Raw genomic sequence first — 90,515 nt, 5'->3', positions numbered from 1 at the left:
GCGCTTTTGAACTGTTTGACAACCGCCTCAATCAACAGCTAACAAGCTTGCCCGCGGCCAGTCGTGAAGTATCCAGAGGAGCGCCGAACAACGCATGAGGGGCCGCCCTTTTAGGAGAACGACCCCTGCGACTTAACGCCTCATGCGGATCAGCACCAGCATCAGGACAACCGCAACGAGGAAGAGACCATCAATATGGACTCCGCCCTCAATTGCGATCGAAACCTGCTGTGGTATGATCGGACACGAAGCAAGGGGATTGTGTTTCATATCGTACCTTGCTTATTGACTTAGCCCATCGTTGCAGCGGTGGGCTTTGTCGTTTTGCAACCCCTTTCAGGGACCCGTTCACGGTCTAAAAGACCATGAATCCCTTTCCTCGCGCGCGGTAGGTATGAACGGGCGGCCCGCATGCTTTCAGTCCCGCTTCGTGCCGACGCGCATTATTGCACACGAACGTATACGACTGTGCAGTCCTTTCTTGGGCCCTCTTCCCTTACGCCTTTTCCCGGCCGCGGCCCTTCTGGATCCGCCTGAGTCTGCGGCGCATCTAAAGACGAGTAAACCAACTCGTCGTTCGGCCATAACGTCAGTACAAGATCGATCGAGGCAAAGCGTTCTGCTGGAATGCATTCGGCAGCATGCTCGCTCGTGCGCAGCCCCTCCCTAAGATGAACCCCCTATTCCTTACTTGTTTAGTCGTGTATTACTCCCTCATCCGTTGACGTCGATCGCTCGTACGTAGTGTGCATTGAGCGCATAAACCAATGTTTGACCATCAAAGGAGAACAAACGCTCAAAGCCGAAGACTTCCGCAAATATCCGAGACTTCTTGTAAAGCTTCAAGATTCAAGCCGCCGGGCAATTTATGACGTTACGGTACCCGATCCTCGCTTAGGAGAAGCCTTTGTTGAGCTGCCTAACTTTCTCGGAGCTCCCTATTTTCTCGAAGGCACAGAGTACACGCTGGTGCTGCCGACACGAACCGCGAAATCCTTTGAGAAACAATTCCCCAATCTCGCTGCGGTCCCTTATCCGGGCGAATACAGCGAAAACTTTGCGCGGCTGATCTGGCACGAGCGAAGCGACAAGAGCCTCGTCAAGCAATGGGTACGATCAATGTTCGCTCAGCATGCCGGAGAGTTTGACCGCTGACGACATTCCGTTACGACTGACTTTTGAACTGTTTGACAACCGCCTCAATCAACAGCTAACAAGCTTGCCCGCGGCCAGTCGTGAAGTATCCAGAGGAGCGCCGAACAACGCATGAGGGGCCGCTCTCTTACGAGAACGACCCCTGCGACTTAACGCCTCATGCGGATCAGCACCAGCATCAGGACAACCGCAGCGAGGAAGAGACCATCAATATGGACTCCGCCCTCAATTGCGATCGAAACCTGCTGTGGTATGATCTGACACGAAGCAAGGGGACTTTCTTTCATATCGCACCTTGCTTATTGACTTAGCCCATCGTTGCAGCGGTGGGCTTTGTCGTTTTACAACCCCTTTCGGGGGCCCGTTCACGGTCTGAAAGACCATGAATCCCTTTCCTCGCGCGCGGTAGGTATGAACGGGCGGCCCGCATGCTTTCAGTCCCGCTTCGTGTCGGCGTGCATTATTGCACACGAACGTATACGACTGTGCAGTCCTTTCTTGGGCACCCTTCCCTTTAGCCTTTCCCCTGCAGCGGCCCCTATGGCTCCGCCTGAGTCTGCGGCGCTTTTGCTTCGAACGCTCATGACGGCTGAAAGCCAAGTCATTTCGGGCAGCGTCGTTCTCAGCGGCGCATCTAAAGACGAGTAAACCAACTCGTCGTTCGGCCAAAACGTCAGTACAAGATCGAACGGGGCAAAGCGTTCTGCTGGAGGACATTTGGCCGCATATTCGCTCGTGCGCAGGCTCTTCCTAAGATGACCCCCCTATTCCTTACTTGTTTAGTCATGTATTACTCCCTCATCCGTTGACGTCGATCGCTCACAAGGGCAAAGTATGCAGTGTGCATTGAGCGCATAAACCAATGTTTGACCATCAAAGGAGAACCGAAATGAAGGAGCTGTGCAGTATGTGCTGTTGTAGTGACTTCTACCATCCGGTTCAAAGAATTTGATTCGGCTTCAGACAGACTGAACATACGCATCAACTTACAAAAGGACCGGCTGGCTCGCGGTCCTTTTTTGTTGCCTCTCAATTGAGACGCTTAAAAGTTCGCCCAAGCCGCCGTGCTGAGTTAATTGCTTGATTTGGCTTTTATGGGGAAAGTTCTTCCCCTCTATTACGAAGGAGCGCTGCTGACACTTCGTGTAGGTACGATTGGAATACTCCTCGCACTTGCCGTTGGAATGGTCACAGCTGTCGCCCGTTATTGGCGGATTCCAATCCTCAATACGGCAGCGGTCATTTATACGGAATTCTCGAGAAACACCCCGCTTCTCGTACAGCTTTTCTTTCTGTATTTTGGTCTCCCCAAAGTCGGCATTCGGATTTCCGGTGAATGGTGCGCCATCATTGGGCTCGCATTCCTTGGCGGCAGCTATATGGCAGAGGCGCTTCGCGCGGGCCTTGAGTCCGTCTCAACGGTGCAGACAGAATCGGCACGCGTACTCGGCCTCACACCGTTCCAGACGATGATGCTCGTCGTGCTGCCGCAGGCGTTTGCGGTATCAGTTCCGCCGTTGGTCGCCAATATCATCTTTCTCATTAAGGAAATTTCAGTTGTCAGCGCCATTGCGCTTCCAGATCTGATGTACGTCACGAAGGATCTTATCGGCAATTCCTACAAAACCGACGAATCACTCATTCTTCTCGTTTCGGCTTATGTAGTACTGCTGCTCCCGATTTCACTCTTAGGCTATTGGCTTGAAAAGAAGGTGCGTTATGCAGGATTCGGGAATTAATGTCTTCTTTCAAGGCATCAACTCACTCCTTCTGCTTAAAGGACTGTGGACAACACTGCATATCAGTCTCTTATCTGCAGGCCTTTCCATTCCGCTTGGTATTCTTCTCGGCATTTTCATGACGCTAAAGAATCCCATTGCGCGAGTCGTCTCTCAGATTTACCTCGAAATCGTGCGAATTATGCCTCAGCTGGTTCTGCTATTCGTTGTTTATTTCGGATTCACTCGAGCCTTTGGATGGAATCTCTCTGCGTATTGGAGTGCAATTATTGTTTTTACCTTTTGGGGTACTGGAGAAATGGGAGATCTGGTTCGCGGAGCACTCATCAGCATTCCGAAGACGCAGTATGAAAGTGCCCAGGTTCTCGGCCTCTCAAAACTCCAGACAATGCGCCTGGTGGTGCTCCCGCAGGCTGTTCGTCAATTGATTCCGCCTTCGATCAACCTTATTACCCGCATGATCAAGACGACTAGTCTTGTCGTGCTCATCGGCATTGTTGAAGTTTTGAAGACAGGGCAGCAGATCATTGATGCCAACCGCTTTGAGTATCCGACTGCAGCGCTTTGGGTGTACGGCGCAGTGTTTCTTCTTTACTTCCTTGCATGCTGGCCGGTATCACTTGCCGCCAAGGCCCTTGAAAAGAAATGGAAAGCATAAAAATGGCCAATGACATTGTTTTGGAAACGCGCGGTCTCGTAAAGAAGTTCGGCGACGCTGTGATTCTCAACGGCATCGACTTCACGCTTCACGACAAAGAAGTCGCGGTGATTCTCGGGCCGTCGGGCTGCGGCAAATCCACGTTTCTGCGCTGCCTGATCGGTCTCGAACCCATCCAAGGCGGCAACATCTTGCTCAAAGGAAAGCCGCTCGAATTCGGCAGCACCCTGCGCAGCGGCATCGGCATGGTTTTTCAAAGCTATGACCTTTTCCCGCACCTGACGGTGCTCGAAAACATCTTGCTCGCCCCCCTGCATGTCGCCAAGCGTTCCCGTGAAGACGCGCTCGCTCAAGCTGAAACCCTTTTGAAGCGCGTGAAGCTCTGGGACAAACGCGATTTTTATCCGCGGCAGCTTTCAGGCGGACAAAAACAACGCGCGGCCATTGTCCGCGCGCTCTCCATGAACCCGAGCGTGATGCTTTTTGACGAAGTGACCGCCTCTCTTGACCCGGAAATGGTCCGTGAGGTGCTCGACGTCATTGTGGAGCTGGCCGACAGCGGTCTCTCCATGGTGATCGTCACGCACGAAATGGAATTTGCGCGGGCCGTCGCCGACCGCATTGTCTTTCTCGAAAACGGCCATGTCGTTGAAGAGAATTCGCCGGAAGCGTTTTTCACGACGCCAAAGACGAAGCGCGCAGCGGAATTTCTCAAAACCTTTACCTACACACGCCATAAGCGGTCGGACGAAACCCCGTCGCCCAAATGAATCCAACAACCTGACGACGCAGCTGAGACGAAGCAGCTGCATCAAAACATCCGAGGAAGGCATGGACCGCCGGCGCCCTGCACTTCTCTTGACCTCATAAAGTGCCGGTGTATTTCTGGAGGAAATTCCATGTCCATCATCCAAAACTTCACGAAGAAGATTGCCGCCGTCGCGGTTGCCGCAGCGGCGCTCTCAGCCGCCACTGCTGCCGTCGAAGCCCGTCCGCTTGACGTGATCAAGCAGAGCGGCGAAGTCGTCATCGGCGTCTTTTCCGACAAGGCTCCGTTCGGCTACGTTGACTCCCAGGGGAAATACGCGGGCTATGACGTCTACTTCGGCGACCGTCTCGCCAAGGACCTCGGCGTTAAAGTGAAATACATCTCCGTCGACCCGGCAAGCCGTGTTGAATTCCTGGTCACTGACAAAGTGGACATTATTCTTGCCAACTTCACGGTAACGAAAGACCGTGCAGAAAAAGTTGACTTTGCACTGCCTTACATGAAGGTTGCGCTTGGCGTCGTTTCGCCTGAGTCCGCCGTTATTACCGACGTGAAGCAGCTTGACGGCAAGACGCTCATCATCGCCAAAGGCACGACCGCAGAACCCTATTTTGAAAAGAATCATCCGAAGGTAAAGCTGCAGAAGTACGACCAGTACACCGACGCCTACAATGCTCTGCTTGACGGCCGCGGCGACGCCTTCTCCACCGACAACACTGAAGTCCTCGCCTGGGCCTTGGTACATAAGGGCTTCAAGGTCGGCATTCCTTCCTTGGGTGATCTTGACACCATCGCTCCGGCCGTCCAGAAAGGCAATAAGGGTCTTCTCGACTGGATCAATCAGGAAATCGTCAATCTTGGGAAGGAAAACTTCTTCCACCAGGACTATGCAGCCACGCTCGCCCCGGTCTACGGCAAAACGTCCAATCCCGATGATCTCGTGGTTGAAGGCGGCAAGCTCTGATTGAGCCAGTGCTTAATGAAAACACTTGGGCTGTTTTCTTAATGAAATCGGCAGATTAACCGTGAAGTTAACCTGCCGATTTTCATGAGAGGCTTGAGCGTACGCTCACAAAATGCCGTTCATTAAATTTCGAACGTCCCTTTAACGACAACCTCGCCGTCACGCATCATCACGCGTCCGCGGGCGACGACGTGAGTGAGGTTGAAATCTTCGGTGAAAAGACAGGCATTGGCACAGGCGCCGACTTCGACGCGTCCCTGATCCTTGAAGCCGAGCGCGTCGCCCACATTCTTCGTTGTGAAGAGCAGTGCCTGTTCGATCGGCATTTTGCAGTCGCTGATCAAACGAATCGTTTCTTTGAGGTTGCCGTCAACGCCGCCCACGCCGAGTCCGACCATTTCGCCCTTTTCATTGAAACGCGGAACAGAGCCGTGGCCGTCGGTCGAAAGCGTTATGTGCGTCGGATCAACCCCCATGCCGATCGCTTCGATAACGGCCTGAGCGGGATGATCGAAGCAGCAGGATGCGCCGGTTGTGATGTCAATCCAGCCGCCCTTCTTGCAGAACTCAACAGCAGAATCAAAAACGTGGCGGATACGGCCGCAATGGGTCGGACGAATATGCTTGATCGGGAACCCCTTGGCCAGGATCTCGTCATACATTTCGAAGGCACCCGGAATATTGCCCGTGTGAATATGCAGGAAACCGGTCTTGCCGGCAATCATTGCGCCGACACGAACCTCAGCGAGCACAGCAAGAACCTGCTGCGCCGTCGGGAATGATGAGCGGTGGTCGCCGAGCGCAATTTTCACGCCAATAACTTCGGGCACAAAGAACAAGTCATTGGCAATAGAGTCCGTGAGCGTCGTTGCCGGATACTTGTAGTTGGAGGTATACATCCAAGCCGATACGCCTTCGGTCTGCAGCGCCCGAACCTTCGCCAGAAGATTCGGAATGGAGCGCGTCGTATAGTCCGTACCCGAAACGCCCACGACGGACGTTGTGCCGCAGCTGATCAATTCCGAAAGCACGAGTTCCGGCGTACGTGTTGACGGTCCGCCCTCGCCGCCGCCGCCCGTGACGTGAATGTGCTGATCAAAAAAGCCCGGCGTGAGAATCTTGCCGCTGGCATCCAGGATCTCCAGATCCGGCAGCTGTGGCGCGAGATTTTGTCCGACGGCAACGATGCGGTCATTGACCATCAGAACATCGTTTTTGCCGAGATCCTGCGGCGCGAAGACGCGCGCATTTTTAATAAGGAGTGCTGTCATTATTTCTTCTCCAAAGCGGGGTCAGGAAATTAGAGGAAGATGGCCGAAGCTGCGACATTCATGATGAGCGCGAGGATCATCACCGGCGCTGTACGGCGGACAAGTTCAAAGGGAGAAAGACCGGCAATGCCGGAAACCGCGATGATGACGCCGGCAATCGGGCACATCGTACGGGCGATACCGGCAGAGAGCTGCACCGGGACGGCGAGAATCGCGGCGTTGATGCCTACGCTCGCGGCAGCCTCAGGCAGAAGTGGCGAGAACGCGAAAAAGGCCGCGTTGCCCGAGCCAGTCACCACGGTAGCAACGACCATGATTGTCAGCATGATGAGCAGCATCACCCACACGCCGGCGGACTCCATGGAGGCTGCCATGGAAATCAGCGTGCTGATGCCGCCGAGTTTATTCATGCCGAGCGCAAAGAGTTCCGCGCAGCAAATGAGACCGACGGTCGAAGTGAAAACTTTGCCCATGCCTTCAAAGACGGCTTGGGTGTTTTTCGTGGATTCGCGGAAAGAGCGGCGGGTAATGAAGTCAACCACAAAAGCGATGATGATCGAGACGATGAGACCCGTCTGCAGCGAGAGTTTGATGCCGTCATAAACCATCGGCGAAAAGACGATCAGCAAAACGAGCGGCAGCACCGGCAAAAGTGCATAGTGCACGGGACCAGCACCCTCAAAAGCCTTTTTGAGACGTTCATCAGTCGATTCGGCCGGCGCTTCGGCAGACTCGGCTTCTCCGGCATGCTGAGCCTTGCGGTCAAACCAGCGCTGGATGAAGAAGTGACCGACAGCAACCGTGGCAATCACGCAAAGCGCTACCGGAATCTGGCTCTGTACGAAATAGGTGACCACGTCCGTTCCGAGCAGGTCGGCAGCACGCATTGCATTCGAGGATGAAGGTCCGAGATCCAGACAGCATGTTGAGCCGATCACTGCCGCAGCAGAGGCTCGCGAAACGCCGAGCGCGATGAGGAGCGGATAAATGGAAGCCATCAGCAGCAGGCCCAGACCCACTGCGGAATTGATAAAGAGCGCCATGAACTGACCGACCACATAGGTGACGGCAAGGAGCACATAAGGCGAGCGGATGGCGCTCAGCGGCTTCACACAAAGCTTAACGAGCGCTTTGGAAGCGCCAATGCGGTCCATATAAACCGAGAAGCCTGCAATCAGCATGATGTTGAGGCCAAGGCCCGGCAGGCGTCCCTTCATCAGGTTTGTGAAGGCTTCAGCCAGATCAAACCCAAAGAAGTGCGTCGACTTAGCGTCGGCCACCGGCATGGTTCCGTTCAGGGCTGCGCAGATAAGCATCACGAAACCAGCAAGCAGCAGGATAATCGGCGGGTAATAATTCTTGAGGACGCAGTACGCAACCCCTGCGATCACAAGAAGGGTTATGAGGATTCCGAGCATAGCGGTAGGTCTCCAGTGGTGGTGGCGGTTTGATTTTTTTGTTATCTGCAGATCGGCTGCGGGGTCGACCTGCAGATATTGGCTTTCGGGCCCGGCTCCATTAGTGGTCTGATTTAATCCCTGCGCCGCAGAGCGTAATCAGCACGTCAGTGCTCGGTCCGTAAAGTTCGCAGTAATGATCCCATGCGGCAAAGTTGGCGGCGGTCGTGTGCTCGATATAGAGCCCGGCCCGTGCAATCTTGGCGCGGGCAGCAAGAATCTTGTCCTCGGGAGCTGCTACAACGGTAATGTCGTGCTTTTTCATCATTTCAAGCAGCTCGCTGCCGCGAAGCGGCTTGCCGATCGCGATGCCTTCGGCAATCGTCGGCTTCACGTCTATGGAGACCGGTGCGTCCAGCCCCAATTCGCGAGCTTTAAGGAGCGGATCGCAGTATTCGCTCTGAAGCGCCACAATCTTCGGGAAATGGTCAATCGCGCCGGATTCCAGAAGATGTTCGAGCGCTTTCACCGCACCGATAAAGAGCGTGCCGTTGCCGACGGGCAGAACAACGTGTTCCGGGATACGGCCGAGCTCTTCATACACCTCATAGATATAGGCTTTCATGCCTTCATAAAAGAAGGGATTCACCACATGGTTGGCATAGTAGATGCCCTCTTCACGCACTCGAGCGCGGCAAACATCGGCACAGTGGTCGCGCGACCCGGGAATGACATGCACTTTGGCGCCGTGCGCCTCAATCATGGTGATCTTCTTGGGGCTCGTTCCTTCCGGAACATAGATTTCGCACTGAATGCCTGCTCTGGCGCAGTAGGCTGCTACGGCGTTGCCGGCATTGCCGCTCGAGTCTTGCACACAAGACTTCACCCCGATCGCCTTCATATGTGCAACCAGCGTAGCCGCGCCGCGATCCTTAAAGGAGAGCGTCGGCATGGCGTAATCGACCTTGACGTAGAGACCCGGTTCGAGTTCCACCAAGGGCGTCATGCCTTCACCCAGTGAGACGCTCTGCCAAGCATCACCGTCAACGGCCATAAAGTCGCGGTAGCGGAAAATACTCCAGCACTTCTGATCAATCTTGGCGTCATCCCACTTCGGGCTCTTGAAATCGAGTTCGAAGAGCCCGCCGCAGCCGCAGACGGGCGCAAGCGTATCGGCAGGTGTTTTTTTGCCGCAGGCGGTGCAGACATAGCTGAACATAGTTCTTCTTCCCCTTTGAATCAGTTGGAATCAGTCATGCGCTTCGAGTTCGGCAATGCATTCGATTTCAACGAGGCAGCCGAAGTGAAGCGGAGTAGTCGAAACGACAACCCGGCCGGGTTTGTGTTCGCCAAAAAACTTGGCGTATACAGCGTTGATGGGGCCCCAGTATTCGTTGGACGGGGTATAGACGCGGCAGAAAACCACTTGACTGCGCTCGACACCCGCGGCTTTAAGCACTCGGTCGAGATTTTGGAGGGCCTGCGCAGCATGCGCCTGAATGTCGCCCGTGCAGACCTCGCGCGTATCCGGATCCATGGACAGCAGCCCGGAAACGTAAAGCATGCCGTTTGAGACCACTGCCGTGCTGTAATGGCCGGGGTTGTTCCCCTTGAATCCGGGATCGATGAATTTCATATTGTTTGCTCCCAGCCGTTTCCGGCGGTGAAGGATTGTTTACAGTTTTGGCGTGTTCTTCACTTTTTCTGCCGTCCTGAGGCCAAAGAGCCGGCTGATTCCGATTCGCGCCTGAGGAGATCCAAATCGCTGTAGAGCGTCACCTTTGAGACCCCTAAACGCTCTGCGGCATAGTCGAGCGCGCCCTTAACAAGAAACACGCCGCGCGTATCCATGAAACGAACGAGAGGAAGCCGTTCTTCGCGGGTCAGAACGGCCGACGACGACCTTCCGGCCCGAACACGTTCCGTCATGCGGTCGATCATGGCGTAAACCGTTTTGAGTACGCTGCCTTCCAGTTCGATATCTGAATCTTTTTGAAGATCTTTGGCCTCTGTGTTTCTCGAGACTGCAGACGCCAATTGCGCCGCAGCGTGTTCGGACGCGAGAGCGTCTGCAGATGCCGATGCTTCCGGAAGGATGGAAGCCTCGCCGGGCGGCAGAAGCGCTAAAAGCGCCTGAAGCTGCCCCGCGGCAGCAGACACATTGGTGACATCCTGATTGATGCAGAGAACGCCGACCACCTCGCCCGCATCATCTCGAATCAGGAGCGACAGTGCACGAATCAGACGCCCGCGGCTTCTGAGCCAATAAACCGGCAGGAGATTCGGGCTCTCGGAACTAAGTCCGCCGTCATCGGTTCTGGGCATTCGCAAGAGGTTAGGCACTAAGTGACGCAGTCCCTGACCGACAGCACGCCCCGTCACTTCCCCGTTTTCCACACGCACGACGGAGTGCACTGGATCCGAAAGATCATGAAGCACGACTTCACAGTTCGGCCCGCTGAAAGCCGCAAGGAGTTTCATCACATCTTCATAGGGACGAAGTGCCGCAGGAAGCGGCGGCTGAAGGGCTCGATTCGTGCTCATTATTGAGAAATGGCTGTCCAGCGTCTTAGGCATACAGCAGGAAAACTCAGATACAGGCATCTTAACATAGATTTTTTTATATGCAATATGCTTTGAAAGTTATAGAAATACACCCATAACGATTAGAAAAATCGTCTGTCAGACCGTTTGCCTCGCCAATGGTATAGAATTTTTTATATACCCTTTTCTCCGCAAGCCCCAAAGGAAACCGCAATGTCTGTTGATTCCCGTTTTGCCGCTCCGGCACTCGCCAGTCTCAAGGATTGTGCGCTCGATGATCCGCGCCTTCCGACGCCGCTCTTTGTGATCGACAGCCAGAAGCTCGAAAAGAACCTTCGACGCGCGCAGGACCGAGCGGCAAAGCTCGGCGTGGCCTTCCGCCCTCATCTGAAGACGCATAAATCGATCGGCATTGCGCTGCGCCAAATGACGACGCCGCAAGGTCCGGCCACGGTATCCACGCTGGCCGAAGCCCGTTATTTCGGCGCGAGGGGCGTGACCGACCTCATCTATGCTGTTGGCATTGCGCCGCAAAAGCTCGCCGAGGTCAGCCGTCTGCGCAGTCTCGGCGCCGACATTAAGATCATTCTCGACAGTGCAGAAGCCGCGCGCGCCGTTTCGGCATTCTGCAGCAGGGAAAAAACGACGATTCCCGTGCTCTTGGAGATCGATGTCGATGGTCACCGCTCCGGTATTCGTCCTGACGGTGCAGAGCTTTTGCCGGCTGCGGCGGCGCTCGCTGACGGAGCAGAACTCGTGGGCGTCCTCACCCATGCCGGAGACAGCTACGAATGCAAGACAACTGCGGAAATCGAAGCTGCCGCGGAAGCCGAACGCGCCGGGATCGTTCTGGCTGCAGAAAGACTGCGCGCTGCCGGCCATACCGTCAAAATTGTCTCTGCGGGTTCCACACCGACCCTGATGTTTGCCAAAGACGAAACGGGCGTCACGGAGATGCGTGCCGGCGTATGTGCGCTATTTGACCTCTTCATGTCCAATGTCGGCGCATGCACCGTTGACGACATCGCCGGATCCGTTCTGGCTACTGTCATCGGCCGCCAGGTCGATAAGCGCCGCGTCATTTTGGACTGCGGCTTCCTCGCGCTTTCCCGCGACCGCGGCACGGCTCGTCAGGCACACGACTACGGCTACGGCCTGGTCTGCGGCCTTGACGGCAAGCCCCTCGCAGACGGCACGATTGTCCTGACGGGCACCAATCAGGAGCACGGCATTCTCACCCTTCCGGAGAATTCCCCCCTCACGCAGGAGGACTTCCCGATCGGCAGACGTCTTCGCATTCTGCCCAACCACGCCTGCCCCACGGCCGCCCCCTACGGCTCGCTCGTGCTGATCGAGAACGGCCGTGTCGCGGAGGTTTTGGACCACGTCCGCGGATGGGACTAAAGCGCACGCCTATCCCAATTAGAGCCCTGGGGCATGCCTCTCAGGGCTGCCGCACGGTGAATGGGTAACGCTCGGCTCCCCTTCTCAATCAAAGATTTCAGGCTTCAGTTATGTCCCGCACTTTGTACCAGAAGATCGTTGACGAACACACCATAAAGCGTATTGACGCCCAAACGGTGCTTCTTTACTGCGACGTGCATTTTGCCAACGAATACACCTCGCCGCAGGCCTTTGCAGGGCTCTCATCCCGAAAACTGCCTGCGGCGGTGCCCGACGCTCATCTATGCGTCGTCGACCACATCATTCCCAGCACCGATGAGTCGCCCAGGCGAATCACGGATCACGACAGTTTTGTGCAGGCGCAAACGCTTGAAGCCAACTGCCGCAAATTCGGCATCCGTGCGTTCTACGGTCCAAATGACCCGAATCAGGGCGTCGAACATGTTGTGATGGATGAACAAGGCCTAGTGCGCCCGGGCATGGTGGTCATTTGCGGCGACAGCCACACCACCACCCACGGAGCGCTCGGCGCTTTGGGGTTCGGCATCGGAACGTCTGAAATAGAGCATCTTCTCGCGACTCAGACGCTTGTCTACCGGATGGCCGGCACCATGCGGATCTCTATTGCCGGCCAACTGCCCGCCGGCACGGAGCCCAAGGACCTCGCGCTGGCCGTACTGCGGCGCATTTCCGCGCGCGGTGCGCTGGGCAAAGTGGTTGAATACTGCGGTTCGGCTGTCGATGCCCTCACTATTGAAGGCCGCATGACGCTCTGTAATCTGACGGTTGAGGCTGGAGCCCGAGGCGCATTGATCGCGCCCGATGACAAGGCGTTGGAATGGGTGAAAAAACACGCGGCCGGGTTAAGTGATGAAGACTTCAGCGCCATGGCTGCCTATGCGAAAGAGCTGCGCTCGGACCCAGGCGCCTCATTTGACACAGAAATTGAATTGAATGCGGACGATACAGCGCCAATGGTGACTTGGGGAACGAGTCCGGAGCAGTCCGTCGCCATTGACGAAGTCATTCCGGATCCAAACGCTTTCACCGATGAAATTGAGCGTTCTGCGGCGCTGCGCGGACTAGCTTATCAAGGCCTCTCGGCTGGCCGCAGGATGGCCGGGGTTCCGATTCAGCATGTTTTCATCGGAAGCTGCACCAACGGCCGAATTTCTGATCTCCGCGCCGCAGCCGCCATCCTCAAAGGCCGGAAAGTCCACCCGTCGGTTTGTGCACAGGTGATGCCCGGATCCATGGCAGTACGCCGTCAGGCGGAAATGGAAGGTCTGGACAAAATCTTTAAGGAAGCGGGTTTCCAATGGCGCAAAAGCGGATGCTCGCTCTGCCTTGCCATGAACGGCGACATGCTCGCAGACGGCGTTCGGTGCGCCTCGACCACCAACCGAAACTTTGAAGGCCGTCAGGGCCGCGGCGCAAGAACGCATCTCGTCAGTCCGACAACTGCCGCGGCATCGGCCGTTGCGGGCGTTATCACTGATCCTCGCACGATGACGCGGCTTTAACGCGTGAAGGAAGTCTTTATGGAACCGTTTACTCAGCTTTCCGGCATTGCCGTTCCGCTTCCCATCGACAACCTCGATACGGATCAGCTCATGCCGAAACAATTTCTGCGCAGCATTGACAAATCCGGGCTTGCACGCGGTCTGCTCTTCAACATGCGCTGCGCTTCGGACGGAACGCCTAAGCCCGACAGTGTTTTCAACAGACCGGGATTTGAACATATTCAGATCATCGCTGCCGGCCCCAACTTCGGCTGCGGATCCAGCCGAGAGCATGCTGTTTGGGGCCTCCTTCAATTCGGCATTCGGGCGGTGATTGCGCCCTCTTTTGGTGAAATTTTTTATTTCAACTGCTTTAACAACGGACTCCTGGCCGCACGAGTAAGCCTCTCGGATTCGAAGGCGATTCTGGATGCACTCTCAACAAAAAAACCTCAGTCTCTGACCATTAACCTAGAGGACTGCACGATCTCACTCACCGGAAACATCGCCGAGCACTGGTCTTTTTCCATTGCTCCGCGCCACCGTGCAATGCTGCTCGATGGGCTCGATATGATCGATGCCACCCTGAAGGACCAAGAGGAGATCAGAGCATTTCAGCAAAAACATGAAGCAAAATTCCCATGGATGGCTCGGCTACCGGGCAAATGGCGAATGCTGCGCGACAATCCGTCCGTCTGACTGAGTCACCCTTCGAACAAGCCCAACGCCTGAACGGGAAAAGAGAAAGCCCGGTTCCTCTGCGAAAAGAAGAAACCGAGCTTCTAAAGCTCTGCGGAACTTCAGGTGCCAGCGCACCCGAAATCCCGATTTTTAAGGTTTAGGCCTTGGCAGCCGTCTGACCTGCTACGCGGCCGTAGACCAAGCAGTCCAGAATAGCAACCGAGCCCAGACGCACTGCGCCGTGCACGCCGCCCGTCGCTTCACCGGCGGCATAAAGCCCCGGAATCGGCTTATACGTGCGGACATCGAGCACGCGGCATTCCTTGTCGGTGACAAGGCCGCCCATGCAGTGGTGAACCTTCGGCTGCAGTTCGCAGACGTACCAGGGGCCGTCAACTAACGGTACTTGATCGTTATTGATGTAGCGGTTCCACACCGGATCAGCCTTGGCCTTCACGACCTCATTGAACTTCTCGACCTGAGCCTTAAGCGCATCGGGCTTGATGCCGGCAGCCTTGGCAAGATCTTCAAGCGTGTCGTACTTCTCAACGATCTTACGTTCAAGCATGCGGTCGAGCAGACCCGGACGCTGTTTCTTCAGCGGCCCGACATTGGGTTCATTGCAGATAGCGAAGCACTTGCGGCCATTAGCTTGTTCAACCATGATCGCATCGGCGCGAACCTTGCGGTTGGCGAGCTCATTGACGAAGCGTGCGCCGTCAGAATTCACCCAAAGACCATATTCAGCGGCAGCCGTTTGATTGAACATCCAGCCAATGCCCATGCCCTTTTCACGCGGGCAGCCCCACGGGCCGCACTGAATCCAGTCGTTTTGAACCTGAAGAGCGCCGATGGCTGAGGTTTCACGCCAGAGCTCAGACGTTGCGCCCGGCTGGTTCGTCGTATCAAGCGTTTCGTTAAGCTTGGGATCCTGATACATACGGTACGTAACGTCGGCCGAGAAGCCGCCGTAGCAAAGCACAACGCCCTTCTTGGCACGAATGAACTTGGTCTTGCCGGAGTCTTCACGCGGGAAGCGATAGCCTTCACGCACCTCAAGCCCCTCAACACGGCCGTCTTCGCCGCGGATGATGCGTTCAACAAACACACGGTTGCGAAGCGGAATGCCGAGTTCCTTGCACTTGTCGATTTCCTTGGAGACGATGCCCGAACCCGAACCGTTCTTCGTTGTGACATAACGCGGGACACTGTGGCCGCCTTCCTGACCGATGGCATCGGGCAGATATTCCACGCCGAGATAATTGACCGTCCATTCATAGTTCGACAAGGCGCGCTCCGCCATGAAGCGAACCTTATCGACATAGTTCATGTAATTGCCGGCCGCCAGAATATCTTTTTCGAGCAGGTCGACGGAGTCCTTGATGCCGTGAAGCTTTTGCTGCGGACAGCCCGTAGCCGTCAGAATGCCGCCGTTAATGGCAGAGTTGCCGCCAAAGACGGCCATTTTTTCGAGAACAATAACGTTCGCACCAGCGTTCTTGGCTTCAATCGCTGCGGCCAGGCCGGCAAAACCTGAACCGACGACGATGATGTCTACCGTTTCATCCCATTTCGCCACGGGTTTGGACGCAAAAGCGGACGTTGCACCGGCGAGCGCAGCCGTACCGACAATTGAGCTCTCAATCAGGCGGCGACGAGAAATATTGGCAGTCATAACTCTCTCCTTTTTTTATTGATGTTCACCGGCATTCCGTTTGAAAACGATTGGTCTTCATGCCGAAAACATCAAACGTTTTGTTCGAAGCACGAGCGCACTTCGAAACCGGCAGACAGGATTGTGATTCCCGCCTGCTGTTGCCGAGGGTTATATCGCTGCCCATTTAAGATTTACATAAGAATTAACCCGATAGATACGTCACGAATACAGTGCATCCAACGAATAACACTTATTAATCCGTTTCTCCCGTATGTATTCAGTAATTGTTGCCAATTGCTACTTTTTTCCTTTGGCAAAATTTTGTCATACACCCGTTCGATGATAGATGCGGCTTCCAGCGCCTACCGCCGCCAGCTTTTCGAGCTGCAGCCAACCCGAATCTATTTTTTGGTCAATGGGCTGTCTTTGAGCGGTATGGCTGGGCAGCTGCCAAATCAAATCGCAAGCCGCCTGATCGGCTGCCACGGGATCCAACGATCCAATAATCCCTAGGTTTCCGGTTTTCGGCGCTGCGCCGCCAAAGGGTTCGGCATGAATATTGGAGAGAATTGAGATGGCTATCATCTTGCGGCCCATACGCGCTTTTATCCCTTTAACGGCATCCGCAAGGTTCGTGAAGAATGCTTCTGAGCGCTGGTAGCCCGGCTCATGCACGGGCGCCTTGCCGTCGGGCGACGCCAAACCGATGCCGATGTTTTTCACTGCACCGGTATAGCCCGCAAAGCTGGGAATCTTGAAATTGGTGAGAACAACGATGCCGCCATAGTCTTCGAGCATCGCACGGCACACTTCAATCTCTTTCAAGTTTGCGCCGTCAGGAATCGGAAGTTTCACATAATCCTCGGGGCGCTCTGCTCTGTCGAGCACGTCCACCGGCGCAAAGTCGACGCCCTGGCTGCGAATTTCGGCAATATGCGTTGCGTATGCCGGCGGCTGCCGCCAAAATCGCTCGCCCAATTGGTCTCAACGAAACGGCTTCCCGGAATATGGGCCTGAAGCGCACGAAAAAGCGGGAGATTCACGGCCGCTTCGCCGCCGTGAATCTTGATGCCGACGCGACCGGACAAATCACCCGAAAGCTTCTCATAAATACGAATCAGCGCATCGGCCGAAACTTCGGGCGAGAAAAATACTTCTGGGGGGCCTCCGCTCCCCGTACGCCGGGCGCAGAGAAAGCCATCCCGACCGCCAGCCCAAGTTCAATCGTGCGCCGGCGTGAAAGCGAAAGCCTCAAGCCGCTCATCACATCACTGGCCGTTGTGATCTTCTCTTTATGCCCTGCGCCCATTTCAGCATCTCCCGCAGCAAAAAAACATTCCATCCGTTTTTTCGTCAAAGCCCGCTGCGCTTAAGCCAAGCGGCCAAATCATCTCGGCTCGAGGCTGCACGGCTTTCCGTCGTGTGAAAGCCTTCGGCAATCTGAGCATTCGGACAAAAAGTGCGCACATCGGCCCATGCACCGGAGGGCGACGAACTTGCCGAAACACAGAACGGCAGCACACGTTTGCCCGCAAGCGGATGGTCCATGAGGAACGTACGCATCGGAATGGACAAGCCTCCCCACCAATAGGGACTGCCGATCACAACGACGTCATAGCCCGAAAGATCGGGAATCGCGGCGGCTATTTCTCGCCTGGCATTGTTTGCGCGTTCGCTGCGGGCGATGCCCGTCATGGCCGAATAATCATCCGCATAAGGCTCCTTCAGCGTGAGCTCGAGGAGATCTGCACCGGTTGCTGCGGCAGCAGCTTCGGCGAGCCCTTTGGTTGTGCCGGTCCTTGAAAAATAAATAATGATCGCTTTCGCACGGGTATCGGAACCTGAGGCAGCCAGGCTTCCCCGAACCAACCCGGCACTGGCCAATGCACCGGCAGCGAGCTGCATCACGTGACGGCGTGATAATTGCTGAGCATTCATGATTATGTCTCCCAAAAGAGGTTTGTTATCCAAGCGATTCAATGCGGTATCGCCTCACGCCCATGGCAAGCCTTTCCATGGCATCGAGCTGCGTAAGGCCGCTTCGTGAAGCGATGCGCTCCTCGAGCGGGCGGCGTTCTGCCGGCGGAAGCGTTCCAACCCAATCAATGGAGGCCAGATCGACGGCCAAAATGTCAGTCGAAGCCAGAATGCCGAGATCGCGAGCTTCGGGCTCGGCAGCCGATGTGCCTGTACAGTCGCAGTCCACCGACATGCGGCGCAGCACGTTGATATAGGCAATGCGGCCCTGAAAGTGATCCGTCACTGCCTTCCCGGCATCAGCCATGCGTTCGAGAAATGCCGGGCCGCGTTCCCAGCCCTGATGAATCTCAGCCTTTCCCTCGCGTCCGGAAGCGCAGCCGATAGCAACGTTTTTGAGCGATCCGCCGAAGCCCGCCATGCCATGCCCTTTGAAATGGGTGAGCACCAGCATCGAGTCATAGCGATCCAAATGAGATCCCACCGTCACGGACTTGAGCCGACTGCCGCCCGCAATCGGCCATGGTGTGCCGCCCTCTTCATCCAAGATGTCAACGGGCGCGAAAGTCCAGCCGTTTGTAACGAGCGTTTCACGATGTCGGGACGCTGCAGCCCGCGGCCCGCCGTAAAGCGTATTCGTTTCAACGATCACGGCGTCCGGCAGCTCATTTATGAGAGCTTTCACCCATTCGCGCGGCAAAATGTTGGGACCGTGCGGTTCGCCCGTATGAAGCTTCACCGCGATGCGGCCTTTAAACGTGCTCTGCACGGATCGCAGAGCAGCAACTAACCCTTCGGCCGTCAATGATGTCGTTTGATATACAACTGCTTCTCGGCCGGCCGAAGCGATCGATAAAGATTCCGCGCTCACCTGCGAGAGCGCTGCAGCCGCAGCTGTTCCGGCGATTAAACGCCGACGCGAAATACCGCAAAGGCTCATCGCGGCCTCCTTGCAAATCAGAGTTTTTTCTTGTCAGCGAATAATTGAATAAGCATTGCTTAATTAAAATGCCAACTTATTTCAATATTTCGCTGCGCACCATCGGCCGCCTGCAGTGCTGCTGCACTTTAGGAGAGAGGTCCGTTAAAAGAACAGACCGCAGGTGGGTTCGTGCGAATACATTCTCTGTTTCAAGAGCAGTGATGTCCAATGCTTAATAGCAATGCCTTTTTATGCGTTTTTTGGATGGAGAAAGCCCCCTGCACTTTGATGCCGGCCGGCCCCTTATCCGCGGCGAATAGGGCTCAGCCGACACATTGATTCAAACATGCAGGGCGTATGCCGGATTGGGTGCCTCACCCGAGCTCATCGGAGCGGCGGACAGGCTCAGCAGCATCTGCCGGACTCACCAACGTTACGGTGAAGGCGTTGCCATCGGGACCCGAAGCAAGATTCACCTGCCACCCCATGCGCATACAGATGCGCCAAACGATGGACAGTCCCAGACCAAACCCCGTCTGTTCGATATCCGCACTCGCCTTTCCCCGGACAAAAGGTTCGAAAATCCGCTTCTGCTCCGCTGGAGGAATAGGGTCGCCATGATCGGCAACGACGATGCCCGTACTCGTCTCAGTCACTTTGATCTCCCCTTCATGCGAGTAGGCGAGCGCATTCTTGACGAGGTTCGACACCACAGTGCTCAGAAGAAGCGGCGAAAAGCTCCCCGGACAGCAGTCTTCTTGGCGAAAAACAAGCTGGCGGCCAGCCTTTGCGGCCTCCGGGATCCATAAGCGGCCGACAGCCTGAAGCACGTCGCTCACTCGGTCGCTGCCCGCGTTTTCAGAGAGCCGAGCAAATGCGAGGAACCCTTCTACAAGCTCGTGCATCATTTTGGACGACCGTTCGATCTTGTCCACCTGCCGCTGCTGGGCAGCTGTGAGTTCGGTGAGCTTGAGGAGCTCCACGCTCGTCTCGATCACGGTCAAGGGCGTGCGCAGTTCGTGACTCACGTCGCCTGTGAAAGCTTTTTCTCGCTTCAATGCTTTAAACAGACGATGCATTGAGGCCGAAAGCTCTGCAGCAAGATTCCCCACTTCGTCTCGGGTGATCAGCTCTTTGGGAAGCGGCTTCCAAGTATTTTGTGACGATGCCGCACGAACGGCAGCAGCGAGTTTTTCCACCGGCCGCATAACCTGCACCGCCAGACGTTTGCCGGCCGCAGCCCCGACCAAGAACACCACGAGCAGCACAGCGAGCATCAAGATAAAGAGCTCCTGCTCCTTTTCTTCGAACCCTTCCTGATCACGCACGATCATCAGGCTCCCGCCCTGCCAGGCACGCCGCCATACAAATACAGCCGGCGCTTCGGTAATTTCAGTAAACCCGAACGGGCAGTCCTGAAACTGGGCCGGCACAGGCTTCAATCCCGGCGCGTCGCCATACACATCAGCGTGCGGCAGCCCTATTGCGGTATCGCCTCGTTCGATCTGCGAAACCACATAATCCATGTCGTCCTCAAGAAAGCTCGAAATAAGCTCTTCTTCGGTATAGCCGATGACGCCTACCATCGCTGCGGAATAAAGCGCAGCCAAACCGGTGAGGAGCACCGTAAGCGCAAGCATAATGCGCTGTGAAAGACCTCTCGGCGGCTTCTGATGGAGCTCTCGCTGCTGATCATGCGCCTGAGGCGATGCTTGGGATAAGCCCCCTTGCGCTTCATAGGGACTGCCTGACTGAACAGCTGATGAGGGAGAAATCCTCTCCTCCTGCGCAGCGCTCAACTGCAGGTTTTCACGACTCCTGCCGCTCAAATTCGTCATCTTGGGTCTCGCCGTGCTTTGCGGCCGAATATATTTGTTTACAATAAATGCTCTGGCGCTCACTCCTTTCCAGCCAGCAGCATGAAGGTTATCCCTTCACCCCATCGGGCGCACAGACAGACCAGCCGGCACCGGGGTGCGTTTTCAGCATTGGAACATTGAAAGGTTTGTCGAGCGCCTGCCGAAGAAGATAGAGGTTGCTTCTGAGACTATCAGAGATCGGCGCACCATCAGACCAAACTTTGCTTTCCAATTCCTCTCGGCTGACAACGCGGGGACTCGCCCGCATCAGCACCGTGAGAATGCGGAAACAAGTTGGGTTAAGACGAAGCGATTTGCCCTCGCGTTCAACTGAGAGCGCATCCGGGTCGAGCACTAGGGGGCCCACCTGCAGTTTCTTTGACGCACCGGCAGTCATGCCGCTTCGTCCCGCACGCCGCAGAAGAGCTTCCACGCGGGCATTAAGCTCAAGCAGTGAAAAAGGTTTGATGACGTAATCGTCCGCTCCGGACTCCAGCCCCGCCACGCGGTCGTCAACGGCATCGCGCGCCGTGAGCATCAGGATCAGTATTGAAGACCCCGCGAGACGAAGCCGGCGGCAAAAGCTCATTCCGTCTTCCCCGGGCAGCCCCACATCCAAAACAATGAGCGCAATGTCTTCTTCGGCAATCAATTGAGCGGCCGATGCAGCATCCGAAGCGCCGATCGTTTGATGGCCGCGTAAGTTCAGGTATTCGCATATGTTTTCTCGAATATCTGAATTATCGTCCACGACCAGGATGCGGTTAGCCATTCGTTCCTCGCTGCATTGAAGTCTGCCAAAGATGCGCAAAACGGACTGTCCATGTCGTCAACGCATCACAGCACCACATTTTATGGGACGACGTCTTCGTTAGCATTCGCAGCGTGAATTTTGTTTACCGATCATCTTGTTTTCACTCATGAATTCTCTTTTTTGACGGGCTTTTGACGGACGCTTTACACCGCCTTGACAGACATTGGGAAAAATCACCACCGTCAGAGTCCCGAGAGGGTCAGGACTCGCAAAGCTCTGAGCGTCACCGCTCAGTTTGTGAATCATTATGTCGTCCATTTTCAACCTGTTCCGCAGCAGTTCCGCATCCGACTTCAGTTTGCCCTATGCACGCAAAACGGCTGACTGGAACATCGTCCTTTGGCTGCTCGTACCCGCCTGGCTGCTTTTTTGGCTGTGGACCAATCCGCCTCACGGGTTCGATCTCGCCTTTGAACATCAGTTCTATGTGAACAATGCCTGGCCGCTTCATGCAGACGGCCGTATTGAGTTCTGGCTCCACTTCATGCCGAAGGTCATTTCCGGCGTGCTTTTCGCGTGCGTGCTGGGTGCTCTCACCTATCTGCATCAGTGCCGCCGCGCGGCAGTCATTCTCGGCGACCACGAAGATGCGGCGCACTGCAATCTCATCCTCTCGCGTCTTTACTATGCCGTGGGCGCTGCGCTCCTCTGCGTGGGACTCCTCTGGTGGTTGAAGCAGTCCACCGGCGTCTCCTGCCCCTGGAGCGTCACTGAATTCGGCGGCAGCGCCGCCGTGGCGGATCCCGGTCTGCCCTTCCTGCCGAAACCGGGACGCTGCTGGCCAAGCGGCGCTGCCGGCAGCGGCTTCTGCCTGCTTCCGCTCTACTTCGCTTTCCGCGACTTCAGGCCCAGACTTGCCCGTCTGCTGCTCGCACTGGCACTCCTTTCGGGTTTCGGCGCAGGGTTCGCCCGCGTGGTGGTGGGAGCGCACTTCCCGTCGCATGTTTTTGCCGCGTTGGCGCTGGACTGGCTGATTTCTGCGGGCATCTATATTGCCGCTTTTGACCGCGCCGGACTGGTGCGCAAGCTTCGCGCGCTGCTGCCTTTCGGCCGCCGTTCGACTGAGGATCAGCCCGGCCGCGTGACGCTTTATCTTTTCACGAGTCTCTGGTGGGCCATCGTCTTCAATGGTCCGATGACCGCCAAGCTCGCGATTGACAACAACCTCGTCACGACCGACTCGCTTATCCTAAGCCTGGGCACGACGGCCGCCTTTGCATTCGTCTCCGCAGCAATCATTGAACTCTGCGGACTGCTGCCGAAGATGGTCTTCCGCATTCTGCTGCTGATTTTGAATACGCTCGGAGCCGCCGCTTTTGCTGCCGCCTATCTTTACGGCACGGCGATGACGCCGGACATGGTCCGCAACTTCCTTGCCACCGATCCGGCAGAAGCACAAGCCTATCTGAGCACCCGCTCCGTTCTCCTCTTCCTGGCCGCCTGGCTGCCGCCGATGCTCGTCACGCTGGCCGCGAATCTAAAGAAATCCGCCAGCACTGCTCGCCCGACGCTGCTGCGCCGTCTGCTGGTATTCCTTCGCCGGCTCTTTACCTCCATTGGGTTTGCTGCGGTAGGCGTTGCGCTCATCGGCCTCAATTTCCAGGCTTTCGCCGGTGCGATGAGAAACGACAAGTCACTGCGCTACATGATCGCGCCGGTTAATGTCGTCTATTCAGGCATGCGCACCATCGTGGGTGACTCGAGCCCGGAAAACAACGGTCCGCGTGTGGCCGTCGACCCTTCCCCGTCGCTTGCCGTCAAGCCGTCTCGTCCGGCAGTGCTCGTTGTGATGGTAGGCGAAACCACGCGCTCAGCCTCCTGGCAGCTCGCGGGTTACAGCCGCGAAACCAATCCGCAGCTCTCCGAGCTTCAGATTATCAGCATCCCTCGCGTTGAAGCCTGCGGGACGTCCACCGACGTTTCTCTGCCCTGCATGATGAGCCGTATTGGCCGCAGCGACTACAACCGCGATCGAATCCTCTCTGAAGAACAGCTCCCGAGTCTCTTAAACCGCGCCGGCGCCAACGTGCTCTGGATTGACAATCAATCAGGCTGCAAAGGTGCCTGTACGGGCGTCAGCTCCCGTGCGACGACGCCTAATCCGCAGGACTGCCCCAACGGCGAATGCGGTGACCGGGTATTCCTCTCGGAATTGAAAGGCGAACTTGGGAAACTGCCCGCCGACCGTCCGACGGTACTATTCCTTCACATGATGGGGTCTCACGGTCCGGCCTATTCGCTTCGCTCCGACAAGGCCAGAAAGCTCTTCGAACCGGAATGCACCGATGCAGACCTTAAGAGCTGCAGCCGCGAATCGGTTATGAACGCTTACGACAACAGCGTGCGCGAAACGGATTACGTTCTGGCGTCTCTGATCCGCATGCTTAAAGATACGTCCGGCAGCATCGATTCCGCACTCGTTTATGTCTCCGACCATGGCGAATCCCTCGGTGAAGGCGGTCTCTACCTCCACGGCGCCCCCTACTGGATGGCGCCCAAGGAACAGACTGAAGTGCCGATGGTGCTCTGGATGGATCCGGGATTTGAAAAGACCTTCAGCATCAACCGCAGCAAGCTTGAAAAGAATGCCGCCGGCCGAGTGACTCATGAGAACCTTTATCACTCCGTCCTCGGACTGCTCAACGTCAAGTCAACAACCTATGTGCCGACCTACGACCTGACGCACTAAACGATCAAGTCGTCCATCAGGCGAAAACGAAGAAGGACTCGATAGCCGCGCAACAGGCTCTCTATCGAGTCCTTCTCTTTTTTGGAAGTGTTTTCTCAGAATAACGGCAGACACTGCGGTCCGTTATTCGCCCTGATCAATACGTCCGAACAGTCTTCGGCACCCTGCTGCCTGAGGATGGAGCCCATTGAAGAGACTTCGATAGTGCTTATCCGCCGATTCCAGAAGCTGCCGGCGCTCTTCGGGTTCAGGCTTATTCACCAGACCAGCTGTGCGGTGAAGATTGAGCGCGAGCTCGCCAGCAGCAAGCAGCAGCTCATCAGGATGCGGCACACCCAGTTGATCACCCGGAACCGTCAGCAGCACGCGCGTCCAGAAGCGAAGATCCGGATTCTCAAGCTGTGAAAGCGTATCGGCAGCCAATTCAACAGCAGCGGGCAGCATGTCGCCGTCCAGTGATGACGGCAGAAGCTCAGACCAGTCTTCCACAAGAGATGCGCGCAATTCACGGTTAGCGTCGCCCAGCCGCTTGATGGCCACATCGAACTGTCCTGTACGCATGGCCAGCGTGCCTTCAATCAGCGCAAACGGTGCGCCGACACTCCCGCCGGCCGTCGCAGCAGCCCGCAGCGTAGGCAAGAGATTCAGTGCAACCTGAGCCGGCGCAAGCGTCGTCTGAACATCTGCACCAGTCTGAGAGAAACCTTCCACCATGGCGCGCAAAAGCCGCCGGGCATAAGCCGCATCCAAAAGTGTTTCCTGAGAAATTGCAGAAAGCGCAGCGGCGATCACGCGTGCACGTCCAGAACCGGAATATGGGAAGGCTTCAAGCAGGGCCACCGCTTCTTCATGCGCCGGCGATGCCTCTTCCTGACGGCGAGCATGTTCCTCACGCCGAATGTGATCCGTCTGGGCAAATTTAGCCATATAACGATCAAGCCATTCGAGCATGCGGACTCCTCCTTTCCTAAACCGTTTCTGCGATCTCAATCCTAGCCAATAAACATGCGGCTTGTCCTACGCATTTGCCTCTACCAAAATGGAGAAAAGTTAGAGGATTGATCGCGAAATATGGGAGAAAACGCATATAGAACCTCTGCAGCATCGATCGACATGAAATCTTTCGCCTAAACACTGCATAGCCATTCATGTCGAGATCAAACATTCTGAAGACCGCGTAATCAACGTGTCGTTGGGCGTCTACAACTTAGGGTAATTACTGCGCATAAATTTTCCTTACTGTCAGAACGATAAAGAATGCAAACATTTGCCAAGCGAGGACCGCGAAACAGTCTGAACTGATGCAGGCTGAGACTGCAAACAGCCAAAAAAGATAATTGTTTTTTATGGGTTTTTAGACTGCACTCTTCAAAAACAACTGTTCATTTAAAGACGCATCAATGATATTTATTGGCATGACAAATTCGTTCTATCAAGCGATGCACAGAAAGTTATTGCGCATAACGCTTTCGAGCAAGATAGCTCTGTCAAACAACATCTCGTAGGATAGAAACAGATTTGTGAAAACTATCGCAATGGCAAATATAAATCAACTAGCCACAAAATAGATTCGCAAACTTGTCAATCATTAAATATTCCGTTCGCAATTATGATCTTCCAGTACAAAAAAATTACCCCTCCCCCTATCAAACTTAGCAAATTATGGGCATTAACGGTGGTCGCTGCCATCACAATTCATCCTTGCATTGCAACTGAATTGAATAACCTTTATTTTGATGGAATCACAAATAAACATGGCAACCCTGAATTCGATAATAAATACTTGAATTCGGACGGCTCATTTAAAAATGAGTATGACAACATACACATTCATTTAAATGATGTATCCCCTGATTACATTCCGCCATATGCCATTTTTTTGGGTGGGCTCATTAAGATATCTAAAGGTACAACTGAATGCCTAGTCGTTAAAAATAAACTTACCGTTCAGGGCGAAGGTAAAACAGTAGAAATAATTAATACCGTCCAGGGAAAGAAAAAAGGACAAGAAGTTGATAACAATGGCGGGATATACGCTGAAAATGGAAACATAGAATTCATAAATGCAGACAATGTGTACATCGCCTCTATTGGTGGAAATGAATATGGTAATCACAGCACTGCCATGACCGCCAGCGGGTCAAATGCCAATATAGAAATTTCTGGAAAGAAAGTTCAGCTTATTGGATCAATGGATGTAAAAAAAGGGCAAAACGCTACTATTAAAGTTGAGTTATCCGGAAGAGAATCTTTCTGGTACGGCAGTGCCATTGGAGAAAGTGAAATAAATAAAGTGAATATTTTTCTTTCCAACGGAGCAACATGGATAATGAACCCGCACACTTCACAATCAGTATCAAAACCTCTCCTGGGTTATGATGGCGATGGATCAAGCGGAAAAAGATTAAGTCACCTAACTTTAGACCAAGGCATTGTATTATTGGCAGACGATCTAATTCGGGAACGCTATAATAATACAGTCATAACTAACAATGATATCAACTATAAATTAGCAGATTATCGACCTGGTGGAGACTACTCCGAAGTTAATATTCTTAACTTATCCGGTCCAGGCGGCATTTTCAAAATAGATCTGGATTGGCAAACCAATAAAGGCGCAAAGCAATACACTGATACAAGCGACTTCATCAAAATTGGCCAAGCTGAAGATAATTCGAACCAAACGGTATGGTTCGACATCAGCAAGGCCCATTTGGATGAAATGAAGGATGGCGACAAACTTTATTTTGCGAGTGTTGAATCCGGAGATACGACCTTCTCTACCAACGCTGATGGTGAAGTCAGCAGCGCTGACGAAATCTACAGTTTCAAATACAGCTCTCAAAGCGAAGAATCTGACAACCTCACGTACTGGTTCCTGACGAAATCTCAGGGAGGCACCAACGAAAATATCGCCCTCTTGAGAAACGCTGCACTGGCATCCTATTCACTGGCTTCGGATCTGGATCGCTTCGACGAGCGCCGGGACGAAGCTCGTTATGAAGAGGCTGGCGCCGGCGGTCTTTGGGCTCGCTATCGCTACTCCGACATTGGCCGCGACAACACTTTCGACATGGACAAAAACATGATCCAAGTGGGCTATGACAAGGAAGTGTCCACAGCCGACAGCCGCAAAATCGTGGGCATTGCGTTTGACTACACCCATGCCGATACCGATCTCACCGGTATTTCCGGCAGCGGCAGCAATGATCGCTAAGCCTTGAACCTCTACTATTCTGTTCTGGCCGACTGCGGCGGCTATGCCGACTTCACCGCGAAAATCGGTCGTCTCGGCAGCGATTATGACCTCCGCAATCAGGCGGGGCAAAAAATCGGCAGTTCGTTCTGGCAGACGTTCTACGGCGTGAGCGCTGAATTCGGCTGGCGGTACGCCTTGAATGACACCTTCTTCATCGAACCGCAGACTCAGCTCCAAATCATCCGCATTGAAGGCGACCAGTTCGAAACGGACGGCGGCATCAAAGCTCAAATTGCAGACACCAACAGCGTCATTGGCCGAATCGGTCTTCGTGCCGGCAGCACTTTCACGCTGAGCTCTGCAGAACAAAAAAGCACGGCGTATGTCTTCGCTGACGCACTCCGCGAGTTCAAGGGCGATTATGCCTTCTCTGCCGCAGGCCATTCGACAGCGGGCGACTTCAGCTATTCCGGCAAAGAGACCTGGTATGACGCAGGTATTGGCACCAATGTGGCCTTGAGTTCCAATGTCAACTTCCGCCTCAACGCCAAATACATTTTCGGCGGCGTTTTTGAGAGCAGCCGACAAATTGATGCCGCGATTCATTTCGCCTTCTAACCCATAGCGGTGAGGCCTGCGGCCACAACACGGGCTGCGGGACGACCACTCTCACCGATAAGTCGGGTTGCCTAGCCGGATCACCACGTTTCTCTGCGGGTGGTCCGGCTAAATGCATTCTGCGTGTATCCATACCTGAACGGCGCTGTTGCATACAGCTTACAAGACCAATCGTTGCCTGTCTTTAAATTTTCGCTTTCATTTGATAAACAAAAAAATCGAATGCGCTATTAGAAATTAGCAATCACACCAATAGATTGAAAAATAATATCTAACATATAGATGTTATATATGGTTTTTAGAATAAACCAAACCAAATCGAAGGGATAAACGGCAAAAAAATGCCGCTGCCGTCAAACCATTTAGTTGGAGCCCCACAACTTAGGGAAAACTCTCTAAATCGATAGATGTATAAAAATGAAAACACATCTAAACAAGCTGGTTTTCATCTGTCAACAAAAGATGATATGAAATACATCCAAATCGCATCATCGGCAATGAAAGTCTTGTTTGTAAACTACATTTAGCACGAATGAGCTGGAAATGCCTCTGGCTAAACAGTAATCAATTTTTTATATTCTGAAAACTTACTGATATGCATTTTAAGCAATGCATCGTGCTTCCATTCAATATTTATTCACAAACATCAAAGATACGCATCTCACTATAGGATTGGATTCGATTTTTTCCAAAATCATCTTCAATTGCGAAATCAAGCTATTGAAAAAAGCAATTATCGCAATAAAAGATACATTTATAAACAATCCAATCTTGGTTGCTTGCGTGATGACGAACTACCTCCATAAAGTCCTGCCACCTCAGTATTCACACGTGAATAAGGTTTACTGTCTTTTGGCGGCTACAGTATTTTGCGCACTTCCGCTTTGCTCAACAGAAGCTGCCGCAGAAAATATTCTCAAATACAGTGGCACAACGAATATTCATGGGGATGCCAAAACATGGGCAGCCAAAGATGAATATGACGGTATCGATATCCGAGTAACAGGTGTTGATCCCGGCTATTACACTGAGACTACGGAAGCACTCGTTCTAAACAATCGATCCCTTAATGTTAAGGGCAAAGGCAAGTTCGTCAGCATCATCAATACCGCTCAGAACGAACGAATCGACAACAACGGCGGCATCTATGCTAAGGGCGGATCGACCGTTAATTTCACTGACGTCGATTCGATTTATATTGCCGCCATCGCTGGAAAGGAAGGCGGCAATGACAGCACGGTCATATCTGCTAAAGATCCCTTTATGGGAGATAGAACAGGACACACAAACACCATAAATATATCGGGTACTGTTGTTCAATTGATTGGATCTATAGATGTCTTTCATAGTCTCGGATCTCTGCTGAACCAAAATGCTCGTCATACAGTCAATGCCGCCCTGTCCGGTTCTGACTCTTTTTGGTATGGCAGCACTATTGGGGAAGACGGGAAACGAACTACAGTTAATCTCTCATTGTCTGATGGTGCTACTTGGATCTTTAACGCAGGAAAGTCCTTCCTAAACGATGGCGGAAAAATACACAATCTGAAGCTTGACAAAGGCGTAGTTCTTTTTGCGGATGCCGAGGTTTGGGAAACCTATCGAAATACAGTGATTAAAGGTACGGATTACGTATTGGCGAATTATCGGGATCCCAACCAAAGATATTCCCGAGTTGAAATTAGCAATCTCACGGGGCCTGGCGGCATCTTCAAAATCGATCTGGATTGGCAGTCCAACAACGGCGAACGGAAATACACTGAGAAGAGCGACTTTATCACCATCGGCACAGCGGAAGACGGTTCACGCCAAATCATTGAATTCGACATGGGCAAAGCTCATCTGGACGAAATGAAAAATGGCGACAAGCTCTACTTTGCAAGCGTGGGATCGGGGAGCACAACCTTCTCTACCAATGTCGAAGGTGAAGTCAATCGTGCCGATGAACTCTATCGCTTCGGTCTTCACACGCAAAGTGAACAAGATGGAGCTGATCAGCCTACCTATTGGTTCCTGACCAAGTCCATCGGCAGTGCTAACGAAAACGTCGACTTCTTGAATAATGCGGTGCTGGCCTCCTTCTCACTGGCCTCTGATCTGGATCGCTTTCATGAGCGTCAAGGTGAAGCTCGCCATGAGGAACGCGGCACCAATGGCCTTTGGGCTCGGTATCGCTATTCAGATATCGGTCGTAAGCACGCGTTTGACATGGATAAAAACATGATTCAGGTCGGCTACAACAAGGAAGTATCCACGGCAGACAGTCACAAAATTGTCAGCTTGGCCTTTGACTATACGCGTGCGGATACAGATCTCTTCGGCGTTTCCGGCAGCGGCAGCAGCGATCGCTATGGACTGAACCTCTATTACACGGTCTTAGGCGAGAGCGGCAGCTATGCTGACTTCAATGCGAAGATTGGTCGTCTCGGCAGTGACTACAACCTCCGAAACGATTCCGGCCAGAAAATCGGCGGATCGCTTTGGCAGACGTTCTACGGCGTGAGTGCTGAGCTGGGCTGGAAATTTGAGTTGAATGACTTTCTCTTTATTGAACCGCAGACACAGCTTCAAGTCATCCGCATTGAAGGCACTCGGTTTGAAACGGAGAGCGGCATCAAGGCTCAAATTGCGGATACCAACAGCATCATCGGCCGAGTTGGTTTCCGTGCCGGCAGCAGCTTCTCGTTTGGTTCTGCTGAACGCATCAGCACGGCGTATATCTACGGCGACGTGCTCCGCGAGTTCAAGGGAGATCACGTCTTCGCTGCCAGAGGCCATTCCACGTCTGTCGACTTCTCATACGCCGACAAAGAAACTTGGTATGACGCCGGTATTGGCGCCAACTTGTCTTTGAGCAGCAATACCGATCTTTGGCTCAATGCCAAATACATCTTCGGCGGCTATTTCGAGAGCAGCCGACAGATTAATGCGGGCGTCCGCTTCTCTTTCTAACCCTCTCGCAGACTTCCGCGGTCTCCATTCAGACCGCGTGAAGCTCTGCATTTCCAGAAAGTCGGGTTGAGTACCCGGACGGACCGTCAACTTCCCCCATTGACGAGCCGGCCAACACTCAACCCGCGTTTTATTTTGTGCTGAGCAGCAGGACATAAAATCATCCGGCACCCCCCTGCCAGACTTAATGACTGCCGTTTTCACCCGCCGCGCCAGCCATTGACCGTTTTTCGTTGATGAGCGCAGGAAGCTGCGAATCGCCTGCAGCAGGCTCGGAGATTTTCGTCAAAGAAGAGTTGGCTGGGCTGTCTGCCTGCCATAGCCTCAAATGCTTTAATTGTTTATCAAAAGATTAACTAGAGCCGTGGACTGGCAGCGAAGCCAATGAAATTTTGAAATTTCCGCTACTGATATCAAGCGCAATATAAAAGTGCTTCGCAAAAATCGGAATCGGGACAGTTGTTACCAGAAAAGCTGCCTAAGTACTGACATGAGACGGCACAGTCAGGCATTTCGGTGTGAGCAGCGAGGCACTGCAGCGGTTCAAAATGCTTTTTCTTGGCCGGAGATTGATTGGATCCTTCAAGTACTCTCGATATTTACGCTTTGTTTTGACGGAGGCTGTGAGGAATATTCACAGGTACCCATACCAGAATTCGAGAAAAGGATAATTTCTTAATTTTCAATGCATTAACAGCATACCCAGAAGCAACTGTTCATAGCTAGAATTACAGTAATCCTTCGTTGGAAACTTCTCATGCGTCGCGCCGTCACCTTCTCTTTAGTTGTCCTTACCGTCTTTCTGTGGGCTGCCAGCCTTTGGCGGCTTTCAGCCCGCGTCACCGGGATGGATCTCGTCTACGCCGGCATTCCAGCCGGACTGGCACTGCTGCTTCTGATCGGTTTTGCGGTCTCAGGGCGCATCTTTAATCCCAACGACAATGTTCGGCGGGTTTTCTCTGCCGTCCTCGCCGTCACGCTCCTTTTGACGATAGGGCTCGTCTACGCAGATATTTTTGTTTTTTCAGGCGAAATCTTTGAGCGGGGTCTCGCCATCTGGCGTCTTGATATCTTCTATCAAGAGCGCTTTGCCTACACGCTCGCTTTTGCCGGAGGCATCGTGCATCCGATCCTCTTCATCATTGCGGGTGTAGGCCTGCTCTGCCTGCCGCCCCCGAAGGACGGCTTCACGATGCGCTGAGCCAAAAGCGAGCGCAAAAATTTAGCCATGCTCCCAACGGTCGCTCCAGCCTTGAGCCGGACCGCTGGGATCAGAAGGATCTATCTGATCATCGTCGAGCGGCAGAAACGCTGTTTTTGGATGCCCGCAGTCAGGGCAGACGAAAGCATCAGGCAGATCTAAAAAGGGCGTGCCGGGGTCTATTGCCTCTTCGGGACACCCTTCGTCCGGATTGTAGACATACCAGCAGACCTTGCACTGCATGCGCGTATGAGCACCCACGCGGTCTCTTGCGTATTTATCAAGCAGCGCCTCCACCTCTGCACCGGTAGCAAAATGCGGTGCGCCCGTATCCTCTTCAGACATTAAGCACCTCCTCGGCCTTGATTTCGCCGCCGCCCAAAGTGCCGCGCTGTAAATCGTGACGCACCCATTCAATCAAGTCGGTGCATTTTGCCGCGCCATCGGCGAATTCTTCTGCTGAAATCGGAATTTCAGGCGGCACCTTAGCGATGACGTAAGCATCGAGGAGCGTCTTTCCTGCATTGTTGATGATCCGAGTTCTCCAGAGATTACGCACTTTGGTGTTCTGAATATGAGAACGAGTAATGCCCTGAAGCTCCACATCAATATCCCCCTGACCCAGGGTGGAAAGGAGCGCAGTCATGTCGCCGGGCGATAACGGCTGACGCTTCAATTCAAGCATGAAGCAAGGATCGGTCGGCATATCCGGCACGCCGGCATCGGCATCAAAAGCATCCAGCCGGTACTGCAGTTCCTGCAAAATGGCCGGCGCAGCAAAGACATCTGCACTCGGATTAACGAGCTGCGGGATCTTATCAAGACCCCGAGTACCGACCACCTGAACCGTACGCGGCAGCCGTGCCAAAACAAAGAAATTCTCCTGCCCTGAGCGGCCGCTCTGAACGCGCCAGAGTCCAGGGACGCTCGTGTCGCCCGCTTTGGCCTCACCGCCGAAGAGCTTGATGCGAACTTCACCCTCGCCCAAGGTCGCCAGAAGAAAATCGATGTGTTTGGGATCGAAGTGTGAGAAATCCCAGACTTCCTGCAAGCCGCTGCCGTCAGCAGGCGCACGGCCAGCTTTGATGTCTTCCAAATGCGCTTCAATTTTCGAGCGCACATCGGTCAGAAAAGCAATCGTTGCCTCCGCCGCCGCGCGTTCGGTTTCCGGATCAAGTTTGGGTGCCGAAAGCCAGCGCCGTGCGGCTTCTTCAACGGTAAAGGTCTGCATGGGTCTCTCCTCTTGAATTCATTAAGATGCTCAGCGTTCATCAGCCGCAGTGATGATCAGCTTGGCCGCCAGCGGGCAGAATGGAAATCGTGCGCTTGGGAGCCTCCGTACGCGCCGCAATCTCTGCGAGTTCGCGCAGGTATTCATCCCAGTCCTTCAGTCCCTGACAGGCACCGAGATAGACGCTGCCGCGAAAGAGCGCCACGGCGGGGAGTTTGCGCATTCCCCAGCGGGCAGCCAAGGCACGGCCCTCCTTCACATCGCTCATCCAAGCACCGTTTTCGGGTGCGAGCGCCGCCTCAATCGCCTTTTTGAGCTCTGCACCGATCACGAGAATGTCGAGCGTTTCTTTCTGATTGTTGGGATCATCACCGAAAAGCGCGATCTTGAGACCGGGGGTGTCCAGGAATTTTTCAACGCTCTCGGAGGTAAGCCGCTCAAAACCTTCTGTCGTCCACAGACGATTGAAGAGCGGATGATTTTCCGGGTCAATCTGCGACACGCGGGTGTATTTGGCCATTGTGAAGATTCCTTTTGCTCTGATTGGGGTGCGAAGCGCCGTTAAAGCGGCTTTCCGGGGGCGCGGCCGACAAGGGCGCGCAGATGTTCCGGGAGCTCCGGACCGCGGTCAATCAGATCGCCAAACCCCGAGCGGATTGTCTCATCATCAACATCACCCGCCATGACGCGAGCCGTTGCGCCGAGAGCAGCTTCAATTTCGCCGGCCTCTGCTTCCTCAATTTCGCGCAGCGCTCGATTTTGAAAAACCAGCAGCCATGCGCCGACCGCCGGCTGATCAATCATGGAGCAATCCACCTCAAGCCTGCGGCCGTTGCGTTCACAGACAACCATCATCGGGCCGCTTTCGAGCACCTTCATCGGCAGCGCAATGCACATTTGCGACGTTTCCTTTTCCAAATTCACTGAAAGCACCAAACCTAAGCAAATATCTGATGCCTCAGGATTCTTCCTTATTTTGTTTCTTCGGGATTTTCCACGGCGTGCCCCGCCGTCCGTACAAGGAAGCGTTCATCGCCGAAACGGCATGCTTCCTTGGCATCCGGACGCCCGGCTTCATATTCATTGAGCTCGAGCACACTGAAGCTGAGCGGAGTCACCTTCGCTCCCGCCGGACGCGGGGTAAGCTTTACACCCCATTCTTCAAGGAATTTGGCGCCGAGCTCAACAGCCTCGTCAAGGCGGCTGCGAATCAGCGGCGAAAGACTTCCGCCGTAATCATCGAGCAGTTCCGGCTGAATACCCACGACCGCTAAATCTTCAAGCTCGTAACCCAAGATGGCAGCCGATGCAAGCAGATCATTGAAGCCCGTCTGGTGCGGTGAAATCTTGGTTGACGACCAGATCTTCACATCACTTTTCTGCAGCACCTTGAGCGTACCCGGTTTTTCCTTGAAGTCGCAGCAGTCGAAAACAAGCATGCGGCGAGTCGAAAGAATTTCGTCAAGGAGCCATCCGCCGAGCGTGCCGCCGTCCATCACTTCGACGCCTGCGGGTGTTTCATAGCGCTGGTGAACCGCTTCGGCCGCGCGAGGGCCAAAGCCTTCATCGGCCCAAAGAATGTTGCCGATGCCAAGGATCAGCACGTCACGGCTGGCTGAACCGCCCTTAGGCAGTAAATCGGGGTGCACGTTCGCTTTCATCTTGAAATTTGAGGTTTTTATGCGAAAGAGATCTAGGCCGAAGCCTGACCGTCACTATAGTCGCGCGGAGAACTAGTCCGCCATAGCCCAATGGGCGGTCGAGCAGATTACTTATGCGACACTTTGTAAGTAGTACTCCTATGAAGTTCTCTAAATATTTTTGATGATTTCTACGGGTTAGTGATGTTTCTATCCTATCCCAACAATACGTATAATCAAATCAAACCTTCGTTTCCCCGCAAAAAAAGAGAGGTTCTGTATGCCAGAAGTCATCTTCGGTCCGCGCAGAAATGCGGCAGCACGAAAGCTCGCAGCCTCGCAAAATACCGACAAGCACCCCAATTGGGGCGGCAGACGCCCCGGCTCCGGACGAAAACCCGCCGGAGAGAGACCGCTCGACGCCATGATCGTCGTGCGCATGACGGATAAGCAGAAAGCATTTTTCAAAATGGCCGGCGGCAGCGCCTGGCTGCGCCGCGTTCTGGAAGTCTGCATGGAAAGAAAACAGTTCAATATGGCGTCTGACCGTGACCCCAACGAGAAGGAACTTCTCGGAGGTCTTGAGATTGACGACATCCTGCCCGAGTTTCTGTCCTCCAAATCTACTGGATTCTGACTCTTCAGATTCAGATCCCATTTTTGCCGATACCGAATGGGCATCAATGGGCGAAACGGTCTGCCGCAGCCCTGCAGCAAGCCGCAATTGATTCTGCTGCGGTCATTGAGCTTGACCGCACAGCAGAGTTTTTTGCCTGCAAATTTTTGGATCGGCGTCGCGCCTTATGCTTCCTGAGCGTAAGGATGTGGTCCAGCCGGGAACCATTCACGGCTTTCATCGGTTATCCGGCTGAGTCCGCGTGCTCGTGTGTGAAGAAGATCCCTCGAAGTGCGCCGCAGACTGGACGGTCAGCGAGGCAGTTCCTGATCAACCGAAGTTCCGCCGCGGGTCGGCAGGCCCTCAAAGTCCGCGGACATTGCTGCTGCGGCAGCAACAAGCCGTTTGGCGCAGTCTGACTGCGGATCAGCAATCACCGCGTCCGGCGTACCGGACTCGACGATGCTGCCGCGGTTCATCACAAGCATCTCATCGCAAAAAGACTGTACGAGTTCCAAACTGTGGCTGATGAAAAGGACGCTGAGTCCGGATTCGCGGCGGAGGTCCTTCAAGAGCGTCATGATCTGACCGGCCACGGTGACATCAAGCGCACTCGTTGCCTCGTCGCAGATGAGGAGCTCGGGCGAAACCGCCAGCGCCCGGGCAATGGCAGCACGCTGACACTGCCCGCCGCTCACTTCATGAGGATAACGCGCAGCCATGTCAGCCGTCAGTCCGCAGCGTTCGAGCAGCTCGGCTGCGCATCGATCCGCTTGATGCCGGGTACGACCTTGATTGCGAAGCGGCTCGCCGATCCCGTCGCCCAATGTTCGGCGCGGATCAAACGAGGCCGCAGGCTGCTGAAAAACCATTTGCATCGTGCGGTAGACCTCGCGCAGCGCCCGTTCATTCAAATGCGTAATATCGTGCCCTTTCAAGAGAATCGTTCCAGCTGTTGAAGGCATCAGACGCATGATGAGCCGCACGAGCGTACTCTTTCCGCAGCCTGAATCGCCGACGACGCCAAGCGCCGTACCGGCCGCGAGGTCAAACGTAACGTTGCTGACGGCAGTGATGGGTTCCCTTTTAGGGATTCCAAACACTTTAGTGAGGCCGCGCACCGACAAAATGGGGATCATTCTGCGCTCTTCCGTAGTCGAGGTGTTGCTGCAATGAGTGCTCTGGTGTAGTCGGCCTGCGGATGACGGAGGACATCTGCCGCAGAACCGATTTCCACCATGCGTCCGTCCTTGAGCACAAGCAGCCGGTCGGCCATGCGTGCCGCAACACCCATATCGTGCGTAACGAGCATGATGGCCATGCCGAACTGCTCTCTCAGAGCGAGCAGTTCGCGCATCACTTCGACCTCGACAGAGGCATCGAGCGCACTCGTCGGTTCGTCAGCGAGGAGAACCTGCGGGCGCAGAAGCATCGCCATGACGATGCCTACACGCTGACACATACCGCCGGAAAGCTCAAAAGGATAACTTTCCCAAAGCCGTTCCGGCGTTTCAAAATGCAGCGTTCGGAAAAGATCGAATGCACGTTTGCGGACTTCCCGTTCTGTAGTGCGTTCATGAGCGGCAACCGCTTCAAACACTTGTTCTCCCACCGTGCGAACTGGCGCGAGCGAGGCGGAGGCATCCTGAAAAATCATCCCGACAGAGGCCCCGCGAATAGGCCGCAGAGCCCTCTCGGAGAGCGCCGGAAGATCCTTGCCCTCAAACCAGATGTGCCCCCGGGTGATGAGTCCGCTCGCTCCGAGCAGTTTGACTGCAGCCCTCAGAAGCGTACTTTTGCCGCAGCCCGATTCGCCGACGACAGCGAGAATCTCTCCTCGGCCGAGGGAGATGCTGATGTCGTGCAGGACAGCACAGCCCTTGAAGCTCACGTCAACATGCTCGTAGCGAAGCAAAGCCTCATCAGTGTGAAAACTCATTTTCAGGCGTTCCGGTTATTGCTTGGCGGGGGCCGGTGCGAGTTTTGCCGTTATTTCATAGAAGTCCGTCGGGTGTGCAGTGAGTCCGACAACGGTGTCCTTCGTGATCATGCTCATCTTCAGGTGCGAGAAAAAGATGAAAGCGTCATCGTCAAGGACGGTTTGCTGCATTTGAACGGCCAGTTCCCCGCGTTTTTTAACATCAAAGGTGTCATTGAGCTCGCGGGCGAGTGCTTCGAGTTTGTCGCTGTGATAGTGTCCGTTGTTGACTGCCGAGCGATCTAACGCATGGGTCGTAAAGAAATACGCCGGATCACCCGTGGGAGCCGTCACCATGGCGCTTACATAAATGTCCCAGAGTTCAGGCCGCACACGAATCGAATTGTGATCAGCCGTATTGTTGATAACGACATCGATGCCGATCGCCTTGAGATTAGCCTGAGCGGATTCGGCAAGCAGGGGCTGCTCCTGACGGCTCGGATAAGTGAGCCAGCGAATACGCAGCGGCTGGCCGTTTTTATCTCGAATGCCGTCGCCGTCTGAATCCACCCAGCCGGCTGCGTCAAGCGTTGCTCGGGCGAGATCCGGATTGTAAGGTTTGGCCTTTACCGAATCGCCGCCGAAGGCAAAAGTTGAAGGAAAGGCGCCTTTGGCTACATAACCGTTGCCGTTCAGCAGATCGCGCACAAAGCGCTCCTTGTCCACGCCCATTGCAATCGCCTTGCGTACGGCAGGATCCTGCACAATCGGACTCTTGAAGTTCATATGCGCAAAAAACGTGCGGCTCGTGGGGGTGCTCGTAAAGGTATAGCCGCCCTTTTGGAAAATCGGATAGCTGGCATACGGCATGCCGTATGCACCGTCAATTTCACCTGACTGAAGCGCCATGGTAAGCGTGTCGCCGTCGGAAATCGTGAGCACCTTCACCTGATCAAACCCCGGCGTACCGTTCCAGTACTTTTCATTGCGCACGAGCTCGATCGTTTCGCCCGAAACCAGTTTCGTCACTTTGTACGGACCCGTGCCGACAACGATGCCGTCATCCGTAATGCCCGCTTCCATGTCAAAGATGATCCCGTAAGGGTCAGAGAGATAGTTCAGAAGCGTCGGATTGGGCCGCTTGGTTTTGATCGTAACCGTTTGACCTTCAGCGGAGATCGAGTCGATCATCAGGTCGCCTTGCGCTCGGTCATGGACCTTCACGAGATGTTCAAGACACGCTTTGACGGCAGCCCCAGTCATCGGACGGTCATTTGAAAAAGTAATGCCTTCGCGCAGGGTGAGCTTCCATGTCAGAGGATCAATGAGCTCATAGCTGGTGGCGAGCCAGGGCTCGATCTCCATTTTGTTGGAGTAGCGAAACAGCGTTTCGCCGACGCCGTAGCGCATCGCTGCCCATCCGGCATATTTGAAATGCGGATTGACATTAGGCTCTTCGTTTTCGGGATTGAAGGTAGTGTCTCCAAAAACAAAAGTCATGGGAGCAGCTGCCGTCTTGCCCTGCTTTGCCTTGTCTTCTCCCGAGCAGCCTGCGGCGAGACCTGCTGCAAGGCATACCGATAGGAGCAGCGTCAGAGGGCGATTGCTGAGTTTGAGGTTCATCATGGTGATCATCTCCAAAAAGGCGGTTTTTAGTTGTTTCCCGCCGGTGTTCATTCGTCTTCCGATATGACTTATTCGATCGGTCAGCGTTGTGTGTTTTTGGGGTCAAGCCGATCCCGCACGGCGTCGCCCAAAAGGTTGAAGGCCACGACAGCGAAGAGAATTGCAGCTCCTGGTGCGAGAATCACCCAGGGATAGGTCTGCAGCATGCTTCTGCCGCCGCTCATCATGTTGCCGAGCTCAGCTGTGGGCGGCTGAGCGCCAAGACCGAGGAATGAAAGCCCCGCCAATTCCATCATCATCGTGCCGATATCAAGCATGGCCGTGACGAGAATCGGTCCCATGGCGTTGGGCAGGATGTGCCGCCAAATCTGCGCCGCGGTCGTTGCGCCTGACATCTTGGCGGCTGCGAGAAAGTCTGAATCCTTCAGCCGCAGCGTCTGACTGCGTGCAATTCGTGCATACTTGGGCCAGCTGATGGCCGCAAGCGCAAACACCGCATTGACCAGGCCGCCGTTAAGGAGCGCCGCAATTGCAAGCGCAAAAACGAGGCCCGGGAATGCGAGGCAGACGTCCGAAATACGCATCATGATCGTATCGACGTATCCGCCGCGATAGCCGCAGATCATCCCCACAATGGTGCCTGTCGTCATAATGATGAATACAAGGCTCAGAGTGGCAAAAATGCTGGTGCGCAGTCCCACCAGAATGCGCGAAAAGAGGTCTCGCCCGTAACGGTCTGTCCCTGCCCAGTGCTCCCAGGAAGGCGGCGAAAGCGAAGCAAAGATCTGTGCATTGGGATCGTATGGCGCAATCCATTCGGAAAAGAGCGCAGTAAGGCATACTAATGCGGCTAAAGCTGCAATTGCATAAAACCCCCATCGCTGCCGGCCCTTCCGCCGACGCTGCACGGCAGCGGGCATGATGATCTGCGCGGTCATGAGACTCCCCTCCCCAAACGAATCCGCGGGTCAAGCCACTGATAAGAAAGATCCGTCATGAGATTGACGCAGACGTATATGATCGCCATCCACATCACATAGGCCTGAATCATCGGATAATCGCGCATATTGATGGCGTCCACCGCAAGCTTGCCCACGCCGTCCCACATGAAGATCGACTCCACAATGGCCGTGCCGCCGAGAAGACTGCCGATGGAGAGCATCAAAAGCGTAATGATCGTCACCAGGGATGAGCGCAGAACGCTGAAGATCAGCGTGGCAGCAAAAGGGATCCCGCGGGCCCGGGCAGCCAATACGTAGTCTTTGCTTAGTTCGTCGAGTACCGTTGCCCGCACCTGCCGAATATATTTGGCAGACATCGCCAACGCGAGCGTGGAAGCCGGAAGTATCACACTTTCAACAGTGAGCTGACGTGAAATCACCGGCAGCCACTGCAGTTGAATAGCAAAGATGTAAAGCAGCAGGAGCGCCGCAAAGAAGTTGGGGATGCTGTTGCCCACAAAACTCAGACTGCGGATCACCCAGTCGCCCCAGCGGTTTTGATTGACCGCCGAAAAAATACCGAGCGGCAGTGATACGAGAAGCGTGAGACCGACAGACACCCCGGTAAGCAGAAGCGTTGCGGGAAGTTTTGCAATGAAAGTCTCAAAGACTGGGCGTCCCGAAACGTAACTGCGTCCCATGTCGCCTTGGAGGAGCTTCCCCAGCCAGGTGAAGTACTGTGTGAGAAACGGTTTGTCGAGTCCCAGTTCCGCGCGCGCTGCCGCCACAACAGCATCAGAAGCGGCCATCCCCGTACGCTCCATGGACTGCAGGACAACATCACTGCCGGCCAGACGCATCATCGCAAAGGACAAAAACGTAATGACGAAAAGAATGGGGATCAGCTGCAGCAAGCGCGAAAACACATAGTGTTTCACTGCGATCCCTCCTCAGCCGCAGCAGTCTTGACTGCCTGCACCAAAAACATCGGTGTCGAAGCGTTGTTGATGCGCTCATCCTCAGTCCAAACCTCTTTCCAGATGTCTTCATTGCTCGTGACGCACATGGAAAGCGCACGGAGAAGAGCGTGGTCCCACGCAGGCCGCATTCGGCGAGAAAGGGCTGCGCGGCGGGCAATCGCTTCCATAGCGGCGACATCGGTCCCTAAGGTGTCATCTTCGGCGCCTGATGCATAGACGTTGGCGCGATCTTCGAGATGGGCAGCCTGTGCAGAGGCGTCATAGAGGTAGCGATACCAGTTAGCATCAAAATTAAGAAGCAGCCCGTTGGGTTTGAGAATGCGTGCCCATTCAGCATAAGCGCGCTCAGGGTGCGGGAGATTCCAGGTGAGATTGCGTGAGACAACAACATCAAAACTCGCATCCGCAAAACCGAGTTTCTCAGCATCCATACAATGAAAGTGAATGTGCTCAGCTGCTTCACCCGCGTTGAGGCGTGCCTCATTGAGCATTGCATTGGTGTAATCGACGGCGGTCACCGCATACCCCAACGCATTGAGAATGACCGCAAAGAATCCCGGCCCAGTGCCGACATCGAGCACACGGATGCTGCTGCGGGCACGATCGGGAAAGCGAGCCTGAATGCGCACGTCGAGTGTCTGAGTCCAGATACGGCGCTGTGCAGTAGCAAGCTCTTTGCGGTTCACGTCGCCGTAGCTCGGCGCCCGATGTGTCCAATAGGTACGGTTGGCCTCCGCGTAGGTCGCTTCGTTCATCATGGGATTGTTTCCTGCGGCAGGCGTGCTGAGAGTACAAAAATAGGCGTCGGATTAAAAAATTCGTCAATCTCACTGTAGATGCGCTGCCAAACGCCATGATCGAACGCAATGTCAGCAAAGCCTGCTGCCCGCAGGAGCACTGCGTCCCAATGGGGCCGCACGCCCTGACCGGGCTGAAGCTCATGCTTGATGGCTTCATACTCTCTCCAGCACGCAGGCGATATATCTTTGTGAGCATGAAGTTTCGGCAGCTCATCACAATGCTCTCGGCAGTAATCCGCATCGAAATTGATGAGAACCCCGCCGGGACGCAGCAGTTTTGCCCAGGCGCGATAGGCTCGCTCGAGATTGGGCAGCGTCCAGGTGAGATTGCGGGATATCACCGCGTCGAAACTGCCGGGCGCAAAGCTCGGAGCTTCGGCGTCCATTACAAAAAACTCTGCGGAGATGTTGAGATGCCGGGCGAGTTCTTTCGCCTTGGCAATCATTGCCGGCGTAAGATCAATGCCGACAACTTCATGCCCAAGCGGCGAAAGCAAAAAAGTAAAAAAGCCTGTGCCTGCACCAACATCGAGCACTCGCAATGGCTTGTTGTCTGCTGATTCGGGCAGTTTCGGAACAATCTCTTCGAGCCAGCGTCTCGCTTTCGGACTGTCGAGTTCCCGCAAACGCTGATCGGCAAAAGCCCGAGCGCGTATGGACCAGTAATGCGTTATTCGCTTTTTGAGGACGGTCACGATGAGGAAGGAGTCTCTGAGAAAATAGGAAGGCCGCGCGCTGCGGCGGCGGGCAATAAATCGTATGAAGATTTTTTAAATCATCATAACTAATGAAATGTCTGACGACAACTCGCCTTGGCTGCGGCCGAGGCAAGCGCAGGCGCCAGAAATCAGCGCAAAACGGCCATTTCTAGTTCAGAAGGCTTAGGTCGCAATCTTTGAGCGGCTTAGGACTGCATCAGGGGCATGAAAAATGTTTTTGCAGCATCCGAGCGCCTCTCTTTCACGGGCTTTATGCCGACCCTTTCCAGAACAGTGCGGCCGGCACGCTGAGGCGCTTAGTGTTAATAGGATTGGCCTCGACAAAAAAAATCGTGCCGCTCGTGAATCGGGCCGCTGCTGGGGAGCAGAAAAACCTCAGCGCTTGCCCGCTGCGTAAAACTTTTTATGCGCGGCGTTAATGACTTCGACCGCTTCAGCCTCCATCTCCGCATAGGTGCGCGCCGTCCGCGGACGGATGCCGAAAACGAACTGAATCTGACGCGCGGGGTAGCGCGGATCCTCACGTACCATCGTCTGAAAAGTAAGACCGCGCCCGGCCTTGAAATCTTCATCGCTCATTGCGCGCATGGCAGCAAAAAAACTCGCTCTGGCAGCCAAGTCAGCGTTGTTCATGGCCGGACAAGTGCGCTTGAAGATCACCAGCGGTTCCCCGCGTTCATCGAACTTCGGCCCCTCGTCCTCGTCCTTTTTCTTCTCTTCATGCTTCACGATTCAGGTCTCCAAAATGCTTGAGCAGTGCCGGAACAAACCGTCTTTAGGCAAAACGTCAGTTCAAATCCAAGCCTGCGCGCGGATGGAAGCATTTTGCCTCATGGGGCATGCCTTCGGCGGCAGTTCTATGAAGAGAACCCGTACCAAGAACCCGAAGGAAAAGCCGTAACGCACCAAGAAAGTGCGCGGCAGCAGCTTCCGATCCCCCGATCAATATACGCACCAGTGCGGTAAACAAATGCCTCGCAAGACGACATTCACGCACTGTTACGCATCCATGCGGCGCGGCAGCGGTGCGGAGCTCCGCTGAAATCTCGCCTATTCCACGCGGAATTCTGGGCAATAGAAAAGCAGAACCATCCGGATTGGCGCGCAGTATGCATTGTCAGCGGTGAGAAGCAGCCCCGGCGCCGAACTCCAAGTCAGCGTAAGCGCCGGCCGTCCGCACCCATGACCGTGAACGCACCTAAAAAAAGAAGAGATATCAGGGCTAACCCGAGTTTTGGCACGCTTTCTGCTCAAGTCCTCATCAAAGCGGCTGCACGTCACAAACGATGCCTGCCGCTCCCCTTTGATTCAGTACTCAACATCAGGAGACCCTTCTCATGAAGCTCGTCACCGTCATCATCAAGCCCTTCAAGCTCGACGACGTCCGCGAGGCCCTTTCCGCCGCCGGCGTTCACGGCCTCACCGTTACGGAAGTCAAGGGCTTCGGCCGTCAGCGCGGCCATACGGAGCTCTACCGCGGCGCGGAATATGTCGTCGACTTTCTTCCCAAAATCCGCATCGACATCGCCGTCACTGACGACGCGGTTGACACCGTGATTGAAGCTGTTCTTGCTTCCGCGCGCACCGGCAAGGTCGGCGACGGAAAGATCTTCGTGAGCCCGCTCGAACACGTCGTGCGCATCCGCACGGGTGAAGAAGACGAAGGCGCCATCTGAAGCAAAGCCGCACAAAACATATACGCACGCATTCAGGAATTAAACCCCTTTGAAGAAGGTGGCAAACATGACTTCCCTTAAGAAACTTCTCCCCTCGCTGGCCCTCGGCATTGCGGCCATTCCCGCCTTTGCGGGCGACGAACCTGTGCTTGACAAGGCTGACACGGCCTGGATCATGATCGCCGGTCTCTTGGTGCTCTTCATGACCATTCCGGGCATCGCCCTCTTTTACGCAGGCATGGTGCGCAAGAAGAACATGCTGAGCACGCTCGCCCAGTCGGTTGCAATCTGCGGCCTGATGTCGATTCTCTGGTACGCCGTCGGCTACTCGCTTGCCTTTTCAGAAGGCACCCCCTTTATCGGCGGTCTCTCCAAGGCCTTCCTTTCGGGCATCAGCATTTCAACGCTCTCGGGGTCCATCCCGGAACTGCTCTTTGTCTTCTTCCAGATGACATTTGCCATCCTGACTCCCGCGCTCATCACCGGGTCGCTCGCTGAACGCATGAAATTTTCTTCGCTCTGCGTCTTCATGGTGGCCTGGAGTCTTCTCGTGTATGCCCCGATCTGCCACTGGGTTTGGGCTTCCGACGGATTCTTCTTCCAGATGGGTGCGCTTGACTACGCCGGCGGCACGGTCGTGCACATCAATGCCGGTATTGCCGGTCTCGTCGCCTGCCTGATGCTCGGCCGCCGCACTGGCTACGGTTCGCAGCACCTCGCTCCGGCCAACCTCACCTTTGCGATGATCGGCGCCTGCCTGCTCTGGTTCGGCTGGATGGGCTTTAACGGTGGTTCCGGTCTGGCTGCGAATGAACGTGCTGTGATGGCGATCCTTGTCACGCAGATCGCTGCGGCTGCCGGCACCATCTCCTGGATGGCGGCCGAATGGATTTCCCGCGGCAAGCCCTCGCTCCTCGGCATGATTTCCGGTGCGGTTGCCGGTTTGGTCGCGATTACCCCGGCTTCGGGCTTCGTTGAACCTGCCCCAGCACTTTTCATCGGTCTTGTTGCCGGCGTCCTCTGCTTCTGGATGGTTGCCGTCGTCAAAGCCAAGCTCGGTTATGACGACTCTTTGGACGCCTTCGGCGTACACGGCATCGGCGGCATGCTCGGCGCCGTTCTGACGGGCTTCTTTGCAACGAGCGCAGTGACGGGCTCCGAACTCCCGCCGATGATGACGCAGGTCGGCATCCAGATCTTCTCGGTCGCAGCCACGCTGATCTACGGCGGCATTGTGAGCTTCGTCATTCTCTTTGTGATCAAGAAGACCATGGGTCTGCGCGTCACGAAGGACGAAGAGCTTACGGGTCTTGACCTGGCGATCCACGGCGAACGCATTGAATAATGCGCAACTGGGTGAGATTCAAAACCCAAAAGAAGGCGCACTCGGGAAAACTCGACCGAGTGCGCCGTCCGGGTCTCTTCACCCGTCACAAAATGAAAAGAGCCCGCAGGCACTGCTGCGCTGCGGGCTCTTTTCGCTTTCAAGAAGCGCAATGCCTCAGAAGAGCTTCTTATTGAAGTAGACGCGCTTGAGCATATCTTCAGCATCGGGGCCGCGAACACTTACCCCTGCGAATTCAGCATCGTTCATTGAGGTAAATGTCACCATGGCGATCTTGAACTTTTCGTCGTCGCCCTTGCGGAAATCGAACTGAACGAGCGCGCCGTCGTCAAAAGTGCAGCTGAACTGCACGTCGCCGTCTTCGATCTCTTCCCAGACCTGACTGCCAGGCCGGCAGGAGCCGTACTGCGCGAAAGCTTCCGCCACCGTCACGGTATCGTCAATCGGCAGCACCATGGCTTTGACCGCTTTCACGTCCGGCGTTTCAACGGGCGCAGGCGCCTGAGGCATCGGAACCGGCCCGTTGGTCGTCGCGCAGCCGGCAAGCAGCACCGCTAGGCAGCAGGCAGCGGCCGTCATTTGATAAGCGTGCGTGCGAGTCATATTCGAATCCTCCAATGCGTCTCACCGTTTGCCGAAATATCCCTTCGGTCAGACAGAAAAAAAGCGCCGCAGTTAGAGTGAGCGGCGCTCTTCATTGATCAAGCAGCTGAGTGTCAATTTATCACCCGCCACTGAAGCTAATCTTAGGGAGAGACTGAGCAGAGCCGCACTTGCTCTCAAAATCAAACCGGCCTCGCAAAGATTTGCGAAGCCGGCTGAAGCTAAGGATTAGATTTTCATCGCATCCATTATTTGATCACACCGCAGGCCATGCGGGCACCGCCGCCGCCGAGGGCAGCAGGATGATCATGGAAGTTGTCGCCGCCGACGTGAATCATCAGCGCATGGCTGCGCACTTCGTCAAGCGTCTTGAGCTTCGGCGCCAATACCGGCACATTAGCCACGCCGTCAGCATTCACATAAAGACTCGGCAGATCGCCCTTATGCCCCTTGTCATCCCACGGATAGGAATGGTTGCCCGTCTTATCCGGGTCCCAATGTCCGCCAGCCTTCATGCCAAGGCCCTTTTCGGTCAAACCGCAGTCCGGATTGGCGTGAACGTGAAAGCCGTGCAGACCAGGCGCAAGATCCTTCAGCTGCGGATAGAAGGCCAACCCATAGGCATTCTTGACAATCACAACATTGCCGATCGGTTTTGCACCGTCCTTGCTGAGGAGCTCAACGGGCACGACGATCTTTTCGGCTTCAGCCATCGGATCGTAGAGCTTGGTTTGGTCTGCGGCAACGGCCGGCAGAGCAATAGCAGCGGCGAGCATGGCGCTGGCAAGCATCGAAAAAGCTTTCATAAAGCACTCCAAAAGGGTGGATCGGAACCTGAGGAGAATCCTCTCTTCCGATGTAGCTGTAAATTAGCTTACCGTTATTACAAAACTATTTCCAATAGTATTTGTTAATTTTTGTGATTGATTATCCAATCACAAATCATCGGTATTTCAACGCTTTTGGAGATCGTACATGGGACCAAGCGGTCCTTCGACAGGGCTGCCTTCTCCATCCAAAAGTCTCAGACCATGCTCAGTCGAATCAGCAAGCCAAGCCGGGGAATGGTCTTTGGGCGTGAAGGTGAATCGTCTGCCCTCGAGCTTCCAGCTGCCGGCCTCAGAAAAAGAAGGCGTGCGGCCGAGGTCATCCTTTTCACCTTCGTAGGTATAAATGCGCGTATACGTTCCGTCGGCGCGAACATAGATCGTCGTTCGAAGGCCGGCACAGTCGCCGCAAGGGAGGAGCCCCTCATAAACGCCGATCGATGCGGCGGAGGCTTCAGACGGCTGAAGACTTTCGGCTGCGGCAAATGCTGGAGAACGCTCTCCATTCGTGGGGGCCGAACAGCCCGCAAGCGTCACGGTTAGGACGCCGGCTGCAGCGGCAATCAGGGCAGTGTGTGCGAGTTTCATTTCGCGCTCCCGAAAAATAATAAGAAGGCATCGGCCGAAATCAGGCCGATGCCTTGGCTCAGCTGAGTCTATCGGGAGCGCTGGTCTGTCTTTAGGGACAGCAACAACTCATGACCAAAAGATGTGTCTGTTAACGACTTACCCTCATTGATTGAAAATCCCCGTGGAGAGATACCGATCTCCGCGGTCGCAGATGATCGTGACAATCACAGCCCCGGGATTGGCCGCGGCCACACGAAGCGCTCCTGAAACCGCACCGCCCGAACTGATGCCGCAGCAAATGCCCTCACGGCGAGCCAGAGCGCGAACGGTATCTTCCGCATCTTTTTGCAGAATATCGAGTGTTTCATCAACGAGTTCCGGACGGTAAATCCCGGGCCGATACTCCGCCGGCCAGCGGCGAATACCGGGAATGCGGCTTCCTTCTGCCGGCTGCAGACCCACCACACGTACATTGGGATTTTTTTCTTTCAGAAAGCGCGACGTGCCGGTAATGGTGCCGGTCGTGCCCATGGCCGAGACGAAATGCGTCACGCGGCCGGCCGTCTGCGTCCAAATTTCAGGGCCTGTTGTGCGGTAGTGCGCAAGCGGATTGTCAGGGTTGTTGAATTGGTCAAGCTGCCACCCTTCACCGCGCTGAGCCATGGCATTAGCCAGGTCGCGCGCACCCTCCATGCCTTTTTCAGCGGGCGAGAGGATCAGTTCCGCACCATAGGCCTGAATGGCCGCACAGCGCTCCGCCGTCGAATTGGCCGGCAGGATGATCTTCATCCGATACCCTTTCAAGGCCGCAATCATGGCGAGCGCGATGCCGGTATTGCCGCTCGTCGCTTCAACGAGTGCGTCGCCCGGCTTGATATCTCCGCGCTTTTCAGCCTCTTCAATCATGGATCGGGCAGCGCGGTCCTTGATGGAACCGGCAGGATTATTGCCTTCGAGCTTCACCCAAACTTCACTGCCGTTATGGGGGACAAGGTGCTCAAGACGCACGAGCGGCGTAGCGCCGACAACGTCGATTACGGTTTCAGGGGACATACTTCATCCTTAAATACATACCAATCAAATGAAAAGCGCAGCTTCATGCTTAAGCGCCTTTGGCGGTTCGGCAGCCTCTGGCGATGAATGCTCATGGCCGTGCTCACCGACAAACGGCCAGCGGGGTTTGCGGACATGAACCGGCAGACGCTCTTCGCCTCGATAGAGGTAAGCGCGCTCAAAACTCATCAGATAGCCGCGCCCAAGCCGCGGCAGCGCATCCTCGAGCACATAAGCGTTGAGGGTGTTCTCGTACCAGCCTTCCGGTTCGGCTTCAACCTGAATCGCGCCGCCCTTGGGAACGGCGCTGCGGATCACCACCGGGAGCAGCCCCGCCTTTTGCGCGGCAGCAGAATCTTCCTCAGCTTCCAGCCGCCGCATGCGGGCATCTTTTGGACGCAAAAGCAAATCCGCCGGACCGTCCGGAATGGATTTCGGATCGACAACCGGCCTTCCGTCAGCGCCGCCGTCAAGCGCCAGATCAATCGTTCCGACGTGAAGCCGCCCGTTCGAGATCATCGCCGGAATCCGGTTCACATCGCTCAAAAACTCAATCACAAAGCGTGTCTTCGGATGCTCCCAGATTTCCGCGGGCTTATCAGCCTGCTCTATGCGGCCGTTATGCATCACGACGACGCGGTCGGCAACCTGCATGGCCTCTTCCTGATCGTGCGTTACAAATACGCCGGTAAACCCGAGCTCTCGGTGCAGACGTTTGATCCATTGACGCAGCTCCTCGCGCACCTGAGCATCCAATGCGCCGAAGGGCTCGTCAAGGAGCAGCACCTGAGGTTCCACCGCCAGCACGCGGGCAAGCGCCACGCGCTGCTGCTGACCGCCCGAGAGCTGCGCCGGATAGTGACCAGCTTTATCAGAGAGCTGCACCATGGCCAAAAGCTCCGCAACGCGCTTCTCAATTTCGGCTTTCGGCAGCCGCTCGCTGCGGGGCTTCACCGTCAGTCCGAATGCCACGTTTTCGGCAACCGTCATATGGCGGAAAAGCGCGTAGTTCTGAAAGACAAACCCCACGCGCCGTTCTGCGGCGGTGAGTTGGGTGACGTCGCTATTTCCAAAACGGATGCGTCCGCTCGTTTCGGTCTCCAGTCCGGCAAGAATGCGCAGGAGCGTCGTTTTGCCTGACCCCGAGGGACCCAAGAGCGCAATCATCTCGCCCAATGCAATCTTCAGATTGATGTCGGAAAGCACTTCAGCATTGCCGAAGCGCTTTCGGATGTTTTCTATATCAATGCTCATTTGTATTTTGTGTCCTCTCCGAAATCAGGCGCGGCGGCGATGACGGCGCAGAAAAAGCGTGGCCAGCGCAAGCAGCGCGAGCAGCGCGGCGGCGGTAAAGGCGCCGACGGTGTTGTAGTCCTGCTCTAAGAGCTCAATCTGCAGGGGCAGCGTCATGGTTTCACCCCGCACGGATCCGGAGACGACGGAAACCGCGCCGAATTCGCCGATCGCGCGCGCGTTGGTGAGGAGCACTCCATAAAGGAGCGCGCCGGAAATTTTGGGCAGCGTCACACGAAAGAACATCTGCCAAGGCGACGCACCCAACAAAAGCGCCGCCTCTTCTTCGCTCGACCCCTGACTGGTCATGAGCGGAATCAGTTCTCGGGCCACAAAGGGACAGGTGACAAAAATCGTGACGAGCACCATGCCCGGCCAGGCAAAGAGGATCTGGACCTGTGCCGCATCGAGCCAAGGCGCCAAAGGACCATTTGCACCGTACCAGAGCAGATAGATAAGACCTGCCACCACCGGTGAAACCGCAAACGGAATGTCGATGCACGAGAGGAGCACCGTTTTCCCAGGAAACGAGAACCGCGTGACAGCCCAAGCAAGCATCACGCCGAAGATCATGTTGACCGGCACCGTGATGAGCGCAATGAAGACCGTGAGCGCAACGGCATGAATCATTTCGGGGTGAACGAGATTCTCAAGAACCGGAGCAATCCCCTTCTGAAACGCCTGAATAAAGATGAAGGCAAGCGGCACGGCCAGAAAGAGACCGGCCGCGAGGATGCCCAGACCAATGAGCGCCCACTGCGCGGGCGTCTGACGATTTGCCTGTAATTGCACACTCATGACGGACTCCCGATGCGGCGTGCAAAACGCTTAAGCATCTGATTGGCTGCAATGAAAAGAACGAGCGACAGTCCGAGCACGACAGATGCAATGGCGCTCGCTGCCGGATAGTCGAATTCCTGCAGCCGCATGAAAATGGCGAGCGAGAGCACTTCCGTTTCGAAGGCAATATTCCCGGAAATGAAGATAATCGCACCGAATTCGCCGAGGCTGCGGCAGAAAGCGAGTACGGTCCCCGCCGCCAGTGCCGGCGCGATTTCAGGCAGAATCACCCGGCGAAAGATCTGCAGCCGCGATGCGCCGAGCGTGAGCGCGGCTTCCTCGCAGCTCCGGTTGACTTCAGCAAGCACGGGCTGCACCGAACGCACAACAAACGGAATGCTCGTGAACGCCATCGCAGCGACGATGCCGAGCCAGGTGTAGCTCACCTTAATGCCAAAGGGCGCAAGCACTGCGCCGTACCATCCGTCGGCAGCAAAGAGTGCCGAGAGCGTGAGACCCGCCACTGCAGTGGGGAGCACAAACGGCAGATCAATCAGCCCGTCAAGCAGCCGGCGCCCGGGAAACCGGTAGCGCACCAGAATCCACGCCAGAAGGAGCCCCAGCAGAGCGTTGATGACTGAGGCCCAAAAAGCCGAAAGAATCGTCACCCGAAAAGCGGCAGTCGTCTGCGGATGAGTGAGGATCGCCCAGTACTGCGCCCAGGTGAGCTCGGAGAGCTGCACGACGAGCGCAGTCATGGGGAGAAGCAGGACGAGCGATACAAAAAGAACGCTCGTCCCCAAGGAAAGCCCGAATCCGGGCAGAACCCTGCGTCTGCGCATGGCAGTTCGTCTCAAGGGTTACTGACGGCCGGCAGCGACCAAACGGTCAAACTCCGCGCCGGCTGCAAAGTGCTCCTTCATCACCTTTTCCCACGAACCGAATTTGTCTTCGACCGTAAAGAGCTTGGTGGCGGGGAAGCGGTCCTTGAGCGCATCCATGGTCTTTTGATCGTTCACACGGTAGTAAAAGGAGGTGACGATCTCACGGGCTTGCGGACTGTAGAGGTAATTCAGATAGGCCTTAGCCGGCTCAAGCGTGCCCTTGGCCTCAACAACCTTGTCGACCCAGGCAACCGGGAACTCCGCAAGAATGTCGGTCTTAGGCACTACAACAACATAGTCCTTGTCTTTATAGAGATTACGAATGTTGTTGATCTCTGACTCAAAGCTGATAAGCACGTCCCCAATGCCGCGGTCATTAAACGTGGTCGTAGCGCCGCGTCCGCCCGTATCAAAGACGGCCACGTTCTTCAGGAACTTCTTCATGAATTCTTCGGTCTGGGCCTTATTGCCGCCGTTGGCCTGATCTGCTGACTCCCATGCAGCCAGATAGGTGTAGCGGGCATTGCCCGAGGTCTTCGGATTCGGGAAGACAAGCTTCACATCAGGACGCGCGAGATCAGACCAATCCTGAATGTTCTTGGGATTACCCTTGCGGACGAGAAAAGCCATGGTCGAGTACCAGGGCGAACTGCGGTTGGGCAGACGCGCCTGCCAATCTGCAGGAATGAGTTTGCCTTTGTCATGCAGTACCTGAATATCGGTCACCTGGTTAAAGGTGACGACATCGGCCTTCTGTCCCTGAAGGATGGCCAGAGCCTGTTTGGACGAACCGGCATGCGACTGCCGAATCGTCAGCTTGTCGTCGGGATGAGCCTTATCCCACTCCGCAATGAAGGGTTTGTTGAGCGCCGTGAACAGTTCACGGGCAACGTCGTAGGAGGAGTTGAGCAGTTCCGCGGCCGAAGCGGGCACGGCAGCCGAGGCGCCGAGCAGCGCAGCAAGCGCAAAGCCGGCGGCTGTTTTCTTGAAAATGCTTGTATTCATCAGAGGATCTCCGAGACTATGAGTGAGTCTTTCCAGGGCAAGATCGCTTGAAGGGCGAAGCGCACCTGCAGAAAGCGCAGGGTGTTTTCATCGGGTTTTCCCGAAGAGTGAAATCACTATACCCCATTCCTTAGCAATTTGGTCATGTATTGCTCAAGGTATTACTCCGCCCCGTATTTGCGCTATACATCCTCAAATGAGCGCCCTCTTTTCCAGATCTGAAGGCGAGCTTCGGGGAATTCCTGAGGTCTGAAGATGGAAACCTCCAGTAACATGCGCCCTGAGGTCAAGAGAAAACGGCGTCTGATCCCGTAAGGGAACGGACGCCGTTTCCTTATGTAAAAATTGCCTGTCACCCAACCGGTGAAACGCATCATCTCCGAGGGTGCAAAGCTAGATATCTGTAAGCAACGATCCGCCGCGCAAGCTTCGCGGCCGACAGTGCTGAGCGCTTCTGAACAGCCCGCAGACAGCCTACAATGGCGCGGCTACTCAAGGGAGAATCTTTTTAATCATGACCGACAGCGCCAAGCTTCCCAAAATCGTAATCCTCGGCACCGGCGGCACGATCGTGAGTTCGGGCGACGATCCGCTCATGCTGACGGGCTACCGCATCAAAGGCCTCAATGTTGAAACATTGCTCTGCGCGGTGCCTGAACTGCAGCATTTCGCACGCATCGAAGCCCATCAGGTCGCCAATATCGACTCCAGTTCGATGACCTTCAGTATCTGGCTTGAGCTCGGCCGAGCAATCGAAAAGGCAGCCGCCGATCCCGACACAGCCGGTATCGTGGTCACGCACGGCACTGACACGATGGAAGAGACGGCATGGTTTACACACCTGACAGCCAAAACCCAGAAACCCATTGTCTTCACCGGTGCCATGCGGCCGGCGACCGCCCTCAGCGCTGACGGGCCGCTCAACCTCCTCAATGCCGTACGCATTGCTGCGGATCCGAAAGCTGCTGGCCGCGGCGTTCTCGTGGCACTCAACGACGTGATCCTTTCGGCTCGGGACGCCATGAAAATCAGCCCGACGAACGCAGCCGCTTTTGGTCCTAATGTTCAAGGTCCGCTTGGACTGATTGCCGGTGCGGAAATCTTATGGCTCGGTCGTCCGGAACGGGCTTTCGGTTCTGAGACGCCCTTTTCCATTCCCAAGCTTGCTGCGCTGGAGATTCCTCGCGTCGACATCGTTTACTCTCATGCTGACGACGACGGCGTGATGGTGCGTGCGGCCTGCGCTGCAGGCGCACGTGCAATTGTGCATGCCGGCACCGGCAATGGCTCGATCCACTGCTGCACGGATGAAGCATTGGCAGATGCCGCAGATGCGGGCGTGCTGATTATCCGCGCCAGCCGTGTGACGACCGGCGCAGTAACAACTGGACTCGCCGAGTGGCAGGAGCGCGGTTATGTCCCGGCCGGGACGCTCACCCCGCAGAAAGCTCGCGTGCTTGCACAGCTTGTCGTTGCCGAATACGGCCAAGTGCAGCCAGCTTTGGCCGAAGCCTTTTCCAAATACTGAAATTATCAGCGGCGCTCGAGTTCGCAGCAGTCCTTAGGGAGCGGCTGATCCGGCGTTGGTTCAGCCTTCAGCCGTTCGCCTTCAACGATGAAGGTGAGCCGCTGCGCGCCGCCCGTTGTCTTCAGAACAACCTTGCCGTCCTGAACGGTATAAAAACCCGTTTCAATGCCGGGATCACGCTTAATGGAAAGTGCATAGCAGCCGTAGTGATCAAGCGTCAGCTCGGCTGAAGATTTTTCGCCCGTTTTGAGTGAAACCAGATCTCCGCCCCAGTGTCCCTCAAGACCGGTATCTTCGCGGGCAGCGGCCGAACCGGAAGCAAGAACGGCAAAACCGCAAAAAGCGGCAAGAAGGAGTGCGGAGGTCTTAGTCTGCATGAGAGGTGCCTTTTATATTCAGCGCGAAGTAATCGGACGAACGCGTGACCGACCGTAATCAGCCGCTCTGTTCTGATGCCGCATCATAAGAGCCGAAAACCTTCATCAGGCTTAACGCTCCGCGTGATACGGGAGTCTCCTGCCGCTGCGGATGCTCGACGACGTCTTTCGACTGGCGCTTGAAAAGCATCACACTTATTCATATGCATAACCAGCGCTTCTGCAGCACTGACGACCGTGTGTAAACCCATTGCGCCCCGAGTACTGAAAAATCAGCGATCCGGTATTCGGAAGTTCCGGTATGATCCGACTCACGGTTGAGCGGCAAGGTGTCGCTCGCCTCCCTCCAACGCGGGGCGGCCTCAGAATTGGCGGTTTTTGCCGCCATGACAGTGCCGTGCGGCACTGCCAACAAGGCAAAGGCCCAATCCGCGCCAACGGAAAGGGCCTTGTCTTTTCTAGGAGGGCAGGCGATGCACTTTCAAAAAACTTCGCCAATCTCCGTAGAGATAGTAGCACGCTCGGGGAAGAAATCCATCCGAGGGCATGTGTTACCCGCACCATATCGGGTAGAGAGTGCCCTTGCGGACACTCCCTCCCACACCGCAGTGCTCAATCAGTGCTGAGCGTTCGGACGTGCCGTTCGGCATCCGGCGGTTTCCGAGTTAGTAGTAGAGGGGGACTCAGCGCATCGCGAGGAGGCTGTAGAGTCCGTGTTGTTTGAAGAAAGACAGCGGGAACGCGTCGCGCATGTGGCGTGCGTTGGCATTCCACCACGCTCCACGCCCGTTGTTGGCGGACTTCCACGCGCGAAAGTCATCCAAGCCGCGACGTTGAAGTTCTCGTTCGCGTGTTCTCGGTCGTTTCCATGCAATCCACACCAACTTACGAAGATGGCGTCGGATGTGTATGTCGAGCGCCGCGAATACGCCCTTGCGGTTGTCCAACCTGAAGTACTGCCGCCATCCGCGGAGGATCGCATTGAGCTCCCCAATCGTTCGAAAGAGTGACCCGCCGCGCGCCCTGTAGAAGACGGCACGAAGCTTATCCTTCAGCCGCTTGAAGCTTTTCGGGTGAACTAGCGGTTGTCCCGTCTTCCCCACGAAAGTGTAGCCAAGAAATTTCGCTCGTCGAGGGCGAAAGACGCCGCTCTTGTCGCGGTTAACCCGCAACTTGAGCGTCTCCTCAATGAACTTGATCGTGTTTGTCAACACGCGATTTCCTGCGCGCTCGGACGCAACGTATATGTTGCAGTCGTCGGCGTATCTACAAAACTTCAACCCCCGTTTCTCCAGATACTTGTCCAGTTCGTCGAGGACGATCAGGGACAGGATCGGGCTGAGGGGGGACCCCTGCGGCGTTCCTTCGTCTCGGGGAGTCACCAGCCCATCGGCCAGAATGCCCGTACGGAGGTAGCGCCGTATGAGACGGATGAGCATCTTGTCCCTGCAGTTCCGTTCCAGCACCGAAATCAGTCGATCGTGATTGACGGTGTCAAAGAATTTGGCAAGGTCCATTTCGACAATCCACGAGCATCCTTCCGCTATGTAGCGTTGCGTTTGCTCGATAGCCTGATGTGCACTGCGCCCCGGTCGAAATCCGTAACTGAATTCCGAGAATGTGGGATCGAAGTGCTCGACCAGCACCTGTGCGATGGCCTGTTGGATCAGACGATCCTGTACAGTGGGAATCCCCAGCATACGCGTGCCGCCGTCAGGTTTTGGAATGTCCACGCGCTTCACGGGCGAAGGAATGTACCTCCCTTCACGAATGTGAGCGCAAATGCTCGCCCAGTGGCGGCGAAAGTGTCCTTCGAGCTCGTCGACGGTCATTCCGTCTACGCCCGGAGCACCTTTGTTGACTCTCACACGCTTGCATGCCAAGAGCATGTTCTGCGCCGAGAGGACTTTCTCCAGTGAAATCACTGAACCTCCTGCTTTCGTCCAGTGCGTGGCCCCTCTTTTCAGCTTTTGTCGGCCTTTGGACTCACGTCCTCCCTCAGGCTTCCGGCCATCGGTTGGTGTGGGCTCTACTCTTCAAATTCGACTTGCGCTACTGCCGTCGCATCGGAGAGTTCCACGCTCTCTACTTACATAACTCAGATTCGGCCCTTCATGACGAATAATTCGCCTTACTACGGCCTCGGCTGACTTCCATACCGATATCCCTCAGCCTCTCGACCTCGGTAGCCTTGCGGCGTCGGCATGGATCTCCCCAGGTATCACACATGTGCTTCGCCCCCTACCTGCCGGATATACGTGCATCCCTTCCGTAACAGTTTCGGGTTAATCGATCGTCGCCGACTCTCCCGAGATACACGCCTCACATCCGATTCCTGTTCGTCAGGCTGGTGCTTTGTTATCGGCTTCCTCCATCGAGGTCGTTGCCTTCCCCGACTTGCCGAGTTGCTAGTCCTTCCCCTGTTCGGGCGGACAGCGGACTTTCACCGCATAGACACATGTGCGCTGCTGGGCGCACAACGAAAAAGCAGCGCGATATGCTCGCGCTGCTTGACCTAAAAACCCTGCCCCGGGTCCTGAAAATTAGGGATCAGCAAACCAGGCGTTCCGGAAACATGACAGGGACAGTCTCCGTTTCAGGGTAAGCAAAGGTGAGTTATGCCTTTTTCTCGGCGATTTCCTTGCCGACAAGACGGCCGAATGTCAGGCAGTCCGCAATGGCATTGCCGCCCAATCGATTGGCGCCGTGAATGCCGCCCGTCACTTCGCCGGCAGCATAAAGATTCGCAATGACCTCTCCGCGGCGGTCAATGACTTCAGCCGCCGTATTGATCACCACACCGCCCATCGTATGATGCACGCTCATGCCGACATAAGCTCCCCAGAAAGGCGGCTTTTCGATCGGGAAGAGATTACGCTGGTATTTGCCGAGCTTGTCTTTGCCGGCCTTGACCCCCGCATTGAATTCATCCACGGTCGCCTTCAGCGCTGCAGGCGGAAGCCCCATCTTTTTAGCGAGCTCTTCAATCGTGTCTGCCTTCCAGGCATCACCCGTTTCAAGCCCCTTGTAGGCAGCATCCTTCTGACCTTGATTGATCATGTCAAAGCGCGTCTGATCAAGGATGCCCCAAGCGGTTGCCTTAGGCTGAATCAGCACAGCGTCGCGGATCACGTCGCGGCGTTCATCTTCACGAATGAAGCGTTTGCCGTTGCGGTCAACAATGATGAAGCGGCCGCCCTGATGCAGCGGTACGCGATGCGTACGTCCCGGAGGGCAGCCGGGGTTGCATTGGATGAAGTCCATTCCGGTCAAATCCGCCCCGACATCAACCATCAGCGGCAGCAGGTCACCTGTTGCTCCCGGATGATTTGTGGTCGTGAGGTCTGCGAGACGCGGATCATGCAGCGCCCTCATCTTCTTATTCGCGCCGAATCCGCCGGCCGCCACCACTACGGCTTTAGTCGCGCGAACCGTGATGAGCTTGCCGCCTTTTTCATACTCCACGCCAAGAACCTTGCCCTTAAGCGGAGTCTCACGAATGATGCGTACGACTCTAGCCTGTTTCTCAATAGGAATGCCGTATTTCTTGCACTGGTCCACCAAAACCTTGATGTAGTCCTGTCCAAGCGAACCGAGCGGCGCATGTCCGCGCGGATAAAGCGACCCGTAGACCTGATAGACCTTGTCTTTAAACTTCATGCCTATCGATTCGAGCCAAGTCACCGTTTCCGGCGCATTCTCGACGAGTTCCTTCACCAAAGCAGGATTGGCACGATAGTCACCGCCCTTGAGCGTCTGCTCATAATGATTCTCGATGGAATCTTCAATGCCCTGGGCTTTTTGACGTGCAGGATCGACAGCATTCATGCCGCCGCCGGAAATGGCCGTATTGCCGCCGATATAAGCCATCTTTTCAAGAATGAGCGTGTCTGTGAGACCGTTCTGCGCAGCGGACACGGCAGCCGTCAGCCCAGCGCCGCCGGCACCCACGATAAGGAGCTTTACCGTGCGGTCCCACTTTTTGGGAACATTGTCCGAAAGGCTCGGATCTTGGGCAGCGTGTGCGGCAGGCACCGCAGCGGCGGCAGCCCCTGCGGCGACGAGCAGTTTCCGGCGAGATAGTTCCATCATATTGGTCCTCCTTTTCTGGGCCTCCCCTAAGAGACCCGGTCCGTTGGTATTGACTGGAATCAATTGTGCGACAGGCGAGTACTCCGGTATTGCAGGGGTAGATCAAGCAAACAGTTCGCCCATCTTCCCTAATGCGCTAAGGTATTTATCGACTGAATCCTTTGACAATCCTGCATGCTTTTTATCCGCACGACCTTCACTGCTTTGGCGCTGGGCTTCATGCTTTCTGCCGCTGCTGCGCCGTCGCCTTCAGAGCCGGTACTGCGCGTGAGTGTCCTGAAGCTCACGCTCTCGGACATGCACAGTGAGGTCATTTCCGAAACACTGGAGGTGCTCAGACGCAGGCTTTCAAACTATCGGCTGATCGTCTCCAGCGACGACCTTGAAGCGCAGCATCTTGCCGCTCAGCGCGGTACTGCAGATCTCTTCATAGGTACTGCGGGGTTTTATTGGGAAATTCATCAAAAAGGGTTCACAGCCCTGGGAACACTCGCCTCCCCCATGGCGCCCAACCCCAATGAAGGCATGGCCGGCGCGATCATCGTCCGCAGATCCGATGCGCAGATTAAAACGCTCGAGGACCTGAAAGGAAAAAGCGCCGCCGTTACACGCAAAGATGCGTTTATGAATGCTCAGACGGCCTTGGGAGAAATCAGTGCGCGTGGTTGGGATCCTGACAACTTCTTCTCCCGCATTGAAGAAGTCGGCCGGCCGATGGAACGCGTCGTTGAAGCCGTAGCGACGGGAAGAGTTGATGCCGGTCTCGTCAAGGCGGGCCTTATGGAGCTCATGCTCGCTGTAGGGAGCCCTTTTGCAAAAGAAATCCGCGTGCTCGAACCGCGTTCCGGCGACAGTATGAAATACCTCCATACTTCCAGCGCCTACCCTGGCTGGACAGTCATCGCCTCCGCCGGACTGCCTCCTGAGACACTGCGCAATGTGACAATGGCGCTCTATGCCATTTCACCCGAAGAGATTTGGCACAGTCAGTGGCTTCCCGCCACCGACTTTGCTCGGATTGACAAACTCTTCAAGGAGCTGCGCTTCGGTCCCTACGAATATCTTCGCCATTGGACTGCAGAACGGATCTGGAAAGAATACAGCCTGTGGATTCTGCTTTTTGCCGCAGCGCTCCTCTTTGGCCTTCTCCACACCATTCGCAGTGACATGCTCGTACGCAGGCGAACCGCGGAACTGGCAGCTGCATCAGACCGGCTCAATCGATTGGAAAAAGCGAGCGTAACTGCTCAGCTCTCCAACATTGTTGCTCACGAACTGCTGCAGCCTATTTCAGCCGCAGGCTATTACTTGGCGGCCATTGACAAACTGCTGGCACGCAATCCGAACGCCTTTAATACAGCCCTAGGGCAGCAGCTGAGCGCACTTTGCGGCAAAACACGCACAACACTTCAGCGCTGCAGCACGATCATCGAACGCGTTCGTCTCTACGCTCGTTCGCGCGCCAGCACGCCCGCCAAGATCGAACTCTCAAGCTTTATCAGAGTGCTGGCTGATCGCCTCAAACAGATGCACTCGCTCAAAATTCCGCCGCTCCTCAAACTGCAGCCCGGCGCCGTTCTGGCCGATGCCGTAGAACTTGAAGTGCTGCTCACGAACCTCCTAAAGAACGCCTCGGAAGCGGCCGCCTCAGCAGATGTCCCTTATGTTGAACTGGACATGGATACCCTCCCAAACGGGGCTGTGAAACTCACTATCACCAACAGCTGTCAGCCATTAACGCCGGCAGAGCAAGAGGCACTTTCGTCGCCGCTGCATTCCTCTAAAGAGAACGGACTGGGTCTTGGACTCGCTGTCGTGCGAAGCATCGCCGAACGAAACGAAACCGATCTTCTCCTCTCAGAGGATGTTCCCGGGATATTCAGAGTGGTGCTGACCTTTCAGCAGACGGATCCTCGTCAAGAAGGAGCTGCGCTATGAAGCCCACTGTCATTCGCATTGTTGACGACGATTCCGATGTCTGTGACTCGCTCTCCTGCCTGCTTTCGCTCGAAGGCTGGGAGATCCGCATTTATACCGATCCGAAGGAATTTCTTGCTGGGGACCTCCTGACCGATCCGGGCTGCCTCATCCTCGACTTCCGCTTCCCGACGACCAACGGGCTGGAGGTGCAGAAGGTTCTCATTGAACGGCAGATTCGCATGCCGATTATTTTTCTCACGGCGCACGGAGACATTCCGCTTGCAGTGAAGGCCATGCAGCGCGGAGCCGTTGACTTTCTCACCAAACCCGTAGACAAAGATCATCTCATCGCGGCTATCGAGCGAGCACTGCGCGTAGATACGCTTCATCGGCACGGCTTCAACGCCCAGGCCGATCTCGACTGGACGTTAAACGACTTGCGGGATCGAGAAAAAGATGTTCTGCGGCTGCTCCTCCTGGAAAACTGCTCCAATAAGCAAATTGCAGAAAGACTCCGGCTTTCTGAAAGAACGGTTGAGAATTATCGAGCCAATATCTACCGGCGTCTGAATGTGCATGGGACCGATGAGCTGCGGCAGCTGCTCAATCGCCCGCAGACTTGAGAAACAGACGCTGCGGACCTCACGGTTCCTCCCACCCAATGCTCAGCGGCAAGCCTGGCATTGGATGGGAAATTCTGCTCGAAGCGTTAAAGCGGCCAAATGACCGGATCAAATGTCCCGGCAAAGAGAATCGCCGCACGCAGCGAGAGTGCGCCGATGAGCGCAGCTGCGCCGCCCAAAGCTGCTGACGGCAAGCTCTTCAGACAAGCTGTAATACACGGGATCAGCAGGCCGCAGCCGACCGCGCCGCCCCAGAAAAGCAGACTGGTGCTGCCCGAGACGAGGCTTTCTGCACCTGCTGCCGCACCCGGCGTACCTGAAAGCGCCGTGAGAACGAAAGCAAAAAGCACAAAGGCTTCGCCGCCGTGCACCGCCCAGCCCGCAGCATGCAGCCAGCGGGGAGACTCTGCGTCGAGCTTGCCGGCCGCTGCCAGGATTTCAATCAACCCTACCGCACAGGCCAGTCCCGAAAAAATCCAGAGCACTGGAATCGCCGCCGTTGTCCAAAGCGGCACACCCACTGCCTGAGTCAGGAGAAAGCCCGAATATGCCGTAGCGGCAACGCCCAGGACTGCGTCAAAAGCAAGTAGTCCGCAGCGCATCCCGAGGGCTGACCCTTTCGTCATCAGCCATGCCTGAAGCACAGTAACAACGCAAAGCACAGCGAGAATGCAGATGCCGATAAACATCCAGCTGGTGAAACCAAAACTCCAATGGATGAGCGCATTGAAAGCTGCCGCGGGCAAATTGAGGATGCGTCCAAGGTGGCTCACGACCAAAAGCGTGCCGACGACGGCAGCAGCCGTTGCCGCGTAATGGATCCGCCGGCTTCTGACCCAATAATTGAGAAAGAGCGACATGCCGGAGAGACCGACAAACCATAGGAAGAACGCAATCGTCCATCCCCAGTGGCTGGTGGCCGCCTGTGCGGTCAAATTCATGTATTCAGCCGTCATTTGTTCACCACCACGAAGAAATTAGGACGAGTACCTTTTTGCGGCATCAAACGTTCGGAGCGACCGTGCTGCAGACGCTGAGAAATAGCGCTTGAAGGATCGTTGATATCGCCGAATGCACGGGCCGATGCCGGGCAGGCCGCAACGCAGGCCGGATCCTTGCCGGCCTTCAGAAGCGACTCACAGCCTTTGCCCATGCATTTGACCGGAAGTCCCGTTTTTGGATGCATCCACCGTGCATCGTACGGACACGCCGTCACGCAGTAGCCGCAGCCGACACACCGGCTGGGATCGGTTTTCACCTGTCCCGTTTCCGGATCATGGCTGTTGGCGCCGAACGGACAGACCGTGATGCAGGGCGCATTCTCACACTGCTGGCATTGGACAAGCAGTTCAACGGGTCGTCGGGCGAGCTCGGCGGATACGCGCCGGATGTTCGCCGGCAGACTTTCCCATCCGGTATTTTCAGCATTAAGCATGTCCGGATAATTGGTTTGGGCACAGGCCACAATACAGGCCGAGCATCCCACGCACTGGGTAACATCAAGAAGATGCGCCAGCTTTTTATGATTTTCCATGGCTTTCTCCCGGATGACCGTCAGACGCGTACGCGGACCGAACAGTTATTGGACAAGGATCCGACCACCGGTTCACGGTAGCCCGTGCAGAACCAGTGCGAATTAATGCCTTCACGCACCCATTCGTATGCGCCGAGGTTCTGCTTGGTGCGAACGCCTCCCGAGAATCCGTGAGAGAAGAGAACGCCCGGCATGACGCGGTTGGTTATTTTCACTGTCGTGCGCCCCTTCACCCCGGTGTCGAGCCCCTCGAGCTCAACCTCCTGACCGTTCTTAATGCCGATTCGTTCGGCATCGGCCGGATTCATCCAGATGCTTCGGTCACCCAAGAATTTCGTGGGCCACGTCCACATGGCAACACCCGAGCAGGAAGAACTGTCTTTGCCCGAAATCAGCACAAACTCGTTGGAGCGAGGTTTAGGCGGCGTAAATCCCGGCGATTCCACCCAGCGCGGCAGCCCTGAAGCACCTTTGTCTTCGTACTTCTGCGTGAAATAGAAGGAAATGAGTTCAGCCTTGCCGGTAGGCGTGCCAAAGGGCTTCACGTAGGGATAAACACCCCACTTCTTCACCGCGGTCTGAGACCACCCTTGCGCTTCGACTTCCGCAGCAATACGGTCGCCGTCGCCGGGCTTAGCCTTATTCTTCGCTGCGATGAACTTGGCCCAGGCCGCATCCATCATGCCGTCATACCAGGCTTTAAACGCCTCGCGAGTCTTCAGCTCCTCCTCGAGCCCCAAGCGCTCTTTGGCACGATCCGGATAAGCACGGCGGAGGATTTCCGCAAACTGCCAGACCTCTTCGCGCGCTTCGCAGCCCTGAGGCGGCGCAATGCCCGCATCGTTTTTCTGAACGTTGCCGTTCAAAGCCCATTTGACGCCTGCATACTCATGCCACTCCAAAAAGTATGTGCACGGCAGCACGTAGTCGGCGTAGTCACATATTTCATGCGGGAAAATGTCTTGAACGACAACGAGCTCCAGCCCCATCAGCGCCTTGGCGAGCCGCGCGGAATTTGCCTCGCGGTGGAACATCGTCGTGCCGGTGAAAAAGGCAGCGCGCACCGGATAGGGCTTGCCGGTCTCAATGGCCTCAAAAACGGCGGAATACGTGCCGGACCCTTCCGGATAAAGGATCTTGTCGAGAGACTTCTTCTCGGGAGCAGTCCAAGTCTCGCCGTGCGGTCCCTTGCCTTTGCCGCCCGAAAGCGAAACGCCCGGCGCCTTAAAGCCTCCTCCCTGCGTAACCACGAAGCCGCCAGGCTGGTCAATGCGGCCGGTAAAGGCATTAATAAGGGAAAGAAGCGCAAAGTCGTGCGTGTCGTTGCCGTTGCGCGAGGCATACCAGCCGTCATCAGCCACGCCGCCCTGCGTGAAGAATTCACGCGCGACGCGAGTGATCGTTTCGGCCGGAATACCGGTTGTGCGCGCAGCTTCCTGCGGCGTCCAATGCGCTGCCGATACCGCGAATGCGCGGAAGCAGGTTTCAGCTTCAAGTTCTCGACCGTCAAGAGCCGTAATCCGAGCCGCATGATCAAGCTCAGGATCGACCCCCTCGGGTTCTGCAAAGCCTACAGCATTGCCTTTATCGTCTTTTTTCAGTCCCATCACGACATAAGAAGCCGTCTTTCGATCCATGACGACAAAAGCGTCTTCAGGCGCGCCGGCAATTATTTCTGAAGCCGCAATCGGACGGCGCGTACCCGTCTCAACGAGATAGGGCGCGTTGGTATGCCGACGAAGGAATTCAAAGTCGACAAGCTTCTCCGTAATGCCAATATGGATGAGCGAGAGCAAGAAAGCCGAGTCTGCGCCTGGGCGGATCGGTATCCATTCAGAACCCGTCAGCGCGCCTTCAGGCATGCGCGGATCAACAAACACGACTTTGGAGCCTTCGGTCTTCGCGCGGGCAACCACCGCAGCGACGCCAATCGCACAATTCAATGTGCGCCCGACGCAAAGCAGATATTTCGCGCGCGCATAGTCGGGTTCAACCTTTCCGGCGCCGTCAAAGCCCTTGCCGAACACCATGCGGCGCCCGGCAATGGATGCGGAATTGCAGGTTGATGAATGGCTGATCACATTGGGCGTGCCCAAGGCGCAGCCGAACCACTTCTGCATGGCCGAAAAATTGTGCGAAGACATGGTGACAGCTCGTTCACCGTCTTTCTCAACAATCGCCTTTACACGTTCGGCGATTTCATTCAAGGCCTGATCCCAGGAAATTTCCTGAAATTTGCCGTCACCGCGGGCACCAACGCGCTTTAAGGGCTTCTTGAGGCGCATCGGATGATTCCAAACCCACATTGCCTGTGCTCCGCGCGCGCAGCAGCCGCGCTGCGGATGGGTTGGATTCGGCATGATGCGCACCGTTTCCTGCGAAACCGGCGCACCTTTCTTATGCATTGCCAAAAGGCCGCAGTAGCCGCCGCAGACATTGCAGGCGCAAGGATGCGCCTCCCATCCGTCTGCCTTCAAAGCCTCAACCTGTTCGGCAAGCGCCTTATCAACGGGCATAAGCGCCGAGAATCCGAACGTGCCGGCCGCACCAGCCGCCGTAGCGCCGCTTAACAGCGATCGACGTGAAAAGCCGATGCTGCCCGGTCCGTCGACGGTTTTGTCTTCTCTCATGAGGGGATCTCCGTGGAAGGTTGCGCCGAAACCGTTCATGCCGCTCACCTGCGAAGAGGTTCAGCAGCGCAATAGTTCAGCGCGAAATGACCGCTTCAGCCGTTTTCATTTTTCTCATCAGCCAAAGGATGTAAGACTTTTAACCTAGCCGCTCCCCACAGGACCTCAAGGAATAACCCTTTGAAAACGGCCCTCGATATTCAATTTTCGAATAGCGTATCAGCTGAGAATCGTTCTCAACAAAAATAAAGCAACACAGAATCAAAGCTTGAGAGTTGAATGATTCTCATCCGCACCTATTTGGTACAAGTGATATCCCGCAGAAATCTGGACGCCCAATCATTTATTTTATTTTTCGGTTTATTAGATAAAGCCTATTGATTAAGGTGCTTGCAGTTCGCCTACAATTATCAGATTGAACATCCCGTCGGCGTATTCCTCTGGAAACGCCTGCATTTCCCCATTTTGAAGAAAGGCTTCATCACAATGTCCGCCATCATTCTCGGCCATAAGCACCCCGATACCGACAGCATCGTCTCGGCCATCGCCTGCACCGACCTCTACCGCCAGCGCGGCCTTGACGTCAAGGCTGCTGCCCAGGGAACGCCGGCTCCGGAAACCGCCTTCGTGCTTGAGCGTTTCGGCCTGCAAGCGCCTGAAGTCGTGACGAGCGTCGCGGGCAAGGACGTGTACATCGTCGACTACTCCGACCTCAATCAGGCGCCCGATGATTTCAAAGACTGCACGCTCAAGGGCATCGTTGACCACCATAAGCTCGGCGACATGACCTCTTCGGCGCCGCTCGAAATTGTCATCATGCCCGTCGGCTGCACGAATACGATCCTCAAGCGCATGTATGACTACCTCGGCTTTGTGCCGCCGAAGAATATCGCCGGCGCCATGCTCTGTGCGATTCTCTCGGATACGGTGATCTTCAAGTCCCCGACCTGCACCCCGGCCGACAAGGCTGCCGCGGCTGAACTTGCCGAAATTGCAGGCATTGAAGACATTGAAGCGCTCGGCATGGAACTCTTTACCGCCAAATCCGCTGTCAAGGGCGTTGCCGCACGCGACCTCATCATGCGCGATTTCAAAGACTTCAACATGTCCGGCTCGAAGGTCGGCATCGGCCAGCTTGAGCTCGTCGACCTCAAGCTCCTCGAAGACCGCATCCCTGAGCTGCTCGCTGACCTCGCCGCGCTCAAGGCCGATGGCCGCCATACCGCCATCCTGCTCCTCACGGACATCATGAAGGAAGGTTCGCTTCTGCTCATGGTCTCCGATGATCCCGCAAAGATTGCCGGTGCGTTCGGCACAACTGCTGAAGGCACGCCGTGGCTGCCCGGCGTCATGAGCCGCAAGAAGCAGGTTGTCCCCAACCTTGAAGCCGCCTTTAAGGCCTGAGACCCAAATAAGCCTCATCCCAGGCAAAGCGGGAAGATCAATGATCTTCCCGCTTTCAAGCCGTCATGAAAAACCCGCTGGAAGTTCGAAACCTCCGGCGGGTTTATTCGCTGCAGAATTTGCAGTTCTTATTCGTCCTTGACTGCCGTTCCCTTTTGAGCCTTCAGCAGATCGCGGATCTCGCGCAGAAGCTCAAGTTCTTCAGCCGAAGGAGCCGGAGCGGGCGCCGGGGCCGGAGCAGCGGCTTGGGCAGCCGCTTTGGCTTCTTCCTCTTCCTTATGCTTGGCATTGAGCAGACGATCAGCTTCAGCTGCAATGCGGGTACGAGCCGTCACAACAATTTTAATGAGCCAAAAAACGGCAAATGCAAGGAGCAGAAACTGCACGATGGCCGTTAGAAATGCGCCGTAGCCAAAAACCGTTGCGCCGGCCTTGACGAGGCCTTCATAAGTCTGCGGACCGGTGTAATTCGGGGCATCCTTGAGCACCACAAACAAATTCGTAAAATCCGGACGACCAACGAGCACGCCGAGGATGGGATTGATGATGTCCTTTACGAGGCTGTCGACGATCTTTGAGAACGCAGCGCCGATGATCACGGCCACAGCAAGGTCTAGAACGTTGCCTTTAGAAATAAAGGCTTGAAATTCTTGAAAGAATTTACGCATCTCTTGTTTTCCTTTGTTTGTGTGATGAATACTCTTTTTTGGACTAAATCAAACCTATCCTATAGGTTATAGAGCGGCACTCGGAGGCGTGCCTTTGAGGCGCTTCCTTCGAAATGCCGGTACGCCGCCAGCGGGCTTGCTGTTCCGGGCGGCAGGCAAACTGCCTGCCGGCATGCCGTCGAGCGCTTTCTGAATATTCTGCGACAACATTGCTTTTTCTGCCTGAGCCGAGCGAAAGGACTCGCGAACTTTCTGTGCCGTCCGCCGAGCTGTCGCGGGATCGATACGTTTGTTGACAATGAGGTCCGCGACGACCCGCTCCGCAAGACTGAAGTCATGAACGGCGTAGACGGAGAATGCCCAGGCAAGCCCCATGGAACCGTAATAGCTCTGAGCGGCGCAGGTCAGCACTTCGGGTGCTGAGGACAACTGAACGGCCCGCTTAAGCGGTCGTGACCCGGCCGGCGCCATGTGCGCGAGCATAAGCACCAACGCAAGCCGTATGCGCCAGAGATTCCTCGACTTGATGAGCGCATCCAAAAAGGCAAAGGCTGACGCTTCATTCTGCGGAAGTGTGAAATCCTTGACCGCTTCGCCCAGAAGGTCGCACGAAGCCCAGTTGTCTGCGCATTGAGCAAGCTTGTCGAGCCACTCCAGGCGTTTTGCAAAGGGAATGCCCTCTACCTGACTGGCAGCGAGCATTACCGTCCACAAAACTTCCTGCACATATCCCCTGCCCTGCGTACGTCGGCACTGCGCATCGCTCAGAAATGCCGCAAGCAATGACTCCACATTTTCCGCGCCCGAACGGCAAAGACGTTTCGCAGCGCTGCGGTATGCCGAAGCACGACAGCCGATTCGACCGGCAACACCCGGCATCATGACGCCGATGGTGTCGTACTGCTGCGGGATGGCGGCATGGAGGAGCTCCAAATGGAGCGCATCGAGCTGACTCACGTTAGAGGAAGCGTTCATGGGCAGTTTTCGAACCTAAAAAAGAAAGGAACACCGAAGATTAGCGCAGAAGTCACGCGTGATTACCCATCGTTTTGTGCTCAGCGTGCTCGGAGGTTATTTCGCCTGATGCAGACTCGGCCATACCTTCTCCTTGTTAGCACCCATTACATTGAGTCACATTCCGCGGGTAGAATTCGCCCACAATCGCCGCGCCGCCGCTGCTGCCATTCGTCAACACTTGGCGAACCTCGCCGCGTCCAGCGTAAAACAGACTGAAATACTTCAAGAGGACGCCAATGAGCGATACCCCCAAAAAACCAGCTGCCGATCAAAGTGCAGAAGCGGAACTTTCAAAGGCTCCCGGCATCGGCGGCTATATTTCCTTCATCGTCGCCATCCTTTTTTTCTCGGGACTGCTGATCACCGACAAATGGTGGGGCATTTTTGACTACACCATCCTCAACGGCAGCTTCGGCAACGTTGTGGCGAATGTGACGGATAAGGGCGGCGAGCTTTCGACCACCTTCTCCAACTTCCGCGGCAAGGGCGGCTCCGGCGCGATTGACGGCTTCGTCTTCGCACTGACATTGGTTCCCTCAATCATGCTCGCTACGGCCATGATTGCCGTTTTTGAATACTACGGCGCCATCCGTGCCGCCACCCGCGTGCTTAACCCGATCCTGCGCCCGCTGATGGGACTGCCGGGCTCGACCTCGCTCGCTATCGTTGCTTCACTGCAGTCGACAGACGCCGGCGCAGCACTCACCCGCGCACTTAAGGACCGCGGAGAACTGACTGAAGATGAGGTTTCTATCTTCGCAACGTTCCAGATGACCGCCGACGCAGCATTAGGCAACTTCCTTGCCACCGGCGTAGTGTTCTTTACGCTGAAGAACGCTGCCGGCGACCTCGTCGTGCCGACGACGATCGGCGTCTGCCTCGGCATCATCCTGCTCGGCAAAGTCTTCGCAGCGAATGTTATGCGTCTGCTCTGTCTGCGCAGAAGAAAGCCGTCGGCCGCGGCATAAACGCAACGAATAACGCTTTCCCCCAAACGCCTTTGCACACCAGTGCAGAGGCGTTTTCATATGGATGGTGCGATGCTTCATGTTCGCCGACAGCACTCCTTAATGAGCCCGCACGACAGCATTCGTTAAAATTAAAAAATTGATGCTACGTGGAACTTCTTTTATGCGCAGCTGGTCCTACCACCTCCTAGCCCTTTTTGTTGTCCTCTGCTGGGGCATGACGCTCGTGAGCAGCAAGGTGCTTCTCAATTTCGGAATGCAGCCCTGGGCGCTCGTTGAACTCCGCTCGGTGCTGGCCTACGGCATCCTCATCTTCCTCGCCCCCATGCAGCTCTACTCGGGCACCATGCGAGGAGAAATCACCGTAGCGCTCCTCGGCCTTACCAGTATTCCTCTCTTTTTCGGCCTGCAGACGCTGGCATTGGAACACGGAGTCGTTTCGACAACAGCCAGTCTTATCGCCATGGGGCCGCTTCTGAGCGGCCTCTTGGCCATGGCTGCGCTGCGCACCTGGAAACTTCACTGGATGACCTTTCTGGGGATCTGCACGGCAGCAACCGGTACGTTTCTGCTTTACTTTGACAACGCCGTTCTGCAGGACCTGCCGCGGCTTGGGTTTTATCTCGGCCTTGCCGCAGCCGCTGCCTACGCCGTGTATTCACTGGTCCTACGAGCGCTTGCTGATCTGCCCGCCCTTTTCGTCATGCGCAAGTCCACGGGCTACGGCATCCTGGGGGCGCTGCCTTTTTACCTGAATGAACAGCCTACCGACGCAGCCATTCTCTTTGAAGTGCCTGCTGCCGGCGCAAACCTCGTCTTTCTGGCACTTGCGGCAACGGTCATCGGATACACACTCTGGCATAAAGCTGAGCAGGAGATCGGCGCATCGGGCACGCGTTGGTACACCTATCTCAGCCCAGCTGTCGGCATTATCGGCGGCCTCTGGTTCCTCAATGAAGAGATGAGCTACATCGGCGTCATGGGCGTAGGCATGATTCTCTGCGGCGTCGTCTGCGCGCAGACAGGCCTCGTTCGAGTCGCTGCCGAAATGGCTAAACGCTGGTAGCAAATGAACTCGTTTCACGCATTCCAGCACACATTTCTGAGCTGAAACCACTTCAAAATGCATCTCAAAACGCCGGTACTGCCGGCGTTTTGCTTTTGTACATCCCGTGGAACCTATTCAACTTACCCATGTCCGAGTCAGTTCATCGCATCAACGGAAGAGGACTACCCATATACGGGAGGCGCGAATTGGGATTGAGACATACAATTTCACGCCTGCAAACAAAACTCGTCTGAGAGTGAAAAACGAATGGCCTGAAGCGATGAAGCCGGTTTATGCAGAGTTAGCTCAAAGAGGATTATTTGGTAAGTACGCTATTTTTAACGTCTCCAATTTGAATGGATATCTGAGCACATCGATGAATTGATATTCAGTAAGCTTATTTCATTCAATACTCTCTCAGCAGACCACTTAACTTGGCCACCATCTATTCCATCATTTCCATTCAATTCAAATCAGCACCCCTATATAATCAACGACAATCAATACAGAGGATACTCTCTGAACAAGCCCCTCTCATCGACCCTAATACCGCATATCGGACTCATTGCTGCATAACGATCTATTCAAGATAATTTTTTCATCCGCAGCAGCTGCAACACCATATGACTTATGACGATTAACAATTACTCGACAGCATATTCGTCTTATTTCATTCATCAATATTGCCAATACATGCCTTATGGCTTTATCTGATCGTTCTAAGATCAATAAACTTATATGCTCATCTATCTCATTGAATTGATGGATGTTGAGAGACGCTCTATCTGTGAGCAGATCCACCCATTGAAGACATCATCAGCGCAGGGCAGGCGACAGACCATTTATCCATAGACAGTCCCAAACCAAATCGGCTGCTCCGTACTCAAAACCAACTCATCTGGCGCTCAGGCTTACCATGCGAGCAGGGAGCAACGGTTGTACAGAAAATTTTAATACACATTAAAATGCGTGTTAATCAATTTAACACTAAGCAAAATTTATATAAATCCAATAATTACCCGGGATCAAGGCATCTGTTGACAACCAAAAAACACGTTCTAAACATACTTTTGCTCATTGCTGAGCGATATTTTTTAGTTTATGTTAGTTCGCATAGTCCTGCGTGTTATAATTTTCAACATCGCTTATAGGAGATGTTATGCGTCCTTCCATAGCCGTCGAAGAGTCCGTCATTCAACTCGGCTCCAATCTCCGGTCTGCCCGGCTCCGCCGCCGGCTTCCTCAGTCTGTCGTTGCTGACCGAGCGGGCATATCACTCAATACCCTTTCCAAAATTGAAAATGGAGACTGCGGTGTCTCTATTGGAAACATTGCGTCCGTGCTCAATGCGCTTGGCTTGTCCCCTCTTCTATCCGGCCTGGCTGCAGCGCAAGAGGACTCTGCAGGATTAATGCTGGAAGAAAGGAATCTGCCTCAGCGAGTGCGTTCAAAAAAGAAATCTGCCGGGCTGTGACTTGAGTCAGCTGCGTCTCTCATTCAATTGACTTATATTGAAGTGCATTCATTTCACTATTAATGAATGTCATTTCCATTAAACGCATTGGCCAATAACAAACCAGCGCTCCTCTCTATTCAAATCATCATTGACGCAACTCATTTAAACCAATCATCTGCATCCTATGTCCAAATGCTCATTTAGAAAATGGCTGATTCATTCCGATGCCATTCAGGATGAACCATTGATCGGGGAGCTTTACTTCCCGACACTGCCCTCTGAGATTGCCGCAGAGAGGACATCTGAAGAAAGCCATTCCAATGGCGAATCGATGACGGCAATGAATGAGCGGCAGAAAAAATCCCTGAACCGTCTGACAGCTGCGGAGATGAAATGGAGTGCACGAGCTATGGCGTCGCTTCAGGACAGCATTCGCTTTCGATATTCAAAAGCGTGGCTCGACAACGGTTTTCCGATTGGTGCAGATCTGCCTTTGCAGGAAGGCTTGATGAAGCCCTTGAATGCAGCACGACTGTTTGGATTTCTCGCAGATCGTGCGCTTGACGGGACTTCCGCCCTTTGGTTTGAGCAAGCTTCTGCAATGGGATCTCAGGGGACGGCAGTGCCGGCTGATGCATCCTCAATCGAGCGGCAGTCCATTTTGCTGCCCCACTGCGAAGCCCACGCCGGCGGCATTCGCATACGCAGCACAGAGGGAGAAGCGGCCGGAAGCACTCTGCCGATTCCGATGGAGTCCAATGCTGCGGCAGGCATTCCTTTAGCCATTCAGAATGCTGAACGCGGCCGCACCGATTTGCGGTCGCTTTTGGCCATTGCAGCTGCCACGACCTTGCCTGGGCGGCATTCTCCGCGCGTTGTAGTCTCTGGGCGAGATGAAGAGGTCATGACGCTCAGTCGGCTCGATGACCTCTGCAGCATCCCTGTTTGGCGCGAAATTTACATGCGTTTGGCGCGTGAGAGCGGGATTGAAACCGCTCAAACGCGTTTAAAAGACGTCCGCGGAAGCACTGCACTCCTCACGAGCCGCATTGACAGAGCAGCGGGGAAGCCGCTCTTCACGCTTTCAGCGCGAACACTGACTGCCGGCCGAATGGGTTCCTATCTAGGCATCGCCGACATCTTGAACAGCGACGGCGCCTCCCCTGCGGAGGATCTGCCCAAAGTTTGGCGGCGAATGGCCTTTGCGCTGCTTACCGGCGCAGCTGACGCCCCCGAGCGGTGGCTTTTTGTGCGGGAAGAATTCGGCTGGCGGCTGGCTCCGGCCCACGGATGGCGTCCGAATACGGGAGCCGCACGGCCAATGACTGCTGACGGGCGGCGGCCGATTGCCGCAGCCGAAGATCTGGTTCGGCTGGCGCCCTACTTTGCTATGAAAACCGCTGACGCCAAGAAAGTCCTGCTCGCCATCCGCCGTGCGACGGCGGACTGGGAGGACCTGGCTTTTTCGGCGGGGGCCGGCGCTCAGGAGGTGCGTGAGCTCGAACCCTGCTTCACCACCTACTGATGCTTGACGGCTGCTTGAGCGAAGCGGATAAAGGACGAATCCGCTTCGCGCCGTGCTGAACTCACTCAGTAATCACGCGGCTTTTCACGGAAATCGAGCTCCATGTCATACCACACCGCTCCGCCGTGCACAGACTTGGAAACGCCGCAGTTGACGTAGCCAAAGCCCTCATAAAAGGGAATGAGCTTTTCCTTGCAGGTGAGAATCAGTCCGTCGCGTCCTTCCTGACGCGCTTTTTCAATGAAAGCACGCATCAGGGTTGAAGCGCAGCCCTGATGGCGCTTCGAAGGGATCACTGCAAGCCCGAAAACCGACTGCCACCGGCCGTTGGGCACATGCAGACTGGCATTTTCAAACATATCGTCGGAAATCGTACGGTTGTTGGTAATCATGCCGTCAATCAGGCCGACAGGTTCCCCGTCCTCAAAAAGGATCAGGAAGCAGTCGGGAAAGACCGCCAGACGCTTTTCAAAGCTTTCGCGAGTAGCCATTTCGGCCTCCGGGAAGCTCTGCGCCTCAATGCTCGCAAGGATGTCCACGTCCTTAGGCGTGGCGGCACGGAGAGTAAACAAGGCAGCACCTCATGAATACGTGAATGTTCCGACAGGCAGCACAGCAGCGGCGTGACGTGCGGCCCAAATCGCGCATTTTAACTGATTCGGTCTGATTGTCCGTTGTATTCAGATCATGACGCGGATCACACAAACTTCACCGGTTCGACATCAAGTCTTCATCGACGTGTCAACGGAGCGTCATGACAACTCTTGAAAATGCACGTCGTTGGAGGTCGATCCCTGAGCAGCTTGCGCAGCAAGCGCCCGAACCTCTGAAATCCAAGAACGCAGAATATTTTGGAGAACTCCATGCAGCGTCGTCTTTTCTTCCGCAATGCGGCCGGCCTATTCCTCGCTCCTGCCGCCATGCAGTTTGCCGGCACGGCCTCTGCCGCTACGCCGGCTGTCAGCCCGATCGAGCTGCCGCCCGCGGAAGACATCATTTCCTCCTTCGGCTGGGTAACGGACATCCACTACACCACCGCACCCACCCATACGATCCCGGCGGAAGACTCCATCCGCGTTTATTCGCACTCCCTTGCCAAACTCCATCAGGCCATTGACGTCTTCAATACGCGCAAGCTTGATTTCGCCATTGAACTCGGCGACTTTAAGGACTGCACGAAGACGGTTGACCGCGAACTGACCATCGGCTTCCTGCAGACGGTCGAATCGGCCTTCCGCCGTTATCAGGGCGACCGCTACCACGTCATGGGCAACCATGACTTCGACCAGATTTCACTCGGCGACTATCTCGCCAACACGAACAATGCGGGCGATGCCGACGGCAAGACCTACTATGCCTTCGTGAAGAACGGCGTGAAGTACATCGTCCTCGACGCCTGCTTCAACAACGATGAAGGCGAGCACTATTCGCTCGGCAAGCTCGACTGGCAGGTAGCCATCGTTCCGAAGATGGAAATGGAATGGTTCCGCAAAGAACTTGCAACCGGCAAGGAACCTGTCGTCGTCTTCTGCCACCAGCTCGTCAACACCTGGGACGAAAAGACGCAGAACATCCCCCACGCCTTCTTCGTGCAGAACGCCGCAGAAGTCGTCGATGCCATGGAAAAGAGCGGCCGCGTTCTGGCCTTTATCTGCGGCCACTTCCATAAGGGCGCCTACTCTGAACACAACGGCATCCACTACATCGTCAATCAGGGGCTTGTTGAACGCCCTCTCCCGCACAACGTTGCCGGCATGGTGCATATCGACAAGAACCACAACCTCTACGTTGAAGGTCTCTGGAACGAACGTTCCCACGTCTGCAAGAAGGCCTAAAACCCGCTTCGGGAAACGTTTCCAGCCAAACGCTCCCTTTGCGGCATCGGACTCTGCCGCGGGATGCGCCGAAGTTTTTGCGAACGGTCTTCGGCGCGCCCGCGGCGGTCCCGCAGCCGCACCCCTTTATTCGCCTCTATGTTCCTCTGAAGGCGCTTTCAGCCCGCTCTCGCCCGCTTTCTAAATGGGCCGAAGCGGGTTTTCTTTTTTTCGAGGACACCATAGGCGGATGCCGCTTTGGACATCCTGAAGAACAGAGTTCGGCCGCTAGAATAGAAGCAACAACTTCTTAGAAGACTTCCGCTATGAAGCCGCTGCGTCTATTCTCCACTCTCGCCCTGTCGGCCGTGATTGCGCTCTGCGCCGCCACAGCTTGGAAGCTACGTACTGCTGAAAATGCCGCGTCGGCCAATCGTGCCTGGGGCAATGTGGAAACACGGCAGACGTCGCTCGCCTTTGAAGCCTCCGGACGCATTGCGGCACTCCATAAAGAAGAAGGTGAATCCGTAGAAGCCGGCGAACTTTTAGGACAGCTCGATGATGAAGCGCTCCGAATCAGCCAGCGGCAGGCCGCTGCTGAACTCAAGCGCCTTCAAGCGCAGGCAGCGCTCGCGCATGAGGGCACTCGTGAGGAAGATATTGACGCAGCTCGCGCCAATGAAGCAGCAGCACGCGCTCAGCTCGAATACGCTTCGGCCACGCTTAAACGGCAGCAGGATCTGGTTCCCGTTGGCGCAGCCAGCCGCCAGATGCTCGACGATGCCCGGCGTGCCGAACATGCCGCACGCGAATCTCTGACTGCCGCAGCAGCCCAGCGCGCGGCAGCTGAAAAAGGACCGCGCGCGCAGGAAATTGCCGCTGCCGATGCCGCGGCAGAAGCCGCAGCTGCGTCGCTCGCAGCCCTTGACTACCAAATCCATCGGGGAGCGGTCCTCACGGCACCTTCAGCCGGCATCATTCGAGCCCGTCTTGCGGAACCCGGCGACATGGCCAGTCCCTCGCGAACCATCTACCAGCTTTCCGTTGCTGACCCCAAATGGATCCGCGCTTATCTCACTGAACGTCAGCTCGGCCTCGTGAAGGAAGGGACTTTGGCAACCGTTTTTACCGATACGGTTGGTCCCGTTGACGGCACCGTCGCCTTTGTCTCTGATACAGCCGAATTCACGCCGAAAACGGTGCAGACCGAGGACCTGCGCGCCAGTCTCGTCTATGAAGTGCGCATCACCGTACGAGATCCGGAGAACCGGCTTCGGCTCGGGCAGCCCGTGACCGTTGAGTTTGCGCAGCCGCGGAGTTCGCCGCATGACTGAGGCGCTGCCGCTCGTTGTCCGAGGGCTCGTTAAGACCTTCCCGGGCCCTGACGGCACGCCCTTTGCTGCCGTCGATCATCTCGATCTGGAATTGCCTGCGGAAGGTGAACTCGCTGCGGTTGTGGGTCCGGACGGCGCCGGGAAAACCACGCTCCTGCGGCTCTTGGCCGGCATACTGAGCCCGGATGCCGGCAGCATCAGCCTCTTTGGCCTCACTCCCGATACAGAAGACGAGCGCTTTACGCATACCGTCGGGTTTATGCCCCAAAAAACCGGACTCTATGAAGAACTCACCGTATTCGAGAACTTTTCCCTCTTCGGCCGGCTTCGCGGCCTTGCCGCTCACGAACTCCAATCCAAGTTTCAAGAGCTGATGACGCTCTCGGGCCTTGTCGGCTTTGAGAATCGGCTCGCAGGCAAGCTTTCGGGCGGCATGAAGCAAAAACTAGGCCTCGCCTGCGCACTTCTTGGAGAACCGAAGCTCCTGATTCTCGATGAACCTACGGTGGGCGTTGATCCGCTCTCACGCCGAGAACTCGGCCGCATTCTCGATGCCATGCGGCTGCGCTCGCAAATGACCGTAGTGATGTCAACGGCGTACCTGGATGAAGCCGAAACCGCTGACCGCGTCATCGTGCTCTCACGCGGCCGCATTGCCGCTCAAGGAAAGCCCCAGGCGCTTTGCGCTCCCCTGACGGGCCGAACATTCCGCGCTGAAGCGGTTGAAGCCGAGCACTCCTCAACGCTCGCCCGAACCCTGATGGAAGCAGCTGCACTCCCGCCCGGTCTGGCGCTTATCATTGACGCCGTGCCGCGGGGACGTTTCATTGACCTTTTGGCAGCCGCTCAGAGCGGCGCCAATGCATTATCACTTCGATTACGGCAGTCACTTCACTCGGGACCGTTGCCGGCCTTCCATTTGGCTCAGCGCCCGCCAACACTCGAAGATCTCCTCGCGGACCAAGGTTATCTGTCGTCTGATGCCGCTTCGGGCTCATCAGCATCCAAACTCAAGCATCTCCCGACGGCTGACGCCCAAAGCGAAAACCTCTATGCCCCGGCAGCACTTTTCCCCGGGGAATATGCAGTGGAGGCGATTGACCTCTCTCGGCGCTTTGGCAGCTTCACTGCCGTTGCCGACAGCACTTTTCAAGTGCGGCGCGGCGAAATCTTTGGGCTCCTTGGTCCCAACGGCGCCGGGAAAACGACGACCTTCCGCATGCTCTGCGGTCTGCTTGCGCCCACCACCGGCGACATTCGCGCAGCCGGCGCAGATCTGCGCCGCGCCAAATCCGCCGCCCGCGCCAGAGTCGGCTATGTTGCGCAGAAGTTTTCACTTTATGAACGGCTGACGGCACGGCAAAACCTCGAATATTTCGGCGAAGCCTATGGCGTCGCCGGTCAAAACCTTGCCCGCCGCATCGATGCATTAGCCGCCGAGCTCGGGCTTTCAGACGACCTTGAACGGCGCACAGCAGTGCTTCCCCTGGGTGCCAAGCGGGAGCTCGCTTTTGCCTGCGCGCTGATCCACCGGCCTGCCGTGCTTTTTCTCGATGAAGCCACGTCCGGAGCGGATCTCACTGCCAGACGCGCCTTCTGGCGGCGCATCGTCAGACTCTCCCAAGCCGGCACTACCATCGTCGTTACGACGCACTTCATGGAAGAAGCAGAGTACTGCGACCGAATTCTGATTCAAGACAATGGCCGTATATTGGCCTCCGGAACGCCATTAGAAGTCCGAACCCGCGCGAATGCCGAAAGTATCGATGAAGCTTTCCGGCAAATCGTGCTCAATGCTCGGCGCGCCGAAGCCGAAGACAAGCGCGCCAAGTCGTCGGAGGCCGCACGATGAACAGAGAACGCGGCAGACCTCAGCTCCGCTTTGGTGAGCAGCTTCTCATTTTGCTCGAGAAAGAATGGCTGCAGATGGTTCGCGATCCTGCCGTGATCTTCATGGGTGCGCTGCTGCCTGTCGTCCTCATTGTCCTCTTCGGCTGGGGGCTTTCGATGGATCTGCTCAAAGTGCCTGCAGTCTTCACGGCGGGCGAATCAACCGCCTTGACGGCAGAGGTTCGCGCCGCTTTCCGCGGAAGTCCCTACTTTGAACTCACTGAAGTGCCGTCGCGGCACGACGCCGAAAGGCTCTTTGCGGCCAGACGCACGGAAGTCATCATTGATTTGCCGCCCGGGTTCACGCGCGACGCCGCGATGGGCCGCGCTCAGATAGGACTTACCTTTCACGGCGTTGATGCGAGCGCAGCCTCGATCATCCGCACCTATGCCGCAGCTGTCGTCGCCGGACTCTCGCAGAAGATTGCGCTTCGTGAAGACTTTGCGCTGCTGGGAAGCTCTGCGGGCCCGCAGGCTCAGACGTCAGGAGCCGCAGCGCTTCTCTCCCGCACATGGTTCAACGAGGCCAACACCTCCGCCTGGTATCTGGTTCCGGGACTTTCCATCGTGGTGCTGACCCTCTCGGCAAGCTTTCTCGGGGCCATCATCATCGCTCGGGAGTGGGAACGCGGAACGCTTGAAATGCTCTCGGTAACGCCGGCGAGCCCAGGCGCCATTCTGGCGGCCAAGTTTCTCGTCAACTTTCTTTTGACGGCCGTGGGCGCCATGCTGGCATTTTTCGCAGCCGTATTCGTTTTTGAAGTCCCAGTGCGCGGCAGCCTCTGGCTGCTCGCGGCCACGATACTGCTTTATTCCGCCTGGGCCATTGCCTTTGGGCTGCTCCTCTCAGCCGTCTTCAAAAGTCAGTTTACGGCGATTCAGTTTGCCGTCATCGGCAGCTACCTGCCCTCCCTCATGCTCTCGGGATACCTCTTTGACTTGAGGAGTGTTCCTTGGTTCATCTCTGCCGTCGGCAGACTGATGCCGCCCACCTACGCCATTGAATCCGTGAAGATTCTCTATCTCTCAGGGGAGCCCGAGCGAATCGTGCTGGCCAACCTGGCCCTGCTGGCGGCCGCCGCACTCGGCTTCTTTGCGCTCGCGCTCGTGTTTGCCCGCAAGCGGCTGGATTGATATAGGTGCGCCGACATGATGATCAGGCAGTCTCTTCAGAACATTTGGGCGGCGTTCACCGCGTCGCTCCTGCGGTTGAAGGCACTCTCCAAAAAGGAGCTCATCACGCTCCTTCTCGATCCGAGTGTCCGCAGAATTCTCTTCGTGCCGATCCTCGCTCAGTCCATTCTGTTTGGCTACGGCGCTACCTTTAATCTGGAGGAAGCGCCTTACGTGCTCTATGACGCTTCTCAGACGCCGGATTCTCGAGCTTTGTCAGCAAGGCTTGAAGCCAACCGTATCTTTAAGCGCGCAGCGGAAGTGCCCTCAGCTCAGGCCTTTACGGCAGCCGTTGCCGACGGCCGCGCACTTGTCGGCTTTTGGATCCCTGAAGACTTTGCGCAAAAACTCGCACGCGGCGAAACCGCTCCCGTTTATGTCGCTGCTGACGCACGCAACACGACAACCGCCAATGTTGCAGTCGGCTACGCTGCGGCAATCATCGAAGAATTTAACGCATCCCGCCAAGTCCGATCGGTTCTGGAGCTTAAAGACCGCTACCGCTACAACGAAAACGGCATCACTCGCTGGAACATCATGACGGGACTGATTTTAGGCCTGGCGATGATTCAGGTGATGCTCCTCGCAGGGCTTGCAGTCTCGCGCGAGCGTGAGGAAGGATCCTTTGACATGATGCTGATGACGCCGCTCACCTCCGTCGAAATCCTCATCGGCAAGGCCGTGCCGCCAATCGTTATCGGCGTTCTTCAAAGCGCCATGATTTTTGCCGTCTGCCGCTGGTGGTTTGACATTCCTTTTGCGGGGTCGCTTGCTTTGCTCTTTGGCGTCGTGCTCCTTTTTGCGGCCAGCATCGTGGGGCTGGCACTCATGATTTCCGCCTGGGCGCAGACACTGCAGCAGTCGGTTGTAGCATGCTTCATTCTGCTGCTCCCTTCACTCGTCCTCTCCGGCCTCATGACGCCGACAGCAGCCATGCCCGAATGGATGCAGACCATTACCATTCTCAATCCCGTCCGCTACGGAATTCTCGTGGTGCGCATGATCTACTTTGAAAATGCCGGCATTTCTGAAATCGCCCCCTACCTCTGGCCGATGACACTGATTGCCGCAGCATCAGTGCCAGGCGCCGTATGGCTCTTCGGGCGAAAAGTAGCGTGACGCCATTAAGGCCGAACTCGAAGCCTTCCCACAAACATGCGGTTTCAAACTTCCGTCACTTGATTAAAAACTCCGGCGTTAAAGTACTCAGCAATCATCCATCATTTCAGCTTGGGCCAGTACGACGGCAAATGCTAAGGCTGCCGTACGCCTGCAATCATTTTGGAGCAGCATCATGAAGGGTCTCATTCTTATCAGTACCGTCGCTTTCTCGCTCGCTTCTTTTGCCGCCTCTGCATCTGAAGCCCCCTCCGAATCCGTCTGTTCACTCACTCACCTGAAACTGGTGGCGGATAAGGAGGGCCTCGATCCTGCAGGGGCTTTAGCCAAGGAATGCATCGGCAAAGGCTATACCGCCGCCAAGGCTTTCTTTGCGGAGGGCTACGACGCCGGCAAAGAGGGCGCCGTTTCGGGCTACGACAAAGCGAAGGAACTCGCCAAAGACGGCTATGAAGACGTCAAGGAAGGCTCCAAAGACGCTTACGACAAGGCCAAGGACGGCGTTGTCGAAGGTGCCGGCGCAGCTTGGAACGGACTCAAGGAAGCCGGGTCTTCTGTGAAAGAGTCGCTTTTTGGTTCCAAGAAATAATTATTGGAGAGAGCACCCGAAAAACCTCCGCGGTCAGTTAAATGTCCGCGGTTCTTTTCGGCCGGCAGACGTAGAATTCATTCTCTATGCTTTTCACTAGGACGGCAGGCTGACTGGGCGTAAAGCACATTGCACCCCTGCGGCAGCCCTTCACCATATAACAAGCAATTTCCAGACAATGTCAGGAGACAAGTTCATGACCGCATACACCGAAAAACAGTACGTTGAGGAAATGATCGCCACGCGTCGGAAGATCCACCAAACGCCCGAAGAAGGCTGGACGGAATTCCAAACCACCTGGCTGGTCGCAGAGCGGCTTCGTGCTTTAGGGCTTAAGGTGCTGCTCGGCACACAAGTCATCAATCCCAAAGCGGTGATGGGCCGTGATCCCAAGCTGGTGGAAGCCGCCATTAAGCGTGCGCTCGCTGCCGGCGTTCCGCAGAGCTTCATTGATGAAACGGGCGGCTACACCGGCGCTGTTGCGGTGCTTGAGACCGGCCGCCCCGGTCCCGTGACGGCTTTCCGCAGCGACATGGACTGCGTGCTCGTCACTGAATCCGACTCCCCCGATCATCTCCCGACCGCCTGCGGCTTCAGCTCCAAGCGCCCGGGCTTTATGCATGCCTGCGGCCACGACGGACACACTTCTGTTGCACTTGAAGTCTGCCGCTGGCTCGTTGATCACAAGGATCAGCTCAAAGGCACCATCAAGGTGCTCTTCCAGCCGGCCGAAGAAGGTGTCCGCGGCGCAGGCGCCATGGCTGCCTCGGGCGTGGTTGACGATGTTGACACTCTGATCGGCGCTCATGTCGGCACTTTCGCCAAGCTCGGCACGATCGGCCTTTGTGAAAGCGGGTTCCTCGCCTCCACCAAGATTGACGTTCACTTCCACGGCCGTCCGTCTCATGCGGGGGCCGACCCGGAAAAGGGCCGCAGCGCACTGATGGCCGCCTGCGCCGCCGCCATGATGATGCAGGGCATTCCGCGCAGCGGCGAAGGCACAACCCGCATTGCAGTAGGCCGGCTCAATGCCGGCGAAGGCCGCAATGTCACGCCCGTTCATGCCGATATGCAGCTCGAAGTGCGCGGCGAAACAGGTGAGATTAACCAGTACATGGTGAAGAACGTCGAGAACATCGTCGAAGGCGTCAAGCGCGCTTATGAAGTCGAAGCTGAAATCGTCAAGGCCGGCGAAGCCACAACGCTGCCCTCCTGCCCCGAAGTGCTCGATCTCATCGAATCGGTGGCCAAGACCGTTCCGGGCGTCGAGTCGATTGAACGCTTCAACAAGCCCTCGGGATCGGAAGACTGCACACTGCTCATTGAGCGGGTAGTTCAGCACGGCGGCCGCGGCGCTTATTTCCTCTTCGGCTGCAACCATCATGGTCATCACCGTGCCGATTTCGAAATTCAGGACGAAACCAGCCTGCCGATGGCCTTCAACATGTTTAAAGGTCTAGCACTGCGCCTCAACGGCATTTGATCGGCTTCGAGCCTGCCCGCTTTAAAGCGTCTGCGTTTACACATAAGTACTGTGCAGTCGGTTTGAAGCGCGCTTGAAAAGATGCCCTATCCCGCTGATTAACAAAGGATCGGCGGGATATTTTTTGTCCGTCAAAATCGCTTAACCGGTCTGTAGAATCTTTGTTCATACCTATTCACGGCAGCGGCAGGAGAAGAATTCAAATGGCTACCAGACGGCAGTACGGCACCACATGGTGGGGCGCAGCGTGGCTCGCTGCACTTGAAAAAGTCGATGATGCCAACCGGCTGCCGCGCGGCAAGTCCTACGCCAATACGGGACGCGTTGAACAGTTTTCATTAGCTGCCGACCGCCCCGGCTGCGTAGAAGCCTTTGTCTCAGGATCGGTCTACTATCCTTATGAAGTGACGGTCGGCATGAAGCCCATCTCGGCGAGGGATGCCAAACGACTGACCGCCGCCATTGCCGCCGACCCGGATTTGGTTGCCTCACTCATGGACGGCGAACTCCCGCACGGCATCGCCGATCTCTGCCGAGAGCTCGACATTGAGCTTTTTCCGCGAAGCTGGCGTTCCATGCAGCTTTCCTGCTCTTGCCCGGACTCTGCACGCGTGTGCAAGCATCTCGCCGCCGTGTTTTACGTGATGGCCGACCGTATCGACATCGACCCGTTCTTCATCTTCCGCTTCCGCGGGCTGGATCTGAAGGCCGAGATGCGTAAGTGCGGCATCGATGTGGACCGAGCTGTGAAGGTGAAGCCTCTCGATGCATCCGAAATTTTGTCCGGGAGCGCCGCTCTGATGAGCGAAAAAGAGAGCACTTATGCTGCTCAAAGCACCCCGCCGAACGAAAGCGCTCCAGCTCCTCTCGCCTCGGGATCCGCCGCCGATGCCGCCCTGCAAAGACTCCGAAGTCTTCCCTACGCCGGGCTTGAACCTTTAGGCGAAACCATCCTCAAACTGATCCCCAAGACCTCCGCCATCTCGAACAATCCAGACTGCACGGCCTTTACGCGCCAAGTCATGCGGCAAGCCAAACGAGAGGCCAGAAACGCCATTGCGGAGGCTTTCCTTTTAGAGAGCAGCCTCTCGCAAGGCATTGACGAGCGAATAGAGGCAGAAGCGGCCGACGAGGAACGGAGCAGCGGAACTCCTCTCCTCACGCCCAAAGCCGCCTGGAGCGCTTTTGCAGATCCATTTTTTCATGCAGAGGGTTCCGGCCGCAAAACCGCACAGCAGGCATGGGAGAAGGCTTTGGCAGAGATCAAAACACGTACGCTTCCAAAGCTCACGCTGGCCGCCAACAACCTCTCCTTTGTCATCGAGCTTGAACTGCCGGCAGCCTCAAGCCGGTCTCAGCCCAAATGTGTTCGGGTCGACTTCAGCGAATTCTTTTACGCGCTCCTCACCTCCCTTTCCCGCCGCGAAGCTCAGGCGCTCAGCCCGGAAATCGAATGCTGGCGTGAAACTGCAGCGGCCGCTGCGCACCTTCTCGAAAACGGCGCCCTCATCCCCGCTGCGGTTTCTACAGAAGCCATCAAGGACCCCGCGCCTCGCATCTGGTGGATACCGGCGCTCAGAAGCAAACCCGTGCGCCAATTGGTCAATGCTTTGGCTCAAGGCATTGCTCCGTGGGCAGACCGTATGGTCGAGTGCGACGCTGCACTCGGCCCTGACGGCGAAATCGACCCCAAACGTGCTGCGGTACTGCTGCTTTCTGCGGCCTTTTCGGGCTTCATCAACCGAGGCGTACTCGGCTGGAAGGCATTCAAAGGACCGTCCGACATCTTTGAAGCAGCGGCTGCCTGCTGCTCGCTCGACCAACTCGACGGCAAAGTCATGCCGTCAGCAGGCGAAGCGCTGGCACGCATGCTCAAGCCCTTCGCTTTGGGCGACGCCTATCCTTGGCGGCCGGTTCTAACCGTACGCAGCGCTAAAAAAGACTGTTTTGCCGTCAATTTCGGTATTCTCGGACGTTGTGCCGATCTGCAGAAAGCTGCTGAAAACGAACTATCGCGCCCGCTCTCGGCTGAGGATCTGCCTGAAAACGCTGCCCCTGAGGCCATTCCGAACATTCCCAGCAGCCCCGACATGCCGCCAGCCGCCCCGGATTCGGAAGCCCTTTTTCGCGAAGCGGATGCTGCTGCAGGTCGAGCCTCGTCTGCCTCCTTAAGCGCCGGCTCAAAAGAACCTCAGCTGCCGATGGATCGGCCGGTACTTCTGCGCACCTTGCTTAGCAATCCCGTCTGGGCAAACCACCGCTTTGCCGCACTCACCATTTTGAAAACTATTGCACAGGCCTTCCCAGTGCTCGACGGCATCCGCAAGCGCAAAGGCAAACCCGCATCGCTTCCCATGGAAGACTTGAAGGACTTTCTCTTTGACATTGCACCGCACCTCAGCATGCTCGGCATCACCCTGATGCTCCCGCAGGCCATGCGCAATCTTCTGCGGCCCAAGTTGGTGGGCGCTGCCGCCGCCAATATCGACTTCATGAAGAGTCCGCTGGGACGGGACGCCTTGGCAGCCTTCGATTGGAACGCTGCTGTCGGCGGCCGTCTTTTGTCGAAGGACGAATTCCAGGCCCTTGCCGGCAAAGCCGGACAGATCGTCCAGATCGGCGATGATTTCGTCTATCTCGATCCTGATGAAATCAACCGCATCAAGAAAACGCTTGACAACCCTCCGCCCATGACGGCGCTCGAACGGATGCGGGCCGTGATTACCGGCGAATTTGAGGGCGCCGAAATTGAAGTTTCCAATGACGTGAAGGAAGGGTTAAAGCGTATTACCGAAGTCACCGATATGAAGCCGCCCGAAGGCCTCCAGGCAACACTGCGTCCCTATCAGGCGCGCGGCTACTCGTGGCTCATGAAGAATACGAAGCTGGGCCTCGGTTCGCTCATTGCCGACGACATGGGACTGGGCAAAACGCTTCAGGTGATCAGCGCCGTGCTTGAACTGAAGAATACGGGAGAACTGAAAAAGAAAAAGGTCCTCGCCGTTCTGCCCACTACGCTCATCGCCAACTGGACCCGAGAGCTCACAAAGTTTGCCCCGACAGTGACTTTCGGCGTATACCACGGCGCCGACAGGCAGCTGCCGGCGGGAGCCGACATGCCCGACGTGCTGCTGACGAGCTACGGCACGCTGCGCAGAGACTATGACTTGCTCTCTGCCCTGAAGTGGCGCCTTCTCATCATCGATGAAGCCCAGGCGGTGAAAAATCCCGGCACGGCGCAGACTGCAGCCGTGCGCGGCATCAAGGCGCAGCAGGTGATTGCCATGACGGGCACGCCGGTGGAAAACCGTCTGATGGAATTCTGGTCCATCCTCTCGACGGTACAGCCCAAGCTCCTCGGCTCCATGAAGGAATTCGCGGACGTCTTTGCGCGTCCGATTGAAGCCGATCATGACGAACGCGCGGCAGAAGCTTTCCGCCGCCTCACGGCGCCCTTCATGCTCCGACGGGTGAAAACTGATAAGTCCATCATTGCCGATCTGCCCGAAAAGAACACCATCGATCATTTCGCTCAGATGCATCTCGAACAAGCTGTGCTTTATCAAGAAACGCTTGATCGAATGCTTAAGCAAATCATGGAGGCCGAAAAATCGCCTGAAAACAACACGCCGGCCGGACGGATGGCGCGCCGAGGCCGTGTTCTTAAACTCATTACGAGCCTGAAGCAAATCTGCAACTCTCCGTCGCAGTTCCTGAAAACTTCATCTCTGACGCCCGATTCCGGCAAGGGCGATGCCCTCCTGGAAATCCTTTCGCAGTGCGCTGATACCGACCGCAAGGTGCTCATTTTTACGCAGTACCGCGAAATGGGCGAACGGCTTCAGGATTGGATTGCGCAAGCTCTCGGCGAGCGCCCCGACTTTCTGCACGGCGGCGTATCGGCAGAGGAGCGCATGAGAATGGTCGACCGCTTTCAGGAAGACCGCACCGTGCGAAGTTTCATTCTCTCCCTCAAGGCGGGCGGCACAGGGCTTAACCTTACCGCGGCGTCGGCCGTCATTCACTATGACCTCTGGTGGAATCCGGCCGTCGAGGCGCAGGCCACGGACCGGGCATTCCGCATCGGACAGCGCCGAGACGTGCTGGTGTACCGCTTCATTACCGCCGGTTCCTTTGAAGAGCGCATCAACGACATGCTGATGCAAAAACGCGACTTGGCCGACATGACGGTAGCCGCCGGTGAAAACTGGATCGGCGACCTTTCAGCAAGCGAGCTGGCTGCTGTTTTTAAGCTTGGCTAACCCCGAGCTCAAGAGCAGCTTCCGATGCACCCACGGCAATGGGGGTTTAAGACTGCAGCTCAATGCTGGCAGTGCGGGCACCAGAAAGTGGACCGCCCGCCCTGTTCAATACGGGCAATCGGCCGGCCGCAGATCGGACAGGGCTTCCCTTCGCGGCCGTAGACTGCACAAGCGAGCGGAAACCACCCGGTTTCGCCGCTCACGCCGTGAAAGTCATGGAGCGTAGAGCCGCCCGCCGCAATGGCGGTCTCCAAGGTTTTGCGAACAGACTCCAGGAGTCTGCCGGCACGCGCTTTCGAAATGGCATCCGCGGGCCGCGTCGGCCGAATGCCAGCCGCAAACAGCGCTTCTGAGCAGTAAATGTTGCCGCAGCCGACGACGATCTTTCCTGAGAGCAATACTTCCTTGATCGATCGATGCGTCTTCTGAAGTTCCGTATAAAAACGATCAGCCGTGAGCGTCGGATCCCAAGGCTCACAGCCAAGTTTCGTCAAGGGAAGCGACTTTCTCGGATCCGTCGTCATAAAGAGAATGGATCCGAAACGTCTTGGATCCGTATAACGAACCAGTACATCGCCAAAAACGATATCCGCGTGATCATGCTTATGGGCGCTCGGTGCCGGAAGAGACCAGATGCGCCATGAGCCGCTCATGCCCATATGCGTGAGGAGCCAGCGCTTCTCTCCAGCAGCGCTGCGGAAAGCCCAGATCAAGTATTTCGCCCGCCGCTCGAGATGCTCAAGCGTGAGTCCCGGCAGCAGCGCCGCCAGATCTTGGAGCGGTTCACGAAGCTTGGGCGTGCGGACATTAACGGCTGTGACGCTGCGGCCGACAATGGCCGGCGCAAGGCCGCGGCGGGTGACTTCAACTTCTGGAAGTTCAGGCATGAATCAAGTAGCTGCAAGGAAACACGAATGCCTGCCATTTTATGCCGGCCGCTTCTTCATGCCGCTTCCGCTTTGTCACTAAGAGAGCTCGCGCGTATAGAAATGCTTCAAAGCATCAAACAGGGCTGGGAACATAACGGTTCCGTGCACCTCATCTGGGAAATCCTGTCGGCGCACCTGCATGCCTTGAGACTGAAGTTTGCCAATAAAGTCTGAGACCAATGGATCTGCTGACAAGCGAGCCCCCGCTGCCGGCCGCTCAGCACTGCCGGTGCGGTCCTGGCGCGGCTTTGTGGCAAAGCCGAGATAGAGCCGCCGTCCCGGGCCGGCAGCAGCCTTGTCGCCCAAGCCGTCAGCCGCCGCTTTTTGAATGAGTCTGCGCTGATCCCACCAAAAGCTCGGATCCGCCGCAATAAAGTCATCAAATGCATGGGGCTGAGTGAGCACTGCATTGACGGTAAAGAGTCCGCCGAAGGAGTGACCGATCAGCGTACGGTGAATAATCCGCATGCCGTCAGGGAGCTGCGCTTCAACGGTCTGACGTAGTTCACCGGTGATGAAATCCAGAAAACGCCCTGCTCCGCCGCCTTGCAGCGAAGCCGCCGGATCCAGACGGCCTTGCCGATCTGCCGTTGAAGCCGAGGGCGTCAGATCACGCGTACGGTTCTCTTTATTTTCAATCCCCACCACCATCACCCCGCCAATGGTGCCGAGACGGGATTGTTCAAGCCACTGTGCATAAGCAGCCGCCGCCGCGAAGAAAGTTTCGCCGTCAAGAAGGTAGAGCACGTGCACGCCCTTCAAAGCGGCCTTCTGCCGGTCCGGCATGCGGATGCGCAGTGTCCGGATTTCTCCGAGCAAGGGTGAACGAATCTCTGCCTGAAAACCCGTTTCGAGTTTGTGTCCTCTTTTAAAAAACACCGGCTGCGGCACTGCTGACTGCACGGAATGGGACGCATCATGCACACCGATCGGACTCGGCGAAGCCGAGGCGGGCAAGACATTGAAGCCGACAGCATCCAAGCTGCCCAACAGAGCGGCAGAAAAAAGAACCTTGCGGCGAGAGAACCCGATTGAAGACATGACTAAATTACAAAAGAAAGAGATGCCGCAACTTTACTTCATGCGAATGATTCTTGTTGTCAACGGCAACTTTATTTTCAGCAACATTTTCATCATTCCTTAACAAATAAACAAAATTGTTCGGTTTTTCTTTACTTATCGAGAAATTTGCTAGACTCCTGCCTTCATTAAACCATGCGGAAATACCCGCTCTTTTGAATCACATTCTCGTATGCTGACTACCCTTCCTCGCCGCCTGCGCGGTCTTCCGACACCGATGGCCGGACTTGCCCTTGGCGTTGCAAGTCTTGGCTGGTGCATGGAAAATGCTCTTCCGCTCAACGGCTGGGGACAGCTCATCGGTGCGTTTACCGCCTCAGCACTCCTTTTGCTGCTGGTTCTGCGCTTCGTACTGCACGCCGAAACGCTGTGGGAAGATCTGAAACACCCGGTCGTCGGCAGCATCGTCCCCACGTTTGCCATGTCGCTCATGGTGATCTCCCGCGCGCTGCTTCACGCTTTCCCGACATTTGCCGCCGGGCTCTGGTGCGTCGGCATCACGCTTCACCTGGCTGCCCTTATTGCGTTCATTTGGTTTCGCCTGCGCGACCCTGTGCTGGAAAAAATGGTTCCCTCCTGGTTTATTCCGCCAGTGGGCATCATCGTCGCTGACGTCGCCTTCCCCGGCGTTCCGGCATTTTTGCCTTTTGCCCAGACGCTTTTTGTGATTGGTCTTGTCTCTTATGCGATCCTTCTGCCGACGATGCTCTATCGGCTCTTCTTCTTGCCGCAGGTCGCCAATGCTGCCAAGCCGACACTCGCCATTTTGGCCGCGCCAGCTTCTCTGTCGCTTGCCGGGCTCCTCTCCGTCTACGAGCATCCTCACCCGATCCTCACGGCGCTCCTTTTCGGCATCGCCGTTTTGATGACCATCGCCATCTACTTTGCTTTTTGGAATCTGCTGCGCCTGAAATTTTCACCCGGCTATGCTGCATTCACCTTCCCGATGGCGATCGGGGCAACGGCGCTCTATAAGCTTTCGAACCTGGTCTCCCATTACACCGGAGCTCAGCAATACGCTTATGAGCTCAGGCTCTTTGCACACTTCGAATTAACGATTGCTGCCGTTGTCATCTGCTACGTCTTCGTGCTCTACATGAAAAATCTCCCTCAGTTCCTGAGGAATAATTAACGGCAGGGCTTTAGGGACCCCAAAAAACAGATCTGTTCAGGACGGCGCCCGCGTCAGTATTCTGGTCTTTCTCAAGCGTCATGAGGCTCAGTCAAGCATGGATGCACTTTCTCAGATACTCGCAGCGCTTTCCGTCAAAAGCTACACAGCCACAGGCGTACGCGGCGGCGGCTTTTCCATTGCTTATCCGGCTTACCCCGGGATGAAACTCTTGGTGCCGCGCACGGGAAAAATGTTTTTCCTGAAAAATGAGAACCCAACACCCGATTTCACTGAGAATGATTCTGAACATGGGACTGTCGGTTCCTCTGCATTGTCTGAAGCTAAAAGCACCTTTAATTGGATAGAACTTCTTCCTGGATCGCTTTTACTCATGGTTGAGCCGACAGGTTTCATTTTTACCGATGATCCCAAGCTTGAGCCTCATCCTTCAGCGCAAAC

Annotated in this window: 79 protein-coding genes and 1 pseudogene (1 of these 80 cut by a window edge); 34 read left to right on the top strand and 46 right to left on the bottom strand. The window is 55.7% G+C overall.

The features are described from left to right. Positions 1 to 132 precede the first annotated feature (132 nt). Positions 133 to 270 carry a hypothetical protein gene (locus DES29_RS12420; RefSeq protein WP_165654263.1) on the bottom strand — a complete coding sequence of 46 codons (138 nt, stop codon included), beginning with the start codon at positions 268 to 270 and terminating at the stop codon, positions 133 to 135. A gap of 501 nt (positions 271 to 771) precedes the next feature. On the opposite strand from DES29_RS12420, the gene DES29_RS01005 reads away from it, so the two are divergent. Continuing rightward, complete coding sequence (locus tag DES29_RS01005) at positions 772 to 1,155, top strand: type 2 periplasmic-binding domain-containing protein (RefSeq protein WP_113854314.1); 384 nt, start codon at positions 772 to 774, stop codon at positions 1,153 to 1,155. 149 nt (positions 1,156 to 1,304) lie between these two features. On the opposite strand, the gene DES29_RS12415 is transcribed toward DES29_RS01005, so the two are convergent. Then, positions 1,305 to 1,442 (bottom strand): hypothetical protein, encoded by a 138-nt coding sequence (locus DES29_RS12415; RefSeq protein ID WP_165654413.1) that lies wholly within the window; start codon positions 1,440 to 1,442, stop codon positions 1,305 to 1,307. Between the two features lie 807 nt (positions 1,443 to 2,249). Between DES29_RS12415 and DES29_RS01000 the strand changes: the two genes are divergently transcribed. From DES29_RS01000 to DES29_RS00985, 4 genes are all read left to right on the top strand, one after another. Beyond that, positions 2,250 to 2,894, top strand: coding sequence for an amino acid ABC transporter permease (locus DES29_RS01000; RefSeq protein ID WP_021994654.1), 645 nt, complete (start codon positions 2,250 to 2,252; stop codon positions 2,892 to 2,894). Beyond that, entirely contained in the window at positions 2,875 to 3,552 is a 678-nt protein-coding gene (locus tag DES29_RS00995; RefSeq protein ID WP_016474284.1) for an amino acid ABC transporter permease, read from the top strand. The genes DES29_RS01000 and DES29_RS00995 overlap by 20 nt, the downstream gene beginning before the upstream one ends. A 2-nt stretch (positions 3,553 to 3,554) precedes the next feature. Continuing rightward, entirely contained in the window at positions 3,555 to 4,322 is a 768-nt protein-coding gene (locus tag DES29_RS00990) for an amino acid ABC transporter ATP-binding protein (protein WP_113854313.1), read from the top strand. A 129-nt stretch (positions 4,323 to 4,451) separates the two neighbouring features. Then, positions 4,452 to 5,285: a cysteine ABC transporter substrate-binding protein gene (locus DES29_RS00985; protein ID WP_021994768.1), complete on the top strand. Its 834-nt coding sequence runs from the start codon at positions 4,452 to 4,454 to the stop codon at positions 5,283 to 5,285. A gap of 122 nt (positions 5,286 to 5,407) precedes the next feature. Here the strand turns inward: DES29_RS00985 and iadA are convergent, their stop codons facing one another. The 5 genes from iadA to DES29_RS00960 all read right to left on the bottom strand — a co-directional run bounded on the left by iadA (position 5,408) and on the right by DES29_RS00960 (position 10,497). Further along, a complete protein-coding gene (gene iadA, locus DES29_RS00980; protein ID WP_021994767.1) occupies positions 5,408 to 6,556 on the bottom strand; it encodes a beta-aspartyl-peptidase in 1,149 nt (382 codons plus the stop codon). Positions 6,557 to 6,585: 29 nt separating this feature from the next. Beyond that, complete coding sequence (gene dcuC / locus DES29_RS00975; RefSeq protein WP_016474280.1) at positions 6,586 to 7,974, bottom strand: C4-dicarboxylate transporter DcuC; 1,389 nt, start codon at positions 7,972 to 7,974, stop codon at positions 6,586 to 6,588. 100 nt (positions 7,975 to 8,074) lie between these two features. Beyond that, the gene (locus DES29_RS00970; RefSeq protein ID WP_016474279.1) at positions 8,075 to 9,172 is read right to left on the bottom strand and encodes a threonine synthase; all 1,098 of its coding nucleotides are present in this window, start codon (positions 9,170 to 9,172) and stop codon (positions 8,075 to 8,077) included. A 30-nt stretch (positions 9,173 to 9,202) separates the two neighbouring features. Then, positions 9,203 to 9,589, bottom strand: a complete 387-nt coding sequence (locus tag DES29_RS00965; protein WP_016474278.1) for a RidA family protein — start codon at positions 9,587 to 9,589, stop codon at positions 9,203 to 9,205. Positions 9,590 to 9,648: 59 nt separating this feature from the next. Next, positions 9,649 to 10,497 (bottom strand): helix-turn-helix transcriptional regulator, encoded by an 849-nt coding sequence (locus DES29_RS00960; RefSeq protein ID WP_046446165.1) that lies wholly within the window; start codon positions 10,495 to 10,497, stop codon positions 9,649 to 9,651. Positions 10,498 to 10,710: 213 nt separating this feature from the next. On the opposite strand from DES29_RS00960, the gene DES29_RS00955 reads away from it, so the two are divergent. From DES29_RS00955 to leuD, 3 genes are all read left to right on the top strand, one after another. Continuing rightward, entirely contained in the window at positions 10,711 to 11,901 is a 1,191-nt protein-coding gene (locus tag DES29_RS00955; protein ID WP_016474276.1) for an alanine racemase, read from the top strand. A gap of 110 nt (positions 11,902 to 12,011) precedes the next feature. Beyond that, positions 12,012 to 13,424, top strand: a complete 1,413-nt coding sequence (leuC, locus tag DES29_RS00950) for a 3-isopropylmalate dehydratase large subunit (RefSeq protein WP_016474275.1) — start codon at positions 12,012 to 12,014, stop codon at positions 13,422 to 13,424. Positions 13,425 to 13,442: 18 nt separating this feature from the next. Next, the gene (gene leuD, locus DES29_RS00945; RefSeq protein WP_021994765.1) at positions 13,443 to 14,102 is read left to right on the top strand and encodes a 3-isopropylmalate dehydratase small subunit; all 660 of its coding nucleotides are present in this window, start codon (positions 13,443 to 13,445) and stop codon (positions 14,100 to 14,102) included. Positions 14,103 to 14,241: 139 nt separating this feature from the next. Here leuD and DES29_RS00940 read toward each other — a convergent pair whose 3' ends face one another. Both DES29_RS00940 and DES29_RS00935 read right to left on the bottom strand, forming a co-directional pair. Further along, positions 14,242 to 15,759 (bottom strand): flavocytochrome c, encoded by a 1,518-nt coding sequence (locus DES29_RS00940; RefSeq protein WP_016474273.1) that lies wholly within the window; start codon positions 15,757 to 15,759, stop codon positions 14,242 to 14,244. A 306-nt stretch (positions 15,760 to 16,065) separates the two neighbouring features. Further along, a complete protein-coding gene (locus DES29_RS00935) occupies positions 16,066 to 16,719 on the bottom strand; it encodes a DUF362 domain-containing protein (RefSeq protein ID WP_016474271.1) in 654 nt (217 codons plus the stop codon). A 29-nt stretch (positions 16,720 to 16,748) separates the two neighbouring features. Here DES29_RS00935 and DES29_RS00930 point away from each other — a divergent pair, with 29 nt between their 5' ends. Beyond that, entirely contained in the window at positions 16,749 to 17,114 is a 366-nt protein-coding gene (locus tag DES29_RS00930; protein ID WP_147145832.1) for a hypothetical protein, read from the top strand. Here the strand turns inward: DES29_RS00930 and DES29_RS00925 are convergent. The 4 genes from DES29_RS00925 to DES29_RS00910 form a co-directional block, all read right to left on the bottom strand. After that, on the bottom strand, positions 17,095 to 17,679 hold the full coding sequence (locus tag DES29_RS00925) for a flavodoxin (protein WP_016474269.1): 585 nt from the start codon (positions 17,677 to 17,679) through the stop codon (positions 17,095 to 17,097). The genes DES29_RS00930 and DES29_RS00925 overlap by 20 nt on opposite strands. A 25-nt stretch (positions 17,680 to 17,704) precedes the next feature. Then, on the bottom strand, positions 17,705 to 18,658 hold the full coding sequence (locus tag DES29_RS00920; RefSeq protein ID WP_113854312.1) for a DUF362 domain-containing protein: 954 nt from the start codon (positions 18,656 to 18,658) through the stop codon (positions 17,705 to 17,707). Positions 18,659 to 19,014: 356 nt separating this feature from the next. Then, complete coding sequence (locus DES29_RS00915; protein ID WP_113854311.1) at positions 19,015 to 20,478, bottom strand: sensor histidine kinase; 1,464 nt, start codon at positions 20,476 to 20,478, stop codon at positions 19,015 to 19,017. An 88-nt stretch (positions 20,479 to 20,566) separates the two neighbouring features. Continuing rightward, positions 20,567 to 21,271 carry a response regulator transcription factor gene (locus DES29_RS00910; protein ID WP_016474266.1) on the bottom strand — a complete coding sequence of 235 codons (705 nt, stop codon included), beginning with the start codon at positions 21,269 to 21,271 and terminating at the stop codon, positions 20,567 to 20,569. A 289-nt stretch (positions 21,272 to 21,560) separates the two neighbouring features. Between DES29_RS00910 and DES29_RS00900 the strand changes: the two genes are divergently transcribed. Further along, complete coding sequence (locus DES29_RS00900; RefSeq protein ID WP_021995146.1) at positions 21,561 to 24,002, top strand: phosphoethanolamine transferase; 2,442 nt, start codon at positions 21,561 to 21,563, stop codon at positions 24,000 to 24,002. A 123-nt stretch (positions 24,003 to 24,125) separates the two neighbouring features. Here the strand turns inward: DES29_RS00900 and DES29_RS00895 are convergent, their stop codons facing one another. Further along, entirely contained in the window at positions 24,126 to 24,953 is an 828-nt protein-coding gene (locus tag DES29_RS00895) for a hypothetical protein (RefSeq protein WP_021995145.1), read from the bottom strand. A 658-nt stretch (positions 24,954 to 25,611) separates the two neighbouring features. Between DES29_RS00895 and DES29_RS00890 the strand changes: the two are divergent. The 3 genes and pseudogenes from DES29_RS00890 (at position 25,612) to DES29_RS00880 (ending at position 31,972) form a co-directional block, all read left to right on the top strand. After that, positions 25,612 to 27,819 (top strand): annotated as a pseudogene (locus DES29_RS00890) (autotransporter outer membrane beta-barrel domain-containing protein). 609 nt (positions 27,820 to 28,428) lie between these two features. Beyond that, positions 28,429 to 30,771 carry an autotransporter outer membrane beta-barrel domain-containing protein gene (locus DES29_RS00885; RefSeq protein WP_113854309.1) on the top strand — a complete coding sequence of 781 codons (2,343 nt, stop codon included), beginning with the start codon at positions 28,429 to 28,431 and terminating at the stop codon, positions 30,769 to 30,771. Positions 30,772 to 31,528: 757 nt separating this feature from the next. Beyond that, positions 31,529 to 31,972: a hypothetical protein gene (locus tag DES29_RS00880; RefSeq protein WP_016474260.1), complete on the top strand. Its 444-nt coding sequence runs from the start codon at positions 31,529 to 31,531 to the stop codon at positions 31,970 to 31,972. Positions 31,973 to 31,993: 21 nt separating this feature from the next. Here the strand turns inward: DES29_RS00880 and DES29_RS00875 are convergent, their stop codons facing one another. The 5 genes from DES29_RS00875 to DES29_RS00855 all read right to left on the bottom strand — a co-directional run bounded on the left by DES29_RS00875 (position 31,994) and on the right by DES29_RS00855 (position 34,864). After that, complete coding sequence (locus tag DES29_RS00875) at positions 31,994 to 32,317, bottom strand: rubredoxin (protein WP_021995139.1); 324 nt, start codon at positions 32,315 to 32,317, stop codon at positions 31,994 to 31,996. Continuing rightward, the gene (locus DES29_RS00870; protein ID WP_005432611.1) at positions 32,310 to 33,203 is read right to left on the bottom strand and encodes a hydrogenase expression/formation C-terminal domain-containing protein; all 894 of its coding nucleotides are present in this window, start codon (positions 33,201 to 33,203) and stop codon (positions 32,310 to 32,312) included. The genes DES29_RS00875 and DES29_RS00870 overlap by 8 nt, the downstream gene beginning before the upstream one ends. A 40-nt stretch (positions 33,204 to 33,243) precedes the next feature. Further along, positions 33,244 to 33,723, bottom strand: coding sequence for a thioredoxin domain-containing protein (locus DES29_RS00865; protein ID WP_016474258.1), 480 nt, complete (start codon positions 33,721 to 33,723; stop codon positions 33,244 to 33,246). A 41-nt stretch (positions 33,724 to 33,764) separates the two neighbouring features. Continuing rightward, positions 33,765 to 34,100: a HypC/HybG/HupF family hydrogenase formation chaperone gene (locus DES29_RS00860; RefSeq protein WP_016474257.1), complete on the bottom strand. Its 336-nt coding sequence runs from the start codon at positions 34,098 to 34,100 to the stop codon at positions 33,765 to 33,767. A 74-nt stretch (positions 34,101 to 34,174) separates the two neighbouring features. Continuing rightward, positions 34,175 to 34,864 (bottom strand): HyaD/HybD family hydrogenase maturation endopeptidase, encoded by a 690-nt coding sequence (locus tag DES29_RS00855; protein WP_113854307.1) that lies wholly within the window; start codon positions 34,862 to 34,864, stop codon positions 34,175 to 34,177. Positions 34,865 to 35,123: 259 nt separating this feature from the next. Between DES29_RS00855 and DES29_RS00850 the strand changes: the two genes are divergently transcribed. Continuing rightward, entirely contained in the window at positions 35,124 to 35,480 is a 357-nt protein-coding gene (locus tag DES29_RS00850; RefSeq protein WP_021995137.1) for a hypothetical protein, read from the top strand. A 290-nt stretch (positions 35,481 to 35,770) separates the two neighbouring features. On the opposite strand, the gene DES29_RS00845 is transcribed toward DES29_RS00850, so the two are convergent. From DES29_RS00845 to DES29_RS00810, 8 genes are all read right to left on the bottom strand, one after another. Then, positions 35,771 to 36,598, bottom strand: a complete 828-nt coding sequence (locus tag DES29_RS00845; RefSeq protein ID WP_113854305.1) for an ABC transporter ATP-binding protein — start codon at positions 36,596 to 36,598, stop codon at positions 35,771 to 35,773. After that, positions 36,595 to 37,398 (bottom strand): ABC transporter ATP-binding protein, encoded by an 804-nt coding sequence (locus DES29_RS00840; RefSeq protein ID WP_021995135.1) that lies wholly within the window; start codon positions 37,396 to 37,398, stop codon positions 36,595 to 36,597. Before DES29_RS00840 ends, DES29_RS00845 begins: the two co-directional genes overlap by 4 nt. Before the next feature lie 15 nt (positions 37,399 to 37,413). Further along, positions 37,414 to 39,003, bottom strand: coding sequence for an ABC transporter substrate-binding protein (locus DES29_RS00835; RefSeq protein ID WP_046446193.1), 1,590 nt, complete (start codon positions 39,001 to 39,003; stop codon positions 37,414 to 37,416). An 80-nt stretch (positions 39,004 to 39,083) separates the two neighbouring features. After that, a complete protein-coding gene (locus DES29_RS00830; RefSeq protein ID WP_021995133.1) occupies positions 39,084 to 39,941 on the bottom strand; it encodes an ABC transporter permease in 858 nt (285 codons plus the stop codon). Further along, a complete protein-coding gene (gene nikB, locus DES29_RS00825; protein WP_016474251.1) occupies positions 39,938 to 40,882 on the bottom strand; it encodes a nickel ABC transporter permease in 945 nt (314 codons plus the stop codon). Before nikB ends, DES29_RS00830 begins: the two co-directional genes overlap by 4 nt. Continuing rightward, entirely contained in the window at positions 40,879 to 41,682 is an 804-nt protein-coding gene (locus tag DES29_RS00820) for a class I SAM-dependent methyltransferase (protein WP_021995132.1), read from the bottom strand. Before DES29_RS00820 ends, nikB begins: the two co-directional genes overlap by 4 nt. Further along, positions 41,679 to 42,419 (bottom strand): class I SAM-dependent methyltransferase, encoded by a 741-nt coding sequence (locus tag DES29_RS00815; protein WP_016474249.1) that lies wholly within the window; start codon positions 42,417 to 42,419, stop codon positions 41,679 to 41,681. Before DES29_RS00815 ends, DES29_RS00820 begins: the two co-directional genes overlap by 4 nt. A gap of 399 nt (positions 42,420 to 42,818) precedes the next feature. After that, positions 42,819 to 43,172, bottom strand: coding sequence for a hypothetical protein (locus tag DES29_RS00810; protein WP_021995131.1), 354 nt, complete (start codon positions 43,170 to 43,172; stop codon positions 42,819 to 42,821). A 608-nt stretch (positions 43,173 to 43,780) separates the two neighbouring features. On the opposite strand from DES29_RS00810, the gene glnK reads away from it, so the two are divergent. Both glnK and DES29_RS00800 read left to right on the top strand, forming a co-directional pair. Beyond that, complete coding sequence (gene glnK, locus DES29_RS00805; protein ID WP_005432593.1) at positions 43,781 to 44,119, top strand: P-II family nitrogen regulator; 339 nt, start codon at positions 43,781 to 43,783, stop codon at positions 44,117 to 44,119. A gap of 67 nt (positions 44,120 to 44,186) precedes the next feature. Continuing rightward, positions 44,187 to 45,464 (top strand): ammonium transporter, encoded by a 1,278-nt coding sequence (locus DES29_RS00800; protein WP_016474247.1) that lies wholly within the window; start codon positions 44,187 to 44,189, stop codon positions 45,462 to 45,464. 156 nt (positions 45,465 to 45,620) lie between these two features. Here the strand turns inward: DES29_RS00800 and DES29_RS00795 are convergent, their stop codons facing one another. The 8 genes from DES29_RS00795 to cysP all read right to left on the bottom strand — a co-directional run bounded on the left by DES29_RS00795 (position 45,621) and on the right by cysP (position 52,479). Further along, complete coding sequence (locus DES29_RS00795) at positions 45,621 to 46,067, bottom strand: hypothetical protein (protein ID WP_016474246.1); 447 nt, start codon at positions 46,065 to 46,067, stop codon at positions 45,621 to 45,623. 248 nt (positions 46,068 to 46,315) lie between these two features. After that, positions 46,316 to 46,873, bottom strand: a complete 558-nt coding sequence (locus DES29_RS00790; protein ID WP_016474245.1) for a superoxide dismutase family protein — start codon at positions 46,871 to 46,873, stop codon at positions 46,316 to 46,318. A 147-nt stretch (positions 46,874 to 47,020) separates the two neighbouring features. After that, on the bottom strand, positions 47,021 to 47,482 hold the full coding sequence (locus DES29_RS00785; protein WP_005432589.1) for a copper resistance protein NlpE: 462 nt from the start codon (positions 47,480 to 47,482) through the stop codon (positions 47,021 to 47,023). A gap of 144 nt (positions 47,483 to 47,626) precedes the next feature. Then, on the bottom strand, positions 47,627 to 48,517 hold the full coding sequence (cysM, locus tag DES29_RS00780; RefSeq protein ID WP_021994568.1) for a cysteine synthase CysM: 891 nt from the start codon (positions 48,515 to 48,517) through the stop codon (positions 47,627 to 47,629). 24 nt (positions 48,518 to 48,541) lie between these two features. Then, complete coding sequence (gene cysA / locus DES29_RS00775) at positions 48,542 to 49,771, bottom strand: sulfate ABC transporter ATP-binding protein (protein ID WP_113854303.1); 1,230 nt, start codon at positions 49,769 to 49,771, stop codon at positions 48,542 to 48,544. Positions 49,772 to 49,795: 24 nt separating this feature from the next. Continuing rightward, on the bottom strand, positions 49,796 to 50,608 hold the full coding sequence (gene cysW / locus DES29_RS00770; protein ID WP_016474241.1) for a sulfate ABC transporter permease subunit CysW: 813 nt from the start codon (positions 50,606 to 50,608) through the stop codon (positions 49,796 to 49,798). After that, positions 50,605 to 51,432, bottom strand: coding sequence for a sulfate/thiosulfate ABC transporter permease CysT (cysT, locus tag DES29_RS00765; RefSeq protein WP_016474240.1), 828 nt, complete (start codon positions 51,430 to 51,432; stop codon positions 50,605 to 50,607). The genes cysW and cysT overlap by 4 nt, the downstream gene beginning before the upstream one ends. An 18-nt stretch (positions 51,433 to 51,450) precedes the next feature. Further along, positions 51,451 to 52,479 (bottom strand): thiosulfate ABC transporter substrate-binding protein CysP, encoded by a 1,029-nt coding sequence (gene cysP / locus DES29_RS00760; RefSeq protein ID WP_021995754.1) that lies wholly within the window; start codon positions 52,477 to 52,479, stop codon positions 51,451 to 51,453. Positions 52,480 to 52,993: 514 nt separating this feature from the next. Between cysP and DES29_RS00755 the strand changes: the two genes are divergently transcribed. Further along, the gene (locus tag DES29_RS00755) at positions 52,994 to 54,007 is read left to right on the top strand and encodes an asparaginase (RefSeq protein WP_021995753.1); all 1,014 of its coding nucleotides are present in this window, start codon (positions 52,994 to 52,996) and stop codon (positions 54,005 to 54,007) included. A gap of 5 nt (positions 54,008 to 54,012) precedes the next feature. Here DES29_RS00755 and DES29_RS00750 read toward each other — a convergent pair whose 3' ends face one another. The 3 genes from DES29_RS00750 to DES29_RS00740 all read right to left on the bottom strand — a co-directional run bounded on the left by DES29_RS00750 (position 54,013) and on the right by DES29_RS00740 (position 58,476). Then, on the bottom strand, positions 54,013 to 54,384 hold the full coding sequence (locus tag DES29_RS00750) for a hypothetical protein (protein ID WP_021995752.1): 372 nt from the start codon (positions 54,382 to 54,384) through the stop codon (positions 54,013 to 54,015). A 683-nt stretch (positions 54,385 to 55,067) separates the two neighbouring features. After that, on the bottom strand, positions 55,068 to 56,273 hold the full coding sequence (ltrA, locus tag DES29_RS00745) for a group II intron reverse transcriptase/maturase (RefSeq protein ID WP_240907537.1): 1,206 nt from the start codon (positions 56,271 to 56,273) through the stop codon (positions 55,068 to 55,070). A gap of 727 nt (positions 56,274 to 57,000) precedes the next feature. Continuing rightward, on the bottom strand, positions 57,001 to 58,476 hold the full coding sequence (locus DES29_RS00740; RefSeq protein WP_038024925.1) for an FAD-dependent oxidoreductase: 1,476 nt from the start codon (positions 58,474 to 58,476) through the stop codon (positions 57,001 to 57,003). Positions 58,477 to 58,650: 174 nt separating this feature from the next. On the opposite strand from DES29_RS00740, the gene DES29_RS00735 reads away from it, so the two are divergent. Continuing rightward, entirely contained in the window at positions 58,651 to 60,414 is a 1,764-nt protein-coding gene (locus DES29_RS00735; protein WP_016474235.1) for a PhnD/SsuA/transferrin family substrate-binding protein, read from the top strand. After that, positions 60,411 to 61,019, top strand: a complete 609-nt coding sequence (locus tag DES29_RS00730) for a response regulator transcription factor (protein WP_021995748.1) — start codon at positions 60,411 to 60,413, stop codon at positions 61,017 to 61,019. Before DES29_RS00735 ends, DES29_RS00730 begins: the two co-directional genes overlap by 4 nt. 86 nt (positions 61,020 to 61,105) lie before the next feature. Here the strand turns inward: DES29_RS00730 and nrfD are convergent, their stop codons facing one another. From nrfD to DES29_RS00715, 3 genes are read right to left on the bottom strand one after another with little or no spacing between them, the layout of a single operon-like run. Further along, positions 61,106 to 61,975: an NrfD/PsrC family molybdoenzyme membrane anchor subunit gene (gene nrfD / locus DES29_RS00725; RefSeq protein WP_016474233.1), complete on the bottom strand. Its 870-nt coding sequence runs from the start codon at positions 61,973 to 61,975 to the stop codon at positions 61,106 to 61,108. After that, positions 61,972 to 62,553 (bottom strand): 4Fe-4S dicluster domain-containing protein, encoded by a 582-nt coding sequence (locus tag DES29_RS00720; protein ID WP_005432322.1) that lies wholly within the window; start codon positions 62,551 to 62,553, stop codon positions 61,972 to 61,974. The genes nrfD and DES29_RS00720 overlap by 4 nt, the downstream gene beginning before the upstream one ends. Positions 62,554 to 62,573: 20 nt before the next feature. Continuing rightward, positions 62,574 to 65,183, bottom strand: coding sequence for a molybdopterin-containing oxidoreductase family protein (locus tag DES29_RS00715; RefSeq protein ID WP_113854330.1), 2,610 nt, complete (start codon positions 65,181 to 65,183; stop codon positions 62,574 to 62,576). Between the two features lie 390 nt (positions 65,184 to 65,573). Between DES29_RS00715 and DES29_RS00710 the strand changes: the two genes are divergently transcribed. After that, positions 65,574 to 66,587: a manganese-dependent inorganic pyrophosphatase gene (locus DES29_RS00710; protein ID WP_016474231.1), complete on the top strand. Its 1,014-nt coding sequence runs from the start codon at positions 65,574 to 65,576 to the stop codon at positions 66,585 to 66,587. A gap of 128 nt (positions 66,588 to 66,715) precedes the next feature. Here the strand turns inward: DES29_RS00710 and mscL are convergent, their stop codons facing one another. Together mscL and DES29_RS00700 are read right to left on the bottom strand one after the other, a co-directional pair. Continuing rightward, positions 66,716 to 67,255: a large conductance mechanosensitive channel protein MscL gene (gene mscL / locus DES29_RS00705; protein WP_005432316.1), complete on the bottom strand. Its 540-nt coding sequence runs from the start codon at positions 67,253 to 67,255 to the stop codon at positions 66,716 to 66,718. A 66-nt stretch (positions 67,256 to 67,321) separates the two neighbouring features. Beyond that, entirely contained in the window at positions 67,322 to 68,230 is a 909-nt protein-coding gene (locus DES29_RS00700; RefSeq protein WP_021995745.1) for a DNA alkylation repair protein, read from the bottom strand. A gap of 278 nt (positions 68,231 to 68,508) precedes the next feature. Between DES29_RS00700 and DES29_RS00695 the strand changes: the two genes are divergently transcribed. From DES29_RS00695 to DES29_RS00680, 4 genes are all read left to right on the top strand, one after another. Beyond that, positions 68,509 to 69,240, top strand: coding sequence for a nucleoside recognition domain-containing protein (locus tag DES29_RS00695; protein ID WP_016474229.1), 732 nt, complete (start codon positions 68,509 to 68,511; stop codon positions 69,238 to 69,240). A gap of 163 nt (positions 69,241 to 69,403) precedes the next feature. Further along, on the top strand, positions 69,404 to 70,306 hold the full coding sequence (locus tag DES29_RS00690; RefSeq protein WP_016474228.1) for a DMT family transporter: 903 nt from the start codon (positions 69,404 to 69,406) through the stop codon (positions 70,304 to 70,306). 1,141 nt (positions 70,307 to 71,447) lie between these two features. Continuing rightward, on the top strand, positions 71,448 to 71,762 hold the full coding sequence (locus tag DES29_RS00685; RefSeq protein WP_016474227.1) for a helix-turn-helix domain-containing protein: 315 nt from the start codon (positions 71,448 to 71,450) through the stop codon (positions 71,760 to 71,762). Between the two features lie 166 nt (positions 71,763 to 71,928). Then, a complete protein-coding gene (locus tag DES29_RS00680; protein WP_016474226.1) occupies positions 71,929 to 73,269 on the top strand; it encodes a HipA domain-containing protein in 1,341 nt (446 codons plus the stop codon). 65 nt (positions 73,270 to 73,334) lie between these two features. Here the strand turns inward: DES29_RS00680 and DES29_RS00675 are convergent, their stop codons facing one another. After that, positions 73,335 to 73,841 carry a GNAT family N-acetyltransferase gene (locus DES29_RS00675; protein ID WP_005432306.1) on the bottom strand — a complete coding sequence of 169 codons (507 nt, stop codon included), beginning with the start codon at positions 73,839 to 73,841 and terminating at the stop codon, positions 73,335 to 73,337. A gap of 291 nt (positions 73,842 to 74,132) precedes the next feature. On the opposite strand from DES29_RS00675, the gene DES29_RS00670 reads away from it, so the two are divergent. The 8 genes from DES29_RS00670 to DES29_RS00635 all read left to right on the top strand — a co-directional run bounded on the left by DES29_RS00670 (position 74,133) and on the right by DES29_RS00635 (position 86,933). Further along, on the top strand, positions 74,133 to 75,104 hold the full coding sequence (locus DES29_RS00670; RefSeq protein WP_005432300.1) for a metallophosphoesterase: 972 nt from the start codon (positions 74,133 to 74,135) through the stop codon (positions 75,102 to 75,104). A 305-nt stretch (positions 75,105 to 75,409) separates the two neighbouring features. Continuing rightward, positions 75,410 to 76,417 (top strand): HlyD family secretion protein, encoded by a 1,008-nt coding sequence (locus DES29_RS00665; protein ID WP_113854301.1) that lies wholly within the window; start codon positions 75,410 to 75,412, stop codon positions 76,415 to 76,417. After that, entirely contained in the window at positions 76,410 to 78,269 is a 1,860-nt protein-coding gene (locus DES29_RS00660) for an ATP-binding cassette domain-containing protein (protein WP_021995537.1), read from the top strand. Before DES29_RS00665 ends, DES29_RS00660 begins: the two co-directional genes overlap by 8 nt. Continuing rightward, the gene (locus tag DES29_RS00655) at positions 78,266 to 79,441 is read left to right on the top strand and encodes an ABC transporter permease (protein WP_113854299.1); all 1,176 of its coding nucleotides are present in this window, start codon (positions 78,266 to 78,268) and stop codon (positions 79,439 to 79,441) included. Before DES29_RS00660 ends, DES29_RS00655 begins: the two co-directional genes overlap by 4 nt. Before the next feature lie 15 nt (positions 79,442 to 79,456). After that, positions 79,457 to 80,599, top strand: a complete 1,143-nt coding sequence (locus tag DES29_RS00650; RefSeq protein WP_021995535.1) for an ABC transporter permease — start codon at positions 79,457 to 79,459, stop codon at positions 80,597 to 80,599. Positions 80,600 to 80,774: 175 nt separating this feature from the next. Further along, the gene (locus DES29_RS00645) at positions 80,775 to 81,188 is read left to right on the top strand and encodes a hypothetical protein (RefSeq protein WP_021995534.1); all 414 of its coding nucleotides are present in this window, start codon (positions 80,775 to 80,777) and stop codon (positions 81,186 to 81,188) included. Between the two features lie 196 nt (positions 81,189 to 81,384). Continuing rightward, a complete protein-coding gene (locus tag DES29_RS00640) occupies positions 81,385 to 82,671 on the top strand; it encodes an amidohydrolase (protein ID WP_016474220.1) in 1,287 nt (428 codons plus the stop codon). A gap of 203 nt (positions 82,672 to 82,874) precedes the next feature. Next, positions 82,875 to 86,933, top strand: coding sequence for an SNF2-related protein (locus tag DES29_RS00635; RefSeq protein ID WP_113854297.1), 4,059 nt, complete (start codon positions 82,875 to 82,877; stop codon positions 86,931 to 86,933). A 59-nt stretch (positions 86,934 to 86,992) separates the two neighbouring features. Here DES29_RS00635 and mutM read toward each other — a convergent pair whose 3' ends face one another. Beyond that, positions 86,993 to 87,820, bottom strand: coding sequence for a bifunctional DNA-formamidopyrimidine glycosylase/DNA-(apurinic or apyrimidinic site) lyase (gene mutM / locus DES29_RS00630; protein WP_113854296.1), 828 nt, complete (start codon positions 87,818 to 87,820; stop codon positions 86,993 to 86,995). A gap of 78 nt (positions 87,821 to 87,898) precedes the next feature. Continuing rightward, complete coding sequence (locus DES29_RS00625) at positions 87,899 to 88,903, bottom strand: alpha/beta hydrolase (protein WP_113854294.1); 1,005 nt, start codon at positions 88,901 to 88,903, stop codon at positions 87,899 to 87,901. Between the two features lie 211 nt (positions 88,904 to 89,114). Here DES29_RS00625 and DES29_RS00620 point away from each other — a divergent pair, with 211 nt between their 5' ends. Next, positions 89,115 to 90,074, top strand: coding sequence for a TDT family transporter (locus tag DES29_RS00620; RefSeq protein WP_016474216.1), 960 nt, complete (start codon positions 89,115 to 89,117; stop codon positions 90,072 to 90,074). Between the two features lie 97 nt (positions 90,075 to 90,171). Then, positions 90,172 to 90,515, top strand: partial view of an AraC family transcriptional regulator gene (locus DES29_RS00615; RefSeq protein ID WP_113854292.1) — the start only. The gene runs 763 nt beyond the window's last position; the window shows 344 of its 1,107 coding nt (coding positions 1-344); its start codon is at positions 90,172 to 90,174; its stop codon lies beyond the right edge, outside the window.

The organism is Sutterella wadsworthensis, from assembly GCF_003315195.1.
GTDB lineage: Bacteria > Pseudomonadota > Gammaproteobacteria > Burkholderiales > Burkholderiaceae_F > Sutterella > Sutterella wadsworthensis.
The sequence above is the reverse complement of the archived record's forward strand: the minus strand, read 5'-3'. Positions and strand labels throughout refer to the sequence as shown.

What these genes read in the sequence shown, in the direction of transcription:
- DES29_RS12420 (WP_165654263.1), bottom strand. Translation starts at nt 270, where the DNA reads ATGAAACACAATCCCCTTGCTTCGTGTCCGATCATACCACAGCAGGTT.
- DES29_RS12415 (WP_165654413.1), bottom strand. Translation starts at nt 1,442, where the DNA reads ATGAAAGAAAGTCCCCTTGCTTCGTGTCAGATCATACCACAGCAGGTT.
- DES29_RS01000 (WP_021994654.1), top strand. Translation starts at nt 2,250, where the DNA reads ATGGGGAAAGTTCTTCCCCTCTATTACGAAGGAGCGCTGCTGACACTT.
- DES29_RS00995 (WP_016474284.1), top strand. Translation starts at nt 2,875, where the DNA reads ATGCAGGATTCGGGAATTAATGTCTTCTTTCAAGGCATCAACTCACTC.
- DES29_RS00990 (WP_113854313.1), top strand. Translation starts at nt 3,555, where the DNA reads ATGGCCAATGACATTGTTTTGGAAACGCGCGGTCTCGTAAAGAAGTTC.
- DES29_RS00985 (WP_021994768.1), top strand. Translation starts at nt 4,452, where the DNA reads ATGTCCATCATCCAAAACTTCACGAAGAAGATTGCCGCCGTCGCGGTT.
- iadA (WP_021994767.1), bottom strand. Translation starts at nt 6,556, where the DNA reads ATGACAGCACTCCTTATTAAAAATGCGCGCGTCTTCGCGCCGCAGGAT.
- dcuC (WP_016474280.1), bottom strand. Translation starts at nt 7,974, where the DNA reads ATGCTCGGAATCCTCATAACCCTTCTTGTGATCGCAGGGGTTGCGTAC.
- DES29_RS00970 (WP_016474279.1), bottom strand. Translation starts at nt 9,172, where the DNA reads ATGTTCAGCTATGTCTGCACCGCCTGCGGCAAAAAAACACCTGCCGAT.
- DES29_RS00965 (WP_016474278.1), bottom strand. Translation starts at nt 9,589, where the DNA reads ATGAAATTCATCGATCCCGGATTCAAGGGGAACAACCCCGGCCATTAC.
- DES29_RS00960 (WP_046446165.1), bottom strand. Translation starts at nt 10,497, where the DNA reads ATGAGCACGAATCGAGCCCTTCAGCCGCCGCTTCCTGCGGCACTTCGT.
- DES29_RS00955 (WP_016474276.1), top strand. Translation starts at nt 10,711, where the DNA reads ATGTCTGTTGATTCCCGTTTTGCCGCTCCGGCACTCGCCAGTCTCAAG.
- leuC (WP_016474275.1), top strand. Translation starts at nt 12,012, where the DNA reads ATGTCCCGCACTTTGTACCAGAAGATCGTTGACGAACACACCATAAAG.
- leuD (WP_021994765.1), top strand. Translation starts at nt 13,443, where the DNA reads ATGGAACCGTTTACTCAGCTTTCCGGCATTGCCGTTCCGCTTCCCATC.
- DES29_RS00940 (WP_016474273.1), bottom strand. Translation starts at nt 15,759, where the DNA reads ATGACTGCCAATATTTCTCGTCGCCGCCTGATTGAGAGCTCAATTGTC.
- DES29_RS00930 (WP_147145832.1), top strand. Translation starts at nt 16,749, where the DNA reads ATGGGCCTGAAGCGCACGAAAAAGCGGGAGATTCACGGCCGCTTCGCC.
- DES29_RS00925 (WP_016474269.1), bottom strand. Translation starts at nt 17,679, where the DNA reads ATGAATGCTCAGCAATTATCACGCCGTCACGTGATGCAGCTCGCTGCC.
- DES29_RS00920 (WP_113854312.1), bottom strand. Translation starts at nt 18,658, where the DNA reads ATGAGCCTTTGCGGTATTTCGCGTCGGCGTTTAATCGCCGGAACAGCT.
- DES29_RS00915 (WP_113854311.1), bottom strand. Translation starts at nt 20,478, where the DNA reads ATGACGAATTTGAGCGGCAGGAGTCGTGAAAACCTGCAGTTGAGCGCT.
- DES29_RS00910 (WP_016474266.1), bottom strand. Translation starts at nt 21,271, where the DNA reads ATGGCTAACCGCATCCTGGTCGTGGACGATAATTCAGATATTCGAGAA.
- DES29_RS00900 (WP_021995146.1), top strand. Translation starts at nt 21,561, where the DNA reads ATGTCGTCCATTTTCAACCTGTTCCGCAGCAGTTCCGCATCCGACTTC.
- DES29_RS00895 (WP_021995145.1), bottom strand. Translation starts at nt 24,953, where the DNA reads ATGCTCGAATGGCTTGATCGTTATATGGCTAAATTTGCCCAGACGGAT.
- DES29_RS00885 (WP_113854309.1), top strand. Translation starts at nt 28,429, where the DNA reads ATGCATCGTGCTTCCATTCAATATTTATTCACAAACATCAAAGATACG.
- DES29_RS00880 (WP_016474260.1), top strand. Translation starts at nt 31,529, where the DNA reads ATGCGTCGCGCCGTCACCTTCTCTTTAGTTGTCCTTACCGTCTTTCTG.
- DES29_RS00875 (WP_021995139.1), bottom strand. Translation starts at nt 32,317, where the DNA reads ATGTCTGAAGAGGATACGGGCGCACCGCATTTTGCTACCGGTGCAGAG.
- DES29_RS00870 (WP_005432611.1), bottom strand. Translation starts at nt 33,203, where the DNA reads ATGCAGACCTTTACCGTTGAAGAAGCCGCACGGCGCTGGCTTTCGGCA.
- DES29_RS00865 (WP_016474258.1), bottom strand. Translation starts at nt 33,723, where the DNA reads ATGGCCAAATACACCCGCGTGTCGCAGATTGACCCGGAAAATCATCCG.
- DES29_RS00860 (WP_016474257.1), bottom strand. Translation starts at nt 34,100, where the DNA reads ATGTGCATTGCGCTGCCGATGAAGGTGCTCGAAAGCGGCCCGATGATG.
- DES29_RS00855 (WP_113854307.1), bottom strand. Translation starts at nt 34,864, where the DNA reads ATGAAAGCGAACGTGCACCCCGATTTACTGCCTAAGGGCGGTTCAGCC.
- DES29_RS00850 (WP_021995137.1), top strand. Translation starts at nt 35,124, where the DNA reads ATGCCAGAAGTCATCTTCGGTCCGCGCAGAAATGCGGCAGCACGAAAG.
- DES29_RS00845 (WP_113854305.1), bottom strand. Translation starts at nt 36,598, where the DNA reads ATGATCCCCATTTTGTCGGTGCGCGGCCTCACTAAAGTGTTTGGAATC.
- DES29_RS00840 (WP_021995135.1), bottom strand. Translation starts at nt 37,398, where the DNA reads ATGAGTTTTCACACTGATGAGGCTTTGCTTCGCTACGAGCATGTTGAC.
- DES29_RS00835 (WP_046446193.1), bottom strand. Translation starts at nt 39,003, where the DNA reads ATGATGAACCTCAAACTCAGCAATCGCCCTCTGACGCTGCTCCTATCG.
- DES29_RS00830 (WP_021995133.1), bottom strand. Translation starts at nt 39,941, where the DNA reads ATGACCGCGCAGATCATCATGCCCGCTGCCGTGCAGCGTCGGCGGAAG.
- DES29_RS00820 (WP_021995132.1), bottom strand. Translation starts at nt 41,682, where the DNA reads ATGATGAACGAAGCGACCTACGCGGAGGCCAACCGTACCTATTGGACA.
- glnK (WP_005432593.1), top strand. Translation starts at nt 43,781, where the DNA reads ATGAAGCTCGTCACCGTCATCATCAAGCCCTTCAAGCTCGACGACGTC.
- DES29_RS00800 (WP_016474247.1), top strand. Translation starts at nt 44,187, where the DNA reads ATGACTTCCCTTAAGAAACTTCTCCCCTCGCTGGCCCTCGGCATTGCG.
- DES29_RS00795 (WP_016474246.1), bottom strand. Translation starts at nt 46,067, where the DNA reads ATGACTCGCACGCACGCTTATCAAATGACGGCCGCTGCCTGCTGCCTA.
- DES29_RS00790 (WP_016474245.1), bottom strand. Translation starts at nt 46,873, where the DNA reads ATGAAAGCTTTTTCGATGCTTGCCAGCGCCATGCTCGCCGCTGCTATT.
- DES29_RS00785 (WP_005432589.1), bottom strand. Translation starts at nt 47,482, where the DNA reads ATGAAACTCGCACACACTGCCCTGATTGCCGCTGCAGCCGGCGTCCTA.
- cysM (WP_021994568.1), bottom strand. Translation starts at nt 48,517, where the DNA reads ATGTCCCCTGAAACCGTAATCGACGTTGTCGGCGCTACGCCGCTCGTG.
- cysA (WP_113854303.1), bottom strand. Translation starts at nt 49,771, where the DNA reads ATGAGCATTGATATAGAAAACATCCGAAAGCGCTTCGGCAATGCTGAA.
- cysW (WP_016474241.1), bottom strand. Translation starts at nt 50,608, where the DNA reads ATGAGTGTGCAATTACAGGCAAATCGTCAGACGCCCGCGCAGTGGGCG.
- cysT (WP_016474240.1), bottom strand. Translation starts at nt 51,432, where the DNA reads ATGCGCAGACGCAGGGTTCTGCCCGGATTCGGGCTTTCCTTGGGGACG.
- cysP (WP_021995754.1), bottom strand. Translation starts at nt 52,479, where the DNA reads ATGAATACAAGCATTTTCAAGAAAACAGCCGCCGGCTTTGCGCTTGCT.
- DES29_RS00755 (WP_021995753.1), top strand. Translation starts at nt 52,994, where the DNA reads ATGACCGACAGCGCCAAGCTTCCCAAAATCGTAATCCTCGGCACCGGC.
- DES29_RS00750 (WP_021995752.1), bottom strand. Translation starts at nt 54,384, where the DNA reads ATGCAGACTAAGACCTCCGCACTCCTTCTTGCCGCTTTTTGCGGTTTT.
- ltrA (WP_240907537.1), bottom strand. Translation starts at nt 56,273, where the DNA reads ATGCTCTTGGCATGCAAGCGTGTGAGAGTCAACAAAGGTGCTCCGGGC.
- DES29_RS00740 (WP_038024925.1), bottom strand. Translation starts at nt 58,476, where the DNA reads ATGATGGAACTATCTCGCCGGAAACTGCTCGTCGCCGCAGGGGCTGCC.
- DES29_RS00735 (WP_016474235.1), top strand. Translation starts at nt 58,651, where the DNA reads ATGCTTTTTATCCGCACGACCTTCACTGCTTTGGCGCTGGGCTTCATG.
- DES29_RS00730 (WP_021995748.1), top strand. Translation starts at nt 60,411, where the DNA reads ATGAAGCCCACTGTCATTCGCATTGTTGACGACGATTCCGATGTCTGT.
- nrfD (WP_016474233.1), bottom strand. Translation starts at nt 61,975, where the DNA reads ATGACGGCTGAATACATGAATTTGACCGCACAGGCGGCCACCAGCCAC.
- DES29_RS00720 (WP_005432322.1), bottom strand. Translation starts at nt 62,553, where the DNA reads ATGGAAAATCATAAAAAGCTGGCGCATCTTCTTGATGTTACCCAGTGC.
- DES29_RS00715 (WP_113854330.1), bottom strand. Translation starts at nt 65,183, where the DNA reads ATGAGAGAAGACAAAACCGTCGACGGACCGGGCAGCATCGGCTTTTCA.
- mscL (WP_005432316.1), bottom strand. Translation starts at nt 67,255, where the DNA reads ATGCGTAAATTCTTTCAAGAATTTCAAGCCTTTATTTCTAAAGGCAAC.
- DES29_RS00700 (WP_021995745.1), bottom strand. Translation starts at nt 68,230, where the DNA reads ATGAACGCTTCCTCTAACGTGAGTCAGCTCGATGCGCTCCATTTGGAG.
- DES29_RS00695 (WP_016474229.1), top strand. Translation starts at nt 68,509, where the DNA reads ATGAGCGATACCCCCAAAAAACCAGCTGCCGATCAAAGTGCAGAAGCG.
- DES29_RS00690 (WP_016474228.1), top strand. Translation starts at nt 69,404, where the DNA reads ATGCGCAGCTGGTCCTACCACCTCCTAGCCCTTTTTGTTGTCCTCTGC.
- DES29_RS00685 (WP_016474227.1), top strand. Translation starts at nt 71,448, where the DNA reads ATGCGTCCTTCCATAGCCGTCGAAGAGTCCGTCATTCAACTCGGCTCC.
- DES29_RS00680 (WP_016474226.1), top strand. Translation starts at nt 71,929, where the DNA reads ATGTCCAAATGCTCATTTAGAAAATGGCTGATTCATTCCGATGCCATT.
- DES29_RS00670 (WP_005432300.1), top strand. Translation starts at nt 74,133, where the DNA reads ATGCAGCGTCGTCTTTTCTTCCGCAATGCGGCCGGCCTATTCCTCGCT.
- DES29_RS00665 (WP_113854301.1), top strand. Translation starts at nt 75,410, where the DNA reads ATGAAGCCGCTGCGTCTATTCTCCACTCTCGCCCTGTCGGCCGTGATT.
- DES29_RS00660 (WP_021995537.1), top strand. Translation starts at nt 76,410, where the DNA reads ATGACTGAGGCGCTGCCGCTCGTTGTCCGAGGGCTCGTTAAGACCTTC.
- DES29_RS00655 (WP_113854299.1), top strand. Translation starts at nt 78,266, where the DNA reads ATGAACAGAGAACGCGGCAGACCTCAGCTCCGCTTTGGTGAGCAGCTT.
- DES29_RS00650 (WP_021995535.1), top strand. Translation starts at nt 79,457, where the DNA reads ATGATGATCAGGCAGTCTCTTCAGAACATTTGGGCGGCGTTCACCGCG.
- DES29_RS00645 (WP_021995534.1), top strand. Translation starts at nt 80,775, where the DNA reads ATGAAGGGTCTCATTCTTATCAGTACCGTCGCTTTCTCGCTCGCTTCT.
- DES29_RS00640 (WP_016474220.1), top strand. Translation starts at nt 81,385, where the DNA reads ATGACCGCATACACCGAAAAACAGTACGTTGAGGAAATGATCGCCACG.
- DES29_RS00635 (WP_113854297.1), top strand. Translation starts at nt 82,875, where the DNA reads ATGGCTACCAGACGGCAGTACGGCACCACATGGTGGGGCGCAGCGTGG.
- mutM (WP_113854296.1), bottom strand. Translation starts at nt 87,820, where the DNA reads ATGCCTGAACTTCCAGAAGTTGAAGTCACCCGCCGCGGCCTTGCGCCG.
- DES29_RS00625 (WP_113854294.1), bottom strand. Translation starts at nt 88,903, where the DNA reads ATGTCTTCAATCGGGTTCTCTCGCCGCAAGGTTCTTTTTTCTGCCGCT.
- DES29_RS00620 (WP_016474216.1), top strand. Translation starts at nt 89,115, where the DNA reads ATGCTGACTACCCTTCCTCGCCGCCTGCGCGGTCTTCCGACACCGATG.